We start from the raw sequence: 109,639 nt of genomic DNA on the forward strand, positions 1-109,639 counted from the left end.
CTTATTGAAGGAGTTGCCCTGGTCGATAAAAGTCGCGATCCGCCATTTTTCGGCGATCGAGTATTGATATTCGACGCTGCCGGCGACCATGTAGCGCCCACCGATGCGATCGCCCTTGGAATTCTTCGGCGACAGGCTCTGATAGTCGTAGCCACGCACGCTCTGGTCGCCACCGGCGAAGAAACGCAGGGACGGCGGCACCGATTTGTAGCCGTTGGTGGCGCTCCCGCCGAACTGCACCCGGCCCAGCAGGCGATGGTTGTCCCAGACCGTGGTCAGGCCCTTGAGCAACACCGTGCCGTACAACAGGTTGTTGTCCGAGCCCAGGCCTTCCTTGGCCACCTTGGTATCGAACTGGATGCGATAACCGTTGTGCGGATCGATACGGTTGTCACTGCGCAGATAGGAATACGTCAGGCCAGGCATCAGCAGGTTGCTCAGTCCCGAATCATCGCCGAGCCGATACTCTTCACGCTGGTACTTGAGCGAGACCACCCGCTGCCAGCCACTGGGCAGCTTGCTGTGCCACTCGGGCCCCAGGGTCAACAGCTTGCTCAGGGTATCGGTGCCGGAGATTTCTTCGTTCTGGTAGCCGCCGGCGAACCGCAGCTTGTCGGTCAGGGGCGGGTCCAGGGGAATGTCGTACCACAGCCCGACGTTCTGCCGTGGCGCCGAGACTTCAGCCTCCCAGCCATAGCTGTGGCCCTGGGGGTTGACCCAATGCCGGGTCCAGTTGGCCTTGACCCGTGGACCGACGTCGGTGGAGTAGCCCAGGCCCAGGCCCATGGTGCGGGGCTTGCGGGTGTCGAGCTGGACCGCCACCGGAATCACTTCATGCTCGGCAGCGGTAGGCGTGGCATCCACCCGCACGGATTCGAAATAGCCACTGGACTGCAGGGCCTGGTTGAGTTCGGCGATCAATTCGGAGTCGTAGGCGGTACCGGCCTTGAACGGCACCATGCGCCGCAGCAGGTCTTCATCGAACAGCGAGTCCCCGCTGAAGCTGACCTTGCCCAGGGCATAGCGCGGGCCGCTGTCGTAGACCAGCTCGATGTCCGCCACGCCGGCCAGCGGGTCCACCCGCAGTTGCTGCCGGGTAAAGCGCCCGCTGAAGAAGCCATAGCGCGAGGCCTGGTTCTGGATCAGGCGCTTGGCGTCTTCGTAACGCCCATGGTTGAGCACCGCGCCAGGCTTGAGCTGGTCGCTGTCAGGGGTACGAAAGGACTTGAGGGAGGCGGCCGGGCCTTCGACTCGGATGGTCACTTCGCGCAGGTGCACCGGCTCGCCGGGATCGATGCGCAACAGCAGGCGCGGCTTGTCGCCGCCCCGTACTTCGCTGGAGATCAATGGCTGGTAGTAGCCCAGGGCCTGGGCAGCTTTCTTGGCCTGCTCCTCGGCGCCCCTGCTGAACCTCAGCAGGGCTTCTTCATCTCGATCGCCAAGATCGCCGATATAACCTTCGATGTTGGCCTTCAACTCGTCGTTGGCAGGTTTGATCCTGACAGCCAATTCGCTTTGCGCCAGCGCCGCACAGCTGGTGAACAGCAGCAAGAAACCGCTGGTGAATCTTCCGGAAAACTTCATAGGCGCGGATGCTATCACGAGCTTGGGAGGGCGATAGAGCGCTCGAGGGCGGGGAAAGTTCGATTCAGCCTGTTGCGCTTTGTAAGCGCTGCGGATTGGGATGGAAGAACACATGCTCGCGGACCGGCCCTACCGCCACCTCACCGATCTCTGCATAACCCTGGCGCTGGTAGAACGCGAGATAACGCGGGTTGCCGGTATCGAGCACCACGCCCTGGGAGTTGGCGTCCACCGCGCACCAGTTGTGCACCGCCTCCAGCAACTGTTCGCCAAAATGCTGCCCCTGGAACTGCGGATGCACGCCCAGCAGTGGCAATACATGCAGCGCATCGTTGGGCAGGCAGGCTTGCACCGCGTCATGGTATTCCAGGTAGCGCCGGGTACAGCGAAAGCCCGTGCTCAACACCATGCGCAGCCGCCAGGCCCAACTCTCGGTGATACCCAGCCGGCGCCGGGGCGGTGCGATCAGGGCGATACCGATCAGCCGGTCATTGACCAGCAAGCCGATGGCTGGCAGTTCCTGCAAGAAGTGTTGCTTGACCAGCTCGCGCACCGTGGCGCGCACCCGTTGCTCGTAGCCGGGGCGCTCGGACTCGAAGATGAAACCGAAGGTCGGTTCGTGGCGATAGGCCTGGTACAACAGCGACCGCGCTTCGCGGGAATACCCGCTGTCGAGCATGTGGATATCGGCGATGGCATTGCTGGCCTCGGGCATGACGGTCACTCCTCCCTGGCGCGGCTCGAAAGGTCGCGCTCTTGTATTACGAGCCTTGCGCGCCGCTGAACGTTCCCGCGCCCAAGGACATTAGCAGCGCATCGGCGACGCCGCCACGCTGGTCGACCCGGGCGTTGTCAGCTAGCATCGCTGTTTTGCCAGGACCGCCGACCATGAAGATCGTCTCGTTCAACATCAACGGGCTGCGCGCCCGCCCCCATCAGCTGGCGGCGCTGATCGACAAGCACCAGCCGGACGTGATCGGCCTGCAGGAAACCAAGGTCGCCGACGAGCAGTTCCCCCTCGCCGAGGTCCAGGCCCTGGGGTATCACGTGCATTACCACGGCCAGAAGGGCCACTACGGCGTCGCCCTGCTCTCGCGCCAAGCGCCACTGGCTCTGCACAAGGGCTTCGACAACGATGACGAAGACGCCCAGCGCCGCTTCATCTGGGGCACTTTCGCCGACGCCAATGGCACGCCGGTGACCATCATGAACGGCTATTTCCCCCAGGGCGAAAGCCGCGACCACCCCACCAAGTTCCCGGCCAAGGAGCGCTTCTACAGCGACCTGCAACAGTTGCTGGAAAGCCGCTTCAGCAACGACCAGCCCCTGGTGGTCATGGGTGATGTGAACATTTCCCCGGAAGACTGCGACATCGGCATCGGCGCCGACAACGCCAAGCGCTGGCTCAAGACCGGCAAGTGCAGCTTCCTCCCGGAAGAGCGCGAGTGGATGGCACGCCTGAAGAACTGGGGCCTGGTGGACAGCTTCCGCCACCTCAACCCCGAGGTGAACGACCGCTTCAGCTGGTTCGACTACCGCAGCCGTGGCTTCGAAGACGAACCCAAGCGTGGCTTGCGCATCGACCTGATCCTGGCGTCCCGTGGCCTGCTGCCGCGGGTCAAGGCTGCCGGGGTCGACTATGAACTGCGGGGCATGGAGAAACCTTCGGACCATGCGCCGATCTGGCTCGAATTGAGCTGATCGCCAGGCACAAAAAAGCCCATCTGTTGATGGGCTTTTTTCTGCCGGTTAGAGCTGGACCCGCTGGACGCGGTCCGTGGTGCCGGCGCTGGCAATCTCGCCGATGGCTCTCTCCAGGGCCTCTTGCGAATCGTACAAGTGGCTGACGAGGATCACCTCATTGCCAGACTTGAGCTTGAAATAGGGCTTGCCACCCGACGAAATTTTCTTGACGTAGCGCTCGGGAGAGGCGCAGTGTGCGCGGAACAGGCCGAGGGCTGCCTCGGCACTGTCCCGGCAAGGGTAGCGGTCGCTTTGAAGCATGGTCTGCGCCTCCTCTGTCTTGAGCAAGAATCTGCACGCACCACTGCCATACTGCTTCAGTTCAAACCAGGCACTCATTTGCAACTCCTTTGAAAGTCACGAGAACTGGCAGCTCCACGCTGCCGGGGCATCTGCGGGGATGACGCGTTGGCAGTCGCCCCAATCCCCTACAGACAAAGTTGTCCACTCTACGTAGGCTCCAAAGGCTGGTCTTTAGGAAAAATCTCAAAAAATCTAGAGAAAACAGCTATTTATGGCGTAGGACTTTCGCCATTTATCGATGACACCCGTCCTTCGTCACATGTCTGTCACCTCCCTGACTTAATCTCGCCGGCACTTACCTATTCCTCTATATAGAAGGCCAGTGCCCCATGCCCCGCGTTTTCTCCGCCAGTGAACGAGACATCTGGTGCCGGACCATCAGCCTGTTCCTGATCGGTTTCATTTGTTATTCCCTGCCCTGGTCGGCATTCGCCGCCCTGCCCCTGGCGGCGGACGACACGGCGGAGCTGCGTATCCAGGGTTCCAACACCATCGGCGCCCGGTTGGGCCCGGCGCTGGTCAAGGGGCTCATGGAACAACAGGGCCTGCATGGCATCAGGATCGAGGCCAGCGGCAAGGACAACGAGCAACGGGTCGTCGGCCAGACCGCCCAGGGCGGCCAGGTCCGGGCGGAGGTGGCGGCCCATGGCTCGAGCACCGGCTTTGCCGCGCTGAACAGTGCCCGAGCCGACCTGGCCGCCGCCTCACGGCCGATCAAGGACGGTGAACTGGTGGAGCTGGAGAACCTCGGTGACCTGAAAAGCCCCGACGCCGAGCAAGTCATCGCCATCGACGGCCTGGCGATCATCCTCCATCCACGCAACCCGCTGACCCGCTTGAGCACCGAGCAACTGGCGCGACTGTTCAGCGGCGAGACCAAGACCTGGGAAGACCTGGGCGGGATCGGCGGCCCGGTGCACCTGTATGCCCGGGATGATCAGTCGGGTACCTACGACACCTTCAGAGAGTTGGTCCTTGGCCGGCGCGGCAAGGCCCTGAGCCCCGGCGCCAAGCGTTTCGAATCCAGCGAGCAGCTGTCCGACGCGGTCAGCCAGGATCCCCAGGGCATAGGCTTCATCGGCCTGCCCTATGTGCGCCAGGCCAAGGCGGTGGCCATCGTCGACGGCGATTCGCAACCGATGCTGCCACTCAACAGCCTGATCGCCACCGAGGACTATCCGCTGTCGCGCCGCCTGTACCTGTACCTGCCGCCCGACAGCCAGAACTCCTGGGCCAAGGCCTTGGTGAGCTTCGCCCAGAGCGCCAAAGGCCAGGCCATCGTCGCCGCCAACGGCTTCGTCGCCCAGACCGTGCAAGCCATGAGCGTGACGCCCAACCCGCAGATGCCCGAGGCCTACCAGGCCCTGGCCCGGGAAGCCCAGCGCCTGAGCGTGAACTTTCGCTTCGAGGAAGGCAGCGCCAACCTGGACAACAAGGCCCGCCAGGACCTGAGCCGGGTCCTGGACTACCTGCGCCAGCACGGCAAGATGACTCGCCAGGTAACCCTGGCCGGCTTCGGCGATGCCAAGAACGACCCTGGCCGCGCCGCCCTGCTGTCCAAACTGCGGGCCATGGCGGTACGTAGGGAACTGGTGAAGAGTGGCGTGGTGTTGCGCGAGATCCGCGGTTTCGGCGCGCAGTTGCCGGTGGCCACCAACGATCTCGACGAGGGCCGGATCAAGAACCGGCGCGTGGAGGTCTGGGTCTACTGAACCCATGCGCAGCCTGCCGATGCCACCACCGGCAGGCTCTGGGAGCAGTTATCAGTGCCCGCCGCTGCGCATCAGTTCCCGGGGCACGTACTTGCCGATCTCGTACTTGCCGATTGCCGCCCGGTGCACTTCATCCGGGCCGTCGGCCAGGCGCAGGGTGCGCTGCATCGCATACATGTAGGCCAGCGGGAAGTCATTGGAAACACCGGCCCCACCATGGATCTGGATCGCCCGGTCGATCACGCGCAAGGCGACATTCGGCGCCACCACCTTGATCTGGGCGATCTCGCTCTTGGCCACCTTGTTACCGGCGGTATCCATCATGTAGGCGGCCTTGAGGGTCAGCAGGCGCGCCATGTCGATCTCCATCCGCGAGTCGGCGATCTTGTCGATGTTGCCCCCCAGCCGCGCCAGTGGCTTGCCGAACGCGGTACGGTTCACCGAACGCTTGCACATCAATTCCAGGGCGCGCTCGGCCATGCCGATCGAGCGCATGCAGTGGTGGATGCGGCCCGGGCCCAGGCGCCCCTGGGCGATCTCGAAGCCCCGGCCCTCGCCCAGCAGCACGTTTTCATAGGGCACGCGGACGTTGTCGAACACCACCTCGGCGTGACCGTGGGGAGCGTCGTCGTAACCGAACACCGGCAGCGGGCGGATGATCTTCACCCCGGGGGTGTCCACCGGCACCAGGATCATCGAGTGCTGCTGGTGGCGCGGCGCATCCGGGTTGCTCAGGCCCATGAAGATCAGGATCTTGCAGCGCGGATCGCATGCGCCCGAGGTCCACCATTTCTTGCCGTTGATCACCCACTCGTCGCCATCGCGCACCGCCCGGGCCGCCATGTTGGTGGCGTCGGACGATGCCACGTCCGGCTCGGTCATGGCGAAGGCCGAACGGATCTCGCCACGCAACAACGGCTGCAACCAGCGCTGCTTCTGTTCCTGGTTGGCATACCGCACCAGCACTTCCATGTTGCCGGTGTCGGGGGCCGAGCAGTTGAACGGTTCCGGACCGAGCATCGAGCGCCCCATGATTTCCGCCAGTGGCGCGTATTCCAGGTTGGTCAGCCCGGCCCCCAGCTCGGACTCGGGCAGGAACAGGTTCCATAACCCTTCGGCCTGGGCCTTGAGCTTGAGCTCTTCCATGATGGCGGTCGGCTGCCAGCGGTCGCCTTCGGCAACCTGGCGCTCGAAGACCGCTTCAGCCGGATAAACATAGGCATCCATGAACGCGGTGACGCGCTCACGCAGTTCCTGGACCTTGGGGGAATAGGCGAATTCCATGGGCAGCTCTACCTCTATGAAAAAGGGTGTGGAGGGACTGAAATCGATGCTAGTTCAGCTACGAAAATTTACCTAGCCTATTCTCGGCGTGTATTAACATTCATCACCGATATATGATCGGCTGATTCTGCAGGCTCCCAAGCCGCCCCCTCACGTGCCCCAACGGCCCCTCGCCGAGGCCAACAATAAGAGTGCAGCGCCATGAATCTGAACAAGGTCGACCTCAACCTCTTCATCGTTTTCGACGCGATCTACACCGAAGCCAATCTGACCCGCGCCGGCCAGATCGTCGGCATCACCCAGCCGGCGGTGTCCAACGCCCTGGCCCGCCTGCGCGAAACCTTCAATGACCCGCTGTTCGTCCGGACCGCCCAGGGCATGGTGCCGACCCCCATGGCGCAGAACATCATCGGGCCGGTGCGCAACGCCCTGTCGCTGCTGCGGGTCTCGGTCCAGGAGAGCCGGATCTTCAACCCCCTGCAGGCGGTTAAGACCTACCGCATCAGCATGACCGACCTGACCGAGGCGGTGATCCTGCCGCCGCTGTTCCAGCGCTTGCGGCGCCTGGCACCGACCGTGGCGATCGAGAGCTTCCTCTCCAAGCGCCGGGAAACCACCAAGGAACTGGCGGCCGGACGCCTGGATTTCGCCGTGGATGCGCCGCTCAACACCGACCCCCAGGTGCGTCACGTCAAGCTCATGGAAGACCGTTATGTCTGCGCCATGCGCAAGGGCCATCCGCTGGCGGGCAAGGAAAAGTTCACCCTGGACGACTACCTGTCCCTGACCCATATCCATATTTCCAGCCGTCGCAGCGGCCTCGGCCATGTGGACCTGGCCCTGGGCAAGATGGGCATCCAGCGCAAGATCGCCCTGCGCTCCCAGCATTACTTGATGGCCTCCCTGGTCTTGCAGCAGACCGACATGGTCATGACCGTGCCGGCGCGTTTTGCAAGACGCCACGACTTGCAGGCCTTCAACCTGCCGGTCAACGACGTGCCGCCAGTGGAAACCCATCTCTATTGGCACGAAAGCACCGACCAGGACCCGGCCAACCGCTGGATGCGCGAGCAGATGATCGAGTTGTGCCAGCAGGTCGCCGCCCACGAGAAAAAGCTCGACCAGCAGGCAGTCTGAACGCGAACCGCCGGCGGATCCGCTTCCGGGCCGGGCCGCCAGGAGCGGACCGGCGATGCAAGGGCACTGCTTGACGTATACGTCAACCTGCCTTTAGCTTAGCGCCAAGTCCTACCTTGAGCGCCTCCATGAGCAGCCAGACCTACAGCATCTCCGACCTCGCCCGCGAGCTCGACATCACCACCCGGGCCATTCGCTTCTATGAGGAGCAAGGCCTGCTGGCCCCCGAGCGCCGGGGCCAGGAGCGCATCTATTCGCCACGGGACAAGGTCAGCCTGAAACTGATCCTGCGGGGCAAGCGCATCGGTTTCTCCCTGGCCGAATGCCGCGAGCTGATCGAGCTCTACGACCCTTCCAGCGGCAACCTAAAGCAACTGCACAGCATGCTGGCCAAGATCGCCGAGCGCCGCGAACAGCTCGAACAGCAACTGCTGGACATCGAACAGATGAAACTGGAACTGGATACCGCCGAGGAGCGCTGCACCCAGGCGCTGCAACAGACCCTCCAGAGTCAGAACAACACCGCCCAATGACGCCAGCGACCACTCGGTGCGCAGCGCTCCCCGTCATCACTTGAGAGAAGGTGAACCCCATGTCCCTCCCCAGCCACGTACGCCTGGTCGAAGTCGGCCCCCGCGACGGCCTGCAGAACGAAGCCCAGCCCATCAGCGTCGACGACAAGGTGCGCCTGGTGGACGCCCTGACCGAGGCCGGCCTGGGCTATATAGAAGTCGGCAGTTTCGTCTCGCCCAAGTGGGTACCGCAGATGGCCGGCTCGGCCGAAGTGTTCGCCCGCATCCAGCGCAAGCCGGGGGTGGTCTACGGCGCCCTGGCACCGAACCTGCGGGGTTTCGAGGATGCCCTGGCGGCCGGGGTCAAGGAAGTCGCGGTATTCGCCGCCGCCTCGGAAGCCTTCTCCCAGCGCAACATCAATTGCTCCATCAGCGAGAGCCTGGAACGCTTCGCGCCGATCATGGAGGCCGCCCGGCAGCAGGGCATCAGCGTGCGCGGCTATGTGTCCTGCGTGCTGGGCTGTCCGTATGAAGGATCGATCGCCCCCGAACAAGTGGCCCTGGTGGCTCGCGAGCTGTACGCCATGGGCTGCTACGAAGTGTCCCTGGGCGACACCATAGGTACAGGAACCGCCGGCGCTACCCGGCGGATGTTCGAGGCAGTGGCCGCGAATGTCCCACGGGACAAGCTGGCCGGGCACTTCCACGACACCTATGGCCAGGCCCTGGCCAATATCTACGCCAGCCTGCAAGAAGGCATCGCGGTGTTCGACAGCTCCGTGGCCGGGCTGGGCGGCTGTCCCTATGCCAAGGGCGCCAGCGGTAACGTCGCCACCGAGGACGTGCTGTACCTGCTCGACGGCCTGGGGATCCACACCGGTATCGACATGGACCGCCTGATCGCCGCCGGTAACCGCATCAGCGAAGTGCTCGGCCGGGCCACCGGCTCGCGGGTGGCCAAGGCGCGCAGTGCCAGCTGAACAGAGTGTGCGGCCGGTGTGTTACCGGCCGCTCTGGAATGGGGCGGGAACGAGTAACACGGAAACAGTTTGTTGATTTTTTTGCGGAACAGATTGTCCTACAAAATTATCAAGCCATTGATTTTAAATAGATTTAAAAAGTTGGCACGGCTTCTGCTATCTCTATGGCATAACAAGAATAAAAAGCTGCAAACCTAATAAAAATAAGACGAAACGACTCTGACATAACAAAAACAACACGGCAGAGACGCAGCTAACAGATTTTTTTGGAGAAGGTGCACTGTGCGGGACGGCTTGCAAAAGCCATTCGCAATCGGTCAGAGAACAATAAAACTACCCTCAAGGTAGCTCCCGAACCGGTTGGATCGCCTTGGCGACACATTGGATCAGCGCTCAAAAAAATACGTTTGCTCTTGATCCCGGATGGGGATCGCCCAAAACAGCGGTAAAGGGCCACGGTCGACAAAAACAACAACAGGCCGCCCCTCAATAATAAAAAAGAGCACGCAACGACAAATTAAAGGGGAGCCTCGGCTCCCCTTTGTGCTTCCTGCCTTTCGTGTTTTGCACCCTGCCCGCTCCAGCTGCGTGCACCGGGACCGATGCACGCACCCAAGACGATCAGCCCCTGCCCAGATGCTCGCGCAGTTCCTCGGCGCTGATTTCCCGCATGCGGAACTTCTGGATCTTGCCGGTGACGGTCATCGGGAACTCCTCGACGAACTTGAAGTAACGCGGCGTCTTGAAGTGCGCGATGCGCTCCTTGCACCAGGCCTGCAACTCCAGTTCGTTGGCCGCGCGTCCGGGATGGAACTTGATCCAGGCCACGATCTCCTCGCCGTAACGGGCGCATGGCACCCCCACAACCTGTACATCGGCCACCGCCGGATGGGTGAAGAAGAACTCCTCCAGCTCCCGCGGATAGATGTTCTCGCCACCGCGGATGATCATGTCCTTGTTACGCCCGGCAATGCACACGTAACCCTGCGGGTTCATGGTGGCCAGGTCGCCGGTGTGCATCCAGCCGGCCGGGTCGATGGACTCCCGGGTACCTTCGGGATTGTTCCAGTAGCCGAGCATCACGCTGTAGCCCCGGGTACAGAGCTCGCCGATGGTGCCCCGCGGCACCACGTTGCCGGCCTCGTCGATGATCTTGCTTTCCAGGTGCGGCTGGGTCCGGCCCACGGTGGTCACCCGCAGTTCCAGCTCGTCGGCAGGTCCGGTCTGCAGCGACACCGGGCTGGTCTCGGTCATGCCGTAGGCGATCTGCACCTGGCTCATGTGCATCTCGCTGATCACCCGGCGCATCACTTCGATCGGACAGGTGGCGCCAGCCATGATCCCGGTGCGCAGGCTCGCCAGATCGAACTCGTGGCGCCGGGGCTGGTCGAGCATGGCGATGAACATGGTAGGCACGCCATACAGCGCGGTGGCCCGCTCCTCGGCCACGGCCCCCAGGGTCAGCAGCGGGTCGAAGGCATCGTTGGGATAGATCATGGTGCTGCCATGGGTGATGCAACCCAGGTTGCCCATGACCATGCCGAAGCAGTGATACAACGGCACCGGGATCACCAGCCGATCGGCGGCGGTGAGGCCCAGGCTCTCACCGACCATGTAGCCGTTGTTGAGGATGTTGTAGTGGCTCAGGGTCGCGCCCTTGGGGAAGCCGGTGGTGCCGGAGGTGTACTGGATATTCACTGGCTGGTCGAAATCCAGGCTGTCCTGGCGGGCCTGCAACTGCTCGGCGCTGGCGCCGGCGGCCAGGTCGCTGAGCTGCGACCACGACAGGAAGCCCGACGGTGGCCGGGCGTCCAGGCTGATCACCCCGCGCAACTCTGGCAGCAGCTGGCTGTGCAACTGGCCAATGGACTGTTCGGCCAGTTCCGGCAGCAACCCCTGGAGCATGCCGTGGTAATCGGAAGTCTTGAAGGCCCCGGCGCAGATCAGCCATTGGCAGCCGGACTGCTTGAGCACGTACTCCAGTTCGGCGGCGCGATAGGCCGGGTTGATGTTCACCAGGATGACACCGATCTTGGCGCTGGCGAACTGGGCAATGCACCACTGGGCACAATTGGGGGCCCAGATCCCCAAGCGATCGCCGGTCTTGAGCCCCAGGGCCAGCATGGCCCGGGCATGCAGGTCGACCGTCTCGCGCAGTTGCTGCCAGGTGTAGCGCAACTGCTGGTGGCGGACCACCAGCGCCTCGCCCTGGGGATGGGCGGCAACGGTGTTGTCGAAGGCCTGGCCAATGGTCTGCGCCAGCAAGGCGCGGTCTTGCGTACCACGGGTATAGCTGCGATCCGGCTGGGAACCCGAGTGTTCCATGACGCCCCCTATTGTCTTTATTAGTGGGTGTTCAGGAGCCAGGCCGATGGCGCGAACAAGCCGGGCTCCAAGCGAAAGCCCGGTTACTCTGGCGCAAGTTGACGTTTACGTAAAGGGTGATTGACAGCCATCCGAGGCAGGTTTACGTTAACGTAAAGGTGAGAGCCTGGCAGCGCTGCTCTCCGCGTCTCGTTCCCTCGACAAAAACAAATTTTGAAGGTGCCCCGCCATGAGTTACCCGACCCTGAACTTCGCCCTCGGTGAAACCATCGACATGCTGCGTCAACAAGTCCAGGCCTTCGTCAAGGCGGAACTGGCGCCCCGGGCGGCACAGATCGACGCCGACAACCTGTTCCCCGCCGACATGTGGCGCAAGTTCGGCGACATGGGCCTGCTGGGCATCACCGTGCCGGAAGAATACGGCGGTGCCGGCCTGGGTTACCTGGCCCATGTGGTGGCCATGGAGGAAATCAGCCGCGGCTCGGCCTCGGTGGCCCTGTCCTACGGCGCCCACTCCAACCTGTGCGTCAACCAGATCAACCGCAACGGCAACCACGAGCAAAAGAGCAAGTACCTGCCCAAGCTGATCAGCGGCGAGCACATCGGCGCCCTGGCCATGAGCGAACCCAACGCCGGCTCCGACGTGGTGTCGATGAAGCTGCGCGCTGACAAGCGCGGCGACCGCTTCGTACTCAACGGCAGCAAGACCTGGATCACCAACGGCCCCGACGCCAACACCTATGTGATCTACGCCAAGACCGACCTGGAAAAGGGTCCCCACGGCATCACCGCGTTCATCGTCGAGCGTGACTGGAAAGGCTTCAGCCGCAGCAACAAGTTCGACAAGCTGGGCATGCGCGGTTCCAACACCTGCGAGCTGTTCTTCGATGACGTCGAAGTGCCGGAAGAGAACGTGCTGGGCGCAGTCAACGGCGGCGTGCGGGTCCTGATGAGCGGCCTGGACTACGAGCGCGTGGTGCTCTCCGGCGGCCCGACCGGGATCATGCAGGCCTGCATGGACCTGGTGGTGCCCTACATCCACGACCGCAAGCAATTCGGCCAGAGCATCGGCGAGTTCCAGCTGATCCAGGGCAAGATCGCCGACATGTACACCCAGCTCAACGCCAGCCGCGCCTACCTGTACGCCGTGGCCCAGGCTTGCGAGCGTGGCGAGACCACCCGCAAGGATGCCGCCGGGGTGATCCTCTACTCCGCCGAACGTGCGACCCAGATGGCCCTGGATGCGATCCAGATCCTGGGTGGCAACGGCTACATCAACGAATTCCCGGCCGGCCGCCTGCTGCGCGACGCCAAGCTCTACGAGATCGGTGCCGGCACCAGCGAAATCCGCCGCATGCTGATCGGCCGCGAACTGTTCAACGAAACCCGCTGAAGCAGCTTCAAGCAGAAAGCTACAAGCAGCAAGACAAACAGCGATGCGCGCTTGCAGCCACAACACTGAACATTCTTGCAGCTTGAAGCTTGAGGCTTGATTCTGCGTGAGGAGTCATGATGATCCTGAAGTCACAGTTGAACACTAAATCACCAGAGTTCGCGCAGAACTGGAGCGCCATGGCGGCCCAGGTCGACGCCCTGCATACCCTGCTGGCCCAGGTCCAGCAAGGCGGTGGCGCCAAGGCCCAGGAACGCCATACCTCACGCGGCAAGCTGCTGCCCCGCGAGCGAATCAACCGCCTGCTCGACCCCGGTTCGCCGTTCCTGGAGGTCAGCCCGCTGGCGGCCTACGAGGTCTACGGCGAGGATGTGCCCGCTGCCGGGGTGATCGCCGGCATCGGCCGGGTAGAAGGCGTGGAATGCATGATCGTGGCCAACGATGCCACGGTCAAAGGCGGCTCCTACTACCCGCTGACCGTGAAAAAACACCTGCGCGCGCAGACCATCGCCCTGCAGAACCGCCTGCCATGCATCTACCTGGTGGACTCCGGCGGCGCCAACCTGCCCCGCCAGGACGAAGTGTTCCCGGATCGCGAGCACTTCGGGCGGATCTTCTTCAACCAGGCCAACATGAGCGCCCAGGGCATCCCGCAGATCGCCGTAGTCATGGGCTCCTGCACCGCCGGCGGCGCCTACGTACCGGCCATGGCCGACGAAGCGATCATGGTCCGCGAGCAAGCCACTATCTTCCTCGCCGGCCCGCCGCTGGTGAAGGCCGCCACCGGCGAGGTGGTGAGCGCCGAAGACCTGGGCGGTGCCGACGTGCACTGCAAGGTTTCCGGCGTGGCCGACCACTATGCCGAGAGCGATGAGCACGCCCTGGCCCTGGCGCGCCGTAGCGTGGCCAACCTCAACTGGCACAAGCAGGGCCAGTTGCAGCAACGCACGCCGATCGCCCCGCTGTATGCCCGGGATGAGCTGTATGGCGTGGTGCCGGCCGATCCCAAGCAGCCGTTCGACGTGCGCGAAGTCATCGCGCGCCTGGTGGACGGTTCGTTGTTCGATGAATTCAAGGCGCTGTTCGGCACTACCCTGGTGTGCGGCTTCGCCCACCTGCACGGCTACCCGGTGGCGATCCTGGCCAACAACGGCATCCTGTTCGCCGAGGCCGCGCAAAAAGGCGCGCACTTCATCGAACTGGCGTGCCAGCGCGGCATCCCGCTGTTGTTCCTGCAGAACATCACCGGCTTCATGGTGGGGCAGAAATACGAGGCCGGCGGCATCGCCAAGCATGGCGCCAAGCTGGTGACGGCGGTGGCCTGCGCCCAGGTGCCGAAATTTACCGTGATCATCGGTGGCAGCTTCGGTGCCGGTAACTACGGCATGTGCGGCCGCGCCTACGATCCACGCTTCTTGTGGATGTGGCCCAACGCGCGGATCGGCGTGATGGGTGCCGAGCAGGCCGCCGGCGTGCTGGTACAGGTCAAGCGCGAGCAGGCGGAACGTAGCGGACAGGGGTTCGACGCGACCCAGGAAGCCCAGATCAAGCAACCGATCCTCGACCAGTACGAGCACCAGGGGCACCCCTACTACTCCAGCGCCCGGCTGTGGGACGACGGCGTCATCGACCCGGCGCAGACCCGCGAGGTGCTGGCCCTGGCGTTGTCCGCGTCCCTCAACGCCCCTATCGAACAGAGCCGTTTCGGCGTGTTCCGCATGTAATCCTGCGCGAGAAGATCATGAGCGATTTCAATACCCTGGAACTGCTGCGCGACCCTCGTGGCTTCGCCACCTTGTGGCTCAGCCGTGAAGAAAAGAACAACGCCTTCAACGCCGAGATGATCCGCGAGCTGATCCTGGCCCTGGACCAGGTGCAAGGCGATCCCAACCTGCGCTTCCTGCTGCTGCGCGGCCGCGGCCGGCATTTCAGCGCCGGCGCCGACCTGGCCTGGATGCAGCAGTCGGCCGAGCTGGACTACAACACCAACCTCGACGACGCCCGGGAACTGGCGGAGTTGATGTACAACCTGGCCAAGCTGAAGATCCCGACCCTGGCCGTGGTGCAAGGTGCGGCCTTCGGCGGCGCCCTGGGCCTGATCAGCTGCTGCGACATGGCCATCGCCAGCGACGACGCACAATTCTGTTTGTCGGAAGTACGCATCGGCCTGGCCCCGGCGGTGATCAGCCCGTTCGTGGTCCAGGCCATCGGCGAACGCGCTGCCCGGCGCTATGCCTTGACCGCCGAGCGCTTCGACGGCCCGCGTGCGCGGGACATCGGCCTGCTGGCCGAGAGCTACCCGGCGGCAGATCTGGAACAGCACGTCACCCGCTGGATCGACAACCTGCTGCTCAACAGCCCCCAGGCCATGCGTGCCAGCAAGGACCTGTTGCGCGAAGTGGGCAACGGCGCCCTGACCACCGCTCTGCGACGCTATTGCGAGAACGCCATCGCGCGGATCCGCGTCAGCCCCGAAGGACAGGAAGGCCTGCGGGCGTTCCTGGAGAAACGCCCGCCCAGCTGGCAGACCGAGACCACGACCAAGGAGTCCCGCTGATGAGCGCGCCGATCCTAGATACCCTGCTGGTGGCCAACCGCGGCGAGATCGCCTGCCGCGTGATGCGCACCGCCAAGGCCCTGGGCCTGACCACCGTGGCCGTGCACAGCGCCACCGACCGCGATGCCCGGCACAGCCGTGAAGCGGATATCCGCGTGGACCTGGGCGGCAGCAAGGCCAGCGAAAGCTACCTGCAGATCGACAAGCTGATCGCCGCCGCCAAGGCCAGCGGCGCCCAGGCCATCCACCCCGGTTATGGCTTTCTTTCCGAGAATGCCGGTTTCGCCCGGGCCATCGAGGCCGCCGGACTGATCTTCCTCGGCCCACCGGCATCGGCCATCGACGCCATGGGTAGCAAGTCGGCAGCCAAGGCCCTGATGGAAACCGCCGGTGTGCCGCTAGTGCCGGGCTACCACGGCGAGGCCCAGGACCTGGAAACCTTCCGCAGCGCCGCCGAGCGCATCGGCTATCCGGTGCTGCTCAAGGCCACCGCCGGTGGCGGCGGCAAGGGCATGAAGGTGGTGGAAGACGTCAGCCAGCTGGCCGAAGCCCTGGCCTCGGCCCAGCGTGAAGCACAGTCGTCGTTCGGCGACTCGCGGATGCTGGTGGAAAAATACCTGCTCAAGCCCCGGCACGTGGAGATCCAGGTCTTTGCCGACCAACACGGCAACTGCCTGTACCTCAACGAGCGCGACTGCTCGATCCAGCGTCGCCACCAGAAAGTGGTGGAAGAAGCCCCGGCCCCCGGCTTGAGCGCCGAGCTGCGCAAGGCCATGGGCGAGGCTGCGGTACGGGCGGCCCAGGCTATCGGCTACGTCGGCGCCGGCACCGTGGAATTCCTGCTCGACGCCCGCGGCGAATTCTTCTTCATGGAGATGAACACCCGCCTGCAGGTGGAACACCCGGTCACCGAAGCCATCACCGGCCTGGACCTGGTGGCCTGGCAGATCCGCGTGGCCCGTGGCGAAACCCTGCCCATGACCCAGGACCAGGTACCACTGCTGGGCCATGCCATCGAAGTGCGCCTGTACGCCGAGGACCCGGGTAACGACTTCCTGCCGGCCACCGGCCGCCTGGAGCTGTATCGTGAATCCGCCAATGGCCCTGGCCGGCGCGTGGACAGCGGCGTCGAGGAAGGCGACAGCGTATCGCCGTTCTACGACCCGATGCTGGGCAAGCTGATCGCCTGGGGCGAGGACCGCGAACAGGCTCGCCTGCGCCTGCTGAGCATGCTCGACGAGTTCGCCATCGGCGGCCTGAAGACCAACCTGGCGTTCCTGCGCCGGATCATCGCCCACCCGGCCTTCGCCGAGGCCCAACTGGATACCGGCTTCATTCCGCGTTACCAGGAGCAACTGCTGCCGGCGGCCCGCGAGCTGGGCGAGGACTTCTGGCAGGCTGCGGCCCAGGCCTACAGCCAGAGCCTGGCGCGGCGCGAGCGCCAGGACGATCCACATTCGCCCTGGGCGGCGGTCGATGGCTGGCGCAGCGGCTTGCCGGCGCAGGTCGCCCTGCACCTGAGCGCCGACGGCCAGGACCGGGCCATCAACCTGCAGACCCTTGGCGCCGACTACCGCCTGCAGGGTGAACGCTTGCTGGTGGAGCACCAAGGCGTGCGCCGCGAACACCGGGCCATCCGTCGCGGCGACACCCTCTACCTGCACTGGCAGGGCGAGATGCGCAGCATCACGACCTACGACCCGATCGCCGCGGCCGACGCCAGCCACAGCCAGCACGGCGGCCTCACCGCCCCCATGAACGGCAGCATTGTCCGGGTCCTGGTGCAAGCCGGGCAAAGCGTCGAAGCCGGCGCGCAACTGGTGGTGCTCGAGGCCATGAAGATGGAACACAGCATCCGCGCGCCCCACGCCGGTATCGTCAAGGCGCTGTATTGCCAGGAAGGCGAGATGGTCAGCGAAGGCAGTGCGCTGGTGGAGCTGGAACAGCCAGCCTGATGGGCAAGGCCCGCCGCCAGGCGGTCTGCGTGAACGCTGCGGCCCACACCGCAGCCATGGACTAGCCCCGAATGCAAAAAGCCCCTTCCTGAAACCAGGAAGGGGCTTTTTCGACTGAGGGCGCCTGCGTCTTCAGAACTTCGCGGTCGCTTGCACCACCACGCCGATGATCCGGCACTCATCGCTGTAGAGCATCTTCGGGTACGTCGGGTTGAGCGGCGCCAGGTACCGCTGGCCGCCCTCCTGCACCAACTTGCGAAAGAGCGCCTCGGCGCTGCCGGGACACTGCACGACCACCAGCTTGCCAGGCTCGGCCGCGATGGCCGGGTCCACCAAGATCAGCATGCCCTGGCTGATGCTCATGCCGCTGGGAGCAATCATCGCGTCCCCCACCACCATCAGCCAGAACGCCGCGCCCTGGGCCTGGTAGTCGGACAATTCGTAGCGCTCCGGCACATAGCTCGGCTGGCCATCCTCACGGACTTCGCCGGCGCTGCGCCAATCACTGACCGGATAACGGAAGTACGGGTTGTACCTATCCACCAGCGAAGGTTCCTGCTCCAGGGGCTCGCCATCGTCATTGACCAAGGGTTTTTCGCGGACCACCAGCACCACTTCGAGAAAGCCCATGCCGATCTCTTCCAGCACCCGGTTCATGTCTTCGATCTTGGGCTGGCGCCGCTTGCTCAACCAATGGCCAATGCCGCCCTGGGACATGCCCAGGCGCTCGGCGAGCTTCTCCTGCGTGACCTTGCGGCCTTTCATGTTGGCCTTGACCAACTCGATCCATTTATCCATGGGCGGAACAATACGTTGTGTATTTTCCGCCTCAACACACAAGTTGTAGTATTTGAAATGGCGTCACAATTACAATAAGTATTAATCTGTGCCTGCCCCCTCTTTTCATTTTCTCAAGACAAGGCAGAACCCATGAACACAAGCAGCAAGGACGTGCCGGAACTCGATACAGAGGCCACATTCAGCTCACTTGCGGGCAAGCATGCAATGCGACGAGCAATGGACCACCCTATGGAGCCGCCCCACGGCAGCATCAACAAGGAGGAGAAATTCTTCGAGATAAGAAGCAGCCTCAGCAGCGAGGAAGCCATGATCCATGCATCCGACCTGCTGCGCTGCGCGGCCGCCACCGCCTACGACGCGGCCGACAACCTGCATGGGCCCAATCGGGACCTGGCGTTCTCGGTGGTGCATATGATCGATCTGGCCAAGGCCCTGGTGGACAAGTCCCTGGAAGGCCAACGGCATGAAATCGCTTGAAATGCAGACACCCCACCAGCCCGAAACGGGTGCAGGGCAATCCAGGATGAAAAAAAATTCGAGCAGGCAGGGAAAAACGTTTGACTTGCAAATGATAATGATTATTATTGCAAGCAACTGATCGCGAGATCGGTCGATGATCCAAAGGACCTTAGGTCGGACCTCTGGATTATCTCCTCATCAGGCTAATCACGGTTTTTGACCCGGCTTTTTCGCCGGGTCTTTTTTTTGCCAGTCATGCTGGCTTGGCTTCAGGCTAATGAAGACGTGGGTGACGCAAAAATAATGGCGGCGATCATAGCAAAAGAATGTCCTTTTGCAAGCAAAGGGCCGTGCTGGAAGCCGCACAATTCCTAAAGTAGCGCTTGAGAATCAATCGCATACACACTAAGCTTCATCGGCGTCAAGGACGACGCCCCCTTCTTTTACCCCCCCCGATGTGTAGAGTAGCGGTCACAACAATCCTGTTCAGGAACCGACCATGACCGTGGGCAATCACTCTTCTTTTCACATCAGCGCCGACTTCGACAGCGGCAACATCAACGTGCTGGACACCAGCAACCCGCTCCAGGTAGAGCTGGCCATTCGCCCTGATACCCAGAGCCCGCACTTCCAGTGGTTTCACTTCAAGGTCAGCGGCCTGCATGTCGGCCAGGAACACTGGTTCCGCCTGACCAATGCCAGCCAGTCTTCCTACAACAAGGCCTGGACCGGCTACCACGCCGTGGCCTCCTACGACCACGTGAACTGGTTTCGCGTCCCGACGATCTTCGAAGGCGACGCCCTGCGCTTCAATCTCGAAGCCACCCAGACCCACGCCTGGTTCGCCTACTTCGAACCCTACAGCCGTGGCCGTCACGACTGGCTGATCGACCAGGCCCTGACCAAGGCCGGCACCGAGTTGCTGGCCGTGGGCAAGAGCGTCGAAGGCCGTGACATCCAGTTGCTACGCAAGGGCAGCGGCGCCCCCGGCCAGCGCAAGCTGTGGATCATCGCCCAGCAGCACCCCGGCGAGCACATGGCCGAGTGGTTCATGGAGGGTGTGATCGAACGCTTGCAACGCCACGACGATGCCGAGCTCAACGCCTTGCTGGCCAAGGCCGACCTGTACCTGGTACCGAACATGAACCCGGACGGCGCCTTCCACGGCCACTTGCGCACCAACGCCAAGGGCCAGGACCTGAACCGCGCCTGGCAGAACGCCAGCCAGGAGCTCAGCCCGGAAGTGCTGTTCGTCCAGCAGCAGATGGAACAGTACGGGGTCGACCTGTTCCTCGACGTCCATGGCGACGAGGAAATTCCCCATGTATTCACCGCCGGCTGTGAAGGCAACCCGGGCTACACACCGCGCCTGGCCAAGCTCGAAGAACATTTTCGCAGCCACCTGAAGCACAAGACCCGGGACTTCCAGACCACTCACGGCTATACCCGCGACAATCCCGGCCAGGCCAACATGACCCTGGCCTGCAATGCCGTCGGGGAAAAATACGATTGCCTGGCGCTGACCCTGGAAATGCCGTTCAAGGACCACAACGATGCGCCCAACCCGCTCACCGGCTGGTCCGGCAAGCGCTCCATGCAGCTGGGCAAGGATGTGCTGAGCACCCTGGCCGACCTGGTGGACAGCCTGCGCTGAGCGCAACCCACGGACTGCGCGAGCCACTCGCGCAGTCGTCGCGGTCTCAAGCCACCGGTATCCGCAGGCAGTCCTCCGGCCCCAGCAGCCGACCGTCGGCAGAACGCAGTTCCAGCGCCCGCAGCGGTTGCCGGGTCTGGCGGTCCACCAGTTGCGAATGCGCCTCCCCTTCCTCGTAGAAAAACGCCTCGCCCCATTGGCGCAAGCCGATGATCAGCGGAAACAGGCCCTTGCCCTTATCCGTCAGCACGTACTCCTGGTAGGCGCTGCCGTCGGAAGCCGGCACTACATCCAGCACCCCGTGCTCCACCAAGGTCCGCAGGCGCGCGGCGAGGATGTTCTTGGCCATGCCGAGGTTGCGCTGGAACTCGCCGAAACGGCGGATACCGTCGAAGGCATCGCGCACGATCAGCAATGACCACCAATCGCCGATGGCGTCGAGTGAGCGCGCCACCGGGCATTCAGCGTCTTGCAGGCGGGTGCGTTTGACCATGGTTGGGAAACTCCGATAAGCCCGGGAAACTGGTTGCAATATAAAACCAAGATTATTACCGTACAACTGGTTTCATAAAGCAACCAAAAACGGAGCCTGCCATGCCTGCCGATTCACCCACCATCGCCGCCTCGACGCTCTCATCCAAAGTGGTGCTGCTATTCGCCACCGCCTGCGGCCTGGCGGTCGGTAACGTCTACTACGCCCAGCCGCTACTGGACGCCATGGCCCAAAGCTTCGGCCTGGCCCCGGCCACCGTGGGCATCGTCATCACGCTGACCCAGGTGGGCTACGGCCTGGGCCTGCTGTTGCTGGTCCCCCTGGGCGACCTGCTCGACCGCCGCCGGCTCATCGTCACCCAGACCCTGCTCTCGGTGCTGGCGCTGCTGGTCGTGGCCCTGGCGCCGAACGGTACCTGGCTGCTGCTGGGCATGGCGGGCGTCGGCTTGCTGGCGGTGGTGACCCAGGTCCTGGTGGCCTACGCCGCCAACCTGGCGCAACCGGAACAACGCGGGCGGGTAGTCGGCGTGGTCACCAGTGGCGTGGTACTGGGCATCCTGCTGGCCCGTACCGTGGCTGGGGGCATGGCCGACCTGGCGGGCTGGCGTTCGGTGTACCTGCTGTCCGCCGGACTGACCCTGATGGTGGCCCTGGCCCTGTGGCGGGTCTTGCCGGCCGTGCAACGACCACCGGCAGCCCAGGGCTACCTGCAACTGCTGGGTTCGCTGCTGTGCTTGTTCAGGGAGGAGAAGATCCTGCGTGACCGGGCCGTGCTGGCCATGCTGATCTTCGCCGCGGCCACCACCCTATGGACGCCGCTGGTTCTACCCCTGAGCGCCCCGCCGCTGTCGCTCAGCCACACCCAGATCGGCCTGTTCGGCCTGGCCGGGGCCGCCGGCGCCCTGGGTGCGGCGCGGGCCGGACAGCTGGCCGACCGGGGCCTGGCGCAATGGACCAGCGGCCTGGCCCTGGGCATGATGCTGCTCTGCTGGATCCCCATCGGCCTGACCCAATGGTCGCTGTGGGCCCTGCTGGTTGGGGTAATCGGCCTCGATCTGGGCCTGCAGGCCGTGCATGTCACCAGCCAGAGCCTGATCTACAGTGTGCGTCCCGAGGCCCAGAGCCGCCTGGCGGCCGGCTACATGCTGTTCTACTCCATCGGCAGCGCCGCAGGCTCCATCGCCGCCACCAGTACCTACGCCTGGGCCGGCTGGACCGGCGTCTGCCTGCTGGGCGCGGGTATCAACGCGATAGCGCTGGGCTACTGGCTGTGGAGCCTGGCCCCGCAGCGCCCGCGCGCCAGCCAGCCCTGCCCGCTGGAAAGCGCCTGACACTCAGAAGCCCACGTCCAGCACCACGTTATCCAGGTAGGTACCGGCCGGCGGCGTGCTCTGGTCGGTATAGATCCTGGCGTTGTAGTTGAACACCTGGCTGCCGGTGCCCAGGCCGTTGCCGGGGTTGACCTCGGCATCGGTACTGGAACGCCGGGCGCTGCCGACGCTGCCCCAGCGGGTGGTCCCGGCGCTCTTGAAGATGTCGTAGGCCAGGAAGTTGCCGCCGGAGACCATGCGCCGCCGACCGCCAACGCTGATCGGGTTCTGGCCGTCGCTCAAGCCCACGGTGTAGGCACTGCCCTTGGTACAGGCCAGGTTGATGGTCTGACCGCTGACCGTGGCAAAGGCGCTGATCACCGGTGCGCTGCCGAAGCTGATGTTGGGTGCGGTGATCACGCAGTCGTTGGACACCGTCATGTTCACCGTGAGGCTCTGGGTGCCGCTGCCCACATCCCGCCCCAGACAAACACCCAGCAAGCCTATCCCCGAGCAATAGTTCCAGCTCCAGAAGATGCTCAGGTTCTCGGTATAGACCCCCGCCGCGACATTGCTGCCGGTGACGGTACCCAGGTAGATCGGCACCGTCTTGGCCACCGTGGGGCTGCCCAGCAGGCCCAGCAGGTCGATGATCGAATTGCGCGCGAAGTCGAAGGCCACGCCCCGGGTGATGGGATAGCTGGTGCTGTTGTTGGCATACAGGGTGTAGTTGATGACATCGCCGGTGGGTCCGACCATGCCACTGGTACTGGAGGTGATGGTGGCGTAGAAGTGGTCGGTGGTGACCAGCAGCGACAACAGCGAGCCGGTGCACCGCAGCCCGGCATTGGTGGTGGAGGCCGGTTGCGAGGTGGTGCGCACCAGGATCGAGCTGACGGTGCCGAACGCCGCCGGGGTGGTGCTGACCGTGGAACAGAGCGCCAGGGCCGGCAGGGCCAGCAGCCAGGCCAGCAAGCCCAGGCCCCATCGTCCCCATGCCCGGCCCCGGGCGGCCTTGAATCCATTCATCTGTCGTCCTCCTGTGGTGGCTACGCGGCTACTGGCAAGCCAGTGGGCCGATCAGCGGGATCTGCTGTTGCTCCAGGTCGATGTCGAACTGCGCCTGGCAATGGCTGCCATCGGCCAGGCCGACCTCCAGGGTGTTATGCGCCGAGAGGTTCTCCAGATACACCAGGCCATCCCAGCCGACCACCGCCCGCGCTCCGCTCTGCTGGTGGATGACGCTACTGCCCAGGGGCAGTTCCTGCTGGCGAGCGTCCACCAGGACGATGCTCGCGGCGATCACCCGGGTCAGCGGGAACTCCAGCAGGTAGCCGCTGCCACGGCGCACCGCGACCCTTTGCTCGACGTTCGGGCTCTGCACGTTGGCCGGCAGGTTCAATGGATCGATCTCGTACTTGCCCCGGTAGTAGGCGCTGCTCCAGGGCACCAGCAGGTGGCCATTCTTGTCGGTCTGGCCCACCAGCTGGTTCTCGTAGCGCACCGGGATGTCCTTGTAGCCACCGGTGCTGACCACCACGAAGGCATCGTCGATACGGTTGGCGGCGAACACCTCGCGGTCCATCCAGACCAGCGAACCGCTGGCATCGGCCCAGCGCGTCTCGGCCTCACGAGTGCCGTAGACCCCGGCTTGCAGGCGCACCGACTGCAAGCGCCAGGTCAGGTCGGCCTGGCGGTAGTCCGGGCCATCGCCGGTGGCGTAGCCAAGGTTGTAGCCCAGCCCGCCCTCCAGCGGCACCGAGCGGCTGAAGTTGACCCGCTGGCGGTTTTCCCCGGCCTTGCTGCGCTCGTTGCTCAAGCTCAGGCTGCCATACATGTCGAAGGGCACCACCAACTGGGCCTGCATCGCCCACTGGCGTTCGCCGATCTCGCGGTTGGCCGACAGGTAGAAACTGCTGTTGCGCCACAGCGGTTTGCTCCAGGTCAGGTTCAGCAGCCGGGTGCGGGTCGAATCGGCGGCGCGCACGTCGAAGTAACCGGCGCCGAGGCTGCCAAAACGCTCCAGGTTCAGGCTCAGGGTCAATTGCTCGCTGCGCTGGCTGAGGCTGGTATAGGGACTATCCACCACCGTCAGGTCGGCGTACCGGTCGCGGCGCTGCACGCGCTGGTACGACAGGCTGTAGCGCTGGCTGCTGTACTGGTAACCGAAGCTCAGTTGCTGGCCGCCATTGCCGTCGAAGCGACTCTGGCTGAAGGCGGTGTTGAGGATCCCGAACTGGCCCAGCCGCAGGTTGCCGCCGAGCCCGCCCAGGGCCAGGGACTGCGAGGCCTCGGCATGGCTTTCCAGGGTCAGGCTGTCGCTCAGGCCGTGGCGCAAGCTGGCGGAGGTCACGCCGGGGCCGTAGCCGAAGTCCCGCAGGGTGTAGTCGCGACGCAAGGTACCGGCGGCCACCGAGAAGTCCGTCAGGCCCTTCTGCAACAGGTTGCTGGTGACATAGAACGGCACGGTGGTGGACACCTGACGTCCCAGGGCATCGGTGGTGACCACCACCGCCTCACCCGCGCCGTTGATGAAGGGAATGTTGGTCAGGGTGTAGGGCCCAGGTTGCAGTTCGGCGCTGCTGGCCTTGTAGCCATTGATGAACAGGTCCACCGAGCTGGGCACTGCCGCTTCCCCGGCGAACTGCGGCAAGGGATAGGTCACCAGGTCCGGGCGCACGGCGAAGTCCCTGGACAACTGGACCCCGCCCAGGCGCACCGAGCTGCTCCAGGGCAAGGCGCCGCTGACCAGGTCGCCGGCCTCGTAGGTCAGCATGCGTTCGTCATCGGAGAAGCGCCAAGTGGTGTCGTAGCGCCGATAGCCGTTGTTCAGCGAAGCGCTGCGGGCCCCGGACAGGGTCCGCCGGTATTGCCCGCTGTTGGAGAGGGTGCCCCAGCTATCGAACAGCCGCAGCTCGTTCCCCGCCGCCAGGTAGCTGCCGCCGTCGTCGGTATCGTTGAAGTACAGGTCATAGTTGAGCAACGCGCCGAAGCTGCTCAGGGCCGGAGTCCGCGGATAGGCCTGGCGGCTGCCGATCAACTGCTCCGGCAACCAGTCCGGCGGTACGTTCAGCAACAGGCGCTGGCCCTGGCTGTCGTAATCGCTGTGCAGCCCCGGCAAGGCTTCGAGATCGACTTCGCTCTCCAGTTGCTGCGCCAGCTTGATGCCCGTCTCGCGCAAGGCGCTGGCCGATATGAACAGCCGACCTGCACGTTGCTCCACCGCCACCACCTTGCCCGTATCCATCTGGTTGATCACCAACTCCAGGAACAGCTGCGCATCGGCTATCGACTCCAGGCTGCTGGGCGGTGGAGGCAGCTCGCCAGCCTGGATCGGGGCCGCCAGCAGCAAGCCCCACAAGCCAGCCAGCAGCCTTTTCCAGTACCAAGAGCGACGAGCCGGATCCTGGCTCATGAGCGGTTCAAGTCCATCTATGGACCTCTCCATCCCTGGGCGCATGGGCTAACGCCCGCGCATCCGTCCTTGCCTCCTCCTTGCCGCCGACATCCGGGCGGCGATCTTCGCGCCGTTCAGCGTGAAGGTGGCAGGTCCTGGACCTGCGGCGCGCCATTGACCCGCAGTTGCAGGTTCGAATCGCCGGCCAGGGTTTCCGAGAGCGGCCAGCGCATCACCGCTCCAGGCAACACATAGCCCAACAGGCCCGGCGCCAAGGGGCGGTTCTGCCCGCCCTGCTTGAAGGCGACATCCGTCAGGCGGGCATGCACTGCGCCCTGATTGCGCATTTCGAGGAAGGTCTTGCCATCGGCGTTCACCTTGCGCCAGCTGAGGTTGGGCACGCCGATGCTCTTGGGGTCCCTGGCCCGGGTGGTGTCTTCCTTGCTCCACAAGCCCGCGCCATAGGCGAACAGCGGCACGGAATAACGCATCTGGAAGCGAATCGCGGCCACACTCTTGGCATCGCTCTGGGGGCCTGGAGGGGTAGCGGAAGGGATTTCATCGATGATGATCCGATAGGCCAGCTCCTGGCCCGGCGGGATGTCCCGGGTACGGGTCAGGCGCACCAGCTGCTTTTGCCCGGGCTCGATCTTCGCCACCGGTGGGCTGCCGATCACATCCCGCTGGTTCTGGTACTGGTCGGCAAAATCGCTCTGGCTCCAGGCGAAGACCCGGATCTGCAGGTTGGCGGTCTCGCTGCCGCGGTTCTCCAGCCACAACGCGCTGGCCTGCTGGTCGGCCTCCAGCACCGGGTCGATGGGCCAGATCAACACCGAACTGGCGGCCCAGGCTCCCGGAGCGCTGGACAACAGCCCGGCCAGTACCAGGTAACCGCAGGCCCGCAGGCCCCGTACAGATAAACGCATACTGCTACTCCTTGTCCGCCTGCCGGCTGGTCCTTGAATCGCCCCATCACCACGACAGCTGCACCTGCAGCACATCGCTGTATGTCCCCCCAGGCTGATTGCCCGGCAATTGCACCTGTCCATAGATCGGCAGGCTGATGTTATTGGCATCGCTGTAGGCCACCGCCACGCTCTGGCCGATCCCCAGGCTCTGGCTGTAGGCCGCATCCCGGAACAACTTGTAGGCCACCCGGGCGGTACCACTGGCAACCTGCATGTTCCGCCCGCCGTTGTTGTATTGGCCGCCGTCCACCGTCATGTTCAAGGTCACCCCCGGGGTGCACTGCAACTGCACGCCACCGGTCAGGGCCACGTTCACCGTGGCGGTGGACAACGCCGACTGCGTACCGAACGCCAGGCTGCCGTAGTTGCTCGCGCCCCCCACTACCAGGCATCCGGCAACGACGGTGGCACTGACCTGGAAACTCTGGCTGGTGGCCGCGGCGATCCAACCGGGCCAGACAGCGGCACAGATCAGCGCCAGCAGCGCATGACCATGGCGAGCCATGGCATCAGAAGGTCAATTGCACGGACACCGTGTCGGTATAGGTGCCCGCCGGCAGCCCGGCCTTGCCCACTGCCTGGCCATAGATGTTGACCGTCTGGGCCACGCCGGTGCTCGGCGCCAGGGCGATCACCCCGTTGATCGCCAGGATCTGCGAATGCCCGGCATCGGTATACAGGTCATAGGGCACGTAGTTGCCCACCCCGTCGTACAAGGCCCGGGTGCCGCCGGTGGACTTGCCGTCGTTGCTGCCGCCCTGCACGGTGATGCTCGGCGTGGTGCCGGCCGAGCAGAGGATCGACAAGGCACCGCCACCGCCACCCAGCACCTGGCCGCTGGCGGTGGTGAACAGGCTGTTGCTGGTGCCGAAGTTCAGGGCCCCGAAGTTCAAGCCGGTGGTGCCGCCCACCCCATTGACCTGGCAACTGCTGGTGAGGATCAGGGTCGAGGTGATCTGGCCGGTGACCGTGGTCGCCCCATGGGCCGTGGAGGCCATGAGCAGGCCCAGCAATGGCCAGCCGATTCGGGATACAAGCGCGTGCATGATGTACGTCCTCTCGTGGTTTACCAATCCAGCGTGATGGTCAGGGTGTCGGTGTAGACCCCTGCCGGAACCGCGCGGGTATTCGCGACCACCGAGCCGAACACCGGAATGGGGATCCGGTTGCCGCCGCTCACTGCGAAATTGCGCTGCTGGCCGATGCTGTAGCTATCGCTACCCGAGGCATCGACGAACAATCGATAAGGGATGGTCTGGCGGCCGTTGCTCAGGCGCCGGGTCGTGCCGTCGCCGTTGAGGCCGCCGTTGATGCTCACCGTGAAACCGGTGACCGAGGGATTGCAAGCCACCTGCAACTGGCCGTCGGCATCGTTGGTGAGGCTGGCCTTGATGGGGTTGACCCAGGTCGGCCCTTGCTGGCCGAAGTCGAGCATGCCCGGATCCGTGACGGGGTGAGTGACGGAACCACCGCTGCTGACCTGGCAACTGGCGGTGATCACCAGGCGCGCCTGGATCTGCCCGCTGATGGCCGCTTGCGCATCCTCGACCACCAGGCACAACGACCCCAGGGCGATGATCGTCCAGGTCTTGCCTTTCATTGCACCCATCCCGGTTCCATCAGGACTCCCACTTGAGCCGTGCACTTGCAGCGGCTGTTCCTGTTCTGCGCGAGATCCCCCGCGACAGCGTCGATGCCCCTGGCTACCAGGTCAGGGTCACCTTCAACACATCGGAATAACCCCCGGCCCGCGGAATCTCGGCCAGGGGCTCGATACGCCCGTACAAGGGCAGGTCCACCGTGCCGGAATCCGGCACCCGGCCACTGACCGGGACATTGACCGGCAACGGGATACGCCGCGCCGGGTCCTGGTAGAGGCGGTAAGGGATCGGCTTGCCGGCAGAATCAGCGCCAACCAGGTAGCGCACTTCGCCGACGCCGCCGTGCAAGCCGCCATCGATGCGCATCTGGTAGGGGGTATCGGGATTGCACTCCAGGCGTGGCTGGCGGCTGCCACCCAGCGCCGCACCCAATGGGCCGCGGGCGTCATCCAGGCGCGCGGTGGTGCCGAAGTCCAGGGTGCCGAGCTGGGTCACCCCCGCCTCGCGCTGCTGCCCTACCAACTGGCAACCACGCGCCACATCGACCCGGACCTGCACCTGCAAGTCAGCGGCTCCTGCCGTTACGCCGAGCAATGCGCTCATGACTGCCAAACCCTTACATCCATTCAAGGCCTCGATTCCCTGATGAGAAGCATTAGCTGCCATGAGGTTAGCAACCCGGGCCAAAACCGCCAGTTTGCGTATTAATTTGCCCCAGGGCCCGCCCCAGGCACTTGCGCAACCACAGCCATGCCTTTTCGAGATCACTGGCCACCGGGTTTTCTATTGGTCAAACGACCATGGCGCTTTTAAGGTGGGCGCCGGGCAAACATCCGGGATAACCACCATTGGCCGCTTCATCGCCACCACCTGCATCGACCCCATCGTTCTGGCGCCGCTGGTTGGCCAGGGCGCGCCGGCAACCTGGCACGGACGGATCGATCCACGGCTACTTTCAGCACAAGGCGCAGGAACTGGGCTACACCCTGAGCCCGGGCCAGTTGCAGGTGATCGACAGCATGGCCCGCCAGGCCCAGGCCCTGCAGCACGCCCCGCACCAAGCCCGCAGCCTGTACCTGCATGGCGCCGTTGGCCGGGGCAAGAGCTGGCTGCTGGACGGTTTTTTCCGTGCCCTGCCCATCGCCGAAAAGCGCCGCCTGCACTTCCACGATTTCTTCAACCAACTGCACCAGGGCATGTTCCGCCACCAACAGCGCGACGACGCCCTGCAAACCACCCTGGATGAATTGCTGCAGCAGTGCCGGGTGCTGTGCTTCGATGAGTTCCACGTGCACGACATCGGTGATGCCATGCTCATCACCCGGCTGTTCAAGGCCCTGTTCCAGCGCGGCATCCTGCTGTTGGTGACTTCCAACTACGCCCCCGAGGGCCTGCTGCCCAACCCGCTGTATCACGCGCGCTTCAAGCCGGTGATCGACTTGATCAACGCACGCATGCAAGTCCTGGAAGTCGGGGGCGACCAGGATTATCGAACCCAGGCCCGCGGCCACGACCAGCAGGCGTTCACCCGGGGCCAGTATGTGTGGCCCGGCAGCCCGGCCCAGCGCCAGGCACTGCAACTGCCCGAACGCCATGCCCCGGCCACGCGACTGGCGGTGGGCTACCGTCACCTGGAGGTGCGCCAGGTGGGCCAGCGCAGTATCCGCTTCGAGTTCAACGACCTGTGCGAACGACCCACGGCGGTGATGGACTACCTGGAACTGAGCCGGCGCTTCGATACCTGGATCATCGACGAGCTGCCGGCGCTGGACAGTTGCTCGGTGGCCGCCCAGCAGCGCTTCATCAACCTGATCGACGTACTCTACGACCAGGACAAGCAGCTGCTGCTGATCGGCCAACTCCCCTTGGCACAAGGCCTGGATGGCCAGGTCGCCGACCTGGCGCGGACCCGCAGCCGCCTCGGACAATTGCGCCAGTTCGGCCCCGACAGCGCACTTGCCTGAGCAAGTCCACGCGCCAATGGCTATCATGGGCGCCCTTTCCCGGGGCTCTGTCCCTCCCCATTCGAGTGTTGACGCTGTTCATGGATACCCTTGCCCAACTGCGGGCCGGCCAGCTGGCCGGCATCAAGCGCCTGGACCTGTCCTGTGGCCTGACTGAATTCCCCCGGGAGATCTTCGATCTCGCCGACTCCCTGGAGATCCTCAACCTCAGCGGCAACGCCCTGCACAGCCTGCCCGAGGACCTGCACCGCCTCAGCCACCTGCGCATCCTGTTCTGCTCGGACAACCTGTTCAGCGAACTGCCGGAATGCCTGGGCCGTTGTGCACACCTGAGCATGATCGGCTTCAAGGCCAACCGCATCGAGCGGGTACCGGCCGCCGCCCTGCCGCCCCAGTTGCGCTGGCTGATCCTCACCGACAACCGCATCGAGGAACTGCCGGACGAACTGGGCCGGCGCCCGCTGCTGCAAAAACTCATGCTGTCCGGCAATCGCCTGACCGCGCTGCCGCAAAGCCTGGAGCAGTGCCAGCGCCTGGAACTGCTGCGGATCGCCGCCAACCACCTGACCGAACTGCCGCCGTTCCTGCTGGCCTTGCCGAGCCTGACCTGGCTGGCCTATGCCGGCAACCCGCTGGAATCCCAGGTCGATGCCGCTGCCCTGGCATCCACGCCCAGTATTCCATGGGAGCAACTGGTGCTGGCACAGCGCCTGGGTGAAGGCGCCTCCGGGGTGATCCACCAAGCACAGTGGCAGGCTCCCGGGCAGCCAGCGCGGGCTGTGGCGGTCAAGCTGTACAAGGGCCAGATGACCAGCGACGGCTCACCGCTACATGAAATGCACGCCTGCATCAGCGCCGGCCTGCACCCCAACCTGATCCGGGTCGAGGGCCGCATCGTCGACCATCCCCAGGGCCAGGACGGCCTGGTGATGCAGTTGATCGACCCCAGCTATGCCAACCTCGCCGCGCTGCCGAGCCTGGACTCCTGCTCCCGGGACGTCTATCCGGAGGACGCGAGATTCAGCGCCGCGGTCATCCTGCGCATGGCCCGGGGCATCGCCTCGGTGGCCGGCCACCTGCACGCCCAGGGCATCACCCACGGCGACCTGTATGGCCACAACACCTTGTTCGATGCCCAGGGCGATTGCCTGTTGGGGGACTTCGGCGCAGCGTCGTTCCACGCCCAGGACGACACACCTCAGAGCCAGGCCCTGCAACGCCTGGAAGTACGGGCCTTCGGCATCTTGCTGGAGGAACTGCTCGATCGCCAGGATGGCTCGCTGGCCCCAGCGCAGCACCAGGGCCTGCGGGACCTGGTGCAACGTTGCCAGCAACCGCACGTCCTGGCGCGCCCGGCTTTCGAACAAGTGATCCACGAGTTGGACAGCCTCTAGAAACGACTTCGCCGGCCAGCAGGCCCCCTTGCAGGAGCCCACTGGCCGGCGAACGGATCGCGCGACGCGGCTTAGCCGGCCAGACCGACGAACATGTCCTGGACGTCGTCGTGGTTATCCAGGCCTTCGAGGAACGCCTCGACTTCGGCCATCTGCTCATCGCTCAGGCCACTGACCGGGTTCTTCGGCTGGTAGCCCAGCTTGGCCGACAGCACGGTGAAGCCTTGTTCCGGCAGGGCCTTCTGTACGGCGTCCAGGTCCACAGGCTCGGTCAGGAACAGGGTGGCGCCCTCTTCGCCCGGCTCGAAATCCTGGGCCCCGGCCTCGATGGCCGCCAGTTCCGGATCGGCGTCCGGAGTGTCCGGCGAGGCCTCGATCATGCCCACGTGGTTGAAGTCCCAGGACACCGAACCCGAGGCGCCCAGCTGGCCCTTGCGGAAGGCCACGCGGATTTCCGCCACGGTACGGTTGATATTGTCGGTTACGCACTCGACGATCAGCGGCACCTGGTGCGGGGCAAAACCTTCGTAGGTCACGCGGTGGTACTGCACGGTCTCGCCCAGCTGGCCCGAGCCCTTCTTGATCGCGCGCTCCAGGGTTTCGCGAGGCATCGAGGCCTTTTTCGCCTGCTCGACCACCAGCCGCAGGTGGGCGTTGGTGGCAACATCAGCGCCGTTGCGTGCAGCGATGGTGATTTCCTTCACCAGCTTGCCGAAGATCTTGCCCTTGGCATTGGCTGCTGCTTCTTTGTGTTTAACCTTCCACTGTGCGCCCATTACTCACTCTCTTTGATCTATGGCGTCGAGTTGGAATTGGCCGACGCGAGGCGCAAGTTTATACGTCCTCTGGGCCCTGATCGACCAAAAAGTCAGTGGCCGGCCGAGCTCCGGCCCTTGTCGGACTTGCCGGGAGCGCAGCAGCGGCTCCCGGCGCGAGGACCTCAGGAGCGCACCGGCCTGGCCAGCAGGGGTTCGTTGGAGGCCTGCGCAGGCACCGGCTCGACCCCTCTGGGCCGGCTGTTCCAGAACGGCACCAGCAACAATGCCGCCACCAGGGCGCAGCCGGCGAACAGCAGGAACACCGTCACCGTATCGAAGTAACCCGGCAACAGGCCGCCGAGGATCGCCCCCACCGAACCGCAACCATTGACGAACCCGGCCGCCGTGGCCCCGGCTCCGGCCGCGCCGAAATCGATGGCCGCCGCGCCGCTGATCATCGAGTCCGGTCCGTACAGGGTCAGGCCCATGACGAACAGCAGCGCGACCACCAGCGCTACGCTGCCGCTATGCAGCGCGCCCATGAACAGTCCGAGGCTCAGAGTCAGGGCCAGCAAACTGAGGACGCAGGCCGGCATGCGCCGGGCGCCGAACAGCTTGTCCGAGGCCAGCCCGATCATGATCGGCCCCAGCAACCCGGCCAGCTCGAAGGCCGTGGGCACGATCGCCGCGCCGACCTTGCCCACCGAGGGCATCTGCTCGTAGACGATCACCGGCCCCCACAACAGGATCGCGTAGCGCGCCGGCTTGAGCAGGAAGTACGCCAGCCCCAGCACCAGCACCGTGCGATTACGCAGGATCGCCCGCAGTGGCGCCCAGACCCCAAGGCGACAACCCTGGGCAGGCTCCTGGGCCGTCGTCACCTCCTCCACCGCCGGCAGGCCCACGTCCTGCGGGGTATTGCGCTGGAAGATGAAGAACAACAACGCGGTCAGGCCCACCACCACTGCACTGGAGATGAACGCTGCATGCCAGGTTCCCACCATGGTGTAGGCCCACCAGCCGGCGAAGGGCGAGGCCACCAGGCCGCCAAAGGCGTAGCACGAACTCCACAGGCCCAGGACCCGCCCCCGTTGCTCGGCGGGAAAGAAACTCCCGATGTTCTTGCACAGCCCCGACCAGCCGGTGGATTGCGCCAGCCCCTGGACCAGCATGCAGGTGGCGAATATCGGCAAGGTGGCGAAGCTGCCCATCACCAGCGCCGCGGCAGCGGAAATCAACAGGCCGCCCAGCACCACCACCCGCGGGCCGAAGCGGTCGGCGAACATGCCCCAGGTGAACTGCCCCACGGCGTAGGCCGCCAGGTAGATGGCATCGAGGTTGGCCATGGCCATCTTGTCGAGGGTGAAGTCGGAATCGTCGGCGATCCCCAGCTTGGCGACGGAAAAGGCCTTGCGAGTGAAGTAGAAGGCCGCGTAGGCGATCCAGGTGATGGCGAAAATCTGCACGCGCCAACGTTTGATGGTGCCGATCTGCTTGTTCATCGTGATTCTGACCTCAGGGTGAGTGTGCCGGCTGGATGCGAAGCAAACGCCTGTGTTTTTTGTTGTTGAGCACGGCGGCAGGGCCCTTGTGGCGGGCGCTGCCGGTCAGACGGGGCCTGTTGCGCTCCCGGGCGGGAGGCTGCGATCGCACGCACAGGTCCCAGGACCCGGTGACGATCGACCGACCGGTCACCGGGCCTTGAAAGATGGAAGCAATTAGCAATTAATAAATGAAATCGATTTATCGTATTTCAAATATAAGTCCAGCTTGTAAGAGGTCGTCGTCATGTCGGTTTCCCATGCGCAGTTGAAAGCCTTCCATGCCGTGGCCGTGCACGGCAGCTTCACCCGGGCCGCCGAGCGCCTGTACCTGACCCAACCGGCCGTCTCGGACCAGGTGCGCAAGCTGGAGGAGCGTTTTGGCGTCCTGCTGTTCCATCGCAACAAGCGCTCGGTGCAGCTCACCGACCTGGGGCAGCGGTTACTGGCCATCACCCAGCGCCTGTTCGTCGCCGAAGCGGAAGCCAAGGAACTGTTGCAGGACTCCCAGGCCCTGCAGACCGGCAGCCTGGTGCTGGCGGTGGATGCACCAGTGCACGTGCTGGCGCAGGTCGCCCGCTTCTGCCAGTTGTATCCGGGGATCAACGTACGCATCGAGACCGGCAATACCGACGAATCCCTGCTGCGCCTGTTCAGCTACCAGGCCGACCTGGCCCTGCTGGGACGCGAGGTGGACGACGAGCGCCTGTGGTCGCTGACCCTGTGCAATGACCCGATGGTGGCGTTCGTCTCGCGCAATCATCCCTGGGCCGAGCGCCAGTCCATCTGCCTGGCCGATCTCGACGATACGCCCATGGTGCTGCGGGAAACCGGCTCGGTGACGCGCCAGATCGTGGAGGAGGAAATGCACCGTGCCGGGCTGCGGATCCGCCCGGCGATCCAGGTCGAAGGCCGGGAAGCGGCGCGTGAGGCGGTGGTGGCGGGTATCGGCGTGGGCGTGGTGTCGGCGGCGGAATTCGGTGCCGACTCGCGGATCTGCGCCCTGCCTATCGTCGACTGCCAGCAGCGCATGACCGAAACCCTGGTATGCCTGCGCGAACAGCGCTCGCGGCGGATCGTCGCCACCTTCCTCGATCTGGTGCTCGACAACCAACCGCCCCACTTGTAGCCGCTGTCGAGCCACGGCGAGGCTGCGCGAAGGTCCGCAGGACCTTACCCTGGAACCCTCCAACGCCGCGTCTGCTACGCAGCCGTACACAGCCTGCGCCTGCGCCAGCGGCTACCGGGCTTTCGGGGCCAGACCGATGAAGGCCTGGATCAGCCGCAGCTCCCGGCGCCGCTCCAGGCAGCCGATCATGTGCTGGTTGACCAGGCCCGCGCCACGAATCGGTACCACCCGCACCCGTGGGTCGTGGCCCACTTCCAGCGAACTGACGATCCCGACCCCCAGGTGCGCGGCCACCGCCTCGGTCACCGCCTCACGACTGTCCAGCTCCAGCAGCACCCGCGGCTGCACCTTGGCCAGGGTGCACGCCTCGTCGAAGGTGCGGCGGGTGATGGAGCTGGGCTCGCGCAGCACCATGATCACCTGGTCCAGTTGCTCGATGGCGATGCCTTCGGCCAGCTCCAGCCATTCATGGCCCTGGGGCACCAGGGCGCACATCCGCGACTGCCCGAGGCTCTGCAGGTGCAGGCCCTTGCGCTCCTCGACCTCGGTCAGCACCGCCACGTCGGCATGCTCCGAGAGCAGCGCTGCCAGGGTCTCCTGGGCGTTGCCCAGGCGCAGGTTGACGGTCACCCCCGGATAACGCTCGCGCAGGCTGGCCAGCATCGGCATGACCAGGTGCGGACCGTCCGCCGCCACTTCCAGGCGCCCGGTCAAGAGCTGGCGGTTGGCCTCGAGCATGGCCTGGGCTTCTTCGGCGAGGCCGAACATGGCGCGGGTGATGGCCGCCAGCTTGGTGCCCTCCTCGGTCAGCTCCACCCGTCGGGCAGTACGCCGCAGCAGGGTGATCTGGTAGTGCTCCTCCAGGGCCTTGATGTGCCCGGTGACCGCCGGTTGGCTGATGAACAGGCGTCCGGCAGCCCGAGTGAAGCTGCCTTCACGGGCCACGGCATCGAACGCACGCAGTTGGAACAAATTCATATCTATCGGCCTCACTTATGGTAGGCATAACAACAAACAATTTGATTGATGATAAGGCAAGTTGCAATTTAGTCGCCGTAGCTAGGGTCTGTTGCCATTTGACGCGGCAACGCGGTTTGCGCCGAAACGGCAACAGACCCTAACTCCCATCATCTTCGAGGACACAGCATGAGCATCGCCGAGCCAATCCTGCTTACCCCCGGCCCCCTGACCACTTCCGCCCGTACTCGTCGGGCGATGCTGGTGGACTGGGGCTCCTGGGATGAACGGTTCAACCAGCTGACCGCCAGCCTGTGCACGCAATTGCTGGCCATCGTCAACGGCGCCGACAGCCATCATTGCGTACCCCTGCAGGGCAGCGGCACCTTCGCCGTGGAAGCCGCCATCGGCACCCTGGTGCCGCGGGACGGCAAGGTCCTGGTGCTGATCAATGGCGCCTACGGCAAGCGCCTGGCGAAGATCTGCGAAGTGCTCGGCCGTGACTTCAGTACCTTCGAAACCGCCGAGGACGAGCCCACTACCGCCGCCGACGTCGAGCGCCTGCTGCTGGCCGACCCGTCCATCAGCCACGTGGCGCTGATTCACTGCGAGACCAGCACCGGCATCCTCAATCCGCTGCCGGAGATCGCCCAGGTGGTCGCCCGCCACGGCAAGCGCCTGATCATCGACGCCATGAGTTCCTTCGGCGCCTTGCCCATCGATGCCCGCGAGATCGCCTTCGATGCGCTGATCGCCGCGTCCGGCAAGTGCCTGGAAGGCGTGCCCGGCATGGGCTTCGTCTTCGCTCGCAAGGAGTCCCTGGCCCAGGCGGCGGGCAACGCCCATTCCCTGGCCATGGACCTGCACGACCAGCACGCCTACATGGCCAAGACCGGCCAGTGGCGTTTCACCCCGCCGACCCACGTGGTGGCTGCGCTGCACGAAGCCTTGCTGCAATACAACGAGGAAGGCGGCCTGCCGGCACGCCTGGCACGCTACAGCGACAACTGCCAGACCCTGTTGCAAGGCATGGGCGAGTTGGGCCTGCGCAGCTTCCTGCCAGCGGCGATCCAGGCGCCGATCATCGTTACCTTCCACGCCCCACAAGACCCGCGCTACCAGTTCAAGGACTTCTACGAACGGGTCAAGGCCAAGGGTTTCATCCTCTACCCGGGCAAGCTGACCCAGGTCGAGACCTTCCGCGTCGGCTGCATCGGCCACGTCGACCGCGCCGGCATGCAGGCCGCGGTCGCTGCCGTGGCCCAGGTGCTGCGGGAAATGGAAGTACTGGATATCTGATCGCCCCATCACCGTGCCCGCCGGGCACGGCCGTCCTCGCCTCTTGTACAGGTCCTTGAACGATGAACTACACCAACCCCAACCAGCTGCAAGCCGCGATCCTCGACTGGGCCGGCACCGTGGTCGATTTCGGCTCCTTCGCCCCGACCCAGATCTTCGTCGAGGCCTTCGCCGAGTTCGATGTCCAGGTCTCCATCGAAGAAGCCCGCGGCCCGATGGGCATGGGCAAGTGGGACCACATCCGCACCCTGTGCGACCTGCCGCAAGTGGCCGAGCGCTACCGCAAGGCTTTCGGCCGCACCCCGACCGATGCCGACGTCACCGCCATCTACGAGCGCTTCATGCCGTTGCAGATCGAGAAGATCGCCGAGCACTCGGCCCTGATCCCCGGGGCTTTGGAGGTCATTGCCAAGCTGCGAGAGCAAGGCATCAAGATCGGTTCCTGCTCCGGTTATCCAAAGCTGGTGATGGACCGGGTGGTGGCCCTGGCCGCGACCAACGGCTATGTCGCCGACCACGTGGTGGCCACCGACGAAGTGCCCAACGGCCGCCCCTGGCCCGCCCAGGCCCTGGCCAACGTGATCGCCCTGGGCATCGACGATGTCGCCGCCTGCGTGAAGATCGACGACACCGTGCCGGGGATTCTCGAAGGCCGCCGCGCCGGGATGTGGACCGTGGCCCTGACCTGCTCGGGCAACGCCCTGGGCCTGAGCTACGAGGGCTACCGCGCCTTGGCCAGCGATACCCTGGCCAGCGAGCGCCAGCGTATCCACAAACTGTTCGAGCCGTCGCGCCCGCACTACATGATCGACACTATCGCCGATCTGCCCCAGGTGATCGCCGATATCAACCAGCGCCTGGCCCGGGGAGAAATGCCCCAGGGACAATAAGCCCATCGATCAAGAACGACAGAACGGCGACTTTCACCAGTCGCCGTTTTTTTCATCGACGTGAGACCAGCCCCCCCAAGCGACGAAAGCCCCCGGTGCGCCAGGCAAACCTAAAAAAAGCGGCTTACAGTTAAAGCACTCCGTCGCTCAAGAACGGAGGCTTCAGACCTGATGACCGAGGAAGCCCCCATGCCGTGGAAAAACACCGAGGCGCGCTATAGCACCATGACGATCGCCCTGCACTGGCTGATGTTGGTGCTGCTGGCCATGGTCTACGCCTGTATAGAATTTCGTGGCATCTTCCCCAAGGGCAGCGGTGGCCGCACCCTGATCACCGAAGCCCACTTCATGCTCGGCCTGACGGTGTTCGTACTGGTCTGGCTGCGGTTGTTCGCCCGGGCCCAGGGCGTGGCGCCACGGATCGAGCCCACGCCGCCGTCATGGCAGAGGCTGCTGGCAACGCTGATGCACTGGGCGCTGTACCTGTTCATGATCGCCATGCCGCTGCTGGGCTGGCTGACCACCAGCGCCAAGGGGCACCAGGTGATGTTCTACGGCCTGGACCTGCCGTTGCTGCTGCATGAAGACAAAGCCATGGCCAAACAGCTCCAGGGCTGGCACGAGTTGCTGGGCACCCTGGGCTACTGGCTGATCGGCCTGCATGCCCTGGCCGGGCTCTATCACCACTATGTGATGCGCGACAACACCCTGCAGCGGATGTGGCGCCAGCGCGATCAGGCCTGACCGGCGAAGCCGCGGCGTCCTTGCAGGCCGCCGCTGTGGACGAAGATCAACCGACAACCCGGGGCGAAGCGCCCGGTCCGGACCTGCTCGTGCAGGGCCAGCAGGGCCTTGCCGGTGTACAGCGGCTCCAGCGGCAGGCCGCTGGCCTTTTCGGTCTGCTCGATGAACGCCTCCAGCACCCGGTCCACCTTGGCGAAGCCGCCACGGCTGGCGTCCAGCAAGGCATAACCTTCGAGCGCCCTGCCGGCTTCCTCCAGGATACCGGCAACTTGCTGCGGCACTCCGTGGTCCATCGGCACCGCCAGGGCGCCATGCACCGGGTGCGTCCCGGCCTCGGCCAGCACCAGCCCAGCCAGCGTGGTACCCGTACCGGCGGCCAGCCACCAGCCGTGATAATCGCTCCAGCCCAGGGCCGGCAGTTGCGAGCGCACCTGCTCCAGCAGCGGCATGCAGCCCAATGCACCGGCCAGGCCGCCACCGCCCTCGGGTACCGGGTACAGGTCGGGGTACTGGGCCTGCCAGGGTGTCCAGAAGCCCGGTTGGTGGCGCGCCCGGTAGCCGCCGTAGCCAAGCCAGTGCAGTTGCATGCCGAAGCGCTCCAGGTCGAGCACGGTGGGTGTGTCCTGGCGTTGCCCGCGCAACAACCCGACCGTGGCGAAGGCGAAACGCTGGCCGGCAGCGGCCAGGGCATGCAGGTGATTGGAATGGGCGCCGCCGAGGCTGATGATGCCCCGCGCGCCCTGGCGGCTCGCTGCCTGCAGGTGATGGTTGAGCTTGAACCACTTGTTGCCGCTGATCAGCGGGTCGATCAGGTCCAGGCGCAGTACCGCCACCTCGACCCCGGCCTGGTGCAGCCAATCCAGCTCCAGCCGCTGTAGCGGCGCCTGGGGCAAATGAGCGAAGGACTCGGCAAGGGACATCGCTGGCAACTCGGCAGACAGGGGGCGCGCATTCTAGCAACCCTGGACAAGATCGCCGTGCCCCAGCGACACAAGCTTTGTGTAGCCGCTGCCGAAGGCTGCGCAAAGGACTGCAGGGCCTTCAGGGGCGAGGGGCAGATGTAAGGACCGAGGATCGCCGAGCCCCTACGGGGCGGGTTAGGAATCGCAGTACCTTCAGAGGCCAACGGGAAGGTGCTGGGATGGAAGATCGTCGTGCTTCTGCGGGGCAGGCGCAGCCTTCGGCAGCGGCTACAGGGCCGCTGCCGAGGCCGGAGGGATCAGAGTTCCGCAGCCAGGCGCGAACCCTGGTTGATGGCGCGCTTGGCATCCAGCTCGGCCGCCACGTCGGCACCACCGATCAGGTGCACGTTCTGCCCAGCGGCCACCAGGCCATCGTGCAATTCGCGCAGCGGGTCCTGGCCGGCGCAGATCACCACGTTGTCCACCGGCAGCACCTGGGGCTCGCCCGCTTCGCCGATGCGGATATGCAGGCCGGCGTCGTCGATCTTCAGGTACTCGACGCTGTTGAGCATCTGCACCTGCTTGTTCTTCAAGCCAGTGCGATGGATCCAGCCCGTGGTCTTGCCCAGGCCATCACCGACCTTGCTCTTCTTGCGCTGCAGCAGGAACACCTGGCGCGCCGGAGCATGGGGTTCGGCCTTGATCCCGGCGATGCCGCCACGAGCCTGCAAGCGGGTATCGATGCCCCACTCCTTCCAGAACGCCTCGCGATCCTGGCTGGTAGCCACGCCCTGGTGCACGAGGAACTCGGAGACGTCGAAGCCGATGCCGCCAGCACCGATCACTGCCACCTTCTGCCCCACCGGCTTGCGCTCGAGCAGCACGTCCAGGTAGCTCAGGACCTTGGCGTGTTCCACCCCGGGAATCGCCGGCACCCGTGGCGCGATACCGGTGGCGAGGATGATTTCATCGAACCCGCCGGCGACCAGTTGCTCGACATCCACCCTTGTATCCAGGCACAGCTCGACGTGGCTGGTCTGCAGCTTGCGCTTGAAGTAGCGCAGGGTCTCGTAGAACTCCTCCTTGCCCGGCACGCGCTTGGCGATATTGAACTGACCACCGATCTCGCTGGCCGAATCGAACAGGGTCACCTGGTGCCCACGCTCGGCGGCCACGGTGGCGGCGGACAGACCGGCCGGGCCGGCACCGACCACGGCGATCTTCTTGATCTGCTGGACCGGCAGGTAGTTCAGCTCGGTTTCGTGGCAAGCACGGGGGTTGACCAGGCAGCTGGTCAGCTTGCCGCCGAAGGTGTGGTCCAGGCACGCCTGGTTGCAGCCAATGCAGGTATTGATCTCGTCGGCACGGCCGGCGGCGGCCTTGTTGACGAAGTCCGGATCGGCCAGGAACGGCCGGGCCATGGACACCATGTCGGCATCGCCCTCGGCCAGGATCTGCTCGGCCACTTCCGGGGTATTGATGCGGTTGGTGGTGATCAGCGGGATGCCCACCGAACCTCGCAGCTTGGCCGTGACCTTGCTGAACGCGGCGCGCGGCACCTTGGTGGCGATGGTCGGGATGCGCGCCTCGTGCCAGCCGATGCCGGTGTTGATGATGGTGGCGCCGGCCTTTTCGATGGCCTGGGCCAGCTGCACGATCTCTTCCCAGGTGCTGCCGCCTTCCACCAGGTCGAGCATCGACAGGCGGAAGATGATGATGAAGTTCGGGCCTACCGCTTCACGCACCCGACGCACGATCTCCAGCGGCAGGCGCATGCGGTTCTCGTAGCTGCCGCCCCAGCGGTCGGTACGGTGGTTGGTATGGGCGGCGAGGAACTGGTTGATGAAGTAACCCTCGGACCCCATGATCTCGACGCCGTCGTATTCGGCCTTCTGGGCCAGGGTCGAGCAGGTGACGAAGTCGCGGATCTGCTTCTCGATGCCCTCCTCATCCAGCTCCTTGGGCTTGAACGGGTTGATTGGCGCCTGGATGGCACTCGGCGCGACCTGCTTGGGGCTGTAGGCGTAACGCCCGGCGTGCAGGATCTGCATGCAGATCTTGCCACCGGCCTCGTGCACCGCGCGGGTGACGATCAGGTGCTTCTGCGCCTCTTCTTCGGTAGTCAGCTTGGCCGCTCCGGAATACACCCCACCTTCATCGTTGGGGCCGATGCCGCCGGTGACCATCAGGCCCACGCCGCCACGGGCGCGCTCGGCAAAATACGCCGCCATGCGCTCGAAGCCGCCAGGTTTTTCTTCCAGGCCGGTGTGCATGGAGCCCATCAGGGTCCGGTTGCGCAGGGTGGTGAACCCCAGGTCGAGGGGGGCCAGCAAATGCGGGTACGGGGCAGCAGCCATGGCGTCACTCCAGATCGGGCTATCACGGTAGGTGCGGAAGCTCTGCGGCTTCCGTCGGTAGTGCGGCACAGACTAAAAGCACACCCGCTGTAGGCTCAATGACCGTAACTGACAAGTTATTGATCCAAACGTACAGCGGCCCTTGGCAAGCGCCGGTTGCCGCCCTACCCTAGGCGACGAATCCTGCACACGGTTGTCGACTGTTTTCCCATGCGCAAACTTCTGTACATCATCCTCGCCCTGGCCCTGGTCGCCGCCATCAGCAGCTATGGAGCCTGGACCCGCGACCGCCCGGGGGCGCACTACCTGTCGGACCTGCGCATCACGCTGGCGGTGGACCATGGCGTGCCCGCCGACCACGGCAACCTGCTGGCGATCCAGCCGGAGCTGTTTCCCACTGACTACCAGAGCAGCGCACGCCTGCACCGTAAGCTCGCGGCTTACCTGCAGCAGGCTCGTGAGCGCGGCCTGGTGAATGCCAAGACCATCGTCGTGCTGCCGGAACATATCGGTACCTGGCTGATGGTCAGTGGCGAGAAGAACGAGCTGTACCAGGCCACCACGTTGAAGGAGGCCATGAACTGGCTGGCGGTGAGCAACCCGCTGCTGTTCGTCAAGGCCCTGGCTGCCGCCAAGGGCACCAACCGGCTGGACGACGCCCACCTGCGGATGAAAGCCCAGCAGATGGCCAGGGATTACCAGGAGCTGTTCGGCGGCCTGGCCCGGGAATTCCAGGTGACCCTGGTGGCCGGCTCCATCGTGCTCCCCGACCCCAGCGTCAACCAGGGCAGCCTGCAGGTGGGTACTGGCGCCCTGTACAACAGCGCCCTGGTGTTCGGCAGCGATGGCCAGCCCATTGGCCAGCCGCAGCGCCAGATCTATCCCAGCCTCTCCGAGAGCGGTTATATCCAGGGCGATGCCGAGGCAGCGCCGCAGGTCTTCGAAACCCCGGCCGGACGTCTCGGGGTACTGATCGGCAGCGATAGCTGGTATCCGCAGAACTACCGCAAGCTCGACGCACAGCAGGCACAGTTGGTGGCTGTACCGGCCTTCATCATGGGCAAGGGCCACTGGGAGCAGCCTTGGCGCGGCGACCACAGCGCAGCCCTCGAAGCCCTCGCGCCGAATACCAGCGAGGGTACTGCCTGGCAGCACCTGACCCTCACCAGCCGTACCTCCCGGAGCCTGGCCAGCGGCGGTGCCAGCGTCTTCCTGCGTGGCCAGTTCTGGGACCTGGGCACCAGCGGCCAGAGCTTCCTGAGCAGCGCTGGCCAGACCTTCGCCGACGATGGCAGCCGTGGTGCCCGTCTGCTGAATCTCTGGCTGTAGATCCTTGAGAAGCGCACCGATGCGCCTGGGCGACCTGTCGGTGGGTTTCGTCCATAGCCTGGCGGATGCGGTCCGCAGCCATGGCCAGGACCCTGTTCCCCTGCTGGAGCAGTACGGATTGGATAGCGCGCGCCTGGCCGAAGCCGGAGCGCGCCTGTCGATCCCGCGCTACATGCGCCTGGGCCACGGGGCGATCCAGCTCACCGGCGATCCGGCCCTGGGGCTGCGCATGGGCCGCCTCAGCCGCCTGAGCCAGGCGGGCCTGGCCGGTGTCACCGCCGCCCAGGCGCCCACCGTGCGTGAAGCGGCACGCTGCCTGACGCGCTTCGAAGCCCTGTACGGCTCCAACTATCGCGGTCAATCGAGCTTCTGCGAGGATGCCGACGGTGCCTGGCTGCGCTTCTACTCCATCAGCCCATACAACGCCTACAACCGTTTCGTGGTGGACTCGATCATCTCCGGCTGGTTGCAGCAACTGTCCAACCTGGCCGGGCAAGCGCTACATGCGCAACGGATCGACATCGAGTTCCAACAGCCCGACTACCACGAAGCCTATGCCCTGCTCGGCCCTGCTACGGTGCACTTCGGCGCCGAGCGCAATCAACTGCGCCTGGACCAGGCCAGCCTGGCCCTGCGCAACCCCGAGCACTGCCCGAGTACCTGGCGCCACCTGCTGCTGTTGTGCGAAAGGGAGCTGGAGCAACTGACCCGCACCCGCAGCCTGCGCGAACGCATCATTCAGTTGCTCGGACCTTTGCTCAACGGTGGCCGGGAGCCGGACCTGGAGGAAGTGGCGGCGCGCCTGAAGCTGCCGACCTGGACCTTGCGCCGCAAGCTGGCCGAGGAAGGTACGCAGTTCCGGGCGATTCTCAACGACACCCGGCGCGACCTGGCCATGACTTACATCCGCGACACCGAACTGGCGTTCGGCGAGATTGCCTATCTGTTGGGGTTCGCCTCAGCCGAGGCATTTCAGCGGGCCTTCAAGCGCTGGAACGGCCAGACTCCGGGGGAGTTTCGTCGCAGCCACCGCCAGTTCGGCTAAAAAAAAGCCACCGGCTTTACAGCTCGGTGGCATCGTCTGCTGGCTCTAGAGGGTCCAGCTCAAAAGCCTGGTACTCCAGCAGTTCCTCTTGATACTCGTCCATGCGGACTCCTTTGCACGTGGGTTGAATGCCCTGGATCACCGTCGGGACCAGCATAAGTTGCCGGTATGACAGAAAAAATACTACCCCCTCGGTCAACTTTTCTGCCATTGAAACGTAACGGCAGGTAAGAAATTTACCGAAAATCCGTACAAGGGTTTCAGGACGAGTGACGGCGTACGCAGTAGCGCGCGACAAGACAGGGAAGCAATAACTCGGAAGGAGTCGCCCAGGTGCGGCCCAGACGACGCCGGGCAACACCTTTGCACTATGGCCTCAGCGGCCGCTGCCAGGCAGGGCCTGGATCGGCTCGCTCGGTGGCGGCAGGGTACTGGCTGGTGGCGGGGTGATGGTTTCACCCGCCGGAGCTGGCTCACTGACGGGCGCCGGTACTATGGGCGCCGCCTCCACCGGTGGCGCCAGCGGCTGGGAAGCCGCCGGCTCGACAGCCGGAGCTGCCGGTGGTGCCGGTGCCGCCACGGCAGGCTGCGGAGCGGTTTCCGGCTTGGGTTCTGGCTTGGAATCGGCTGGGTTGTCCGGCTTGCTCTCCGGAACCCCCAGGTCGGCCTTGGGTTTTTCCTCGATGTGCGCTGCGGTCTTGGCCTCCTGGGGCAGGAACAGCTCCAGCAAGGCGAAGTAGCGCTCATAGAACTTGGCGGACGACACGGTCTCGCTGGCCACCTTGACCATCGAGTCGTCAGTGGAGCCGATGGGCATCGACACCGAGCCCAGCACCCCTACCCCGAGGCTCGCCGAGTTGTTCAGCTTCTTCAGGGCGTAGCGGTCCTGCAGAGCATTGGCGAATACCGTCGAGCGATGCCCAGCGGTACCGTCCTTGGCGCAAACCACGTTGAAGCTGATTTCCAGATGGGTCTCGCCGGTCTGCTGGAAACTCTTGTGGCCACTGACCAGCTTCGGATCGTTGCTGGTGATGATGTAGCCCTGGCTGAGCAACGCACGCCGCGCGGCTTCGCAGGAGGCGGCATCGCTGACGGGGTAATTACGCGAGAAGGTGCTGGAATCGTCGAAGCTTTCATGCTCGTAGATGGCGGTCTTGTTCGATGAACAACCGGCGACTGCGGACAACAGCAACACTCCGGCTGCAACGCGCAGGTGAAATGATCTAAACATCGAAAATCCTGAGGAAAACGCTCCGGGACGTATTGTGCAACAGATCAACGTCCTACAGCGCGGCTAATTGATGTCTTAACTGTCATGCAAGGCTAATGACCGCTGTTTGCCGATAAAAGTCGTACCCCCCGCATTCCGTCGGTCTGCGGGGCATGACTATCGTGGCGCTGCCAGGGACGTGACAGAGACAATCACGGCCCAAGCCCATGTGTCGCATCCACCCGGGCTTCGATGGTCCTGCTGCTTCGCCCGGTCGCCAACGACATGGGTTCTGCCAGGCGAAAAAAAGCCCCGGTCTTGCGACCGGGGCTTGTTCAACACTGCGAGTCGAACATCAGTAGCGCTTGATGTCCGCCTGGCTTTCCAGTTGCTTGCGGTAGGCCGCGAAGTCTTGCTGCCCTTGGCGCGAAGCCAGGAAGCGGCGGTACTGGGCCTTCTCTTCCTCGGTCGGCGCCGCGGCTTCGTTGACCGCGTTGAGCTGCAGCACCAGCAGGTTACCGTTAGGCAGGGTCACGCTGGTGAAGCTCGGCTTGTCCTTGGACTCAGGCTTGCTCATGCGGAACAGTGCCTGCAGCACGGTCGGATCGATACCTTCCTGGCCACGGGTAACGGCTTTCGCCACTTTCCAGTCCTGGCCGTCCACCGGCTTGCTCAGCGCAACCTTGCCATCACGCAGGCTGGCGATCAGTTCTTCAGCCTTGGTCTTGGCCGCAGCACTGGCGTGCTCCTTGGCCAATTGCGTGCGAATGGAACTGGCTACGCTGTCCAGGGGCAGTTGCTCGGGCTTGCGGTGCTCCTTGGCACGCAGTACCACGACGGTTTCCGGATCCAATTCGATGGCGCCGCTGTTGGCACCCTCGTCGAGGACTTCGGTACTGAAAGCCGCCTGGATCACCGCGCGGTTGGCCGCGATACCATCACCACCCTCACGACCGAACGGCGCGGAGGTATGCACGGTGAGCTTCAAGTCCTGGGCCGGCTGGGCCAGGTCGGAGGCTTCGAACGACGAGTCTTCCAGCTGCTTGGTGGCATCCACGAAACGCTGTTCGACCTGTTGCGCCTTCAGCTCGCGGGTCAACTTGTCCTTGAGGCTGGCGAAACTTGGCACTTCAGGTGCTTCGACACCGAGCAGCTTGATCAGGTGGAAACCGAAGTCACTGCGTACCGGGGCGGAGACCTGGTCCTTGTTCAGCGCGTACAGCGCTTTCTCGAAGGCTGGATCGTAGACACCGGGGCCTGCGTAACCCAGGTCACCGCCGTTGTTGGCCGAACCAGGATCCTGGGAGAACTCCTTGGCCAGCGCCTCGAACTTCTCACCCTTGGCCAGGCGAGCCTGGATGTCTTCGATCTTGGCCTTGGCCTGGGCTTCATCGACCTTGTCGTTGACTTCGATCAGGATGTGCGCGGCACGGCGCTGCTCGGCCAGGTTACCGATCTCTTTCTGATAGAGCGCCTGCAGGTCTTCGTCCTTGACGCTGACCTGGTCGAAGAACGCGGCTTTCTTCAGCTCGATGTAGTCGATCACCACTTGGTCAGGAGTCATGAACTCCTTGGCGTGCTGGTCGTAATAGGCCTTGACCTCGTCATCGGTCAGCTTGATGGCTGCCGGATCGGCCTTGACGGTCAGGGAAGCGAAGTCACGGGTCTGCTTCTCCAGACGGGCGAAAGCCAGCACCTGGGCGTCGGTGACGAAACCGCTGCCAGCCAGGCCGGCGCGGATCTGGCCAATGAGCATTTCCTGGCTGAGCATCTGCCGGAACTGCATGCGGCTGTAGCCCAACTGGCGAATGACCTGGTCGAAACGCTCGGGGCTGAACTTGCCTTCAACCTGGAATTCCGGCGTTTGCAGGATCACCTGGTCCAGGGCACCTTCGGAGAAGGCGAACTTGGAGTCCTGGGCACCTTGCAGCAGCAACTTGCGGTCGATCAACCCTTTCAGGGCCGCTTCACGCAGCATCTTCTCGTCGAGCAGGGAGGCATCGAAGTCCTTGCCCAATTGCTGCATCAGCTGGCGGCGTTGCATGTCGACGGCCTGGCTCAACTCGTTCTGAGTGATCTCCTCGCCGTTGACCTTGGCCGCATCCTGTTTATGGCTAGTCGCGTTGAAAATGGCATCGAAACCGGTCAACGCCATCAACGCGACGATGACCCCGATGATGGTTTTGGCAATCCAGCCTTGTGAATTGTCCCTGATATTCTGCAGCATGCGTCCCCCAGAAACGGCTGTACTTCTGTTCAAGCAACCGTGGAGCGTGGGTAGAGTCCGGATAGAAGAAAGGCGCATCCGAGGATGCGCCTTCTCGTAACTGGCGGAGCGGACAAGAGCTGAACCTGCGACTCTCGACGTGAACCGGTAGCACCGGTCGACTGGCGCCCCGCTGCCAGATCAGGCATGACCCCGACCCGGATGGGCAAAGGCCCTGAAGAAACTTAGTTGACCGCTTCTTTCAGAGCTTTACCGGCTTTGAAACCTGGCTTTTTAGCAGCAGCGATTTCCAGAGTCTTGCCGGTCTGTGGGTTACGACCAACACGAGCTGGACGATCAGTTACCGAGAAAGTACCGAAACCAACCAGCACAACAGAGTCACCGGCCTTCAGAGCGCCAGTAACGGATTCGATCACTGCATCCAGCGCACGGCCAGCAGCAGCTTTCGGGAGATCAGCAGATGCAGCGATAGCATCAATCAGTTCCGACTTGTTCACTCTAAGTCCCCTTATATATCTATGAGTATGATTCTAAGTTTTTTGGTGAAAGCAAAAACGAGTGCTGAATGGCCTACAGGCATTTAAGAGCCGCTTTATAACAAGGGCTCTAAAAAGCTGTCAAGGAAGCCCCCCAGGCTAATGCGTACTAATGCGTGCTAATTCTTTCCTTAGAGTCAGACTCGCGTTTTTCGTCCTTTGCAACTATCTCGGGAGCCACATCCGGCAAGGGCTCCGGCGCGTATTGCAGCGCAATTTGCAGGACTTCGTCAATCCATTTAACTGGTTTGATCTGCAGATCCTGCTTGATATTGTCAGGAATTTCTTTCAAATCGCGAACGTTCTCTTCAGGAATGATCACGGTCTTGATTCCGCCCCGATGAGCCGCCAGTAGTTTCTCTTTCAAACCACCGATAGCCAATACCTGACCACGCAGAGTGATCTCGCCAGTCATCGCTACATCGGCTCGCACCGGAATGCCGGTCAGGGCCGAAACCAGTGCCGTGCACATGCCGATGCCCGCGCTTGGACCGTCTTTCGGGGTTGCGCCTTCGGGCATGTGGATATGGGTGTCACGCTTCTCGTGGAAATCCAGCGGAATGCCCAGGCTCTTGGCGCGGCTGCGCACTACGGTCTGCGCTGCAGTGATCGATTCGACCATGACATCGCCCAGGGAACCGGTCTTGATCAGTTGCCCCTTGCCTGGCACCACGGCCGCCTCGATGGTCAATAGCTCACCACCCACCTGGGTCCATGCCAGGCCGGTCACTTGGCCTATCTGGTCCTGCTGTTCGGCCAGGCCGTAGCGGAATTTGCGCACGCCGAGGAAATGCTCCAGCAGGTCGGAAGTGACCTTCACCGAGAAGCGTTTTTCCATCGCATGTTCCTTCACCGCCTTGCGGCAGACCTTGGCGATCTGGCGCTCCAGGCCGCGCACACCGGCTTCGCGGGTGTAGTAGCGGATGATGTCGCGGATCGCCGCCGGATCGAATTCCAGCTCGCCCTTCTTCAGGCCGTTGGCCTGGATCTGCTTGGGCGCAAGGTACTTGACCGCGATGTTGATCTTCTCGTCCTCGGTGTAGCCGGGCAGGCGAATCACTTCCATCCGATCCAGCAGGGCCGGAGGAATGTTCATCGAGTTGGAGGTGCAGAGGAACATCACATCGGATAGGTCGTAGTCGACCTCCAGGTAATGATCGTTGAAATTGTGGTTCTGTTCGGGGTCCAGTACCTCGAGCAGTGCCGACGCAGGATCGCCGCGCATGTCGCTACCCATCTTGTCGATTTCATCGAGCAGGAACAATGGGTTGCGCACGCCAACCTTAGTCATCTTTTGAATCAATCTTCCCGGCATCGAACCGATGTAGGTCCGACGGTGCCCACGAATTTCCGCTTCGTCACGCACACCACCCAGGGCCATGCGCACGAACTTGCGGTTGGTGGCGTTGGCGATCGATTCCGCCAGGGAGGTCTTGCCGACCCCAGGCGGGCCCACCAGACACAGTACCGGGCCACGAATCTTCTTCACGCGCTTCTGCACGGCGAGGTATTCGAGGATCCGTTCCTTGACCTCTTCCAGGCCATAGTGGTCGGCATCGAGGATATCCTCGGCACGCGCCAGGTCCAGGCGCACCTTGCTCTGGGCCTTCCACGGCACCTGCACCAGCCAGTCGATGTAGGAGCGAACCACGGTGGCCTCGGCGGACATCGGCGACATCTGCTTGAGCTTGTTCAGCTCGGCCTGGGCCTTGGCCATGGCATCCTTCGGCAGCCCGGCGGCATCGATGCGCTTTTTCAGCTCTTCGATTTCGTTGTGGCCTTCGTCACCGTCGCCCAGCTCTTTCTGAATGGCCTTCATCTGCTCATTCAGGTAGTACTCGCGCTGGCTGCGCTCCATCTGCTTCTTGACGCGGCCACGGATGCGCTTTTCCACTTGCAGCAGATCGATCTCGGCATCCAGCAGGGCCAGGACATGCTCGACCCGTGCGGACAGGTCGATGATCTCGAGGATCTCCTGCTTCTGCTCGATCTTCAGCGCCATGTGTGCCGCCATGGTATCCACCAGGCGGCTGGGCTCATCGATACTGTTGAGGGAAGAAAGAACCTCGGCAGGTACCTTCTTGCCCAGCTGTACATATTGCTCGAACTGGGACAGCAAGCTGCGGACGAAAACTTCCGACTCGCGGTCGGGGGCTTCGACTTCATCAATCAGGGCGACTTCGGCACGGCAGTGGCCGTCCACTTCGCTGAAGCGCTCGACAGCGCCGCGCTGCTCACCCTCGACCAACACCTTGACGGTGCCATCGGGCAATTTGAGCAACTGCAGCACAGTCGCAATGGTACCTACGCGATAGAGCGCATCCTCACCGGGATCGTCATCAGCAGGGTTTCTCTGTGCCAGCAGCAAAATCTGCTTGTCGCCCGTCATCGCTGCCTCGAGGGCTTCGATCGACTTCTCGCGCCCCACGAACAGCGGGATAACCATGTGCGGATAAACCACGACATCACGCAATGGCAGGAGAGGCAATTCGATGGTTGTCTTCATGATTTCGCCTCTACGGCGGCCATACGGCCGTAAACAGGTGGAAGTAAGCGTGAAACCAAGATGGGGGCTGCCTGAAAAAAAAACAAGCTCAAAGACAGCGTTTCAAAGACGCTAAAAACAAAGGGGCCCGAAGGCCCCTTCTTTCACTCAAACAGCCCAAAGCTTACGCGTCGGGAGCTGCCTTGGCAGTCGGCTCACTGTTTTCATAGATGAACAGTGGCTGGGACTTGCCTTCAATAACGCTTTCGTCGATCACTACTTTACTCACCTCGGACTGCGAGGGGATCTCGTACATAGTGTCGAGCAGTACGCCTTCGAGAATCGAGCGCAGACCACGGGCGCCAGTCTTGCGCTCCAGAGCCCGCTTGGCCACGGCCTTCAGTGCGTCGGCACGAAACTCCAGGTCGACACCTTCCATCTCGAACAGCTTGCCGTATTGCTTGGTCAAGGCGTTCTTCGGTTCGGTGAGGATCTGGATCAACGCAGCTTCATCCAGCTCGTCCAGGGTTGCCAGGACCGGCAAACGGCCCACGAACTCTGGAATCAGGCCGAACTTGACCAGATCATCAGGCTCGACTTCACGCAGGGACTCGCCAACCTTCTTGCCCTCTTCCTTGCTGCGAACTTCGGCGTTGAAGCCGATGCCGCCGCGAGTGGAGCGGTTCTGGATGACCTTCTCCAAGCCGGAGAACGCACCACCACAGATGAACAGGATGTTGCGGGTGTCGACCTGCAGGAACTCCTGCTGGGGATGCTTGCGGCCACCTTGAGGCGGAACCGAGGCAACCGTGCCTTCGATCAGCTTCAACAATGCCTGCTGCACACCTTCGCCGGAAACATCCCGAGTAATCGAAGGGTTGTCGGACTTGCGGGAAATCTTGTCGATTTCGTCGATGTAGACAATGCCCATCTGGGCTTTTTCCACATCGTAGTCGCACTTCTGCAGCAGCTTCTGAATGATGTTCTCGACGTCCTCACCCACATAGCCGGCTTCGGTCAGGGTGGTAGCGTCGGCAATGGTGAAAGGCACATTCAACAGGCGCGCCAGGGTTTCGGCCAACAGTGTTTTACCCGAACCTGTAGGGCCGATCAGCAAGATGTTGCTCTTGCCGAGCTCGACATCGTCACTTTTCTTGTCACGCTGGTTAAGACGCTTGTAGTGGTTGTACACCGCTACCGCCAGAACCTTCTTCGCACGCTCCTGACCAATCACATACTGATCAAGGATGCCGCTGATTTCTTTAGGCGAAGGCAATTTATGCGCGCTGCTCTCGGCCTGTGCCTCCTGCACCTCCTCACGGATGATGTCATTGCACAGGTCGACGCACTCGTCGCAGATAAAGACCGAGGGGCCGGCAATCAATTTGCGTACTTCATGCTGGCTTTTGCCACAGAAGGAGCAATAAAGCAGTTTGCCGTTGTCCTCGCCGTTGCGGGTGTCAGTCATTCGATCGATCCAAATCCGATAGGCTTGCAACACAAGATGAAGGCAATTGCGGGCTTTTTCAAGTCCGCAGGCGGCCGGTCAAACCAGCCACCTACATTCAAGTTGCTTAGGCGGGCATTTGACGCTTGTTGATCACGGAGTCGATCAGGCCGTACTCCGCCGCGCGCTCGGCGCTCATGAAGTTGTCGCGCTCGGTGTCACGCTCAATGGTTTCCAGGCTCTGGCCGGTGTGGTGGGCCAGCAGCGAGTTCAGGCGCGAACGGATGTGCAGGATTTCCTTGGCATGGATGTCGATATCCGACGCCTGGCCTTGGAAACCGCCGAGCGGTTGGTGGATCATCATGCGCGAGTTCGGCAGGCAGTGACGCTTGCCAGCCGCTCCACCTGCAAGCAGGAATGCGCCCATGCTGCATGCCTGGCCGATGCAAATGGTGGAAACATCAGGCTTGATGAACTGCATGGTGTCGTAGATCGACATGCCAGCGGTCACCGAACCACCTGGCGAGTTGATGTACAGATGGATGTCCTTGTCCGGGTTTTCGGCTTCAAGGAAAAGCAGCTGTGCCGCAACCAGGTTGGCCATGTAGTCCTCTACCGGGCCAATCAGGAAGATCACTCGCTCCTTGAGGAGGCGCGAGTAGATGTCGTAGGCACGCTCGCCACGGGCGGACTGCTCGATAACCATCGGGACCAGACCACCTGCGGCCTGAATGTCAGAGCTCTGCTGATAATAAGAATTGCGGGACATGTCCTGCAGTCACTCCCAAATAGTCATGTCTTGAATACGCATAAGCCAGCACGAAGGCTGGCTTATGGTGTGTGCTTCGAACGAAAAAAGGATCAGTCGGCTTGAGGTGCTTCTACCGGCTTGACCGCTTCTTCGTAAGAGACCGATTTGTCGGTCACGCTAGCTTTCTGCAGAACAGTATCCACAACTTGTTCTTCCAGCACAACCGAACGCACTTCGTTCAGTTGCTGCTCGTTCTTGTAGTACCAGGACACGACTTGTTCTGGCTCCTGGTAGGCCGAAGCCATTTCCTGGATCAGTTCACGAACGCGTGCTTCGTCAGGCTTGAGGTCGAATTGCTTGACCACTTCAGCAACGATCAGGCCCAGCACTACGCGGCGCTTGGCTTGTTCTTCGAACAGCTCGGCTGGCAGTTGGTCAGGCTTGATGTTGCCACCGAATTGCTGAACAGCCTGAACGCGCAGACGGTTGACTTCGTTATCCAGCAGCGCCTTCGGCACTTCGATCGGATTGGCGGCCAGCAGACCGTCCATGACCTGGTTCTTCACCTTCGACTTGATGGCCTGACGCAGTTCACGCTCCATGTTCTTGCGAACTTCGGCACGGAAACCATCCAGGCCAGCTTCCTTGATACCGAATTGAGCGAAGAACTCTTCGGTCAGTTCAGGCAGCTTGGGCTCGGAAACGCTGTTGACGGTAACGGTGAACTCGGCAGCCTTGTTGGCCAGGTCCAGGTTCTGGTAGTTCTCGGGGAAGGTCAGGTTCAGAACGCGTTCTTCACCAGCCTTGGCGCCAACCAGACCATCTTCGAAGCCCGGGATCATGCGGCCGGAGCCCAGGACCAGTTGGGTACCCTTGGCCGAACCGCCAGCGAAGGCTTCGCCGTCAATCTTGCCAACGAAATCAATGTTCAGCTGGTCATCGTTCTGGGCAGCGCGGTCGGCCACTTCGAAACGAACGTTCTGCTTGCGCAGGATTTCCAGCATGTTGTCCAGATCGGCATCAGCCACTTCGGCGCTCAGGCGCTCGACAGCGATACCTTCGAAACCGGCAACGGTGAACTCCGGGAACACTTCGAAAGTAGCAACGTATTCCAGGTCCTTGCCTTTCTCCAGCACCTTGGGCTCGACCGAAGGAGCTCCAGCCGGGTTCAGCTTCTGCTCGACAACAGCTTCGTAGAAGGAAGCCTGGATCACATCACCTACTGCTTCTTGACGTGCATCAGCCTCATAACGCTGACGAATCACGCTCATTGGAACCTTGCCAGGACGGAAGCCTGGGATTTTGGCCTTTTGGGCAGTCTGCTGCAGACGCTTGTTGACCTGGCTCTCGATGCGCTCAGCCGGCACGGTGATGCTCATGCGGCGCTCAAGAGCAGAAGTATTTTCAACAGAAACTTGCATGGATATTCCTCGTTGCACAGACGATTAGCCGGCCGTTTTCCGACCCCAGAATCAAGGGCATGCATTCTAGTGGGTCGAACTCAAGAAGTCACCCTACTGAAAACGGGTAAAAAGCGGCCAGCAATGTGAAGACGGGGACAAAGGTTCCAGCCCCGCCGTGAGAGCAAATACTACGAACCGAACCAGGGCCTCTGCATCAGCCCTTCTATATATAGAAGGAACCTGAGCGAGCCCCTCGAACGCACCAGCGAACAGCAGCCATCGCCGGGAAAGCTGGCGAATACCGCACGAGCATTCACCACCTGGCGCGCCGCGCGCACGGGGCGCCACCAAGACCGGAAACGAAAACGGCGCAGACCTTTTCAGGTACTGCGCCGTCATCTGCTATTAACTAGCTACTTTATTGGTGCGGACGAAGAGACTCGAACTCTTACACCTTGCGGCGCTGGAACCTAAATCCAGTGTGTCTACCAATTCCACCACGTCCGCGTAACAAGCTTTTAAAGCAAAGGCGCCAGATTGTTAATCTGGCGCCTTTTCGAATATGGGGTGGACGATGGGGATCGAACCCACGACAACAGGAGTCACAATCCTGTGCTCTACCAACTGAGCTACGCCCACCATATTGCGTTACTTGTGCCAAAGCTGCCTAATGGCGCACCCGGCAGGACTCGAACCTGCGACCATCCGCTTAGAAGGCGGATGCTCTATCCAGCTGAGCTACGGGCGCCTTATTAATCTGTATTCTTAGATGACTACAAACTAATTGCTTCAGTCGTTACGAGTTAAACATCAACTCTGCCCGACCTTCTTAACCAGTGCTAGGCTGTGCCCGACAAGTGCGACGAATGTTATAGACGAGCCGTTAGGTCGTCAACTCTTTTTTAAAAAAAATTCATTTAATTAAAGGAGTTAGGGCAATTCACGGACCAAGCGCCTTTGCCCTCTCGTCCCGACATGCGAGAATGCGTTCTCATTTTCTCTCCCTCTCGATGGTTAATCACGCGTCATGACTGCACAACTAATCGACGGCAAAGCGATCGCCGCTAGCCTGCGCCAGCAGATCGCCAAGCGTGTCGCCGAGCGTCGCCAGCAAGGCCTGCGTACTCCTGGTCTTGCGGTGATTCTGGTCGGCAGCGACCCGGCCTCCCAGGTTTATGTCTCGCACAAGCGTAAAGACTGCGAAGAGGTAGGCTTCCTTTCCCAAGCCTACGATCTACCGGCCGATACCACCCAAGAAGCCCTGGCCGGCCTGATCGACCGCCTCAACGATGACCCGAATATCGATGGCGTCCTGCTGCAACTGCCTCTGCCGGAGCACCTGGACTCTTCTCTATTGCTGGAGCGCATCCGCCCGGACAAGGACGTGGATGGCTTCCATCCTTATAACGTCGGGCGCCTGGCCCAGCGCATCCCGCTGCTGCGCCCCTGCACCCCCAAGGGCATCATGACCCTACTGGAGAGCACCGGTGCCGACCTGTACGGCATGGATGCGGTAGTCGTAGGCGCATCCAACATCGTCGGCCGCCCCATGGCCATGGAGTTGTTGCTGGCAGGCTGCACCGTGACCGTGACCCATCGCTTCACCAAGGACCTGGCCGGCCATGTCGGCCGTGCCGACCTGGTGGTCGTGGCCGCCGGTAAGCCGGGCCTGGTCAAGGGCGAATGGATCAAGGAAGGCGCGATCGTCATCGACGTCGGCATCAACCGCCAGGAAGACGGCAAGCTGGTAGGCGACGTGGTGTATGACACCGCCCTGCCCCGCGCTGGCTGGATTACGCCGGTGCCAGGTGGCGTAGGCCCCATGACTCGCGCCTGCCTGCTGGAAAACACCCTGTACGCCGCCGAAACGCTGCACAGCTGAGTTTCCGGTTCTTGAAAAAGCCCGCCATTGGCGGGCTTTTTTCATTCCGTAAATGCACTATTCTCGACGCTCTCATCGCCAGCGGCTCTCAAGGCTCCCTTCCCTGGCGCCAGGGACCGGCCAGACACTACCGTTCAGCAAAAACTTGGGTTTTTTCTTGGTTTTTAAGGGCTTTCGCCTGACTGCTGAAGAGCAATCGACAGTTCTTCAGCCATACTCATAAGATGTTTTCTGTGGTTTCCAGCGGGCCGCAGCGGGATAAACCCCAGCGCTTTCTGGGGTTCTACCCACCACGACTACGCACCAAGCACACACGACCCGCCCTCATTGGTACAAAAATTGGTACGTCCAGTTTTCCCGCCTCCGGCGTCCTGCCGACCGAACACCAGCCCCCTTCCCCATACACCTCGTCGCCTCAAATCGCAGACATGCCAACCCTCGATTACTGTATGCAAATACAGTATCAGTTAAAGCAGTCTGATCCGATGAAGAATCACCCCCTACCCCCACCAGGCGCGAAAGCCGAGCGGATGGCGCAATGGCGCCGCTATCTCGACGACCACGAACAACGTTTCAACCACCCTGAGACGTACCGCAGCATGTGCCGACTCCTCTCGCAAGACATGCTCAACGACCAGTTCATCAGCGCCGCCGAGAAATTCGAACTCGACGAAGTGGCCGATGCCGCGTACTGGCACGCCGTCGAGACGCTGATCGACTGTGCGCCCGATTTCATGCCATCGGCGTTCTATGATCTCGTTGCCAGGGATGGCGGGCCGAGCATCGGTCAGCTTAACGGCCGGATCTACTACCCAGCCGACAGTAAGGACTATGCCGCGCAAATCGTAGGGGAAAGGGGAGATCGGCGCCTGGTGTTCCGCATGACCGGCGCCGTTTGGAATATGGAAGGCATGACGATCACGACCCCAGACGGCCGGATGCATGACCTGGTGATAACGGGTCAACGAATCAACGGCATCGAGTACACGAACATAGATGATCCGGACGCCTATCGAGCGCTTGCGGAGTGCGCTCAGGTGGCCCTGGAAGCTCACGACTTCGGAACGTACCAGCGCGCCCGGCCGCTACTTCTGGCTGCAGCGTTCAAGAAGTGCCCTGTATGCCTAGACCGGTTCGCCACTCGCGAGGAGTGCCAGGCCTGCGCTGGCCATGGGTTCGTTGCCAGAGGGTGCGTTTCGTCAAACCGATAGACGGTCACCGCCCCCATTGATAGCGCGATTCGCGCTATGTATAGTCTAGTCATCAGCACGGCAATCAAGCTAGCGCTGTACCTCCAACGGAGACGATCATGACTACCACCATTTATTCCTACGACTCACGCAAAGCGGATGCCGGCGAGGTCTGGGGAGTCATTCAAGAAACTACCAGCGGGAAGCTGCATGTTGTCACTAAACCCGGTAGCTGTGAGGAAGGGGCCAAGCTGGTCGACTTTAAGAGCATCGACAACCCGGGACGGGGAAAGCGTCCTGAACAATGGGTCAAAGTCGATACCGGTTATGTTGTGACCGGCTTCGGCAAAGAGTACGAAATCAACAAGAAGACCCGCGTAAATGCCTACATCGCGGAGGCCAAATAATCATGGCCTCGGCGTTCCAGTACGGCCCGTTTACCCTGGTTCCCCTCAGAAAATTGAAGGTGGCAGGCGTCGATAGCACCTCATGGGAGCTTAAGTACGATCACACCTATCTGGCTGACCGAGTGGCGCCCTCCTCGGCGACCCAGGCCCAGGTGCGGGAACTATTTGAAAGCGATGTAGGCCGGTTCATCAGTGAAATGTCAGCCCAACACGCCCCCGAAACTGTGCACCTGGTCAACGCCGATACAGACGAAACCGTCGCAACCGTTGCGGTTGTTGGCGACCTCGGCCTAACCCCTGGCCTGATCGATGATCGCTCGACATTCTGGCTACGCAGCTCAAACCACAAGCGCTCCAAGGACATTTACCTGGCGGACTTTCCAAGCTGGGTTGCAAAACATAAGGCCCCAGCCCGGGCATGGATCTGCGGCTTGCTCCCAGAGGAAGTTGTGACCGATAACCCCGCCGAATGGCGAGCCCCCACCAGTTGGGAGATCCGACACATTGTCGGAGAAGGAAGCCTCACAGGGGTTCCTGGCTCTACCGCTGCAGGCATGGTAGGTGTCACCCCACAAAATTTCAGGAAGTACACTGCCGCCGACGGAGCCTCAACGAAGCAGAACATGAGCTTTGCAATGTGGCACCTGCTGATGCACAAGCTAGAGGTTAAGTCGCTGCGCATTGACAGAGGCCCCAAGGGCGGCTAAAAAAAGGAGCTGCTACAGCCCACTGCCGAATAGGCAGCTTAGAAAGTACCTGTGTCACTCTAGAGTCAACTGCCGAATAGGCAGAAAAAAGCCCCGGTCTGACCGGGGCTTTTTATTTTCAGAACAACCCACCTAGTGCTGCAGGCTCCCAATTCATGATCACCAGTTCGCCAGTCACCTCGGCCTGGCCGTGCCGCTGGTTCGCTGTGGTGTACCTGATGTCCAGGCGTTCGAAGTGAAACCCATCGAACGCCCGCTGGATATCCGGGTGATCGTTGATGCTAACCATCACACGCCCCTTGCAGCGCCGCATGAAGTTGGCCATCCGCTCGTACTCCTCGAACGGGAAGTCGACACCGTAGCCCGCTGTCCGCCAGTAAGGTGGGTCCATATAGAAGAACGTGTGCGCTCGATCGTAGCGCTCAACGCAGTCAAGCCAGGTAAGGTTCTCGACGTATGTGCCAGCCAAGCGCTGCCAGGCGGCTGACAGGTTCTCCTCGATTCGCAGCAGGTTGATCGACGGGCCGGTAGTGGCGGTACCGAATGTCTGGCCGGTGACCTTGCCACCGAAGGCATGCTGCTGCAGGTAGAAAAAGCGGGCGGCGCGCTGGATGTCGGTTAGCGTCTCAGGCCTGGTCATCTTCTGCCACTCGAAGATCTGCCGCGAGCTGAGCGCCCATTTGAACTGCCGCACGAACTCCTCCAGGTGGTTCTGTACCACGCGGTAGAGGTTGACCAGGTCGCCGTTGAGATCGTTCAGCACCTCCACCTGCGCAGGCTGAGGTCGCATGAAATAGAGTGCCGCGCCGCCGGCGAACACCTCGACGTAGCACTCATGTGGTGGAAAAAGCGGGATTAAGCGGTCGGCCAGGCGGCGCTTGCCGCCCATCCATGGAATTATTGGACTTGTCACTTCGGCTCTCTTTCTACAGGGGCCGGGCCTGTTGGCTCTCGAGGTGCTCGAAGGTGGGCCGTTGAATTGTGCGCTGGGGGTTGTCCGCCAGCGCTGTTGGGGTGTTGCTACGCTACATGCACGCCGATACCGCGGCCTCCAGCAGCCGCTCGTATCCGATCCGCTGTCGGCGCTCTGCAAGCAGAGCTCGCACCTTCACCTCCAGGCTGTCGGTCTTGCGCAGGCCAGCAGCGGCCCAAGGCGGCACAGCAACGGCCGGCACACGGCACGGCACCTGCACTGGGACTTCGACACGCACGGTGCGCACCTCGGGCTCCCGATGGCCTGCGCAGGCGGTCAAGAGTAGGCATGCCAGCAGCACCTGCACTTTCCAGCTACTCCTGCACATTTTCGCTACTCCTGCAGGCCCTCCCTGGTGGCCAGGTGGGCCCACCCTACAACTGGTCATAGCCCAAGCTCCTGATCGATGATTGATGCCGAGGCAGTGCACTGATCGCCGCCGGTGCGTTCTTGCTGCAGCCGGTTGGCCGCTGCGTAGTCAGCCTGGGCGCCGGCCTTCGCCTGCTCCACCGCCTGCTCCACCCTGGCCTGGCGAGCATTCGCGGCCAGGGTCAGCTCACCCAGAGCCCTGCCCTGCTCCTGCGCCAGATCGGCCAGGTTTTCACGGGCCGCCTTGCAGCTGGCTACCTGGCCCTGCTCGGCGTCCAGCAGCGGCCGGAAATGAGCGGTGGTCGCCCAGCTGCCGACGGCCATGCCGAGCAGGATCAGCAGGCCGGCGCCGAGCAGGCGTAGCGCCCAGCCGCTCACTTCAAGGCCCTGCGCAGGCCTTCCTCGAACACCGCATCCGGGTACGGGTTGCCGCCGTTTTCGTGCACGATGATCCCGAGCATCACGGCACGCAGAGTCGCCGGGTTCTTGATGTCGATCGCGTCGTTTACCTTCACACCCAGGCGCTTAGCGATTGCAACGATGTATGCCTCGGTGTCGTTCTCGTTCCCGGGCGCCCAGCGGGTGATGAACTCGCGGGGTGTATCGATGCCGGGCCCGCCGACGCCGGGCATGCCGTCCTTTCCGCGGTAGTTGAGTAGCAGCCTGCCCAGGGCGCGGATGCCGTTCTCAGCAGTGTCGAAGATTGCGAAGCGGCCATTTGGCTCCTTGCCGAGCTGTCCCTCCCATTGGTTGCGAGGATTGAAATCGATGTTTCCAGGGTTGCGATTGCGCACACCGCGGGGAATGGATTGGGTCATGGGTTTTCTCCAGGCAAAAAAATACCCGCTCGTTGGCGGGTGTGGTCGGGTGTTGTTTCGTTAGATCAAGCCGCGCTTGCAGCTATTGCTTATCGGGGAGGATCAAAAGGATATTGATATTCAGAAATATCAATATAAGGACATTGAGGAATACGATCAGTAGCAGTCCCCCAAGTACCCTGCGGAGTGCCTGGATAACCATTGATTTTTCCATAGGTTGACTCTGGGGAAGTCCACATATTGTGCACGACCATGCCTTCTAGACCGTAGCAACCTTCGTGCAGGCCGCCACGCATGATGTCCTGCCCTACAGGTAACTGGTTCTGGAAAAAACATCCCCTGCTCCACGGGATGTATGCCGCGTACGTCTTACTTGGGTTTAGCTGGTATATGAACCCGTACTCAGGGTAACCACCAAGATAACTACCACCAACATTGTATTGAGGAACAACTACTCTGTAGTAGCCTGCACGACCAAATGGCGTGCCCCACTGGTCCTCAGCTTGTGGGGGTGGTGGCGCCGTAGAGGTACCAATAATATTTAGAGGCTGCTGTAGACTGTTGAACGTGAAAGATCCATCTTTAGCCCTTGTTTTAAGTGCCGGCCCTGTAAAAATTGGCGCCATTAAGTCAAAACAATAAACCTTAATATCGGCTACTTGCCCAGCAAAATAGAAAACCGTGCTATCTCCCTCTTTTGAGACAATGGGTTGATTGCACGCACCAGTTACAAAAACAATAGGACTTATCGCATTCCTGACCACGAATTTATAGATATTATCGTAGTAGATATGAGGGCCTCCGGTTGGCTGGGTGCGCCTCCAAGTCTCAGCAAACTCCACTGGACCGCTCTTGATCAAGCCATAAATAGACTTTGACGTATCGTACAGGATGCTACCATCAGGATTCCTGGCGATTAATGCTGCTGTAGCCATTAAAAGTATCCGTAATAGATTCTACAATTGATCGGAAAACCGCTAGGCAAACGATACTGCCAAGTTATCAGGTTATTTGTGAGCGTCACTCCAGGCGGCTTACCAGCCGAACGCACGCTAGGTTCAAGCGGGGCAATGGTATAGAAATAGCTCTTGCCTGCTGGCATGGTTATAGATGCAGACCCATTCTCTTTGTTTGTAGTAACAAAGCCAACAGACTGACTAAGGTACTTAGTCATGTCTGCCGTAATACTACCGGACTGATCTCTTGTAACAAGTCCTGCGCTCATGATGCGTCAACGCTCAAGTCGATAGCTTTAACGCCGTTCGGGTAGTAGATATAAATCCCGCTATTATTAATCACCAATTTATTTCCTCCTCCAACTTGCCCCATCATCTGGAAAGTCCCGTCTGGCAAAAATGCCCAACCCGAAACATCTTTCTCGTAGTTGTTTGAAGTCAGGTTACTGCCGATCTTTAACATGTTGATCGACCCGTTCTCGATGAATGCAGACTGGATGTATGCGGAGTTGCCTTGAACAACAAACGGATAGAACGTGTTCGCTGTGTTCGGATCGACAATCGCAAACCGACTTGCGGCGATCAGCACCTGGCTGGTGATGATGCCTTCGTTGTTTTCCACCCCAACGCCGATACCCGCCAGGTAGGGCTTCCCGTCCACCGTAAGCTGCGTCTTGATCGAGTACATCGCAGCGAGCTCTGTCTTGATCTGCTCGACCTCAACCGACGCACCGCCGCCGGAGTCGATCTTCTCGAGCAGGTGCTGGCTCAACTGCGTCTCGGTGATCTGGTTGTTCAGGTACTCGAGGATCGGGCCGGCGTCGGAGGACGACTGCCCAGTGACCGGTCCGCGAAATGCCCCTACGTTGCCGATGCGGTCCACCAGCCGGGCCCAGAAGTAGAACCGTACGCCGGCGGCCAGGCCCATGATGGTCAGGTCGGTCTGCGGATAGGCGTAGTCGCCAAACTTGATGGACGTCGCTACGTCGCTTGTCTGGCTGTACCAAATCTCGGTCCGTTGCACGTCCGCGGTGTTGAGCCCTGCCGGAATGCCCCAGGCCAGCTTGATGCCGAACACGATCGAGGCCGCGGTAAATGACGATGGAACCGGTGGCGGCGTGGTCTTGCCATTGAGTACGGTCTCGACCGAGGTGGCGAACACCGAACCGATATCCAGGGAGTTGATCGCTCGGACCTTGGCCACGTAACGCCCCGCATAGATTCCGCTCACATCGACAGATGTGCTGCCAGTGCGGCCGGCGAAGATCCAGTCGCCATCGTTCTTGCGCCAGTACACCTCGAACGCAATGGCAGAATCCGGGCGCTCCCACTCGATAGTCATCACGCTGACCGCGCTGCCCTGGTCGACGAAGTGGCCGTTGCTCACGGTGACGTTCGTCGGTGGCCTCTGCACGCTCGGCGGGATCACAGTTACAGGCGGGCGCTCGATGCGCGTGCCGTTGTCGATCGCACCGAATTTGCTGGCATTGTGGCGCACGGCGCTGATGCTGTACTTGATCTCCGAGCCCGAGAAATCTTCAGCCACGGACATCACGCGGAACAGTTGCGTGGCCAGTGTCGGTGAGTCGATGGCCCACATTGAGTGCTGAGGTGGCAGCTCCTCAAGATCCTCAGACAGCACGACTTGCTGAACCTCGGCCGGAAAGCCAGTCGTATCCATGGTCATTCTGCCGCTGGACCACTTGATGCCACGGGTCGACCACTTTACTGGGTAACCCACGGACTTGATCACCCGCGACACTGCCTTGCCGGTGGGCATGATCACTGTGATGGTGTCGCCGGGATAGGCTTTCACATCGGCATCAAGCACCAGGCTGTCGAGCGTAGATGAGCGCAGGCGCCCGCCGATCCTCCGGCCGGCCCGGTCGTTGTCCGCGATGCGGATGATCTGTCCAGGGCGAGCCAGGGAGCCGTCCAGGCCCACGGAAAACCCCACACTTTCGGTTTCCAGGCGGTTGGTCAGCAGCGCCCATTTACCGATGCGCTGGGCCTGACCCTGGGAGGTGCAGCCGGTGGCGGTAATCTCTGTCTGCTGGATGCCGTAGCGAGTGATGCCGGCCTGGTCGTCAACATACTCCACCTTCTGCCGGTAGAAGTCTGTCGGGTCGTTCCAGCTCACCAGAGCCACGGTGTAGCGGGTTTTCTTTGCGGATCCTGAGTAGCCGAACTTGCCGTCGATCACGTTGGCGTTGGCGTAGGTGTAGACCGGATCTTCTGGAATGTCGGCCACAGCCATTACCGAGCCAGCGGCCCAGTAGGCCATGCCGCGGAAGGTGGTAGCCAGGTCTTGCAGGACGTCGAGCGCGTTGGAGCGCGTTTGAAGGAACAGGTTGCAAGTAAAGCGCGGCTCGGTCCCGCCCTTGCCATCGGGCACCGGCTGATCGCAATACTGGCCGATGCGGTACAGCTCCCAGCGGTCGACCTGAGCGGCGTTGAGCAGGTGCCCGAGGCCGTACCGGTAGTGCAGCAGCAGGTCGTAGAAGATCCAGGCCGGGTTGTCGGTCCAGGCCGTCTTGAACGAGCCATCCCAAACGCCGCTATAGGTCCGGGTGGCCGGGTCGTAGTTGCTGGGCACTCGAATAATGCGACCGCGCAGGTCGAATGACCTGGTCGGAATTGACTGAAACTGCGAGGCATCGAACTGCAGGCCGACAATGGCCGAACCCGGGTAGCGCAGCTTGGCGTCGATCACTTCGGTGATTGCATCGATGCTCGTTTTATCTGCAATCGCGCCGGATGTGCTGTTCGGCGTCAGGCGCGTAACCCGGATCTGCCAGCCAGTGGTTGCTGGAGGCAGGTCGACCCGATGGGAGCGCTCGTACTTAGTGGAGGTCTTGCCGCTGAACGCAGACGCCAAGACCTGGACCCAGGCGCCACCATTGGTCGACAGCTCGATCTTGTACTGCACGGTGTAGCCGTTGGTATCGCCATTGCTGGTGTTCGTCTGCGATAGGCGAGGAACGGACAAGCGCACGCGCACCGCCGACAGCTGCAGATTGGTGATAGCTCGAGTCCAGGGCTGGTCGCTTTTCAGTTCGACACCGATAGCGATTTCGCTCTCCACCGCCGGAAAGCCCGGGATGTAGGTCTGGTCCTGGCTGCCGGTTCGAACATCGAGCGAAACGCCGCTGAAGTTGCGGGAGCCGTCGGCATTTGCGAGTGGAGTTTCGTCGAGGTAGACGGAGCGCTCGCCCGCCACCAGGCCATGGATCTCCCCTTCGCTGACAAGATCCAGCATCCGAGCATAGGCCGTACTCTGCAGGCTGTCCGGGGCTTCCACCGCTGGCCGCGGCTTCGACTCGCCGCCCTTGTATCCGATAATTTCCTGGCTCATGACTTTCCTTCGGGCAAAAAAATACCCGCACTCGGCGGGCCTGGTGGCAGGTTCTGGTTTACATCTGGTCTTCGGAGTAGATCCCTGCGCTGATCACTGCGCTACCGACGATCATGCGGCCGTAAAGTAGCGGAACCGGGTTGCCCTGGACGCTGGTATTCACGGCGCCGTTGAAGCTGTAGCTGGGGCGGTTGTTGGGGGCGTCCTGGGTTCCAAGCCCCTTGGCCTGAGGGCTGAGCATCTGGATCACACCGCCAGCTGTCATGCCAACGCCAGCACCAAGAAATGCAGCCTGAGCACCTGGAGCAACAAAAAAAGAAGCAACGATTAGAGCCGCTCCAACAATGGTCTGCAGGAGGCCTGCGCGCTTAGATCCCGTAATAACTGGAACAATTCGGATCACGTCTCGCCCGGTTGGCTTTCCTAGGTCGTCCTCTGTAAGGTTTTCTTTTCCATTGAAAACCGCATAACGCAACCCTTTGCTTGTGCTGTCCATCATATGCTGCTCGAAACCAGCAAACTGCTTGAAGTATCCGCGAATATCGCTGAATCCAGCACCAGTGACGATGCGGTGGCGGCGCCCAAATTTTTTGGCCAAAGACCCCGACAGCAGAACTGTTTGCATTTTTTCATCAGGCATACTTCCTCCAAGCAACAAAAAGCCGCCCTAAGGCGGCTGCTTAACCAAGTGGTCAATACGCAACGTATGGACCTATGTACATTCCAGACATATCGGAGCTGACTCGAAAAACACTTTCTTGCCCCAATTTTGCTTCGACCCCGATAGTTCGGATGGCCTGCCCCATGCAAAGACCCGTGCCAGCTAATCCCACCCCAAGGTTCATAGCCCCAGGCTTTACATAGAAAGTGACTTTCTGGCCGGTCCCAAGCTTGGCCGCCTTTTCTCCGTCGACATAAATCAAAAAATCACAGGCAGAGGCATTGATTCCGCTGTCTCTTAGGACTGTTACAGCCCCATGAGCCCCCTGAGGCACGGCTTGAAATGCATACACCTTGTCTTTTGGTGCCCGCTCAGCTTGCTGCAGAGTGATTGGATTTGAGGAGCATCCTGCTAGCAACGCTAGAGCCGCTCCAGCAACCAGTATTCGCATAAATTCCGCTCCCTGTTAGACCCGCAGAAGATACCACTGATCAGGAAATCATGGACCGGTGGCGCCAGATGCTGACCGTGACCTCGCCCCAGTAGCCGCCATAGGTGTCGCGCTTGCTGTCGCGGCCATAGAGGTGGTGCAGGATGGAGCCCGGCGCCGGGTAGTGCGCCGGCTCGCTCTTGAGCACGCCATCGGCCAGGTAGATGGCCGCGTGGTTGGGCACCGGCGAGCGGATCTGCATCAACACCACGTCGCCCTGGCGCAGGTCCCCTACCCGCTCGAAACCGGCCTCGGGCAAGTGCTCCAGGTAGAGGTTGCCGCCCTTGTCCCACCAGCCGTCCTCGCGCTGGTAGTCGCCCAGTTCTATACCCAGCTCGCGCCGGTAGTAGTCGAGGATGATGCTCAGGCAGTCGTGCACGCCATGGGCGAAGGCCCGGCCAACCAAGGGTGCCTGGTAGCCGTTGGGCGCCAGCTGGGCCCACTGGCCAATACGCGGTTGGCCGGCATCGTCCGCCAGTACCTGGACAATGTGCCAGGGCAGCCCGGAGGCCTCGCAGGCCACCCGGTCCGCCTCGCTGGGCGTGGCCGGGTAATCCGGGTGGCTGTGGATCACCGCCAGCACCTCGCCGCGCTCCTCGGCTGCCGCGTAGTCCGCGGGAGCCAGGCGAAAGTGCTCGCTGGGGGTGGCGGCGGTATTGCGACACGGCACATAGACCCGCCGCCGGCCCTCGCGAATCAGCAACCCGCAGCACTCGCGGGGGTATTCGGCCAGAGCGTGGCGCTCGATGGCCGCAAGGTTCGCCTTGTTCATGTTCAACTCCGTAGCAGGCCCGCCGCAGGAAACGAACCGTAGGGCAGCGGGTTGTTCCCGCCGAAACGCAGCTTGCAGCTGCTCAGGCGCCCGCCGCATTTATCCTTGGCGGCATCGGTGACGATCACGTCGTTGACGTCCGCCACCGGGCCGCCGTTGTAGCCGCAGTAAGGGCCGCGATACCCACCGCAGCTGAGCCACCAGCAGACGTTGGCGACGATCTGCCGCCGTGGCAGCTGCACGCCGTTGAAGTCCAGGGCGCTGGACAGCTCGAACTGCACTGTTTCGTTGTCCTCCGCGGCCTTGCGCTCGACGTACCAGATATCCGGCGGCAGCTCCTCCTCGGGGTCGGCTTCGGGCTGGCCATCCAGGTACTTGCCCAGCGTCCGGTGCCGGGTCAGCTTCGCGCCGACCAGGTCCTCGAAATACAGCACCAGAGCAGTGATGAAGCCGCCAACGTTGCCCACTGACAGCTTCGGGGTAGGCTGCGCGCCCTGGCCCGTCATCTCGAAACCCTCGGCCTGGATCGGCCAGGGGGAATACTCGAGCCCCTGCCAGAAGATCGACGACTGCTGGGGGTAGCCGTGAAAGCGGTAGAGTTCGGCGCCGAGGCTGGTGGCGTCGAGCTCGAAAAGCTCCACCCACGCGCCAGGCTCCAGGGTCTGGATATCGGCCGTGATCGGCATGGTGTTTCCTCAAGGCAAAAAGAAACCCGCACGCTGGCGGGTGGGGTGGGTGCTGGCGGCGCCTAGATCAGACTGCGCGCCTCGGCACGCTTCTCTGCGATATCGGCTGGGACGTCCTTGCCGGTTTCCAGCTTGCGTACCACCAGCCAGTCGGTCTGGCGCAGGTATTCCCGGGCCTCGTTGGCTTTCTGGTCCTGCTCAGTGAAGGTTTTCTTGCTCTGCGAGAAGTCCATGGTCGTCCTCGATGGTAGGGATCTCAGGAGGTGGCGCCGGGTGATCGGTGGGAATGTCCACCGGGCCGGCGGCACTCACGGTCACAGGATCAGGGAAGCGGATGGCGTCGGTGGCCGTGGCTTCGTCGTAGGGCATGAGCAGGGTGATCGACAGGACGCCGTCGGTGGACATAACTGCTTTGTCGGCGAACAGAGGCGAGTCGATGGCCTCGAGCTCCAGCTCATAACCTGGCTCAAGCGGAGAAAAGTCGAACGCCTCGCCGTTGATGGTGATGGCATAGCCCTCGATGAAAACTGATTCGAGGCGCGGGAACCTGTCCGTACACACGGGAGAAAACTTGATAATGACCATTTATCGCCACCTCCCGACAGCAAGATATCTTGCTTGATACTGAGCGTTAGCCGCATGGCTGAAACCAACTATTCGGCACTGATTCGGGTTGTTTCCTTCCCCTACCGACCCCCAGCAATAGGCATTTGCCGAGTACGAAACGGAGGCAATGACAACCCCAATCGTCACGAACGGAACCGGAAAGGTAAATATTTCGGCGGTGCCGAGAAAGACACCCGTTGAAACTTGATTTGATGTTGTCTGGATGGTCGAGCTCTCTTTCCAGCAAATCATGGTCCCATCCGAGAACTTGACTGCGGTCCCGTTGCTGTTCGTTATTGATTCTTCGTTAACCTGCATCCACGGCTGTATTCCACCGTTGATACAGCCCCTGTAAAACATCTTGTTTCCAGTCGTGGAAAGAATAAGTTGCGTCCAGTTGCTCGAAGACTTCTCGTAGAACGTTGTCCTTATTGTCCCGTATACGCCTGGGTTAGGGCCGTTTAGGGTTCCGGGATACACCAGCAAATCACCGCTAGCCGCAACGTTATTTGCGTCGTTGCATGCCTGTAGGGATGTTGCCCCCACCCCGTATTCACCCTGCATTACGAGTTTTTTCCACGGCTGCCAACCGTTAGTGTCCCGACGAAACCACAACTCGTCACTATCATGAGATAGCGCCAATTGCGTGGCCCGTTGGGATACTGGCGCACCTTGCAACATTATGTATTCACCGCCAACCGTACTATTTGGTGATCCAGTATAGTTAGCGGCAAAACCGTAAATTCCTGTTTCATTTCGGACGTTCATCGATGTTCCACCGGGAGCAGGGGCGTTACCTCCGATCCCGAATTCTCCCCCGCTGACTACCGAACGCCAAGCTTGCCAAGTGCCGTTGGACTTGACGCGGGAATACTGTTTGCCTGTTACGAAATTCAATGCAATTTGCGTTGCGTATCCCGCATCATTTAGTTGTAGATGGATAACGTAGTGATTATCTTGTGACGGCAAAACTCCAGAACCAGCAGGACGACAAAACGCAAAACTGTTAACAGAAAGTGTGTTTAATTGCCCTTCTGGGATATCCAAGATTTTTTCAGCAAGTCCGTATGTCTGCAAAATAGCTTTCGACGCTGTAGCGAAATCGCTAATGGTTGCAGCCAACTGCGTTCCGGTGTGGTTCGCTCTCGCCAGCAGCTCGGCATCCGGCCGATTCTTGGTGGCTCCCGCCTGGACCGTTGCGAGCTTGTTCGCCGCATCACTGGTCCGACTATCCAGCTCAGCGAAGTTCTCGTTGATAATGATCCCGCCGTCTCGCAGCGTGTCGCCGGTTTCATCGTTCGGTTCTTGTCCAACGTCGATTGGTCTGATGGTCATGGATGGAATGCCTGTTCGAAGGTGGCAGTGAGGATGTAAGCATCACCCCCCATGGCCTTGGGTTGATACTGGGAACACCGATAGAGCATTGGTCCACCCAGCGGGCCAGTCCAATAGAACGGCGTCGCGCCGGCCTGTCGATCGAGGAACGCCATGATCTCTTTAATGCGCGCCTTGCGGCCCGTAAACGTCAGCGACCAAGACTGCGAGCGGTTATTGATTCCGTCCTGAGCCCGCTGCTCGTATCCGTCGCCAAACTTGGCCGACTTTGTACGAAACTCAATGGTGGCCGCCGGATCGTTGTTCGGCTTCCAGGTGAAGGTTTCGGTAGCCATGAGTACTCCAGGCATGAAAAACCCGCCGAAGCGGGTATGGTTTCTGTGCAATATTCACCCGCGTCCGCGGGCTTTCATGTAACTGGTTCCACCAGGGCGCCAGGAGTCATCGACGGCCTTCTGCGCAGCTGCAAGCATCTGCTTCTGCATGTTCTGCTGCAGCGCCTGCTGATCCAGTTGCATACCATCTGAGCCCCTGTCTTGCACCGTAAGGCTGACCGGTGCGTTCACCTGGATCATTGACCCGCTCCCGCCGCCCTGGACACCTGCTGCGCCGGCAAGCGCCCCAGAAGTCAGAGGCGTGACGCTCCCACCGCTTGCGCCAGTCATGAGGAACGACCGGCCACCTTGGTTGTAAAGCTCTGGGCCGCGCTCGTTCACCTCATACAGGGAGTTAGGCGCCACTGGGCCACCAGAAGCTCTCTGGCCAGCAACCCAGTTCGAGAAACCGGACCCGGTGTACCCAGCCTGGGTAGCTCCGGTAGCACCGCCGCCGAACCAAGAGGACGCCGCAGATGCCGCCATGCCGAACAACGAGCTCAATGCTGAGGAGGCCGCCTGCCGTGCTGCAATCCGAGCCATATCGGCCAGGACCGACTTCGTGAAGTCAGCGAACGAGAACTTCCCTGTCATCGCGAACTGCACAATCGCGTCTTCCATGGAACCTAAGGCGTTGGTGAACAGCACCCGGGTTTGACCAGCGACGTCCCGGGCCTGTTCAAGGTAGGAAGCGAATGCCGACCGCGCGCCCAGCGACCAATCCTGCTGTTGTTGATCCACGTCCTGGTAGTACTTTTCCTGCATCTCCAGGCGCTTGTCCAAGGCCTGCTGTAGAGCGTCGGTTTCTTTTTCGTACAGGGACTGGCTGATCCTCCCCTCGTTGTGCTGCTGCTCGAGGTTATCCATCTGCTGCTGATACTGCTGTTCGATGCTCAGCCGTTCCTGCATGCGCTGACGTTCAACGTCGCCCATCCCCGCGCCAGCCAGGTTACTGCTCAGTCCGACCGAGGCCCGCTGCAACTGGCTATTCACGTTTGCCTGGAAGGCCGCCAACTTCTGTGCCTCATCGGTCGCCAGCTTGCGCAGTTCCATTTCCCGCTCGAGCGCCGCATTTTTCTTCAGCTGGGTAGTGATTTGCTCCTGATTCGCCAGCAGAGATTTCTGGTCGGCGGTGAGCGTCTTCTTACCCTTAATCTCTGATAGTTGCTGCTCCCAGCGAACAAGGGCCTGGCCAGCCTCTCCCAGCTTCTGCATTTCGCCCCGCTGGGCCCCAATGAGGGTGTTTTGCTGCTGCAGCACCGCGTATCGCTGGCGCGCCTGGTCCAGAGTCTTGGTGCCGGCATCTTCTGCATATTGCTTGGGCTTTTTCGGATCAGCCTCTTTGTAGATAGAGTTTTCCCGGATGGACTTGAGTGCCGCAGCCTCCTGCTCGGCTGTAATCGCGTACCCGGCTTTCCTCGCGGCGGCGATCCGCTTTTCCTCATCCGCCAGCGCCTTGTTCATTTTCTGGCGCTTGGTGAAGTTCGCCTCCAGGGACTTCTGGAACCCCTCATATGCCACAACACCTTCGCGCTGAATTCTGGCGTTGTCTCCCTCGGCCTTGGCTTGAGCCGCCAGCGCATCGCGAGTTTTAACCAGAAGGTTCAACCGCTCACGGAGAAAGCTTGTAGATTGGCTGTTCTCGCCGAGATCATCAGGGAAAATCTTCGCGAGAAACCCAGTCTTCCGGTCCTCGATCATCTTCTGGGTGTGGCTGATCTGTTCATCGAGCGATTGCTCTCGACCAACACTGAGCATCGCATCCCAGCCCTTCTTGGCCGCACCCGCCAAAAGGTTCCAGGCGGTTTCAATAGAGCCCAGATTCTGCTGGATCTTCTGGGACCGTTCTGCCAAGGCACTGGCATAGGCCTCTTCAGCAACCGTAGCGGCCCCCTGTTTATCGCCACTTTCCTGCAGGGCACGCACCTGCTCGTAAACCGAAGCCGTCAGAAAGTTGTACTTTTCATTCAGCGTGGCCAGCGTCTTGACGGGATCGTCGGCAATCTTCGCGAATTCGGCGATTGTTGTCTCCGTCGCGTTGCCCGTGGCTTTTTCCCATTCAATCGCAGAGGTAGCAATCTGCTGAAAGCTGGTACTGGCAATCTTTCCGCTCGACGCGAGTTGGGCGAGAACCTCTGCTGCTTTACCAGTGGTTCCAACCGTGGAGCCAATTCGCTCGGCCATCGCAGCTAACTGCGTTGAACTGGTGCCGGCGGCGTTACCCGTGCTGATCAAGGCCTGCCGAAAAGCGTCGGACTCTTTAGACCCTTGGTAGTAGGCCACTCCAAGAGTCGCAACTGCTGCAGCTGCCAAGCTAAGCGGATTGATCAAACCAACCACGTAGCCGCCGAGCGCTTTCGCTGCCGGCCCAATACCACCGAACATATCCTTGAGCTGCCCGCCCTGCTGCAGGAGTACAGTCAGCGGGTTCTGGCCGCCTTGGAGAGACACGACAATATCGGTGAACTGCGCTGGCACGCCCCGCAGCGCAGCAGCTGTCTGCTTGGCAGTGTTCCCGGTTCGAGTCAGCGAGTCATCGAGCCGTGTTACTGCCTCCCTGGCCTGCTGAATCTTGGCCTGGTAGGTGGTAAAGACCTCCTGGTCCAGACCGAGTTTTTTATGCTGGGCGAGCCTCCGCTCTTGCTCGTCCAGGCGATTCAGCGCCCGGGTGGCCGGGTCGATTTGCTCGAGAAGTGACCGCAGTTCCGCCTGTTGGGCATTTACAGCAGCTCCTGCCCGAGCACTGGACGTTGCCAGGCTATCCGTTGATACAACTGTTGCGCGCTGAGCTGCGGCGACCTGGGCCTGGGCCTGGGCGGCAGCGGCGGTCGAGCTGATCAGCCCCTGCTGAGCCTCAGACAGCCCCGTTGCGACGTTGGCAAGGCCCACCTGTGCCTCTTTTGCAGCAACGGCTTCCTTGCCGAGTTGCAGAAGCCTGGCCTTTGCCTGATCAAACGTCTCTCCGAGCGCCTCTGTGGCTTTCTCTACCCGGGCACCGGCAGCGGCCATCTGGTCGAGGTCGGAGCTCGCCTGTACCGCATCATCCGAGTCAACCTTGATACCAAGTTCTGCAATGGTGGTCATACGCTACTCCATCGACTCAGCCGCAGCGGCCAGCGCCTCTGCCTCCATGACACGGAGATCCGGGAAGATTTTTTTAAGATCACGGCGCTTGATGCCGAGCATAAGAGCCGTTGGTGGGATCGCGGCGTAGTCCAGCCCGGAAGCTCCGCCAGGCCCAACGCGCCACTGAGTGTTCATCGCCTCGAACAGGAGAAAGGCCGGCCACAGGTCGGGCCAGATCTCTACCTCTTCTTCTGGAATATCAGCGAGGGTCAATCCCACCGCTGCAAGTTCCGCGGCAGACGGGCCTCGGTGGTGGCAGGCCCGGGCCGCGGCCCTCAGTTTCCCAGGCGGGCTTGTGCGTACGCTTCCCGGTACGCACTGAGCACAGCCAGGGGAGACCCCAGGCAAGTGCTCACCAGTTCAAGAACGGCCTCGTCGGTGAACTTGTCGTCGAACCCCCAGCCCACTACAACCGCCTTGATTTGCTCAACCTGCAGCTGGATTTCGGCAGCGGTGAACTGTTCCAGCGTCGCGCCGTCTGCCTTGGCCTTTTCGGCTTGCTCTTCGGCAGTCTTGTTCCAGCCGTCGTAGAGCTTGGCCAGAGCGATGCGATCGAGGTAGCGAAAGGTGAAGCTAACCGGTTGCGTCCCCCCGCCAACGCGGGGAATTTGAACCTCGGCGCTGAACGTAGGGTTCTGCGCAATCTTGATTTTTGGCATGGGAGATCCTTAGGCAGCGTTGTAGCGAGTTGGGCGGCCGGACAGCGCGACGCTGATGGTCCTGGTCATGAGCTGGTTACGCTCCATGGTCGGCGTGCTGGTGATGCTCACGAAGCCCGGGTAGATGATCTGGTCGCCGTTGGGCAGTTTCAGGCGAAGCACAGTCAGCGCCTTGGTATCGCCATACTCCTCCACCAGGGCCACGTATGGCGCACCGGGTTGATCCTCGACGGTAATAGTCAGGGTGATCGGGTTCCGGTTGGTGGGGAACTGGCGATCATCGTCGTCCTCCAGGTAACCCACGGTCAGGTATTGCTGCTCGCCGCCGGCGGAGGTGAATGCCGTCACCTTAGAGATCTGAGCCCAGGTCTCGACGGGCAACACCGACCCCAAGCCAGCTCCCGGCGTGTATTTCTCGGTATTGGTGGTATTCAGGCCGCCCAGGGCAAAGGTGTCGGCCGCGACACTCGCAGCGCGGACAGCTCGATCGTTGATCAGCGCCCAGCCGGAGGTGACCAGCAGAACATCGCCATTTTCAATGGTGTGACCCGCAGCAGTGGCCACCGGAGGGGCGGCATTGGTCAGAGCTGTGAAGGCGACGGCAGCTGCCATCACGCTGGCGATCTCCAGCACGGAGCCGTTTGGCAGCGGAAATTTTGCGGCCATTGGTGTGTTCCTCTTGAAAGCCCGCCAGGTGGCGGTGGTTATGCCCCAGCGGGCGGTTGGTCCGCGATGCCGCGGTAGGTGAAGCTGGCAGGAACCGTGTAAGTCGCAGGCTCCGTGATGGTTGGCCCTTGCTGTACCGGCTCGGTAACCAGGCCGGCAAAGCCGTTGATGCTGATGGTTGAGTCCACGCGGAAGAGACTGGTCAGGTCATCAATAAGGGCTTCAGCGGTGCTCATTACCTGGCCCGCCGGGCAAACGATGCTGACCTGGTAGACCCCGGAGTACTCGTAGGCCTCCCCGGCCAGATAGCGACAGTTGGTCATGCCGGGCAGGAGAAAGGCACGCAGATAGGTTTCGTCAGGGCCGGGCTCAAACCCTTGCTCGAAGTTCGCCACGCGAATTGGCCGGTCCAAGGCCCAGGCCGCCAGCTTGATCTCGATCGCCTGGCGGGCGCGTGCGTGGCTCATGCGGAGACCTCCCGGACGGCCTGCTCAACCATCTGCTGGAACCCGTTGATGGTGATTCGAAGCATGCCCGTGGGGGCCTGGGAGCTATGTCCATATTCCAGGGGGATCGAATAGACCAGGTTGTTGACCAGGTATGCCGTCTGCCCGAAGGTCAGGTGCTGAACGTCCGCAACCAGGCGGGCGACCGTGTCATGCCCCTCCTTGTCGTAGTTGTCCAGGCTGGCGGTTGCAGGCGCATCCACTGTGAACTGCCAGTTGCCCTTGAACCGGCCGGTATCCACGGGGGACAGGCGAATCACCGTCGAGCCAATCTCGATCATCACCCGGCGAAATACTTCATTCATGTCTTCCAGGGCCTGGTCCCGAAACTGCTCGAGGGTCCTGGAGAACGACCCGGACAGGCCGCCATAGCGGGTTCTCATGTGATTGGCCATGCTATGCCCTCGCCTGCACTTCGAAGCCAACCGACAGGCCGGCGTAGTTCCAGGGCATAACGGCTATCAGGATGTAAGTCTTCCCGTCGAAGACGATTCGATCCTGAGTAGTTGGCATCGGGAGTTCGCTACCGTCGAGCTTCTCCGGCGACACCAGCAACTTCACGTCGCCCTGGTGTATGCGAGTGCCATCGATGTCCCTTTGCGCATAGGAATCGCGGAAAGCCGATCCATGGTGAGCAACCGTGATAACCGGCGCCCCGCCTGCCATAGGGTCATAGACCCCTTGTTGTTTGCGTTGCAGGGTCATTTCAGCACCCTTTCCACCCCTTACCCGGGGCGCAAGCATTCGCACCGCCAGCTTCCGGCTGCGGTCGTAGATATCTGCCATGGTCACTTCCTCAGGCTATAGATGATGAAACAGCGACAGTTGGCGATCTCGTCGTAGCCGGCGCCCAGGGAGGAGTCGCCCGGGTATCGCAATAGAGCACCGCTGCCAGTGCGGAACGCCTGCCCGAGAATCACCGTCTGGCCTCGCATGTGCCGGTGGCTGTTCCTGACCTTTTCGTCGGCCCTGTCGCGCCATTCCTTCGTGACCTTGTTGCGGTCAATGCCCTGGGCTACCAGTTGCTCCCAGGCCTGGTCACGTCCAGCGTTGAAGGATTCAGCCGCCGCGGTCTTGGCCAGCATGTCGACGTGGGTTTTCAGCAGCCGCTCGGAATATCGGCCCGCGATCTTCTCGACATCCGCAGCGGATACAGGCTGCCCGGACTCAATTGCCCGGCGGACGATGCCGTCGAATCTCCGGTCGCGTCGGGTCCTGGCGAAGTACTTGCGCATTTCGGAGGGATCGCCGCTCAGCAACTGCTGGCGGGTGTTGACGACATACTGGGCCATGTTTCCAGGCAGCCCCAACACTCCGCCCGTTCGCTGCCCTGTCTGCGGGCTCACTCTACCGACCAGGTCCAGGGCCGCTTGCCGGGCGCCTCTTGCTGGCTGTGGAGGTGAGACAGTCCCGGCCTGCCCCAGCCCACCGCCTGGGCTCGGTGCCCATGGCCCACCAACTACTCGCCGGCTGCCCATCACCGCCCGCACAGCATCCCGAACCCCGTCGACAGAGATCTGGCGAATCTGCTGGGCCTGCTCAGCAACGCGGGCCTGAGCATGATCAGTGGACGGGTCGAACTCCTTACGACCAGTCTCGCGGCGCAACGGCGCCGGCAGGATGATGGCGGTCATCTCGAAACGGCCGCCGGCCAGGAAGGCGCCGCGCATTGCCTCTGCGAAGACTGCCAACGCGCCCAGGCTCAGCAGCGCCACCAGGCCCTGCTCATCTTCCTCGGCGATGAGCCGCTCAACCTCCGCGATCACCGCGGCATCTACCGCGGCGCGGATCGAGTCGAGGTAGGCTCGCTGCATACCCGGCTCCAGCGCCTCGATGGCCCGCAGTATCTCGGCGGCGTTCATACGACGTACACCGCCGGCGCCGGGCAGCGCACAATCAGCAGCGGATACAGCAGCGAGTCGATAACGCCGATCACCGGTCGGATACTGGGGTTGCCGTTCTTGGCCACCGCAAACTCCTGCTCCAATGGCCCGACCTTCTCGCGCTGCACGACCTGCGACGGGACGAAGTCAGGATTTAGGCTGCCAGGCGCGGCCTGCTCGCGGGCGGCGGCCTCATAGGTGGCTTTCTCGATGGCAGGCGGCACCAGGTCACCCGGTACCTGCTCCCCCATGCGGTCTACAGCGCCGATTCGTGGCCATTGCAGTTCCTGGCCATATCCTCCGGCCTTCTTGCCGGGGAAATTGAACGTACAGCCCGTGGTGTTTGGCACCGGCTGGCCGACCATACCGTCCACATACCCCGATGCCCGCACCAAGGCGGCCAACTTGTCCGCTTCAGCGGCGGATGCCCAGGCAGCGTTTCCACGGGCAGCCAGGTACGCATCGGCCCCGGCCAAGGTTCCATAGAATTCAGACATCGGAGTTACTCGAATAGATGGGCGGCGAACCGCCCGGGGGATCACTGCTGCTTGGCCAGTTCGGCCTGCAGCTCTTCCAGAGTGACGTCTTCGCCGACTTCGATGCCCTTTTCCTTGAGCTTGGCGATGGCTTCAGCCTTGGCGTCCGCCTGGGCCTCGGCCAACTTACTCTGCAAGGTTTCCAGCTTGCTGTTAGCACCTGCGGTGACACCGAGCGTCTTCAACTGGGCCAGCAGAGCTTGGCGCTCCTCGGCTGCGTCGCCTGCATCAGCCTCCGGCTCACCCTCCGCTGATAAAACGCCCTCCTTGAGGTAGTGGGCGACGATTGGATGCTCCTTGATCTTGCCCCAGCCCCGCACCTCGACGGTTTGCTGAGGCGGTACCAGAACACCATTGGGCAGGCCTATTGGGGTGACGTTGCCGTTGTTGGTTACCTGTGCCATGTCTCGCCCTCCTTACAGGCCATCGACGTACAGCATTTCTTTCGGACGGCGCACATCGACGCCACCCAGACGGAAGATGCCGGGCACCTCGGTGCGCAGCGGCCCCGCGATGTACGCCGCCAGGAAGCGGTGCGGCATCGGGATGTGGAGTTTGACCACTCGCGGATCGCGACGGTACGCAACCATACGCGCGGTACCGCCAGCGCCAGCTTTATCCAAGCGCCGCATAGCGCGGATAGTCAGCGGGCGACCGGTCTGGGCGGTGTAGACGTTCTTGGTCAGCAGCCACGAAAGGATGGTGTCAGTGCCGTTGTCATTCAGCGGTGTAGTGCTGATGTGGAGGAAAGCGCTGTACGGCAGCAGGAGAGTGTCGGCAAGACCGGTGTACAAGGTGCCGGAATACTGACCCGCCAGCGCCTTATTCACATCGCCCAGAATCTGGCCAGGAGTGGCGGTATCCCAGTCGCCAGTAGTGGCTGCGCCGGCGGTGACCGTAGGGGCATTGGTCAGACCCACGAAGCCCTTGCGCGCATCCCCGTAGAGGGCGACCTCGTCGACCATCTCCTCGTAGGCGCGGCGGGCTGCATCTGCGTCGTCCGCCTGGAGGTTCAAACCGAGCATCTGCGCCTGACTGACCTCCTCCAAGCCAAAGCCGTAGCCGATACCCGCCATGTGGATGGCGGTCTCATGTTTGGCCCTGTCGGTTCCGGCCATCGGAATATCATCGGCGTTGCCGTTGATCCAGTCGGCCTTACCGTACTTGTCCGAGGAATAGTAGGTGACGGTCTTGGCCCAGGGGTGGGCGCTGGTGTCGACTGGAACCAGGCTTGGGTACTGGATATCTGGGTAAACAGTCTCGTTGACCTGACGCTCGATGTACGAGGTCTGGGAAATCACGAAGCCCAGGGCGGCCTGGGCATCGAGCAGTTTGTAAGTCATGGTTGGCTCCTATGCCATAGGCCGATTAAGGGGTAGGTGCAGACACGACGCCAAGGCGAACCTGGGCGAGCTGGCCGGCGGCGGAAGTGCTGGTGTCATAGCGCGCACCTGGAATGATCACGCCACCCAGGGTCACGGCTGAGCCTGCAGTTACAGCGCCAGGCGCTGCCACCCAGACGGGGCCTTCAGTGATCAAGCGCGCAGAGTCGTACTGCTTGAAGCCATTGGCTTCGGCCTGCAGCGAACGCTCCAGTACGGTGATGCCCACGAACTGGGCCGCAGTGCCTGCGTTCTTGATGCCCTTGTCCCGGGCCCCCTGGAAGGCCGGCAGGCCAAAGCCGATGCCGTTGGCATCCTCGACGGTTCGGGATATCAATGTTTTCGGCGACATGTCGACCAGTTGGCCAGGGACCGCCGGGCGAAGGTTTTCCGAGTAGGTATCTTGGACGGCCATTACTTGGCACCTCCTTTCCAGGCGTCTTGCAGACGCTGCTCATAGGCCAACTGGCCGTTGTCATTAGGGTTCTGCGGCTTGCCGTCCTGAGCCCGGAAATGGCTGCGCACAGGATCCTTGGCCGCGTCCTCGACCAGCAGATCGAAACGGACATCGATATAGGCGTCCGACTTTCCGGCGATCGCGGCGTCGCCCAGCTTGGCGGTTACCACCGCTTTGCGGATCTCGGCATCGCTTTTACCGGAGTAGTCGGCATCCTGGATGGACTTGGCCTTAGCGATCAGATCGCCGCGGGCTTGGACGCGCTTGTCGATGTCCGCATCGCTCAACTGCTTAGCTTTCAGGCCGTCGAGCTCTGCGTCCTTCTTGGCCAGATCGGCATCCTTGTTTGCCAACGCAGCGGCATGGGCATCCTTGAGCTGCTGAATGGTGGTCGCCGAGTCGCCCAGCTGCTTGGTCAGCTTGTCGATCGCCTGGGCGCCCTGGTCGGTGGTTTGAACGGACAGGCCATCAACAATGACCGTGCGCAGGGAATCAGCCATGGAATGGCCTCCTTTGGTGGTTGGTTGGTTGTCTCCGATGCGGAGGTGTTCGCCGCCCCTGGCCTTGTCGACCAGGGCCAGATGGTTCATGCGCATGGATTCGATACGGGCGTCGTACTTCTCGCCGCCTGGGGTAATGCCGTCCTCGAACACCAAGGAGGCTTCCAGGCCCATCGAAAGCTCGCGCTTACCAGCTTCGTAGTCGCGGATGGTTTCAGCATCCATGAGCACCAGAGGCACCCTGACGAACTCTCCGTCGCGCAGGATCTCGGAGCCGGTCTGACCCACAGCAAGGTGGCGCCAGTTGTCGGCGTTAACATCCCCGTGGTGGTCGTTGGTCATTGGCCGATAGGCATAGGAGCGCATTGCATCCTCGGCGAACACTGCCTCCGGCGGCCGGTAAACACGGACAATCGGAACGTGAGGTTTGCCCACTTCAGAGCCCAGGTATTCCTGAATGCCGGTGCGCGCTACCCGGGCGTCGGCCACAAGGTAGCCGTCAGCTGTCCGGCGAACGCCAGACACCGACACGGCGTCATGTAAGAGCATGTTGGTACCTCGGGCTATCAGCCCATGGAGTCGGAGGGTGGAGGTGGCGTATCGTCCAGGTCATCCTGGGGCAGCGCGCTGCCGTACTCGACCAGCGCAGCCTCAAGTCCAGGCAGGACGCTTTGCTCGACAAGCATGGTGGTCGCGGCCTTGCTCAAAGCATCCTCGGGCCACAGCTTGGTGTTCGCCAATATCTGGACCGTCTCGGCGGTACGCTTGTTGATCTCCGACTGCTCAGTCGCCGTAGGCTGCCAGAGCGGGTTCCAGATGTAGTGGATCTCGGCAGGCCGGCTGCCCAAGGCAGATCGGAGCAGGCATTCGTCAAGTAAGGCCATGGCCGGTGTGGCCTCGAGCTCCTGGATGGCCTGGATGCGGTCGTAGTAGTTGCGCAGGTCGGAGTCTCCCGTGGCATTCAAACCAGATGGGGCCTGACCGAGCAGTCTGGTGGCCGGAATATCCGCCGCGCCAGAGACCGCCTGCAGAAAGCGATCGATGATGTCCGGGAGCCCGCCAAAGCTGGCCGTCTTGGTCTCGTACTCCTCCGCCGCGTCCAGGAGCAGTGCACCATTGATGCCCTTGGCCATGGCAGCGAGGCGGATCCGCTCGAGAATCTGTTTCTCGAATGCGGGGTCCTGCAGCTGCTGCATGAACTCAGGGATCTTGATGACATCGACCTTGGCCTCGAAGACCAGGCTGGCAGTGTTGGCCATCGTCCCGTCGGACTGTTTGATCGCATCGAACACGGCCTGCAGGACCGAATCGCCCCAACCGAACTCGTTGCCCATCGCAAGCTCAGGGTCTGGATGCTCGGCGCCGATGAAGATCACCAGGCGCGACGGGTGAATCTCTATCCCGCTGCCGGCCAGCCGGTAGGCCTTGGGCCTGCCGAACAGTGGAGACTGTGGGTCCTGCTCCAGCTCGGTCGGGGATAGCTGCCGACGGTTCATCACCGTGAGGTATTTGATGCCCCCGGCCTTGATGCCCTCGGCGCTCAACGGAAGCGCAGTGTTTCGTTCACCGGTACCGATGAAGATGGCGGCACCGCCGAAGAGCCGGGCCCGCGTCATGGCCTGCTTCACCTTGCGGCGCAGGTCCAAGCGCTTCTCCTCGGCCTCAATCTTTCCGATCTGCTCCTTGGTGGCCTGCCACCCACGCCAGCGCCGGGTGGCATCCAGCGGCGGGATATCGACGATCTTTCGCGGTAACCAGGCTCCGCGGTAGGCGCTGCTCAGCTCGAGGTCAGACATCACCACCGGCGCATACACGGACCCCGATGCCTTGTCGCGCTCGGTGCCCAGGTTTGCCACCAGGTTCACCAGCTTGTCGCTGAGGTATCGGACTACGCCCATTAGGAAACACCTGCGAGGGAGTACTTGTTGATTGGGTACTCTTTGTGGATGAAGTAGCCGCCAGCGTCTGGCCGGTGGTCGTTGCCCTGCTTCTTGTCCGGCTCGCCGTTGTCGCCCCAAATCTGCTGCTCGAGGTCATCGGCGTAGGTCGGACACTTGTCGGCGTTGATGCGGTAGCGGCGCTGCCCTGCGGCGTTGCAGAACATGGCGTTCATGGAGTTAATGCGGTCCTTGACCGGAGGGTTTGCGCCTGGGGCAGAGACCATGAAGCCGGCCTGCTTGAGCAGGGAGATGTCGGTCTCGCTGGCCCTGACGGACTTGCGAGAGTCGCCAGAGGCGTCGGGGTAGATCCGGATCTGACGCGTGCTGCGGTAGCTCGCACCGTCGTAGAGCCAGTAGCGCTCCTTGATCTGCCTGATCATGTCCGGCGTGTCGTAGCCGTTGATGATCTCGTCCACCGCGTGCGGTAGGCCCAGGCGTTTGACGTGGACGATTGCCGACATCTTGCCGACGTTGAAGTCCATGCCGATAAACAGGGCCTCACCGGGCTGAATGGTCTCCTGGCTGCCGTTGAGCTTTCTGTCGTAGGCGGTGTAGATCGTACCGGACGTCAGGTTGACGAACTGGCCGTTCAGGTAGGCCAGGATCAGTTGTTCGGGGTACGACTCCATCAGCGAGGAGATGTAGTCGCCGGGCAAGTTCAGCTCGTTGTCGAAGGTGCTGGCCTGTATGAGGCCATACATCTCCCGCAATGCCGGCTTTTCGCGAAGCTGCTTCACGAACTGCTGATAGACGAACTTGAACCCCTCCGGGGTGGTGGTTACATCAACGCCGTTCTTCAACCCGGGAACGTTGTAGCGCATCCGGGCAATGATCTTGCGCCAGGCCTGCTCCGCCTTCACCTTCGGTAGAACATCGAGTTCGTCAACCAGCGCATGACCGATCTTGAAGCCGATGATCGTCTGCGGCTTCTCCATCGAGCGGCAAATTGTCGTACTGCGGTACTGGGCACCGCTGTAGAACTCGACCTCCTTGTCGCTCTCCTTGGTCTTGACCTTCAGCCCCCAGTCGAAGGCGACTTCCTCAATGGTCGGATAGAAGATGTCCCGGATCTGCGGGTACGTCGGAGCGAAATAGCCGGAGTTGATTCGCGGCCATTCCCAGACGTGCTTGCAGATTCCTGCGCAGCCTACCCAGGTCTTCCCGCTGCCAAACCCAGCAATAAACCCACGGAACTTGTGCTCCATCTGGAGGAACCGCGCTTGGGGCACATTAAGCGTCGGCATCTGGCTTCCTCGCGTCCCGCACAACAACCTCGACACGCTGAGGCGGGGTACCGTCGTCTGCGTCGTCCTTCAATCGCCTGATCTCGGCTTTTCGCTTCTCGATGTCCAAGAGCTTGAGCTCCTCATCCAGCCCAGAGACATCCTTGTCCACCAGCATGCCGAGGTGGCGAGCAACCATGCCCAGGGCGGCCAACTGGTCATGGGTCACGATCTCGAACCCGTTTCTGGTCTGCTTGACCCTGGAAAACAGCGCTTTGGCGGCCGGGCTCGCATCCCGTGTGTCCCCCCACAGCACGTCGCCATGGCCCTCCCCTTTGCACTTGGGGCACTTCGGGTGGGGTCGCAACGTGCGGTCGAATCCATACCCTCCAGGGTCCGCTGGAAGGATCGCGTCCTTGCTTTTCAGAGCCCTGGCCGTGGCCTGCTCGAACTCCTCCTCATCCTCCCACTGGTACGCATGGCCCTTTCCGAAGCAGTACCTGCAGCACACTCGCCTGTGCAGCGAGAGTTCGTTGGGATCCGCGGTAGCGATCATCCAATAGCGCGCCAGAACCATGTCCTTGGTGATCTCGGTCCGCTTCGATCGCTCCGCCATCGCGTCTTGGATGGCCTGGGCGATCTCTGGGCGCTGCATGAGCTGGTAGGCGTACTCCCGGGCGCGCCTCGGGCTGAACCCGGCCCGAATAGCTGCCTGGGTCTGGTTGAGGTCGTCCAGGTACTCGAGGACAAAACGCTGCTGTTTCGCTGTCAGCGCCATAGAAAATCCTTGAGACCGTGTTGCCTCGCTCGGGCAGTTGATGGAAGGGTGAAGATGGACCGCTAGTCCATTCGGAGAATGCGCGCTACGTTCCCCTGTGCGCGGTAGACCAGCACCACCAGCACCACCAGGACCATCAGCAGGAAAGGTGACACCGCCGGCGCCGGCCGTGCCATAAGGGCAGACAGGGTGATCTGCAACGACTCACATCCGGTGCCGACAGCCAGCAGATACGCCAACCAGGAAACACCGGCGCGGTACCGGGCCCCATCGCGCCGATACGCGGCAATGCGAAGGCAGATCGCGCCACAAAGCGCACCGGCAATCAAAGTCCATGGATCAACCATTGGGGCGACCTCCGAAGCGGTCAGCGATAAAGCGCAGCCAACCAGGCGTTTTCCCACCCTGCACCCACTCCAGCAGGCTGATGCAGATGGCAACGCAGAACAACGCGCCGAAGAACGCGACCAGGCCCGAAGTTGCAGCCAGGTTGCGCCCCACCACCTCGCTGGCCACGTAGTACCCGGCAACCCAAGAGGCTATGAAGTAACCCAGCCTCGATAACGCCGAAAGATCCTTTGCGAAAACCACGAAGAACATAGCGCCGGCAAATGCGCCGACCACTGCATTCACATCTACACCCGGGATCAGGCTCGCGGTGGTCATACCCACAACGGCCGTGCCCGCCATCACCCCGGCGCTTGGTTCGGCCATTGGTCTTGCTCCATTTTCAGCGGTTGCGGGTGGCGATATGCAGCATTCCGCCAGGCTTGAGCTCTGCCCGAAGCACATCGCGAATCTGCTCGACGCCCGAGGTAGCCGATTCCGTAATGCGAATATTGGTAACCAGGGAGTGATCGATGGCGGCACGATTGATATACATCTTGCCGTCCACAACGACGAACACCTCATCTGCTTCGGCTTGCGGCTTCTGACAGTAGGTAGCTCTTGGGTCGAAACCTGAGACGGTCAATTGATTCGAGCAGAGCTCGAAGGCGCCGGTCGTTGGGTCGATCTTCCAGCCGGAGACGCCCGGCACATAATCATGGCTCTGCATTTCTGTGCTCCAGAAACGAAAAAGCCCCAGCAGGTGCTGAGGCCATGGATAGGTTCGCGGTCTTTCCCGCCGTCCGCCTAAGTCCACCACCACGCCGGCACCCAACTGCACCGGTCTCATGGTTGTGTCTCGCGCCACCCAGAAAGCTGTGAGGTCACAGGTGCGCGGGCTGCCGGTGTTGTTCCGTACGTCGCACTATCCGGCTATCGACGTCCAGGCCTTCCCGAAGGCTGTCCTGGCTACAGGCAAATTTCAGGCACAAAAAAACCCGCACTTGGCGGGTTTCTGGGAGACGGGCGTAACTTTGCAACTTGGTGAAAAGTTACCAAAACACTCGCCAAACGGTCAAGGGGCTGGTTTTACTGTGAATTTCGCCGAGTCGTTCTTGCCACCAAGGACAACACGCACTCCGAACAGCTTCATGCCGCCGACAACGCTCTCCAGCTGTGGCCCAGCCAGCCCTGGAAGCCTTGTCCAAAGGCCTGCGTCATGGATAACAACCTCGCTCACTTGGGTGCCGGCATCGGTGATGCGCTGCATTTCGTCCAGGATATCCCCGATCACATCGTTCTGGTCACTCACTGTGCACCTCCTGTTCCAGTTCTGGGATCTTACGCCACCCGCTTGACCACGTCACCGACCCGCTGTCGCTGGTTCCAGTACTCTGTGACGCGGTCCTGGTAGCGCTGGTGCCTACCTGGGTTTTCGAGAACATCCGTGCCCCACTCCTCGCGGTAGGCCGCAGCATACGCCTGCATGCGGAAGAACCATTGCCGTAGCGCCGCCTCCTCCAGACCGCTCAGGCGGGCCTGCAGCGCCGTGACCAGACCGGGCCGACGTCGATCGTAGGCGGCTGCGCGGGCATCGGCGACAGCCTCGCGGTCGAAGTCTTCCCACCGGCACCAGCCCGGCCGATGGCGTCCATTCATGCGGGCCACAACAGCTGCCACGGGCTTGAGCGCCTTCTTGTCGAGATTGTCTACGGCCTTGCAGATCGCTTCCCAGATCGCCGCCCAATCCCGGGCCCAGTGGCTAGGGCTCATTCTCGCACCGTACCAGTCCTGGACGAACTCGCAGACCCGTGCCGGACCCCAGCCGTCCCGCCCATACACCACCCCTTGGTGGCTCTTCACCGCGGCCAAGGCCATCCAGTAGGCCAGTTCTCGGCGCCGGGCGTTACACTCGGGCAACACGGTGGTGAACCAGACCAGACCATGAGCAATGTTCAGGTCCTGGCCTGTCGAAACAGGGGAGTACAGAGCGTGCCCCAGGTGCTGTAGCGGCTTGGGCAGCGAGTCGATTGCAGCCTGGACCAGGCCTGCGGCCAGGATGTGCGCACACCGCCCGTTGCTGTCGAGCATCGATTCCATGGTCTCTCCGACCACTCGCCCCCGCTTGCCGAGCGCTGCCCGGTCTGCCGCTACGCCGAGAACGGAGTCGCGCCCCTCATGCAGCGCCTCCCGCCAGGCTTGTCGCGCGCCAATCAATCTCATAAATCCCCCTTACTGCGTAGTTTTGCGTATTTCACGACGGCAGGCCCTCAAGCGGCACGACACGGACCAGGACGCATGGAACATCGGCGAAGCGCTTGCTCATCGACACGTTGACCACCTGGACGTCATCGCGGAAGACGATGCCGTTGATGCCGTCGCAGATGGCCTTGAGCACGTTGTCGGCGTCCGGCTTCTTGGTTGGCATGACCTGGCCGGCGAGTGCTGCAGCGGTTTTCTTCTTCGACCAGGACTGAGCGATGCCCACGGCGATTTTCAGCTCCACCAGCACGGGGCCGGTGATCAGCTCCCGATCTTGCATGGCCTGCTGGGCTGCCATGGAGATCAGGGTTTCGTAGTTCGCGGTCTTCTTCGGCGTGAACATGCGGGCATGACCGTTGATGGTGGTGACCCTGGGCCTACCCTTCCCCACCGCTTCCCCGGGCACGACGAACGAGACTGGCTTGTGATCAGGCATGGTCGTTTCTCCGAATGCCGAGCTTGGCCAGCAGCATGGCGCGGCAGGCCTTGGGGTCCTTTGGGATTTCCAGGGTGTCGACGATTCGAGCCGCCTCTTGGTGTGAGTGCTCGAGTTGGATCTGCTGGCGCGGGCGCATGCTGTCGTGGCTGATACCCTGGGCGATCTTTCCGTCGAGTTGCTGCCCAAGCTGGGCCCGGCGCATGACGATGGCGTAGTTGCGCTCGAAGCGTTGGCGAAGGCCCTTGTCCCCCACCTCCCCTGTCGCGAGGTCAAACGTGCTGGTGGCTTCAGCTGCCACGCGCACAGCTTCGTGGCTGTAGGTACCCTGCAATGCCTCGACCCAAGCGTCTGCAAAACCGGGCATACCCTTGACCGCCAGGCACAGTTCACGGAAGACGTTCGCAGGCGGTGGCCAGTCGAACTCCGCCCCTTTCTCCGCGAGGGTGTTCAAGCCGTTGGCGAGCTGCGCGCCGGTGATACCCCGCAGGACCTTGGACCAGGTGTGTTCCGGATCTGCGATCACGCCGAAGCTTGACGTCCACCGGTGCCCGTAGAACTCAGCCATCTTGATCCAGAGCTTGTCCATCAGCGCCTGCGGCATTCTCTCGGTCTGCGATTGCGGCGCGGACACGGTCTGGAGCAGAGAGGGAGCCCGTTCGAGCAGGCTCTCGGTTGCGACCTTGGGCACCACCGCCTTGATGGTCTTGGGCATTTCGCGATGGGGGTTGCTGGGTAGCATTTCCGTTTCTCCCGCTTGCCTGGTCGCTGCGCATACCGCGCTTCAGGTGCTGGGCGAGCGCGTGCTCCCACTTGGCCTGTGTGCGGTGATCGTCTGGGGAAGCGATCCAGAAGGATTTGAATTCGAGGAATTGGTCTTGATCGAAGATCTGGCCCGACAGGCCGTTGAAGGTCAGCACCGCGGCGAATGACTTCCCGTCGGGCTCCCAGTGTTCGTGCATGGCGAACTTGCAACGCGAATCCGGAAAGTCCTCGCGCGGTGGTGGTGGTGTTTCTTTATCTGTATCTGTATCTGTATCTTTATTCGTTGAGTTCTCGTTCAACGGTTTTTCAACGGGCGTTGAACGGTCGTTACTTTTCCGTTGCTGTTTCGCTGCGTTTTTGTTCTTTCTGGCCTCTGCCGAGGCCTTTCCGGCAGCACTGCGCTGGTTCTGGGTAGCGTGGACAGCCTCAAGGTCACGCTCAATGCGCTCATGCACCCACGCTTCCCCGTTGTCGTTGAAAAACTCGTTCAACGACTGTTCAACGTCCGTCCAACGCTCGTTGGAAAGCCGCGCAATACGGGCCAGGCGGGCTTTCGGGATCGGTCGTCCCGTCTGCCAGTAGTTGAAGATCAGCAGCAAGTAAGCCCCGTGCTCCTCGGTTGTGAGGTGCATGGTGTCTGCCAGGTAGTCGGCCACGTAGAGCTGCATGTACGGCAAGGCGGCCATGATCAGTCCCACTCCAGTTGGTGCACGCCTTCGATCTGCTCCATGTGCAGCTTGGCCATGTGCAGGTAGGCCGCTATATCGCGCTCCCGGAAGCAACGGGCATCGGTGGGCACGACCTTGAGGTCGAGAACGGCCAGGATCTGGGTAAATTGCTCGAACTTCTCGGGCTTCATCCGGCTGATAGTCGCCTCATCGCAACCGACCGCATGTGCCACAGGGGCATTTCCAACGGATGCAAGCCGCTGCATCAGAACGGAGTAGTTCTTGCGTGCCCTTGCATCCTGCTCGGGGCTTAATTTGTCCGTGCTCATGTCAGGCCACCGAGAGCTCTGGCCAGATCCTGGACCAGTCATCTGGCCTCAGGTCCTGGCGAGTAACGGCGCCGCCAGTGGCGAATTCGATAGATGTGGCGATCTCTGCCGACGAAACCTTATTGCCGTAGGCAATCTGGCGTAGGTAGCCGCGCGTGGTGCCTGTGGCGGCCACAGCCTCATCCGAGGCGGCTTTAAGCCACTCCAATAGCCTGGTGTGTTTGGTGCGCATCGCAGTCCTCCTTCTTGATGCGCCAATTATTACCGTTCGGTAATTGATTTATCAATACCGGATGGTCATTTACCAAAAAGTAATGGATGTAGAGAATCGACGCATGGAACTACGTCTGGTGCGCAGGCTGAACCTGCAGAAATTAATGGATGACGAGTACGGCGTTGGAGCCCGAGGCGCACAGTCTCGTCTCGCCGAAAAACTCGGAAAACCGCAGAACTTCGTGTCTCGCTGCTTGGCTGATCCAGCCAAAGCCAGCTCAAAGTCAATCGGGGAGGACTTCGCGCGGGAGATCGAATCGATTTTTGGGCTTAGCCGTTATGCCCTTGATGTCCCAGGCATGGGCAAAAGTGAGACCATCGACGTGGAGGGCTTGCCAGAACCGCTGGCAAAAAAGATCACCAGTTATCGGAACATTGTGCAGGTCGAACGATTCGACATTGCAGGATCAATGGGGCCAGGGATGGAGGTCCCCGAAGTCAGCATGGTGGTTGAGCACATGGGCCTGGATGCCAATTGGGTGAGACAAAACCTCGTCTACTCCGCGACTTCCAATCTGAAACTTATCAGTGGTCGTGGCGACAGCATGGCGCCGACAATCCGAAACGGAGATGCCCTGCTGGTTGATGTTGGCGTGAAAACCGTCGAGTCGGATGCCATTTACTACTTCGAAATGGGCGGAAGACTTCACGTCAAGCGCATACAACGCAATCTAGATGGGCTCACGATCATTTCCGACAATACCCAGTACCGGGAAATTATTGTCCCCGCCGAGCGAGAGGACGATCTGCAAATCCTGGCACAGATCATCTATTGGTGGACTGGGCGTAGCTTCTAACCACATACCGGCACCGCGATGAACCTTCCGGGTGAAAAAATGATACGGAGATCGAACTTTGGCCGCCTCAGTTAGAAATTGCCCCTTTTGTGCCGAGACCATCAAGGCCGAAGCAATACGCTGCAAGCATTGCAACGTCAGCCTGTTGACCGGTACCCAAGACGGGGCCGTGCCAACCAAGCCCCGAAAATCGCTATTGCCCTGGATACTTCTGGTACCGCTTCTCGTGGTGGGCGGCATGTTGGTTATTGGAGCTATGTCGGCCCCTCCTAATGCAGAATCCCAAGCCCGCGCCGCTATCGATCTTTGCTGGAAGGAGGTAGAAGATCAGCTCCAGAGCCTGGAGTCTCGCAGATTTATCCGGGGCACCTGTAAAATGATGGTGCAAAAATTCGAGACCGAGTTTGGATCATCTCCAACGCTGCGGCGGAACTAGCCCAGCCCCCTCTACCAAGCAAGACTGAACCCACCTAAGAGCCCGCCCGTGCGGGCTTTCTTGTGCTCGCCCAAATTTATTACCAAACGGTATTGACTTGAATTATTACCGTACGGTAATTTTATCTCACCTGATCGACGCACCAAACGTCACCCAGGAGGCGAAAGCCACCGCTCTTTACACAACCAGCGCAACACACCACCAGGTGGGAAAGGTCGTTAGCACGCTCATAGGCAGGAGCCTCCCTAAGCGCAGCCGTATCGTCCTCGGATCCTGGTGGGACCGCGATCAGCGAGCTGCACCGTCCGGCTACCGGCGGCGCGGTGTGCTGATTGTCACGAAGTAGGCCGGCGAGAACGTAGCCAGTAGCTGATCACCGGCCAGCAAGGAGTTTTCACTGATGCACCTGGGCGACCGGGTGCATTGGGAAAACAACCGGAGCAAGAAGATGCCAAGCACCTACAAACGCGGAAGCCAGATCAACGTCGGCGACATGATCTATGTGGGCATGTCAGGTCGAGTGGCCGCAGTTCGGGAGTTCAAACCACACCCGGGCTGGCCAAGCCTGCCCAACCTCTCCGGTCGGGTAGCGATCACTCAAAGCGGCTCAATCACGATCGTTGACCAAGACCCTATCCGAGTTCCTACCTAACCAATCGAGCCCGCTTCGGCGGGCACCTCCGCCCTTTCCGAATCCATCCGAATGCACTCACCCCCGCGCCCACCGGCATAAAGCGGGAGGCCTGAGTGCATCCGGCTGCACTTGGAAAACGTCACCCGAGGACATCGACATGCAAACAGCAATGCAGATCTGCCAGGAGCGGCACGACCACCGGCTGCCACCAGAGGATTACACCGATGAACTGGTGGACGCCGAGGTTGCCCGGGTGATGGTGCTGGAATCGACGGTTGTGCCCTTTTTCGATCAGCGAGTAGGCGCCGGCCGCGGCCACGTCCCAGGCTTCGCGCTGAATGCGAGCGAGACGATCGCCCGGGCCTGCGACCACGAATGCATGGACGTCCAGCTGGTGCTGGCGGTTCTGGCCGGGGAGTTCGACCGGGCCCAGAGGATCGCCGAGAAGGCGTTCCGGCAACCTCTTGAGTCGGAAGCCCGCGCCATGGTGATGAAGTCCATGGGGCTACTGGCGAGGGTCTGCCAATGATCGCCCACCACGATATCGCCCAGGGCATGCTCGAAGGCTACCTGGAGCGGATGCAGGACCCGCAATGCTCCGATATTGCGGTTAATGCCTCGGCCACAACGGCCGTCCTGATCTTCCGCGCGCTGGGGGTTATCAGCGCTGAGGAAGACGCCGATTTCACCGAACAAATGCGCCGCCTGCACGTGCGGCGCCGAGCTGGCGAGTTTGGAGGCCCAATCGATGAATGGTAACTGCGTGGCGATCATCGCCGCCAATCGCAAAGCGATTATCCGGGCCCTGCAGTCGCAGGGCTTTTCTTTGGTCGCCGATCTGCCGGTGCGAATCCGGCTCGACCCCACGGCACGCGGCATGATTCGAGCGAGGGCGGTGCAATGATCGCTGAAACCACCGCAGCGCCCTTTGTTGCGTATCGCCTAACTCCTTCCCGCAAGGTGGTGGCGGTAAAAATCGTGATGGCCGAGCGTTCACACGGCTGGACCTGGTTCATCACCAGCCGGCGCGGGATGTACCGCGCAATCGAGCTTTGGGCCACCGAGGCGGACGCAATTGCCGACCTGCTGGCCTGGGCAGCCGCACGCGAACTCAAGCTGAAAAGCGAGCTGGCGAATCTTGAACGGGTTGTGGCCAGAGCCAGAGCCCAGCTATCGGGGGCCGCGTCATGACCCGCCGCCAGGCCATCCGCTGGGCTTCGGCCATTACCGGCCTGCTTTTCATAGCCATCACCCTGCTGGCCCCGGCAATCGGCGGCCTGATCACGCAATAGGACCTTCCCCATGAACATCGATCTTCGGGCCAGCAGCCCCGGGCGCCTTGTTGCGCCTGCCCCGCTGCCGCATATCAGCCGGCGCGCCCTGAAGCGCGTCAAGAACCCGCTTCCGGTACCCACCAGCTGCCGCTACTGCGCCGGCCACGTCGAGCTGATCAACAACAGCAGGATCTACGGCAGGGAATTCGGCGAGTGGCCGTATGCCTACCGCTGCGAAGACTGCGGCGCCTACGTGGGCCTGCACCCCTCTACCGATATCCCCTTGGGCACCCTGGCCACCGCGCAGCTGCGCAAGGACCGGAACCTGAGCAAAGACATGTTCCACAAGGTCAAGGAGCGGCGCGGGTTCACTCGGTCGCTCGCCTATGAGTGGCTGGCCGGGAAAATGGGCATTCCTGTCGGCCAATGCCATTTCGGGTGGTTCGACCAAGACGAATGCGCGCTGGCCATGAGGCACTGCGTCGAGGACCTGACGGCCAGCACCAGCATGGGCAAGGCCTTTTCCAAGGCGAGGGCGAAAGCATGAACAAGCACACCCCGGGGCCATGGTCGTCCAGCGAGCCCTATCAGGCAGAATCTGGCGCCGTCGTCGTGTCGATCGATGCCCCAACCCATGGCGCGCTGGCGGAAGTGATCTGGCAAATGGAGGATGACCACGACGAGAGTCGACCATCCCCAGAATGCCAAGCAAACGCCCATCTACTCACCGCAGCTCCCGAATTGCGTAGAGCCCTTGAGGATTGCGTGAGGGTCATGGAACTAGACCTGGCCGGCTTGCGCGTTATCCAGCCAGAGCTGAACCAGGCCCGGGCCGCCCTCGCCGCGGCAAGGGGTGACCTGTGAACAGCCCTATCAAAGTCCGCGCATCATCCTGGGGCTCGCTGTTCAACTGCGGCTATGCCTGGGAGTACACGCATATCCTCGGGCACCGGTCCCCCAGCAGCCCCCGTGCCCAGCTGGGTACCGCCATTCACGCCAGCACCGCCGCATTCGACGCGGCGCGGATCAACGGCAGCGACCTGTCGGCCTTCGATACCGCGGAACTGCTGCTGTACACCCTGCGCAATCCTGACCACGACGTCGACTGGCGCGGCTCCGATATCACCCTGGCACAGGCCGAAGCCACGGGCCTGCAGCTGCACACGCGCTATTGCAACGAGATCAGCCCCCGCTATGAATTCCAGGCCGTGGAGCTGACCACCAAGCCGCTTGAGATCGACTGCGGCGGTGGCGTGATCATCCAGCTCACGGGCCAGCTCGACCGGGCGCGGATCTGCAAGACGGGTGACGGTGTGGGCATCGCCGACGTGAAGACCGGCGGCGCCGCAGTGAGCCAGGGAGTAGCGAAGACCAAGGGCCATGCCCCGCAGATCGGCACCTACGAAATTCTCTACGAGCACACCACTGGCGAGCCCATCACCGCCCCGGCCCACATCATCGGGCTCAAGACGAAGGGCAAGCCGGAAACCGGTATCGGCGAGATCGTAGGCGCAAAGCAAATGATGGTCGGCACCGAGGAGTTCCCCGGGCTGATCCAGATCGGCGCCGAGATGCTCCGCACCGGCCTTTTCCCCCCAAACCCCCAGAGCTTCACCTGCTCGGCGCGGTACTGCCCGCGCTGGTCCACCTGCCCATACCACGAGTAACCGTCCATGAAAGCCCAAGACTTCTATGTCCGCCTCATTGATCCGACCGGAAAACACCGCACGGTCATCAACCACCACCGTGTGTGGGACCGCGAGCTGTTCTACCAGTCCCAGGTCAAGCTGCACGAAGACCCGAAAAAGAAGATTGAAGACCGCCGCCTGGTCCAGGTGGCAACTGAAGCCGACTACAACGAAGCACGGAAGGTAAAGCCATGACTCAGCCCACCACCCTGGCGCAGATGCAGACCAGCGCTGTAGCCGCTCCGAAACCTGAAACTCCCATGTCGCTGTTGACCGGCTCGGGCTTCGACCAGCTCCAGCGTGTTGCCAAGGCGCTTTGTGCCTCCACGTTGGTGCCTGCGCAGTACCGCGCATTCACTGAAGTGAAATCCTACGGCAAGGTGACCGGACACAACCCCAACCCTGCTGGCCTGCCAAACTGCGTTGTGGCGCTGAACATGGCCATGCGTATGGGGGCCGACCCGCTGATGGTCATGCAAAACCTGTACGTGATCGAAGGCCGGCCGAGCTGGTCCAGCCAATTCATCATCGCTGCGATCAATAGTTGCGGCCGATTCAGCCCGCTGCGCTTCGAACTGAGCGAGCCGGGAAAAGATGAGGTCGTGAAGTACAAGGCCGTGGTCTGGAAGAACGACAAAAAGACCGAAGAGCCCCGCGAGGTCACCATCCAGCACCGCACCTGCCGTGCCTGGGTGATCGAGAAAGAAACCGGCGACCGCCTGGACGGGCCCACCGTATCCATGCAGATGGCCATCGACGAAGGCTGGCTCACCAAGAACGGCAGCAAGTGGCAGACGATGCCAGAAATCATGCTTCGTTACCGGGCGGCGAGCCTGTTCGGCCGATTGTACGCGCCTGAGCTGCTGATGGGCCTGCAAACCCAGGAAGAGGTCCACGACTTCATCGACGCCACTCCGGATGGAGCTGGTAATTATGCGGTTGACCTCAACGACCTACGCAACAAGGAGCCTGAGCCGCCGGCGATCCTCGACCAAGACGAAGCCCTGGGCGACGAACCCGAGACAGCCCCCCTTGAAGCCGATACGAAACCAGCCGAAACCGCAACGGACCAGGCTGAACCCGCAACAGCTGACGCAGATCTGCCCGACGATCTGGCATTCGAGTAATTCGCCATGACCGCTCAATCCGTCGTCGAGATCTACGACCGCATTGAGGAATTCACAACCCTGCTTGCCGCCGCTGAGCTCCACGCCAGCGGCGCGTGGGAATTGGAATTCACCCAAGACATGCGGGCCAACTTCGCGCGCTACGGCGCCCACACACACCTAAGCCCGGCGCAACAGTCCACGCTCGAGCGCATCGCTAAATCCTGAGGAATCCCACGATGAACATGGAACACAAGGCAATCATTGATCGCGCCAAGTTGCACGACATGCCGCCATCGGCAATCGCACACGAACTGCTGGTGCATGACCTTGTAAATGCCGGCCTGTTTGAGCTGAAGAACCTGCACTCGCCATACGGCAAGTTGAACGAAGGCCAGCAGCAGGAAGTCATCGACCGCATGACCGAAGCGGCGGAGAAGGCAGCGCATAACGCGATCTCCATCATCAGCTCGCGCAACGTCTCGACCATTGAAGTCACCATGAAAGAGGTCAAGTTCAACTCCAAACAGCTGACGCTCACATCGATTGTCGATGCCAAGGACCCGAATCGGCACGACCTGATCGACAGCGCAGGCCGCTTATGCCTGCTGGTGATGGCGCCCGACGATTACGCTGACGGGCTGGACTTCATCCAGCCCGACCGGGACCAGGCCGATCTGCCGCTGCACACCAGCGAGTTGACCCGGGGCCTGTTCGACGCAGGTCACAGCGAACCTGAATTCGTCGGCGACCAGGATCCGCTGTACAGCGAGGCCGTGGCGTTCGTGCTGGATAGCCGGCGCCCGAGCATTTCGGCCGTCCAGCGCCACCTGAAAGTCGGCTACAACCGCGCTGCCCGCATGCTCGACTGGATGGAGAACCAGGGCATCGTCTCGGCGGTGAACAGCAATGGCAACCGCGAGGTGTTGTTGCAGAACCCTCCGGCACCTGCAGGTACCACGGACCTTGAACAGGTTGACCTGGAGCATGACCCAGAGCAGCACCGCGAAGCCATGGCCGAGCATGAGCAGCAGTTCGGCAAGGAGTTCGGCGAATTCACATACGAGGACGCCGCGCAACTGGTGGTCCTGCATGCAACAACGGTCGACGTCGCCTGGCTGCAGCGCCGGCTCGCAATAGACAGCGACCAGGCCACCACACTGCTCCTGCGCCTGGTCGACAACGAAGTGATCGCCCTGGAATCCGAGGGCGACGTATCGATCGACAACACCTACAAGGTCCTCGCCAAGCTCGAAGACCTCACCCTGGAGTAACCGCCATGCGCCTGAACCACCTTTTCGTCGAGAACTTCCAGGGCCTGCGTCTCGCTAACCTGGAACTGCAAGCCCCCATCACCCTGGTGGCCGGCCCGAACGGCGCCGGCAAGTCCAGCTTGCAGGAAGCGATCAACCTTGCGCTGGGTGGCCAGGCGCGGGTAGCGCTGAAGAAGGACTACAAGCAGTTGATCACCGACGGCCAAGCCAAGGCCCAGATCATTGTCAGCCACGACGACGTGGCCAGCAGCTACACCCTGCCGGCCGGCAAGGGCGACCACACCACAGCCACAGGCGACGAGTACCTGCCATATGTGCTGCGCCCTGCCACCTTCGCCGCCCTGGACGACAAGGGTCGCCGGAAAATGCTGTTCGCGCTGACGAAGTCGAGCAGCAAGCCCCAGGCCGTGGTCGAAAAGCTGCTGGCCAAGGGTACCGATGCAACCAAAGTTGAGCTGATCAAGCCGCTGCTGTTGAGCGGCTTCTCGCCCGCCCAGGACCAGGCCAAGGCCTACGCGAGTGAAAGCCGCGGGGCCTGGAAAGCGACCACCGGCGAAAACTACGGCAGCGAGAAGGCCGAGGGCTGGCTTGTGACGATCGACCCGATGCCTGATGGAGTGCCGGAAGTCACGCGGGACGACCTCGCCCAGGCCGAGGCCGAACACGCCAAGGCATTGGCGGAGATTGGCAAAGGTGATCAGCACCTGGGCGGCCTGTACGAAAAACGCGATGCCGCTTCGTCACACGACACCCGGAAGGCACAGCTGCAGGAAGTCTTCGGTCAGCTGGATCGCCGGAGGGCCAAGCTGGAGGCTACCAACAAGGACCTGGAAGGCTGGAAAGCAAAGGTCAGCGAAGCCGAGGTGCAGGTCCAGGCCTACAACGGCGAAAGCCCCTGCGAATGCCCAAGCTGCCACGTCAAGCTGAAGGTTGTCGGACGCCTTGTTGAGATATTCAAAGGCAAGACCGCCGATGCAGCAAAGCTGGCCACCGCCCAGGCCGACCTCAAGAAAGCGAACGAGGCTTATAGCCTGCTGGCCCGCACCCAGGTCAACGACCAGAAGGCCGTCACGGAGGCCGAACAGGCCGGGCGCGACCTGGCAGCCCTGGAGAAATCCGCCGGCGAACCGGTGACAGAGGCAATGATCAAGCGCGTAGAGGACGCGATCCAGGTGCAGCACCGCTTTCGTGATACCGCCAAGGCCAAGGCCGAGGCGATGCGCGAACGCCTGGACCTGGTCGCCAACGCCGAACAGCGGGCAGCAGATGCCGCGGGCCATCATGCAGACGTGAAGGCTTGGACGCTTATTGCCGACCTGCTGGCCCCTGATGGCATTCCCAGCGAGATCCTTGCCGGAGCCCTGCAGCCTTTCAATAGCAGCTTGGCCGCCGGGTCAAACATCGCTGGCTGGGCCCAGGTAAAGATCACCGCCGACATGACCATCACCGCCGGCGGCCGCTCCTACGCACTGCTGTCGGAGTCGGAACGCTGGCGCGTCGATACCCTGCTGGCCCTGGCCATCGCAGAGCATTCAGGCCTGCGGTTCCTGGTCCTCGATCGCTTCGACGTGCTGGACCCGCCACCCCTGCCGGCTCGCGGCCAGCTGTTCCGCCTGCTGATGGCGGCCAACAAGGCCGGAACCCTGGACAGCGCCATTGTCTGCGGCACCTTGAAAGAGAAGCCCGCCAAGCTGCCGCCAGAAATCAATGCAGTCTGGATCGAGAACGGCATCGCCGGCGGTAACCAGCAATTGCAGCAAGCCAGCTGACTACCTCACACGCACACCATACGGCGCCTACGGGCGCCTTCTTTTCGCCTGGAGAAACCTATGTCCGACCTGATCTGCGTCTTCGACACCGAAACCACCGGCCTCCCCAAGTTCAAGGAGCCCAGCGAACACCCCGATCAACCCCACATCGTGGATATTTGCGCCCTGCTCTACACGCCCGGCGGCGTGCTGGTGGACTCGTTCGAAGCGATGGTGCGGCCAGACGGCTGGACAATCCCAAACGACGTATCGGTTATCCACGGCATCGACGATGCCATGGCCCTGGAACACGGCATCGACGAAGGCCTGGCCCTGGAAGGGTTCATGGATATCTGGCGGCGGGCTGGTCTCCGGGTAGCACACAACGTCTCGTTCGACGATCGAATTCTGCGTATTGGTCTGAAACGCTACTTCGGCGATGCGGCGGCCGACGAGTTCAAGACTGGGCCGAAGTACTGCACCTGCCAGAACAGCACCGCCCTGGTGAAGTGCCCGCCCACTGAAAAAATGATCGCCGCCGGCCGGGGCGGTCAGTTCAAACAGCCAACGGTAGCTGAGGCCTTGGTGCACTTCACCGGTGAGGAACTGGTCGGTGGTCACCGCGCCCGCGCGGATGCTGAAGCCTGCGCCCGCGTCTACTTCGTGTTGAACCCGCCCGCGCAAGTCGCCTGACCCTGCCCTATTCTGCGCCGGAACTCGCCGGCGCAACTGCACATCAAGGAACCGCCGCATGATGCTCAAGCGAGTTTTTAAACACTTCCACTTCTGCTGCGGCCTCGGCGGCGGCGCCAAGGGTTTCAACCGGGCCAGGTCCGTAGTCGGCAACATGCTGGGCACCTGGCAGTGCATCGGGGGCGTCGACGTTGACCCTGTGGGCCTACGCGACTTCGAACGCCTCGCTGGCGTCCCGGGCACCCAGCTGGATCTGTTCACCCGTGATCAATACGTTCGCTTCCACGGGAAAGAGCCACCACCAGGGTGGCGCGAGGCCACGGCCGAGGACATTCGGCGCGCCGCTGGCAACCAGCGCCCCGACGCGATCTTCATTTCCAGCCCATGCAAAGGCGCCTCGGGCCTGCTGTCCGAGAAAATGAGCCTCACCCCGAAATACCAGGCCCTGAACGAGCTGACACTGCGCTGCATCTGGCTCATGGGCGAGGCCTGGCCAGATGATCCGGTGCCGCTGATCGTCTTCGAAAACGTGCCTCGGCTCGCTACCCGCGGCCGTCACCTGCTGGACCAGATCAACAAGCTGCTGAGCCACTACGGCTACGCATCCGCTGAAACCACGCACGACTGCGGAGTCATTGGCGGCCTGGCCCAGAGCCGGAAGCGCTTCCTCTTAGTTGCCCGCCATGCCGAAAAGGTACCGCCCTTCCTGTACGAGCCGGAGAAGAAGACGCTCAAGTCGGTGGGGTCGATTCTCGGCCGCATGCCGATGGCCGGAGATATCGAGGCCGCGGGCCCTATGCACCGCGTGCCGTCACTGCACTGGAAAACCTGGGTGCGACTGGCACTGGTCCAGGCCGGCAAGGACTGGCGCAGCCTGAATGACCTGGCCATCGAGGACGGGTATCTGCGCGATTTCGTGATTGTGCCCGAGGCTTACGGCGGCTATCTCGGCGTGAACAAGTGGGACGACTCAATGGGTGTTGTCGCCGGCCGGAGCAGTCCGACCAATGGCGCATTCTCCATAGCAGATCCACGGGCCAGGGACGGCGCCCTGCAATACCAGCAGTACGGAGTGCGGCGCTGGGATGAAACCAGCGGCGCGGTGATCGGCGTCAAGTCGCCCGGGCAAGGGACGTTCAGCGTTGCCGACCCAAGACCTGCAGGTGTTCGACACAACAACGTGTACCGCGTCTGCAAGATGGATGGTCCCGCCGGCACAGTCACTGGCGGCCAGTCACCCAGTGCAGGCGGTCAATGCATCGCAGATCCTCGGCGCCCGGGTGAGGGCTTCGGCAAGTACCTGGTGACGCCATGGGACCAAGCTGCCGGCACTGTGATTGCCGGAAGCACCACCGGCCAGGGGGCATTTGCTGTTCAAGACCCAACGCCAGGCATGAAGCGCGAGAAGGGAGACGCCTACCTCACCGGTGGCCATTACGGGGTTGTCGACTGGAACGGTCAGGCCGGAGCTGTTTCGGCCAGTGCCCGCCAGGACAATGGCCGCTGGTCCGTCGCGGATCCACGCATGCCAGAGCCCAGCGAAAAGCTCACCTGCGTGATCGAGAGCATCGACGGAACCTGGCACCGCCCCTTCACCACCCTGGAGCTGGCCGCCTTGCAGAGCCTGGTCGAGCCGGAGGAATGGCTTGAGCTGGACGGTCTGAGCGACCAAGCCTGGCGGGAACGGATCGGCAACGCTGTCCCCCCGGCCGCGGCCGAGGCAATCGCCCAAGTCATGGGCACCACCCTACTCCTGGCCGAGGCCGGAGAGACGTTCATGCTCAGCAACATGCCCGTTTGGGTGCAGCCCGTGGCGGTGGCGCTGAGCGTTGCCCAGCAAGAAAACCAATAGCCTCCCGAGGTACACCATGAATCCAACAGCACAGCGGGCGCTTGAAATTCGCGTCATCACCGCCCTGGCCAACCATGAACGCCTGCTGCAACAGGTTGGCCAAATGAAAAAGCAGATCGGCGCCCACCTGGCAGAGTGTCCGGTGATGAAGAAAGCCAGCGACTGGAGCATCAGCGCGCAAGAGGCCAAAGAGGTCTACGACGAAAAGACGGGCAGAGTGAAAACGCACCTGTGGGGAGCCTTCAACGAACTGATAGAGGGTAGCCACGGCATGGTGCGCATGAATCTGGACGACCAGGAAAATTACCTTACAGATCCTTGGTGCGACGAGACCCGCTGCGACCACTGTTATGCGGCCTGGCGGGTTATCCAGGACCGTCGCGAAGTGCGTCAGGAATTGGGCCAGGCGCGCCGGGCGCTTCGTATGCTGGGTAAATCGGCACTGAAGGTGGTGTCGTGACCGCCCTACGCCGCAAGACCAGGATCCGCGGGGCCCCGATGAAAGCGCTGGACCTGGTCACGATCTGCGACCAGTGCAACAAGTCACGGGCCCACGGCAACCACGATAAATGCAGCAGAGCGCGACAGGTCGCCATGGCCGAGTTGCGCGCACGGGAGGAACACCATGCCTAACAACGAACGCCTGGTAGCCCAGCTCCAGGAAGACCTGAACACCCGGGACCAGGCCCTGGACGACGCGGCAACAGAGAACGACGAGCGCGAGCTTTCTCGTAGGGATTGGTTCGACGAGGCGCAGAGGCTGCAAGCCAAGCTGGCCGAGCGGGATGCGCTGCTGCGTGATGCGCACGAAGAATTGGTAAGCCGTGACAGCCCGGTTGGCAGGCGTATAACAGCAGCCCTATCCGCAAGCGCAGAGCCAAAGTCTTGCGGCGCGTGTGCCGGCTGCGAGGATGGTTGCCGTGTTGATCGCGAGTCACCACCACCACCACTTGAGCGCGACGAGCGGGCGGAGTTCGAGACTTGGGCTGGTGACGTTGTTCCAGGCCTCTGGCCTTTCGATAAGTACAACAGCGGTGACTTCCGAAACGAAAACTTGCAGCGTTACTGGATGGGCTGGCAAGCCCGCGCCGCCCTGGACTGCCCAGACTGTGGCGATACCGGCGTAGAGCCATGCAGCAAGCACGGGTGGAAGCCATGAGCAATGATTTCAAGCGTGAAGACCGCTACTTCGTGATCAAGCGAAGCGACCTCGACAAGCTGTCGCCGCTTGACCGGGATGTCGTCAAGTCCAACCTGGAACACATCGCCGCCATCCTTTTCGGCTGGAACGTTCCTGATCGCGAATACCTGGTAATCGAAAGCGACTGGCCGGAGTACGAGCCGGCCTGGGCAGCAATCAAGGCTCGGGTTACCGGCGAGTCAATTGCGACCCCTAAACCCGCTGGGTACATAAGCGACATCGGCCTCGCAAGGTTAAGAGCAGGTCGACATGCATCGATCACCAGGGCAAGGACCAACAGAATGACAAATGCTCTCTATCTGGACCCTGAGCTTGCGATCCCAAAATGCCCCAACTGCGACGGCGGAACGCTTCAGGCCGAGGTCTATCGCTACAAGTGCACCCAGTGCGAGTTTGAATGTGGAGAAGCCGAAGATGAGTAACGAAACGATCAGCGTGCCGCGTGAGCTTTTGCAAACCATAGTTTCCGTTCATCCAAGTGACAGGGATTATCGGATTGCTAAAGAAGAGCTGCGCGCCCTTCTCGCCCAGCCTGCCGAGCAGCACCAGAGCGAGCCGGTGGCCAATCCAGAACTGCAGTTCGACGACCAAGAGCGCCAAAAACTGATCGCCTGGGGGCGCAACTGCGGGCTTGAGGAGGCATCGAGAGTCTGCCAGCGCATGGCACATGAGGCGTACTACCCGCCCGGGACCAGGTTCAAGCACTTCACGCCAAAAGCGCAGATGCGCCTGGGCGACATTCTGATCAAAGCGGCGAATGCAATCGGTGGCCTACCTGACGGCCCCTACGAACGCTTTCACGCGAGCAAGAGCAAGAAATCCCGATAAGAGTACATTTGTACTCCTCCCGCAAAAGCATCACCCCTTCCCCTCTTTCAAGCCAGCCGCAGCAGCGGAATGGCGGAGCTATGCCATGAATATCGACAAAGAACGCCTCAAGGCCCTTGCCGAGGCTGCACAGGCCTGGTCTGGAGAAATCGGCGAACAGCGCTGGTACGAAGCCGATTGTTTCAAGCAGCCATACTTCAGCCTACCCGACGCTGAGTTTCTTGGATCCGTCAGTCCAGCTGCGGTTCTGGCCCTGCTCGCCGAGATCGAGGCACTACATGAAAGCGCGAACTTCCGGGCGGTGCAGAGCCTGCGCTCTGACTGCGAGGCGCTGCGCAAGGACGCCGAGCGCAGCAGGCGCATGCTATTGGATGCCTGCGTCTCCATCGGCAGCATTGGCGAAGCCCTCGGCCTTGATATGGACGCCGATGCCGACATGATGATCGGCACAGCTCGCGATCTGATCGACGGCCTGAACCGGATCATCAAGGAATGCCCGCTGGGAAGCCCAGGATTTGCCATTGCCACCGAGGTACTTGGAGAGCTTGGCGTGCAGCAGGAGGTGCAGCCATGAACAGAGCTAGCCCCGTCCAGTTGCGCAAAGCCATGGAAATGGCCAGCGCCCTCAAAAATGCAGGAATTCTGTTCGTCTGCATGCCGGTTACTGATGAGAACGAGCACTACGCCTTAGTCAAACAAGCAGAATTCCGGCTTGAAAAGATGGCTCAAGAACTGGAAGCGCTGGAGGTGCAGCCATGCGCCTAAAGAAATCCGAGCGCGAGCAAGTGCGCCTGAAGTATGGCGGACACTGCGCCTACTGCGGGGTGCTACTGGGTGACCGGTGGCACGCCGATCATCTCGAGCCGGTGGTTCGTGAGCTTCTGTCCAAGAGGACCGCCGCTGGTACCTGGAAGCTTGTGTCGGGCAAGCCTCGAAACTGGCGCACCGGTAGTTTTCCACTTCGAAAAGGAGGTACAGCCATGATCCTCCCCGCCCTGCTCTACCTCGCATGGAACATCTACACGGGGCCAAGGCCATGACGCAAATGATCGAAGTGAAGGCCGCCGAACTGGTCGGGCCAGCGCTGGACTGGGCCGTGGCAACCGCAGAAGGAATGAACCCGTCGACGTACTTCTACAGGCACGAGGGATATTGGGTAGTTCCCATTGCGAGAGGTGGATACAACCCGGGAGGCAAGTCCGTTTACTGGTTCTCGCCATCGACGAACTGGAGCCAGGGCGGCCCGCTGATCGCCACGCATCGTGTAAGCGTCATCTATTCGGATGAAACCTGCGACCCGTGCGCATGGACCGATAGGACTGCCCCATGGCATGGCAGTACTCCGCTGATCGCCGCCTGTCGCGCCATCGTAGCCGCCAAGCTGGGCGACGTGGTCAGCGTGCCATCCGAACTGGCCTGAAGAGTCCGCCCGGCCCGGATAAGTCGGTCGCTAGCACCAGGACAGCGAACCAGGCGGACCACGCAACAGTGCCCCGGCGCAACGCCGGAGGCAATCAGACACACCTCAAACCAATCAGACAGCCTGCAGCAGCGGGCGGGATATGCACATGTCCGAAATAGACGAACTACCCGAAACGTACCCCTTCGACAAAGTGCCCGAGAAGCGCATGGCGCAGCTCATCGGCACCACTCAGCGCGCCCTGGAAAGCAAGCGAGCCCGTGGGGGAATCCCCGAAGGCGTCTGGAACAAGATCGACAACCGCATTTTTTACAGCATCAGGAGATACGAGGCATGGCAAGAAAGCCAATGGGACTGCCCACAGGAGTTGAATTTGCTGGTGATTCAATCCGAATCCGATTCACCTGGAAATATCGCCGGTGCGAAACCCTCGCCTTCCCACAAACGGCAAAGGGGATCAAAGCGGCCGCGGATCTCCGTGCTCACGTAATCAGCCTGGCAAAACACGGGGCGTTGACGGACGAGAAATACGCAGAGCTTTTTCCTAACTCCAGCTATGTGGCGACGACTGAGTCAGCCGTCGTTACGTTCGGGGAATATGCACAGACCTGGCTCGACAGTCGCGAGGTCGTAGAGGGCACCAGGAGCAACTACAAAGGCAGCCTCAACCTGTACTGGATGCCTGCGCTTGCCGGCATCCCCATGAACGACATAACCCCCATGGTGCTGCGCAAGATCATTGCTGCAACCGAGTGGCCCAGTCCAGGAGTTAAGCGTGCGGCGATATCACGGGTGAATGCCTTGTTCAATACGGCCGTGCAGGATGAGGTCGTTCCACGCAACCCCGCAACATCGATTCAACTGCCGGCGAGAAATAAAAAGGTCGTCGATCCTTTCACCGCGGAAGAAGCCGACGCGCTCATTGCGTGGCTGTATGCGAACTTTACCCGACCGGTGGTCAGGATCTACGCCGCCTACTTTGAGTTTGCTTTCTACACAGGGATGAGGACCGGTGAGCTGCTGGCGCTGCGCTGGGATGAGATCGACCTGGAGGCAAGGACCGCACATATCTGTCGGATCGTTGTGAAAGGCAAGGTGCAGGAGCGCACGAAAACCAAGTACGCAAGGACGGTAATGCTGAACTCCCGCGCCATGAACGCCCTGGCCAAGGCCAAGGAAATTGCCCAATGCCGCGATAGTGACCGGCGCCGGGTGTCCAAATCGTCGCCCTACGTGTTCCAGCCGTCCGGCAGCTCGCCGTTTATCAAGGGCCCCACCACCCCCGCCGGGCACTTCGCCACAGCCCTGCAGGCCCTGGAGATCAGGCCCCGCAACCAATACAACTGCCGCCACACCTACGCTACGATGTGCCTTATGTCAGGCATGAACCCGGCGTTCATCGCTGGCCAGCTCGGGCACAGCGTGCAAGTGCTGCTCTCGACTTACGCGCGCTGGCTGAGTTCCACAACGGACTGGACTGAACTAGGGAAGCTGGAAAGCAAAATTGGTACAAAATTGGTACAGGATGAAAAATAGTTTAAGTAAGAGCCCGTAGTTAAAGGCGAATGGCAAGTTTCTAGCACATACTCATAAAATGTAACGTTTTTCCAAGAAAGCCCGTTGCAAGACGGCATATCCATCCTATCGAGTCCACCAGCGTGAAAATTCGTCTCTCCATCCTCAGCTTGTTGTTTGCTGTGTCCGGTACCCTGGTCGCGCAGAGCGTCGACGCCGCCGAAACCACCGCGGCGCCAAGAGACACTTCACAATTGCACATCGCCTCCGGCAGCGCCCTGCTGCTGGACCTGCAGACCAACAAAGTCATCTATTCAAGCAACCCGGACGTCGTGGTGCCCATCGCCTCGGTCACCAAGCTCATGACCGCCATGGTCGTGCTGGACGCCAAGCAGCCCATGAACGAATACATTTCCGTCAATATCAGCGACACCCCGGAAATGAAAGGCGTGTTCTCCCGAGTCAAGCTCAATAGCGAACTCAGCCGCCATGAAATGCTCCTGATCACCCTGATGTCCTCGGAAAACCGCGCCGCCGCCAGCCTGGCCCACCATTACCCGGGTGGTTACGCCGCCTTCATCGCCGCGATGAATGCCAAGGCCAAGTCCCTGGGCATGACCCACACCCGCTACGTGGAGCCCACCGGCCTGTCGATCCATAACGTGTCCACCGCCCGCGACCTGAGCAAGCTGCTGCTGGCCGCACGCAAATATCCGCTGCTCAGCGAACTGAGCACCACCAAGGAAAAGACCGTGGCATTCCGCAAGCCCAACTACACCCTGGGCTTTCGCAATACCGACCATCTGGTGAACAAGGAAAAATGGGACATCAAGATCACCAAGACCGGCTTCACCAACCAGGCCGGTCATTGCCTGGTGCTGGTGACCAGCATGGGCAATCGTCCGGTGGCCCTGGTGATTCTCGATGCCTTCGGCAAGTACACCCACTTCGCCGATGCCAGCCGGATCCGCAACTGGGTAGAAACCGGCAAGAGTGGCTCGGTGCCGGATGTGGCCCTGCGCTACAAGGCCGAGAAGAATCTCAAGAGCCGGCAGGTGGGAGCCACCCAGGCCTCCCACTGATCCGCAGCTCTCTCCTGCAACAACGGCGCCCTCGGGCGCCGTTGTCGTTATTGAAGACTCAACGTTTATCGAGGGCCTTGCCGGCCCTGGCGGCTGCCTGCTCCTGGCCGGCCTGGGCCAGTTCATTGACCGCCTTCAGCCAACGCTGACGATCGACCCCCGCCGGCAGTTGCTCGGGAGCCTGGATCAGCACCGCGAAGCTACCGGCATCCTTCCAGGCTGACTCGAACTCGCCGAATTCCATCAACTGCCGACGCAACTTGGCACCGCGCAACAGCACCGTCTGCTTGTCCCGGTTGTAACCCGCCAGTACCGCATAACGCGGCTCAGTCCAGAACTTGCCTTCGGTAAAACGCACCAGCACTGGATAACCCGCAGCCACCTGGGTCAGCAGGGCCGCCAGGTTATCGTCCAGGGGGTAGACCACCATGCCGTATTCCCGAGCCAGCTTCTGCATATTCTGCTGCAACTGGGCCTCGGCTCCCGGCAAATGCAGGGGCTTGTCCAGCAACCCCGGGGTGATCACGATGCCCTGCTGCGACAGCATGCTGGCCAAGGCCCCCGGCCCGCTCTGGTACATCTCGCCACGGAAGAACGGCACGCTGCTCAGTTCCACCCGCTCAGGCAGGCGCTTGAACTGCGGCTGCACGCTGCCGGCACAACCGACCAGGCCCAGGACACAGGCGCCGGCCAGCAGCGCCACTCGAAATCGAGGAAATACCCGCACCATCATCGCTCTCTATATCTGCTGCCGGGCGACCCGCTCCCGGCTGGGGCCCTGATCATAGGGCTCTCGCGAGCGGGGGTATAGCGCCGGGGGGCAGTTAATTTAAAACCATAGAGCGAAGTGTTCGAAGACTCTCGACTATTGGTCAATAGCTTGAAACACAGAGGCTACTAGACTGTCGATTAGTAAGAGTGTGTGCCCCACAAGGGCACGAAAGGAGGCACTTATGAGCCTGACGACAACGATCCTGATGCTGGTCCTGGGCTGGCTGGCCGTAGCCGGCGCCATGCTCTGGGGCGTGTTGCGCATCACCCGGCGCCATCACCATCCACGGCAACCCGCCGCCCCCGTGCAAAAGGCCGATCGCCGCCCCGCCACCGTCCATTGACTGACCACAAGCCCAGAAACCAAGCGGCCGCCCGACTCCAGGGAGTCAAGGCGGCTGCGGGGCATGCTTGCCGTTCAGTTCAGGCCTGGGCCTGGCTCTCCTGGCGCTTCTGCCGGGCCCGGCGGGCCAGCATGTTCAGGCACTCGATGGCAGCCGAAAACGCCATCGCCGCATAGACATAGCCCTTGGGCACGTGGGCACCGAAACCTTCGGCGATCAGGGTCATGCCGATCATGATCAAGAAGCCCAGAGCCAGCATCACCACGGTCGGGTTGTCATTGATGAACTTGGCCAGCGGCTCGGCGGCCAGCAGCATCACCAATACCGAGACCACTACGGCGATGATCATGATCGGCAGGTGCTCGGTCATGCCCACGGCGGTAATGATGCTGTCGATGGAGAACACCATGTCCAGCAGCAGGATCTGGCCGATCGCCGCGGCGAAACCGATGGCCACGCTGGGCGTCTCGGGCTTGGCCTCTTCAGGCTTGGAATCCATGCTGTGATGGATTTCCGTCGTGGCTTTCCATACCAGGAACAGGCCGCCGGCGATCAGGATCATGTCCTTCCAGGAGAAGCTCTGCCCCATCACCTCGATCACAGGCTCGGTGAGCTGGACGATGAACGCCACCGTGCTGAGCAAGGCCAGGCGCATGAACAGGGCCATGCCGATACCCAGCCGCCGCGCCTTGGCCCGGTGCTGTTCCGGCAACTTGTTGGTGAGGATGGAAATGAAGATCAGGTTATCGATGCCAAGCACGATCTCCATCACCACCAGGGTAGCCAGGGCGACCCAGGCGGTGGGGCTGGCGGCAAGTTGTAAAAGGTAATCCATGGGTCAATCCTGACTCGGTTGAATGAAAGATCAGATTTCCTGGGACGATTCGGCCTGCTTGGCGTCCTTATCCTGGTCTTTTTCCTTGCCGACGACACCGCGGGTGGCATCGCTCAGGGCCTGCTCTGCCGCCTTGTGAGTGTCGTCGATGGCTTGCTTGGCCGCTTGCGCCGTTTTGTCCAGCACTTGCTGGGCACTCTTCTCCGCCTGATCACAGCCCGCCAGGGTCAGCATAGACAGGGCCAGCACCGTGACCGCGCCCAGGTTCTTCAATGACATGCTCTTTCCTCGATAGAACGGACAGGACCAAGGGGTGGCCCGTCGATGGCGTGGCATTCTAAGGAGCGCAATACTTCAGTAAAATTCGTATTTTCAGCAGTTATACTTCGGTTTTTACGAATATAGACCAGCCATGCTCAACTACCGCCAATTGCACTACTTCTGGGTCGTGGCCAAGACCGGCAGCATCGTCCGCGCCTGCGAGCAACTGAACCTGACGCCCCAGACCATCAGCGGGCAGATCACCTTGCTGGAGCAGACCTATGGCGTGGAGCTGTTTCGCCGGGTCGGGCGCCAGCTGGAACTGACCGAGGCCGGACGCCAGACGCTGCCCTACGCCGAGCAGATGTTCCAGCTCGGCGGCGAACTGGAGGCCATGCTCCGGGCCCGCCCCGATGAACAGCAGATCCAGTTCCGCGTGGGAGTGGCGGATGTGGTGCCCAAGTCCATCGTCTACCGGCTGATCGCCCCGACCATGGAGCTGAGTGAGCCGATCCGCCTCACCTGCCGCGAAGACAAACTGGAACGCCTGCTCGCCGACCTGGCCATCCAGCGCCTGGACCTGGTGATTTCCGATAGCCCCATGCCAAGCCACCTGGATATCAAGGGCTACAGCCAGAAGCTGGGGGAATGCGGGATCAGTTTCTTCGCGACTGAGCAGTTGGCGCGCCTGCATGCCGCCGACTTTCCCCGCGGCCTGCACGGGGCACCACTGCTGATTCCCGGACAGGAAACCGTGGTCCGCAGCCGCTTGCTACGCTGGTTCGCCGAGCAGCAATTGCAGCCGCGGATCATCGGGGAGTTCGACGACAGCGCCCTGATGCAGGCCTTCGGCCAGTCCGGGAGCGGTATTTTCATCGCCCCCAGCGTGATCGCCGATGAGGTGCGCCAGCAATATGGAGTGCAGCTGATTGGCCAGACCGACGCCGTGGCCGAGTCGTTCTATGCCATTTCCGTGGAGCGCAAGGTCAAGCACCCCGGCATCGTGGCCATCACCGAAGGGGCGCGACGCGAATTGTTCACGCCCCT

Annotated in this window: 120 protein-coding genes and 3 tRNA genes (2 of these 123 only partly in view); 52 read left to right on the forward strand and 71 right to left on the reverse strand. The window is 61.9% G+C overall.

The genetic code is table 11. The features are described 5' to 3' along the window. Positions 1-1,584: the 5' portion of an autotransporter assembly complex family protein gene (locus tag C4K40_RS20150; RefSeq protein WP_053136657.1), read on the reverse strand. The gene continues 144 nt to the left of window position 1, outside the view; only the first 1,584 of its 1,728 coding nucleotides appear in the window; it begins with the start codon at positions 1,582-1,584; its stop codon lies off the left edge, out of view. Positions 1,585-1,648: 64 nt separating this feature from the next. Beyond that, the gene (locus C4K40_RS20155) at positions 1,649-2,299 is read right to left on the reverse strand and encodes an N-acetyltransferase (protein ID WP_022639670.1); all 651 of its coding nucleotides are present in this window, start codon (positions 2,297-2,299) and stop codon (positions 1,649-1,651) included. A 173-nt stretch (positions 2,300-2,472) separates the two neighbouring features. On the opposite strand from C4K40_RS20155, the gene xthA reads away from it, so the two are divergent. Next, positions 2,473-3,285, forward strand: coding sequence for an exodeoxyribonuclease III (gene xthA, locus C4K40_RS20160; protein WP_053136660.1), 813 nt, complete (start codon positions 2,473-2,475; stop codon positions 3,283-3,285). A gap of 48 nt (positions 3,286-3,333) precedes the next feature. On the opposite strand, the gene C4K40_RS20165 is transcribed toward xthA, so the two are convergent. Further along, complete coding sequence (locus tag C4K40_RS20165) at positions 3,334-3,666, reverse strand: YegP family protein (RefSeq protein WP_022639673.1); 333 nt, start codon at positions 3,664-3,666, stop codon at positions 3,334-3,336. Between the two features lie 293 nt (positions 3,667-3,959). Between C4K40_RS20165 and C4K40_RS20170 the strand changes: the two genes are divergently transcribed. After that, on the forward strand, positions 3,960-5,342 hold the full coding sequence (locus tag C4K40_RS20170) for a substrate-binding domain-containing protein (RefSeq protein WP_053136662.1): 1,383 nt from the start codon (positions 3,960-3,962) through the stop codon (positions 5,340-5,342). A gap of 51 nt (positions 5,343-5,393) precedes the next feature. Here the strand turns inward: C4K40_RS20170 and C4K40_RS20175 are convergent, their stop codons facing one another. Beyond that, positions 5,394-6,626, reverse strand: coding sequence for an acyl-CoA dehydrogenase (locus C4K40_RS20175; RefSeq protein WP_053136665.1), 1,233 nt, complete (start codon positions 6,624-6,626; stop codon positions 5,394-5,396). Between the two features lie 201 nt (positions 6,627-6,827). Here C4K40_RS20175 and C4K40_RS20180 point away from each other — a divergent pair, with 201 nt between their 5' ends. The 3 genes from C4K40_RS20180 (at position 6,828) to C4K40_RS20190 (ending at position 9,255) form a co-directional block, all read left to right on the forward strand. Continuing rightward, positions 6,828-7,763 (forward strand): LysR family transcriptional regulator, encoded by a 936-nt coding sequence (locus C4K40_RS20180; protein ID WP_022639676.1) that lies wholly within the window; start codon positions 6,828-6,830, stop codon positions 7,761-7,763. Between the two features lie 128 nt (positions 7,764-7,891). Then, entirely contained in the window at positions 7,892-8,296 is a 405-nt protein-coding gene (locus tag C4K40_RS20185; RefSeq protein WP_022639677.1) for a MerR family DNA-binding transcriptional regulator, read from the forward strand. A 59-nt stretch (positions 8,297-8,355) separates the two neighbouring features. Continuing rightward, positions 8,356-9,255: a hydroxymethylglutaryl-CoA lyase gene (locus C4K40_RS20190; RefSeq protein WP_053136668.1), complete on the forward strand. Its 900-nt coding sequence runs from the start codon at positions 8,356-8,358 to the stop codon at positions 9,253-9,255. A 621-nt stretch (positions 9,256-9,876) separates the two neighbouring features. Here the strand turns inward: C4K40_RS20190 and C4K40_RS20195 are convergent. Beyond that, positions 9,877-11,580, reverse strand: coding sequence for an AMP-binding protein (locus C4K40_RS20195; protein WP_053136671.1), 1,704 nt, complete (start codon positions 11,578-11,580; stop codon positions 9,877-9,879). Between the two features lie 229 nt (positions 11,581-11,809). Here C4K40_RS20195 and C4K40_RS20200 point away from each other — a divergent pair, with 229 nt between their 5' ends. The 4 genes from C4K40_RS20200 to C4K40_RS20215 all read left to right on the forward strand — a co-directional run bounded on the left by C4K40_RS20200 (position 11,810) and on the right by C4K40_RS20215 (position 17,485). Beyond that, positions 11,810-12,973 carry an isovaleryl-CoA dehydrogenase gene (locus C4K40_RS20200; protein WP_022639680.1) on the forward strand — a complete coding sequence of 388 codons (1,164 nt, stop codon included), beginning with the start codon at positions 11,810-11,812 and terminating at the stop codon, positions 12,971-12,973. A 116-nt stretch (positions 12,974-13,089) separates the two neighbouring features. Then, positions 13,090-14,697, forward strand: a complete 1,608-nt coding sequence (locus C4K40_RS20205) for a carboxyl transferase domain-containing protein (protein WP_053136674.1) — start codon at positions 13,090-13,092, stop codon at positions 14,695-14,697. A 17-nt stretch (positions 14,698-14,714) separates the two neighbouring features. Next, the gene (locus C4K40_RS20210; protein WP_022639682.1) at positions 14,715-15,530 is read left to right on the forward strand and encodes a gamma-carboxygeranoyl-CoA hydratase; all 816 of its coding nucleotides are present in this window, start codon (positions 14,715-14,717) and stop codon (positions 15,528-15,530) included. Beyond that, entirely contained in the window at positions 15,530-17,485 is a 1,956-nt protein-coding gene (locus C4K40_RS20215; RefSeq protein WP_053136677.1) for an acetyl/propionyl/methylcrotonyl-CoA carboxylase subunit alpha, read from the forward strand. Before C4K40_RS20210 ends, C4K40_RS20215 begins: the two co-directional genes overlap by 1 nt. Positions 17,486-17,617: 132 nt before the next feature. Here C4K40_RS20215 and C4K40_RS20220 read toward each other — a convergent pair whose 3' ends face one another. After that, positions 17,618-18,283 (reverse strand): LexA family transcriptional regulator, encoded by a 666-nt coding sequence (locus C4K40_RS20220; RefSeq protein WP_022639684.1) that lies wholly within the window; start codon positions 18,281-18,283, stop codon positions 17,618-17,620. A gap of 132 nt (positions 18,284-18,415) precedes the next feature. Here C4K40_RS20220 and C4K40_RS20225 point away from each other — a divergent pair, with 132 nt between their 5' ends. Together C4K40_RS20225 and C4K40_RS20230 are read left to right on the forward strand one after the other, a co-directional pair. After that, entirely contained in the window at positions 18,416-18,763 is a 348-nt protein-coding gene (locus C4K40_RS20225) for a DUF6124 family protein (protein WP_031320150.1), read from the forward strand. A gap of 481 nt (positions 18,764-19,244) precedes the next feature. After that, complete coding sequence (locus C4K40_RS20230; protein WP_053136680.1) at positions 19,245-20,399, forward strand: M14-type cytosolic carboxypeptidase; 1,155 nt, start codon at positions 19,245-19,247, stop codon at positions 20,397-20,399. Positions 20,400-20,445: 46 nt separating this feature from the next. On the opposite strand, the gene C4K40_RS20235 is transcribed toward C4K40_RS20230, so the two are convergent. After that, a complete protein-coding gene (locus C4K40_RS20235) occupies positions 20,446-20,892 on the reverse strand; it encodes a helix-turn-helix domain-containing protein (RefSeq protein ID WP_053136683.1) in 447 nt (148 codons plus the stop codon). A 101-nt stretch (positions 20,893-20,993) separates the two neighbouring features. On the opposite strand from C4K40_RS20235, the gene C4K40_RS20240 reads away from it, so the two are divergent. Then, a complete protein-coding gene (locus C4K40_RS20240) occupies positions 20,994-22,223 on the forward strand; it encodes an MFS transporter (protein WP_053136687.1) in 1,230 nt (409 codons plus the stop codon). A gap of 3 nt (positions 22,224-22,226) precedes the next feature. Here C4K40_RS20240 and C4K40_RS20245 read toward each other — a convergent pair whose 3' ends face one another. The 7 genes from C4K40_RS20245 to C4K40_RS20275 form a co-directional block, all read right to left on the reverse strand. After that, on the reverse strand, positions 22,227-23,231 hold the full coding sequence (locus tag C4K40_RS20245; RefSeq protein ID WP_053136690.1) for a spore coat U domain-containing protein: 1,005 nt from the start codon (positions 23,229-23,231) through the stop codon (positions 22,227-22,229). Between the two features lie 28 nt (positions 23,232-23,259). After that, positions 23,260-25,617 carry a fimbria/pilus outer membrane usher protein gene (locus C4K40_RS20250; protein ID WP_053136693.1) on the reverse strand — a complete coding sequence of 786 codons (2,358 nt, stop codon included), beginning with the start codon at positions 25,615-25,617 and terminating at the stop codon, positions 23,260-23,262. 116 nt (positions 25,618-25,733) lie between these two features. Then, positions 25,734-26,525, reverse strand: coding sequence for a molecular chaperone (locus tag C4K40_RS20255; RefSeq protein ID WP_053136696.1), 792 nt, complete (start codon positions 26,523-26,525; stop codon positions 25,734-25,736). Positions 26,526-26,571: 46 nt separating this feature from the next. Beyond that, positions 26,572-27,072 (reverse strand): spore coat U domain-containing protein, encoded by a 501-nt coding sequence (locus C4K40_RS20260; protein WP_053136699.1) that lies wholly within the window; start codon positions 27,070-27,072, stop codon positions 26,572-26,574. Between the two features lie 4 nt (positions 27,073-27,076). After that, entirely contained in the window at positions 27,077-27,613 is a 537-nt protein-coding gene (locus C4K40_RS20265; RefSeq protein WP_022639691.1) for a spore coat U domain-containing protein, read from the reverse strand. A 20-nt stretch (positions 27,614-27,633) separates the two neighbouring features. Continuing rightward, on the reverse strand, positions 27,634-28,167 hold the full coding sequence (locus C4K40_RS20270) for a spore coat U domain-containing protein (RefSeq protein ID WP_022639692.1): 534 nt from the start codon (positions 28,165-28,167) through the stop codon (positions 27,634-27,636). Positions 28,168-28,270: 103 nt separating this feature from the next. Next, positions 28,271-28,771 carry a spore coat U domain-containing protein gene (locus C4K40_RS20275; RefSeq protein ID WP_172681681.1) on the reverse strand — a complete coding sequence of 167 codons (501 nt, stop codon included), beginning with the start codon at positions 28,769-28,771 and terminating at the stop codon, positions 28,271-28,273. Between the two features lie 245 nt (positions 28,772-29,016). Between C4K40_RS20275 and zapE the strand changes: the two genes are divergently transcribed. Next, positions 29,017-30,132, forward strand: coding sequence for a cell division protein ZapE (gene zapE, locus C4K40_RS20280; protein ID WP_053136705.1), 1,116 nt, complete (start codon positions 29,017-29,019; stop codon positions 30,130-30,132). 80 nt (positions 30,133-30,212) lie between these two features. After that, complete coding sequence (locus C4K40_RS20285; RefSeq protein ID WP_053136708.1) at positions 30,213-31,526, forward strand: leucine-rich repeat-containing protein kinase family protein; 1,314 nt, start codon at positions 30,213-30,215, stop codon at positions 31,524-31,526. A 71-nt stretch (positions 31,527-31,597) separates the two neighbouring features. Here C4K40_RS20285 and C4K40_RS20290 read toward each other — a convergent pair whose 3' ends face one another. Together C4K40_RS20290 and C4K40_RS20295 are read right to left on the reverse strand one after the other, a co-directional pair. Beyond that, positions 31,598-32,302 (reverse strand): YebC/PmpR family DNA-binding transcriptional regulator, encoded by a 705-nt coding sequence (locus tag C4K40_RS20290; protein ID WP_053136712.1) that lies wholly within the window; start codon positions 32,300-32,302, stop codon positions 31,598-31,600. Positions 32,303-32,466: 164 nt separating this feature from the next. Beyond that, complete coding sequence (locus tag C4K40_RS20295) at positions 32,467-33,786, reverse strand: MFS transporter (protein WP_053136715.1); 1,320 nt, start codon at positions 33,784-33,786, stop codon at positions 32,467-32,469. Positions 33,787-34,072: 286 nt separating this feature from the next. Here C4K40_RS20295 and C4K40_RS20300 point away from each other — a divergent pair, with 286 nt between their 5' ends. After that, entirely contained in the window at positions 34,073-34,954 is an 882-nt protein-coding gene (locus C4K40_RS20300; protein ID WP_022639698.1) for a LysR substrate-binding domain-containing protein, read from the forward strand. A gap of 111 nt (positions 34,955-35,065) precedes the next feature. Here the strand turns inward: C4K40_RS20300 and C4K40_RS20305 are convergent, their stop codons facing one another. Next, complete coding sequence (locus tag C4K40_RS20305; RefSeq protein WP_053136718.1) at positions 35,066-35,932, reverse strand: LysR substrate-binding domain-containing protein; 867 nt, start codon at positions 35,930-35,932, stop codon at positions 35,066-35,068. A 168-nt stretch (positions 35,933-36,100) separates the two neighbouring features. On the opposite strand from C4K40_RS20305, the gene C4K40_RS20310 reads away from it, so the two are divergent. From C4K40_RS20310 to C4K40_RS20320, 3 genes are all read left to right on the forward strand, one after another. After that, positions 36,101-37,210, forward strand: a complete 1,110-nt coding sequence (locus C4K40_RS20310) for a 2-aminoethylphosphonate--pyruvate transaminase (protein ID WP_022639700.1) — start codon at positions 36,101-36,103, stop codon at positions 37,208-37,210. Between the two features lie 62 nt (positions 37,211-37,272). Continuing rightward, positions 37,273-38,100, forward strand: coding sequence for a phosphonoacetaldehyde hydrolase (gene phnX, locus C4K40_RS20315; RefSeq protein ID WP_053136721.1), 828 nt, complete (start codon positions 37,273-37,275; stop codon positions 38,098-38,100). 189 nt (positions 38,101-38,289) lie between these two features. Next, positions 38,290-38,844: a cytochrome b gene (locus C4K40_RS20320; RefSeq protein ID WP_053136763.1), complete on the forward strand. Its 555-nt coding sequence runs from the start codon at positions 38,290-38,292 to the stop codon at positions 38,842-38,844. Here C4K40_RS20320 and C4K40_RS20325 read toward each other — a convergent pair. Both C4K40_RS20325 and C4K40_RS20330 read right to left on the reverse strand, forming a co-directional pair. Continuing rightward, on the reverse strand, positions 38,835-39,764 hold the full coding sequence (locus C4K40_RS20325) for a 1-aminocyclopropane-1-carboxylate deaminase/D-cysteine desulfhydrase (RefSeq protein ID WP_053136724.1): 930 nt from the start codon (positions 39,762-39,764) through the stop codon (positions 38,835-38,837). The genes C4K40_RS20320 and C4K40_RS20325 overlap by 10 nt on opposite strands. Before the next feature lie 299 nt (positions 39,765-40,063). Then, entirely contained in the window at positions 40,064-42,103 is a 2,040-nt protein-coding gene (locus tag C4K40_RS20330) for an FAD-dependent oxidoreductase (protein ID WP_022639704.1), read from the reverse strand. 210 nt (positions 42,104-42,313) lie between these two features. Between C4K40_RS20330 and C4K40_RS20335 the strand changes: the two genes are divergently transcribed. After that, entirely contained in the window at positions 42,314-43,432 is a 1,119-nt protein-coding gene (locus C4K40_RS20335; protein ID WP_022639705.1) for a carbon-nitrogen hydrolase family protein, read from the forward strand. Positions 43,433-43,436: 4 nt separating this feature from the next. Beyond that, entirely contained in the window at positions 43,437-44,477 is a 1,041-nt protein-coding gene (locus C4K40_RS20340; protein ID WP_053136729.1) for an AraC family transcriptional regulator, read from the forward strand. A 376-nt stretch (positions 44,478-44,853) separates the two neighbouring features. Here the strand turns inward: C4K40_RS20340 and C4K40_RS20350 are convergent, their stop codons facing one another. The 10 genes from C4K40_RS20350 to C4K40_RS20395 all read right to left on the reverse strand — a co-directional run bounded on the left by C4K40_RS20350 (position 44,854) and on the right by C4K40_RS20395 (position 55,284). Continuing rightward, the gene (locus C4K40_RS20350; RefSeq protein WP_053136732.1) at positions 44,854-45,708 is read right to left on the reverse strand and encodes a DUF2242 domain-containing protein; all 855 of its coding nucleotides are present in this window, start codon (positions 45,706-45,708) and stop codon (positions 44,854-44,856) included. Between the two features lie 334 nt (positions 45,709-46,042). Next, the gene (locus tag C4K40_RS20355) at positions 46,043-47,914 is read right to left on the reverse strand and encodes a SurA N-terminal domain-containing protein (RefSeq protein ID WP_053136736.1); all 1,872 of its coding nucleotides are present in this window, start codon (positions 47,912-47,914) and stop codon (positions 46,043-46,045) included. Between the two features lie 224 nt (positions 47,915-48,138). Then, positions 48,139-48,411 (reverse strand): HU family DNA-binding protein, encoded by a 273-nt coding sequence (locus C4K40_RS20360; protein ID WP_022639715.1) that lies wholly within the window; start codon positions 48,409-48,411, stop codon positions 48,139-48,141. A gap of 148 nt (positions 48,412-48,559) precedes the next feature. Next, a complete protein-coding gene (lon, locus tag C4K40_RS20365) occupies positions 48,560-50,956 on the reverse strand; it encodes an endopeptidase La (protein ID WP_053136738.1) in 2,397 nt (798 codons plus the stop codon). Positions 50,957-51,119: 163 nt separating this feature from the next. Then, a complete protein-coding gene (gene clpX / locus C4K40_RS20370; RefSeq protein ID WP_022639717.1) occupies positions 51,120-52,403 on the reverse strand; it encodes an ATP-dependent Clp protease ATP-binding subunit ClpX in 1,284 nt (427 codons plus the stop codon). A 106-nt stretch (positions 52,404-52,509) separates the two neighbouring features. Next, positions 52,510-53,151 (reverse strand): ATP-dependent Clp endopeptidase proteolytic subunit ClpP, encoded by a 642-nt coding sequence (gene clpP, locus C4K40_RS20375; protein ID WP_016965272.1) that lies wholly within the window; start codon positions 53,149-53,151, stop codon positions 52,510-52,512. 92 nt (positions 53,152-53,243) lie between these two features. After that, positions 53,244-54,554 (reverse strand): trigger factor, encoded by a 1,311-nt coding sequence (tig, locus tag C4K40_RS20380; protein WP_031320173.1) that lies wholly within the window; start codon positions 54,552-54,554, stop codon positions 53,244-53,246. A gap of 404 nt (positions 54,555-54,958) precedes the next feature. Beyond that, a tRNA-Leu gene (locus tag C4K40_RS20385) sits at positions 54,959-55,043 on the reverse strand. Between the two features lie 56 nt (positions 55,044-55,099). Continuing rightward, a tRNA-His gene (locus C4K40_RS20390) sits at positions 55,100-55,175 on the reverse strand. Positions 55,176-55,207: 32 nt separating this feature from the next. Then, positions 55,208-55,284, reverse strand: a tRNA-Arg gene (locus C4K40_RS20395). A 279-nt stretch (positions 55,285-55,563) separates the two neighbouring features. On the opposite strand from C4K40_RS20395, the gene folD reads away from it, so the two are divergent. The 4 genes from folD to C4K40_RS20415 all read left to right on the forward strand — a co-directional run bounded on the left by folD (position 55,564) and on the right by C4K40_RS20415 (position 58,722). After that, positions 55,564-56,418, forward strand: a complete 855-nt coding sequence (folD, locus tag C4K40_RS20400; protein ID WP_022639734.1) for a bifunctional methylenetetrahydrofolate dehydrogenase/methenyltetrahydrofolate cyclohydrolase FolD — start codon at positions 55,564-55,566, stop codon at positions 56,416-56,418. 485 nt (positions 56,419-56,903) lie between these two features. Next, complete coding sequence (locus tag C4K40_RS20405) at positions 56,904-57,629, forward strand: hypothetical protein (RefSeq protein WP_083456984.1); 726 nt, start codon at positions 56,904-56,906, stop codon at positions 57,627-57,629. A 98-nt stretch (positions 57,630-57,727) separates the two neighbouring features. After that, positions 57,728-58,015, forward strand: a complete 288-nt coding sequence (locus tag C4K40_RS20410; protein ID WP_053136741.1) for a hypothetical protein — start codon at positions 57,728-57,730, stop codon at positions 58,013-58,015. Positions 58,016-58,017: 2 nt separating this feature from the next. After that, positions 58,018-58,722 carry a hypothetical protein gene (locus C4K40_RS20415; protein WP_053136743.1) on the forward strand — a complete coding sequence of 235 codons (705 nt, stop codon included), beginning with the start codon at positions 58,018-58,020 and terminating at the stop codon, positions 58,720-58,722. 118 nt (positions 58,723-58,840) lie between these two features. On the opposite strand, the gene C4K40_RS20420 is transcribed toward C4K40_RS20415, so the two are convergent. The 39 genes from C4K40_RS20420 to C4K40_RS20610 form a co-directional block, all read right to left on the reverse strand. Beyond that, positions 58,841-59,635 (reverse strand): DNA adenine methylase, encoded by a 795-nt coding sequence (locus tag C4K40_RS20420; protein ID WP_053136746.1) that lies wholly within the window; start codon positions 59,633-59,635, stop codon positions 58,841-58,843. A gap of 112 nt (positions 59,636-59,747) precedes the next feature. Then, positions 59,748-60,023: a hypothetical protein gene (locus tag C4K40_RS31975; protein ID WP_053136749.1), complete on the reverse strand. Its 276-nt coding sequence runs from the start codon at positions 60,021-60,023 to the stop codon at positions 59,748-59,750. A 56-nt stretch (positions 60,024-60,079) separates the two neighbouring features. Beyond that, positions 60,080-60,442 (reverse strand): hypothetical protein, encoded by a 363-nt coding sequence (locus C4K40_RS20430; protein WP_053136752.1) that lies wholly within the window; start codon positions 60,440-60,442, stop codon positions 60,080-60,082. Then, entirely contained in the window at positions 60,439-60,882 is a 444-nt protein-coding gene (locus C4K40_RS20435) for a structural protein P5 (protein ID WP_053136755.1), read from the reverse strand. Before C4K40_RS20435 ends, C4K40_RS20430 begins: the two co-directional genes overlap by 4 nt. Before the next feature lie 89 nt (positions 60,883-60,971). Then, positions 60,972-61,817, reverse strand: a complete 846-nt coding sequence (locus tag C4K40_RS20440) for a hypothetical protein (RefSeq protein WP_124421346.1) — start codon at positions 61,815-61,817, stop codon at positions 60,972-60,974. Positions 61,818-62,103: 286 nt separating this feature from the next. Beyond that, complete coding sequence (locus C4K40_RS20445) at positions 62,104-65,193, reverse strand: host specificity protein J (RefSeq protein ID WP_053138933.1); 3,090 nt, start codon at positions 65,191-65,193, stop codon at positions 62,104-62,106. 58 nt (positions 65,194-65,251) lie between these two features. Continuing rightward, positions 65,252-65,833 carry a tail assembly protein gene (locus C4K40_RS20450; protein ID WP_053138930.1) on the reverse strand — a complete coding sequence of 194 codons (582 nt, stop codon included), beginning with the start codon at positions 65,831-65,833 and terminating at the stop codon, positions 65,252-65,254. A gap of 512 nt (positions 65,834-66,345) precedes the next feature. Beyond that, a complete protein-coding gene (locus tag C4K40_RS20460; RefSeq protein ID WP_124421347.1) occupies positions 66,346-67,116 on the reverse strand; it encodes a C40 family peptidase in 771 nt (256 codons plus the stop codon). A gap of 2 nt (positions 67,117-67,118) precedes the next feature. After that, on the reverse strand, positions 67,119-67,802 hold the full coding sequence (locus C4K40_RS20465) for a phage minor tail protein L (RefSeq protein ID WP_053137525.1): 684 nt from the start codon (positions 67,800-67,802) through the stop codon (positions 67,119-67,121). Positions 67,803-67,864: 62 nt separating this feature from the next. After that, a complete protein-coding gene (locus C4K40_RS31615; protein WP_164485033.1) occupies positions 67,865-68,035 on the reverse strand; it encodes a hypothetical protein in 171 nt (56 codons plus the stop codon). After that, positions 68,001-68,387 carry a hypothetical protein gene (locus C4K40_RS20470; RefSeq protein WP_053137522.1) on the reverse strand — a complete coding sequence of 129 codons (387 nt, stop codon included), beginning with the start codon at positions 68,385-68,387 and terminating at the stop codon, positions 68,001-68,003. The genes C4K40_RS31615 and C4K40_RS20470 overlap by 35 nt, the downstream gene beginning before the upstream one ends. Further along, positions 68,388-69,743, reverse strand: a complete 1,356-nt coding sequence (locus tag C4K40_RS20475) for a pyocin knob domain-containing protein (protein ID WP_124421348.1) — start codon at positions 69,741-69,743, stop codon at positions 68,388-68,390. Continuing rightward, a complete protein-coding gene (locus C4K40_RS20480) occupies positions 69,740-70,078 on the reverse strand; it encodes a phage tail protein (protein WP_053137519.1) in 339 nt (112 codons plus the stop codon). Before C4K40_RS20480 ends, C4K40_RS20475 begins: the two co-directional genes overlap by 4 nt. A gap of 54 nt (positions 70,079-70,132) precedes the next feature. Then, positions 70,133-73,201, reverse strand: a complete 3,069-nt coding sequence (locus tag C4K40_RS20485; protein WP_053137516.1) for a phage tail tape measure protein — start codon at positions 73,199-73,201, stop codon at positions 70,133-70,135. Positions 73,202-73,204: 3 nt separating this feature from the next. Then, positions 73,205-73,456, reverse strand: coding sequence for a DUF1799 domain-containing protein (locus tag C4K40_RS20490; RefSeq protein WP_053137557.1), 252 nt, complete (start codon positions 73,454-73,456; stop codon positions 73,205-73,207). 62 nt (positions 73,457-73,518) lie between these two features. Continuing rightward, positions 73,519-73,902 carry a phage tail assembly chaperone gene (locus tag C4K40_RS20495; protein WP_053137514.1) on the reverse strand — a complete coding sequence of 128 codons (384 nt, stop codon included), beginning with the start codon at positions 73,900-73,902 and terminating at the stop codon, positions 73,519-73,521. A 9-nt stretch (positions 73,903-73,911) separates the two neighbouring features. Next, the gene (locus C4K40_RS20500; RefSeq protein WP_053137510.1) at positions 73,912-74,568 is read right to left on the reverse strand and encodes a phage tail protein; all 657 of its coding nucleotides are present in this window, start codon (positions 74,566-74,568) and stop codon (positions 73,912-73,914) included. 38 nt (positions 74,569-74,606) lie between these two features. Beyond that, a complete protein-coding gene (locus C4K40_RS20505) occupies positions 74,607-75,035 on the reverse strand; it encodes a phage tail terminator-like protein (protein ID WP_053137507.1) in 429 nt (142 codons plus the stop codon). Then, the gene (locus C4K40_RS20510; protein WP_053137554.1) at positions 75,032-75,457 is read right to left on the reverse strand and encodes a hypothetical protein; all 426 of its coding nucleotides are present in this window, start codon (positions 75,455-75,457) and stop codon (positions 75,032-75,034) included. The genes C4K40_RS20505 and C4K40_RS20510 overlap by 4 nt, the downstream gene beginning before the upstream one ends. A gap of 13 nt (positions 75,458-75,470) precedes the next feature. Next, positions 75,471-75,860 (reverse strand): hypothetical protein, encoded by a 390-nt coding sequence (locus tag C4K40_RS20515; RefSeq protein WP_053137504.1) that lies wholly within the window; start codon positions 75,858-75,860, stop codon positions 75,471-75,473. 2 nt (positions 75,861-75,862) lie between these two features. Continuing rightward, a complete protein-coding gene (locus tag C4K40_RS20520; RefSeq protein WP_053137501.1) occupies positions 75,863-76,936 on the reverse strand; it encodes a hypothetical protein in 1,074 nt (357 codons plus the stop codon). After that, the gene (locus C4K40_RS20525; RefSeq protein ID WP_053137500.1) at positions 76,933-77,454 is read right to left on the reverse strand and encodes a DnaT-like ssDNA-binding protein; all 522 of its coding nucleotides are present in this window, start codon (positions 77,452-77,454) and stop codon (positions 76,933-76,935) included. The genes C4K40_RS20520 and C4K40_RS20525 overlap by 4 nt, the downstream gene beginning before the upstream one ends. 41 nt (positions 77,455-77,495) lie before the next feature. Then, on the reverse strand, positions 77,496-77,897 hold the full coding sequence (locus C4K40_RS20530; protein WP_053137497.1) for a hypothetical protein: 402 nt from the start codon (positions 77,895-77,897) through the stop codon (positions 77,496-77,498). 12 nt (positions 77,898-77,909) lie between these two features. Further along, positions 77,910-78,836, reverse strand: coding sequence for a DUF2184 domain-containing protein (locus C4K40_RS20535; protein WP_053137494.1), 927 nt, complete (start codon positions 78,834-78,836; stop codon positions 77,910-77,912). Between the two features lie 25 nt (positions 78,837-78,861). Further along, positions 78,862-79,290 carry a hypothetical protein gene (locus tag C4K40_RS20540; RefSeq protein WP_053137491.1) on the reverse strand — a complete coding sequence of 143 codons (429 nt, stop codon included), beginning with the start codon at positions 79,288-79,290 and terminating at the stop codon, positions 78,862-78,864. Continuing rightward, positions 79,290-80,381, reverse strand: a complete 1,092-nt coding sequence (locus C4K40_RS20545; protein ID WP_053137488.1) for a DUF2213 domain-containing protein — start codon at positions 80,379-80,381, stop codon at positions 79,290-79,292. The genes C4K40_RS20540 and C4K40_RS20545 overlap by 1 nt, the downstream gene beginning before the upstream one ends. A 17-nt stretch (positions 80,382-80,398) precedes the next feature. Continuing rightward, positions 80,399-81,730, reverse strand: coding sequence for a DUF1073 domain-containing protein (locus C4K40_RS20550; protein ID WP_053137485.1), 1,332 nt, complete (start codon positions 81,728-81,730; stop codon positions 80,399-80,401). Then, positions 81,730-83,016: a terminase large subunit domain-containing protein gene (locus C4K40_RS20555; protein ID WP_053137482.1), complete on the reverse strand. Its 1,287-nt coding sequence runs from the start codon at positions 83,014-83,016 to the stop codon at positions 81,730-81,732. The genes C4K40_RS20550 and C4K40_RS20555 overlap by 1 nt, the downstream gene beginning before the upstream one ends. Next, positions 83,003-83,773, reverse strand: a complete 771-nt coding sequence (locus C4K40_RS20560) for a terminase small subunit (protein ID WP_053137479.1) — start codon at positions 83,771-83,773, stop codon at positions 83,003-83,005. Before C4K40_RS20560 ends, C4K40_RS20555 begins: the two co-directional genes overlap by 14 nt. A gap of 62 nt (positions 83,774-83,835) precedes the next feature. Next, a complete protein-coding gene (locus tag C4K40_RS20565) occupies positions 83,836-84,120 on the reverse strand; it encodes a phage holin family protein (protein WP_053137476.1) in 285 nt (94 codons plus the stop codon). Then, positions 84,113-84,487, reverse strand: a complete 375-nt coding sequence (locus C4K40_RS20570; protein ID WP_053137473.1) for a putative holin — start codon at positions 84,485-84,487, stop codon at positions 84,113-84,115. Before C4K40_RS20570 ends, C4K40_RS20565 begins: the two co-directional genes overlap by 8 nt. 16 nt (positions 84,488-84,503) lie before the next feature. Next, the gene (locus C4K40_RS20575) at positions 84,504-84,830 is read right to left on the reverse strand and encodes a hypothetical protein (protein ID WP_053137471.1); all 327 of its coding nucleotides are present in this window, start codon (positions 84,828-84,830) and stop codon (positions 84,504-84,506) included. Positions 84,831-85,175: 345 nt separating this feature from the next. Then, positions 85,176-85,412, reverse strand: a complete 237-nt coding sequence (locus tag C4K40_RS20580) for a hypothetical protein (RefSeq protein WP_053137468.1) — start codon at positions 85,410-85,412, stop codon at positions 85,176-85,178. 29 nt (positions 85,413-85,441) lie between these two features. Continuing rightward, on the reverse strand, positions 85,442-86,200 hold the full coding sequence (locus tag C4K40_RS20585; RefSeq protein WP_306108867.1) for a hypothetical protein: 759 nt from the start codon (positions 86,198-86,200) through the stop codon (positions 85,442-85,444). A 154-nt stretch (positions 86,201-86,354) separates the two neighbouring features. Further along, entirely contained in the window at positions 86,355-86,798 is a 444-nt protein-coding gene (locus tag C4K40_RS20590; RefSeq protein ID WP_053137463.1) for a RusA family crossover junction endodeoxyribonuclease, read from the reverse strand. Beyond that, on the reverse strand, positions 86,791-87,387 hold the full coding sequence (locus C4K40_RS20595; protein WP_218188696.1) for a hypothetical protein: 597 nt from the start codon (positions 87,385-87,387) through the stop codon (positions 86,791-86,793). Before C4K40_RS20595 ends, C4K40_RS20590 begins: the two co-directional genes overlap by 8 nt. Then, the gene (locus tag C4K40_RS31810; protein ID WP_164485035.1) at positions 87,359-88,249 is read right to left on the reverse strand and encodes a DUF1376 domain-containing protein; all 891 of its coding nucleotides are present in this window, start codon (positions 88,247-88,249) and stop codon (positions 87,359-87,361) included. The genes C4K40_RS20595 and C4K40_RS31810 overlap by 29 nt, the downstream gene beginning before the upstream one ends. A gap of 2 nt (positions 88,250-88,251) precedes the next feature. Next, the gene (locus tag C4K40_RS20605) at positions 88,252-88,602 is read right to left on the reverse strand and encodes a CII family transcriptional regulator (RefSeq protein WP_306108868.1); all 351 of its coding nucleotides are present in this window, start codon (positions 88,600-88,602) and stop codon (positions 88,252-88,254) included. Further along, entirely contained in the window at positions 88,562-88,792 is a 231-nt protein-coding gene (locus tag C4K40_RS20610) for a YdaS family helix-turn-helix protein (RefSeq protein ID WP_053137454.1), read from the reverse strand. The genes C4K40_RS20605 and C4K40_RS20610 overlap by 41 nt, the downstream gene beginning before the upstream one ends. A gap of 103 nt (positions 88,793-88,895) precedes the next feature. On the opposite strand from C4K40_RS20610, the gene C4K40_RS20615 reads away from it, so the two are divergent. The 26 genes from C4K40_RS20615 to pbpG all read left to right on the forward strand — a co-directional run bounded on the left by C4K40_RS20615 (position 88,896) and on the right by pbpG (position 106,381). Beyond that, complete coding sequence (locus C4K40_RS20615) at positions 88,896-89,630, forward strand: S24 family peptidase (RefSeq protein ID WP_172681686.1); 735 nt, start codon at positions 88,896-88,898, stop codon at positions 89,628-89,630. An 836-nt stretch (positions 89,631-90,466) separates the two neighbouring features. Continuing rightward, a complete protein-coding gene (locus C4K40_RS20625; protein WP_053137451.1) occupies positions 90,467-90,718 on the forward strand; it encodes a hypothetical protein in 252 nt (83 codons plus the stop codon). Between the two features lie 139 nt (positions 90,719-90,857). After that, positions 90,858-91,229 carry a hypothetical protein gene (locus C4K40_RS20630; protein ID WP_053137448.1) on the forward strand — a complete coding sequence of 124 codons (372 nt, stop codon included), beginning with the start codon at positions 90,858-90,860 and terminating at the stop codon, positions 91,227-91,229. Next, positions 91,226-91,459 (forward strand): hypothetical protein, encoded by a 234-nt coding sequence (locus C4K40_RS20635; RefSeq protein WP_053137445.1) that lies wholly within the window; start codon positions 91,226-91,228, stop codon positions 91,457-91,459. The genes C4K40_RS20630 and C4K40_RS20635 overlap by 4 nt, the downstream gene beginning before the upstream one ends. Continuing rightward, on the forward strand, positions 91,449-91,604 hold the full coding sequence (locus tag C4K40_RS31625) for a hypothetical protein (protein ID WP_157064375.1): 156 nt from the start codon (positions 91,449-91,451) through the stop codon (positions 91,602-91,604). Before C4K40_RS20635 ends, C4K40_RS31625 begins: the two co-directional genes overlap by 11 nt. Further along, positions 91,601-91,891 (forward strand): hypothetical protein, encoded by a 291-nt coding sequence (locus C4K40_RS20640; RefSeq protein WP_053137442.1) that lies wholly within the window; start codon positions 91,601-91,603, stop codon positions 91,889-91,891. The genes C4K40_RS31625 and C4K40_RS20640 overlap by 4 nt, the downstream gene beginning before the upstream one ends. Positions 91,892-92,002: 111 nt before the next feature. Next, positions 92,003-92,521 (forward strand): zinc-finger-containing protein, encoded by a 519-nt coding sequence (locus tag C4K40_RS20645; RefSeq protein ID WP_053137439.1) that lies wholly within the window; start codon positions 92,003-92,005, stop codon positions 92,519-92,521. Further along, positions 92,518-92,838, forward strand: coding sequence for a hypothetical protein (locus C4K40_RS20650; protein ID WP_053137436.1), 321 nt, complete (start codon positions 92,518-92,520; stop codon positions 92,836-92,838). Before C4K40_RS20645 ends, C4K40_RS20650 begins: the two co-directional genes overlap by 4 nt. Then, on the forward strand, positions 92,835-93,641 hold the full coding sequence (locus tag C4K40_RS20655; RefSeq protein ID WP_053137433.1) for a PD-(D/E)XK nuclease family protein: 807 nt from the start codon (positions 92,835-92,837) through the stop codon (positions 93,639-93,641). The genes C4K40_RS20650 and C4K40_RS20655 overlap by 4 nt, the downstream gene beginning before the upstream one ends. Before the next feature lie 6 nt (positions 93,642-93,647). Beyond that, positions 93,648-93,857, forward strand: a complete 210-nt coding sequence (locus C4K40_RS20660) for a hypothetical protein (RefSeq protein WP_053137431.1) — start codon at positions 93,648-93,650, stop codon at positions 93,855-93,857. Further along, positions 93,854-94,789 (forward strand): hypothetical protein, encoded by a 936-nt coding sequence (locus tag C4K40_RS20665; protein ID WP_053137428.1) that lies wholly within the window; start codon positions 93,854-93,856, stop codon positions 94,787-94,789. The genes C4K40_RS20660 and C4K40_RS20665 overlap by 4 nt, the downstream gene beginning before the upstream one ends. 6 nt (positions 94,790-94,795) lie before the next feature. Then, on the forward strand, positions 94,796-94,996 hold the full coding sequence (locus C4K40_RS20670; RefSeq protein ID WP_053137425.1) for a hypothetical protein: 201 nt from the start codon (positions 94,796-94,798) through the stop codon (positions 94,994-94,996). Positions 94,997-95,007: 11 nt separating this feature from the next. Next, a complete protein-coding gene (locus C4K40_RS32100) occupies positions 95,008-96,042 on the forward strand; it encodes a DNA translocase FtsK (protein WP_053137421.1) in 1,035 nt (344 codons plus the stop codon). 5 nt (positions 96,043-96,047) lie between these two features. Continuing rightward, entirely contained in the window at positions 96,048-97,811 is a 1,764-nt protein-coding gene (locus C4K40_RS20680) for an AAA family ATPase (RefSeq protein ID WP_053137417.1), read from the forward strand. 60 nt (positions 97,812-97,871) lie between these two features. Further along, the gene (locus C4K40_RS20685) at positions 97,872-98,483 is read left to right on the forward strand and encodes a 3'-5' exonuclease (RefSeq protein WP_053137414.1); all 612 of its coding nucleotides are present in this window, start codon (positions 97,872-97,874) and stop codon (positions 98,481-98,483) included. A 61-nt stretch (positions 98,484-98,544) separates the two neighbouring features. Further along, entirely contained in the window at positions 98,545-100,335 is a 1,791-nt protein-coding gene (locus tag C4K40_RS20690) for a DNA cytosine methyltransferase (RefSeq protein WP_053137546.1), read from the forward strand. 16 nt (positions 100,336-100,351) lie between these two features. Beyond that, positions 100,352-100,795 carry a hypothetical protein gene (locus C4K40_RS20695; protein WP_053137411.1) on the forward strand — a complete coding sequence of 148 codons (444 nt, stop codon included), beginning with the start codon at positions 100,352-100,354 and terminating at the stop codon, positions 100,793-100,795. A gap of 165 nt (positions 100,796-100,960) precedes the next feature. Then, positions 100,961-101,494 carry a hypothetical protein gene (locus tag C4K40_RS20700; RefSeq protein WP_053137408.1) on the forward strand — a complete coding sequence of 178 codons (534 nt, stop codon included), beginning with the start codon at positions 100,961-100,963 and terminating at the stop codon, positions 101,492-101,494. Further along, positions 101,491-101,958: a hypothetical protein gene (locus C4K40_RS20705; protein ID WP_053137404.1), complete on the forward strand. Its 468-nt coding sequence runs from the start codon at positions 101,491-101,493 to the stop codon at positions 101,956-101,958. Before C4K40_RS20700 ends, C4K40_RS20705 begins: the two co-directional genes overlap by 4 nt. Then, positions 101,951-102,364, forward strand: coding sequence for a hypothetical protein (locus C4K40_RS20710; RefSeq protein ID WP_053137402.1), 414 nt, complete (start codon positions 101,951-101,953; stop codon positions 102,362-102,364). Before C4K40_RS20705 ends, C4K40_RS20710 begins: the two co-directional genes overlap by 8 nt. 85 nt (positions 102,365-102,449) lie before the next feature. Beyond that, positions 102,450-102,938, forward strand: a complete 489-nt coding sequence (locus tag C4K40_RS31985; RefSeq protein ID WP_256224247.1) for an ead/Ea22-like family protein — start codon at positions 102,450-102,452, stop codon at positions 102,936-102,938. Continuing rightward, complete coding sequence (locus C4K40_RS20725) at positions 102,935-103,129, forward strand: DUF1382 family protein (RefSeq protein ID WP_053137400.1); 195 nt, start codon at positions 102,935-102,937, stop codon at positions 103,127-103,129. Before C4K40_RS31985 ends, C4K40_RS20725 begins: the two co-directional genes overlap by 4 nt. A gap of 271 nt (positions 103,130-103,400) precedes the next feature. Continuing rightward, on the forward strand, positions 103,401-103,784 hold the full coding sequence (locus C4K40_RS20735; protein ID WP_256224246.1) for a phage protein NinX family protein: 384 nt from the start codon (positions 103,401-103,403) through the stop codon (positions 103,782-103,784). Between the two features lie 148 nt (positions 103,785-103,932). Further along, positions 103,933-104,274 carry a hypothetical protein gene (locus C4K40_RS31990; RefSeq protein WP_256224245.1) on the forward strand — a complete coding sequence of 114 codons (342 nt, stop codon included), beginning with the start codon at positions 103,933-103,935 and terminating at the stop codon, positions 104,272-104,274. Further along, positions 104,178-105,320, forward strand: a complete 1,143-nt coding sequence (locus tag C4K40_RS20745; RefSeq protein ID WP_256660345.1) for a site-specific integrase — start codon at positions 104,178-104,180, stop codon at positions 105,318-105,320. The genes C4K40_RS31990 and C4K40_RS20745 overlap by 97 nt, the downstream gene beginning before the upstream one ends. A gap of 122 nt (positions 105,321-105,442) precedes the next feature. Further along, entirely contained in the window at positions 105,443-106,381 is a 939-nt protein-coding gene (pbpG, locus tag C4K40_RS20750; protein ID WP_031320183.1) for a D-alanyl-D-alanine endopeptidase, read from the forward strand. 58 nt (positions 106,382-106,439) lie between these two features. Here the strand turns inward: pbpG and C4K40_RS20755 are convergent, their stop codons facing one another. Beyond that, a complete protein-coding gene (locus C4K40_RS20755) occupies positions 106,440-107,111 on the reverse strand; it encodes a peptidase C39 family protein (protein ID WP_053137537.1) in 672 nt (223 codons plus the stop codon). 223 nt (positions 107,112-107,334) lie between these two features. On the opposite strand from C4K40_RS20755, the gene C4K40_RS31630 reads away from it, so the two are divergent. Further along, positions 107,335-107,496: a hypothetical protein gene (locus C4K40_RS31630; RefSeq protein WP_164485036.1), complete on the forward strand. Its 162-nt coding sequence runs from the start codon at positions 107,335-107,337 to the stop codon at positions 107,494-107,496. A 79-nt stretch (positions 107,497-107,575) separates the two neighbouring features. On the opposite strand, the gene C4K40_RS20760 is transcribed toward C4K40_RS31630, so the two are convergent. Beyond that, the gene (locus C4K40_RS20760) at positions 107,576-108,331 is read right to left on the reverse strand and encodes a TerC family protein (RefSeq protein WP_022639738.1); all 756 of its coding nucleotides are present in this window, start codon (positions 108,329-108,331) and stop codon (positions 107,576-107,578) included. A 30-nt stretch (positions 108,332-108,361) separates the two neighbouring features. Further along, positions 108,362-108,610, reverse strand: a complete 249-nt coding sequence (locus C4K40_RS20765) for a hypothetical protein (RefSeq protein WP_031320186.1) — start codon at positions 108,608-108,610, stop codon at positions 108,362-108,364. A gap of 133 nt (positions 108,611-108,743) precedes the next feature. Between C4K40_RS20765 and nhaR the strand changes: the two genes are divergently transcribed. After that, on the forward strand, positions 108,744-109,639 hold the 5' portion of the coding sequence (gene nhaR / locus C4K40_RS20770) for a transcriptional activator NhaR (RefSeq protein ID WP_053137391.1). It continues 10 nt past the right edge of the window; 896 of the gene's 906 nt are visible here — the first part of the coding sequence; its start codon is at positions 108,744-108,746; its stop codon lies beyond the right edge, outside the window.

Origin of the sequence: Pseudomonas sp. CMR5c, from assembly GCF_003850545.1 — a bacterium.
Lineage (GTDB): Bacteria > Pseudomonadota > Gammaproteobacteria > Pseudomonadales > Pseudomonadaceae > Aquipseudomonas > Aquipseudomonas piscis.

What these genes read in the sequence shown, in the direction of transcription:
- C4K40_RS20155 (WP_022639670.1), bottom strand. Translation starts at nt 2,299, where the DNA reads ATGCCCGAGGCCAGCAATGCCATCGCCGATATCCACATGCTCGACAGC.
- xthA (WP_053136660.1), top strand. Translation starts at nt 2,473, where the DNA reads ATGAAGATCGTCTCGTTCAACATCAACGGGCTGCGCGCCCGCCCCCAT.
- C4K40_RS20165 (WP_022639673.1), bottom strand. Translation starts at nt 3,666, where the DNA reads ATGAGTGCCTGGTTTGAACTGAAGCAGTATGGCAGTGGTGCGTGCAGA.
- C4K40_RS20170 (WP_053136662.1), top strand. Translation starts at nt 3,960, where the DNA reads ATGCCCCGCGTTTTCTCCGCCAGTGAACGAGACATCTGGTGCCGGACC.
- C4K40_RS20175 (WP_053136665.1), bottom strand. Translation starts at nt 6,626, where the DNA reads ATGGAATTCGCCTATTCCCCCAAGGTCCAGGAACTGCGTGAGCGCGTC.
- C4K40_RS20180 (WP_022639676.1), top strand. Translation starts at nt 6,828, where the DNA reads ATGAATCTGAACAAGGTCGACCTCAACCTCTTCATCGTTTTCGACGCG.
- C4K40_RS20185 (WP_022639677.1), top strand. Translation starts at nt 7,892, where the DNA reads ATGAGCAGCCAGACCTACAGCATCTCCGACCTCGCCCGCGAGCTCGAC.
- C4K40_RS20190 (WP_053136668.1), top strand. Translation starts at nt 8,356, where the DNA reads ATGTCCCTCCCCAGCCACGTACGCCTGGTCGAAGTCGGCCCCCGCGAC.
- C4K40_RS20195 (WP_053136671.1), bottom strand. Translation starts at nt 11,580, where the DNA reads ATGGAACACTCGGGTTCCCAGCCGGATCGCAGCTATACCCGTGGTACG.
- C4K40_RS20200 (WP_022639680.1), top strand. Translation starts at nt 11,810, where the DNA reads ATGAGTTACCCGACCCTGAACTTCGCCCTCGGTGAAACCATCGACATG.
- C4K40_RS20205 (WP_053136674.1), top strand. Translation starts at nt 13,090, where the DNA reads ATGATGATCCTGAAGTCACAGTTGAACACTAAATCACCAGAGTTCGCG.
- C4K40_RS20210 (WP_022639682.1), top strand. Translation starts at nt 14,715, where the DNA reads ATGAGCGATTTCAATACCCTGGAACTGCTGCGCGACCCTCGTGGCTTC.
- C4K40_RS20215 (WP_053136677.1), top strand. Translation starts at nt 15,530, where the DNA reads ATGAGCGCGCCGATCCTAGATACCCTGCTGGTGGCCAACCGCGGCGAG.
- C4K40_RS20220 (WP_022639684.1), bottom strand. Translation starts at nt 18,283, where the DNA reads ATGGATAAATGGATCGAGTTGGTCAAGGCCAACATGAAAGGCCGCAAG.
- C4K40_RS20225 (WP_031320150.1), top strand. Translation starts at nt 18,416, where the DNA reads ATGAACACAAGCAGCAAGGACGTGCCGGAACTCGATACAGAGGCCACA.
- C4K40_RS20230 (WP_053136680.1), top strand. Translation starts at nt 19,245, where the DNA reads ATGACCGTGGGCAATCACTCTTCTTTTCACATCAGCGCCGACTTCGAC.
- C4K40_RS20235 (WP_053136683.1), bottom strand. Translation starts at nt 20,892, where the DNA reads ATGGTCAAACGCACCCGCCTGCAAGACGCTGAATGCCCGGTGGCGCGC.
- C4K40_RS20240 (WP_053136687.1), top strand. Translation starts at nt 20,994, where the DNA reads ATGCCTGCCGATTCACCCACCATCGCCGCCTCGACGCTCTCATCCAAA.
- C4K40_RS20245 (WP_053136690.1), bottom strand. Translation starts at nt 23,231, where the DNA reads ATGAATGGATTCAAGGCCGCCCGGGGCCGGGCATGGGGACGATGGGGC.
- C4K40_RS20250 (WP_053136693.1), bottom strand. Translation starts at nt 25,617, where the DNA reads ATGAGCCAGGATCCGGCTCGTCGCTCTTGGTACTGGAAAAGGCTGCTG.
- C4K40_RS20255 (WP_053136696.1), bottom strand. Translation starts at nt 26,525, where the DNA reads ATGCGTTTATCTGTACGGGGCCTGCGGGCCTGCGGTTACCTGGTACTG.
- C4K40_RS20260 (WP_053136699.1), bottom strand. Translation starts at nt 27,072, where the DNA reads ATGGCTCGCCATGGTCATGCGCTGCTGGCGCTGATCTGTGCCGCTGTC.
- C4K40_RS20265 (WP_022639691.1), bottom strand. Translation starts at nt 27,613, where the DNA reads ATGCACGCGCTTGTATCCCGAATCGGCTGGCCATTGCTGGGCCTGCTC.
- C4K40_RS20270 (WP_022639692.1), bottom strand. Translation starts at nt 28,167, where the DNA reads ATGAAAGGCAAGACCTGGACGATCATCGCCCTGGGGTCGTTGTGCCTG.
- C4K40_RS20275 (WP_172681681.1), bottom strand. Translation starts at nt 28,771, where the DNA reads ATGAGCGCATTGCTCGGCGTAACGGCAGGAGCCGCTGACTTGCAGGTG.
- C4K40_RS20285 (WP_053136708.1), top strand. Translation starts at nt 30,213, where the DNA reads ATGGATACCCTTGCCCAACTGCGGGCCGGCCAGCTGGCCGGCATCAAG.
- C4K40_RS20290 (WP_053136712.1), bottom strand. Translation starts at nt 32,302, where the DNA reads ATGGGCGCACAGTGGAAGGTTAAACACAAAGAAGCAGCAGCCAATGCC.
- C4K40_RS20295 (WP_053136715.1), bottom strand. Translation starts at nt 33,786, where the DNA reads ATGAACAAGCAGATCGGCACCATCAAACGTTGGCGCGTGCAGATTTTC.
- C4K40_RS20300 (WP_022639698.1), top strand. Translation starts at nt 34,073, where the DNA reads ATGTCGGTTTCCCATGCGCAGTTGAAAGCCTTCCATGCCGTGGCCGTG.
- C4K40_RS20305 (WP_053136718.1), bottom strand. Translation starts at nt 35,932, where the DNA reads ATGAATTTGTTCCAACTGCGTGCGTTCGATGCCGTGGCCCGTGAAGGC.
- C4K40_RS20310 (WP_022639700.1), top strand. Translation starts at nt 36,101, where the DNA reads ATGAGCATCGCCGAGCCAATCCTGCTTACCCCCGGCCCCCTGACCACT.
- phnX (WP_053136721.1), top strand. Translation starts at nt 37,273, where the DNA reads ATGAACTACACCAACCCCAACCAGCTGCAAGCCGCGATCCTCGACTGG.
- C4K40_RS20320 (WP_053136763.1), top strand. Translation starts at nt 38,290, where the DNA reads ATGCCGTGGAAAAACACCGAGGCGCGCTATAGCACCATGACGATCGCC.
- C4K40_RS20325 (WP_053136724.1), bottom strand. Translation starts at nt 39,764, where the DNA reads ATGTCCCTTGCCGAGTCCTTCGCTCATTTGCCCCAGGCGCCGCTACAG.
- C4K40_RS20330 (WP_022639704.1), bottom strand. Translation starts at nt 42,103, where the DNA reads ATGGCTGCTGCCCCGTACCCGCATTTGCTGGCCCCCCTCGACCTGGGG.
- C4K40_RS20335 (WP_022639705.1), top strand. Translation starts at nt 42,314, where the DNA reads ATGCGCAAACTTCTGTACATCATCCTCGCCCTGGCCCTGGTCGCCGCC.
- C4K40_RS20350 (WP_053136732.1), bottom strand. Translation starts at nt 45,708, where the DNA reads ATGTTTAGATCATTTCACCTGCGCGTTGCAGCCGGAGTGTTGCTGTTG.
- C4K40_RS20355 (WP_053136736.1), bottom strand. Translation starts at nt 47,914, where the DNA reads ATGCTGCAGAATATCAGGGACAATTCACAAGGCTGGATTGCCAAAACC.
- lon (WP_053136738.1), bottom strand. Translation starts at nt 50,956, where the DNA reads ATGAAGACAACCATCGAATTGCCTCTCCTGCCATTGCGTGATGTCGTG.
- clpX (WP_022639717.1), bottom strand. Translation starts at nt 52,403, where the DNA reads ATGACTGACACCCGCAACGGCGAGGACAACGGCAAACTGCTTTATTGC.
- clpP (WP_016965272.1), bottom strand. Translation starts at nt 53,151, where the DNA reads ATGTCCCGCAATTCTTATTATCAGCAGAGCTCTGACATTCAGGCCGCA.
- tig (WP_031320173.1), bottom strand. Translation starts at nt 54,554, where the DNA reads ATGCAAGTTTCTGTTGAAAATACTTCTGCTCTTGAGCGCCGCATGAGC.
- folD (WP_022639734.1), top strand. Translation starts at nt 55,564, where the DNA reads ATGACTGCACAACTAATCGACGGCAAAGCGATCGCCGCTAGCCTGCGC.
- C4K40_RS20405 (WP_083456984.1), top strand. Translation starts at nt 56,904, where the DNA reads ATGAAGAATCACCCCCTACCCCCACCAGGCGCGAAAGCCGAGCGGATG.
- C4K40_RS20410 (WP_053136741.1), top strand. Translation starts at nt 57,728, where the DNA reads ATGACTACCACCATTTATTCCTACGACTCACGCAAAGCGGATGCCGGC.
- C4K40_RS20415 (WP_053136743.1), top strand. Translation starts at nt 58,018, where the DNA reads ATGGCCTCGGCGTTCCAGTACGGCCCGTTTACCCTGGTTCCCCTCAGA.
- C4K40_RS31975 (WP_053136749.1), bottom strand. Translation starts at nt 60,023, where the DNA reads ATGTGCAGGAGTAGCTGGAAAGTGCAGGTGCTGCTGGCATGCCTACTC.
- C4K40_RS20435 (WP_053136755.1), bottom strand. Translation starts at nt 60,882, where the DNA reads ATGACCCAATCCATTCCCCGCGGTGTGCGCAATCGCAACCCTGGAAAC.
- C4K40_RS20440 (WP_124421346.1), bottom strand. Translation starts at nt 61,817, where the DNA reads ATGGCTACAGCAGCATTAATCGCCAGGAATCCTGATGGTAGCATCCTG.
- C4K40_RS20445 (WP_053138933.1), bottom strand. Translation starts at nt 65,193, where the DNA reads ATGAGCCAGGAAATTATCGGATACAAGGGCGGCGAGTCGAAGCCGCGG.
- C4K40_RS20450 (WP_053138930.1), bottom strand. Translation starts at nt 65,833, where the DNA reads ATGCCTGATGAAAAAATGCAAACAGTTCTGCTGTCGGGGTCTTTGGCC.
- C4K40_RS20460 (WP_124421347.1), bottom strand. Translation starts at nt 67,116, where the DNA reads ATGAACAAGGCGAACCTTGCGGCCATCGAGCGCCACGCTCTGGCCGAA.
- C4K40_RS20465 (WP_053137525.1), bottom strand. Translation starts at nt 67,802, where the DNA reads ATGCCGATCACGGCCGATATCCAGACCCTGGAGCCTGGCGCGTGGGTG.
- C4K40_RS31615 (WP_164485033.1), bottom strand. Translation starts at nt 68,035, where the DNA reads ATGGACTTCTCGCAGAGCAAGAAAACCTTCACTGAGCAGGACCAGAAA.
- C4K40_RS20470 (WP_053137522.1), bottom strand. Translation starts at nt 68,387, where the DNA reads ATGGTCATTATCAAGTTTTCTCCCGTGTGTACGGACAGGTTCCCGCGC.
- C4K40_RS20475 (WP_124421348.1), bottom strand. Translation starts at nt 69,743, where the DNA reads ATGACCATCAGACCAATCGACGTTGGACAAGAACCGAACGATGAAACC.
- C4K40_RS20480 (WP_053137519.1), bottom strand. Translation starts at nt 70,078, where the DNA reads ATGGCTACCGAAACCTTCACCTGGAAGCCGAACAACGATCCGGCGGCC.
- C4K40_RS20485 (WP_053137516.1), bottom strand. Translation starts at nt 73,201, where the DNA reads ATGACCACCATTGCAGAACTTGGTATCAAGGTTGACTCGGATGATGCG.
- C4K40_RS20495 (WP_053137514.1), bottom strand. Translation starts at nt 73,902, where the DNA reads ATGCCAAAAATCAAGATTGCGCAGAACCCTACGTTCAGCGCCGAGGTT.
- C4K40_RS20500 (WP_053137510.1), bottom strand. Translation starts at nt 74,568, where the DNA reads ATGGCCGCAAAATTTCCGCTGCCAAACGGCTCCGTGCTGGAGATCGCC.
- C4K40_RS20505 (WP_053137507.1), bottom strand. Translation starts at nt 75,035, where the DNA reads ATGAGCCACGCACGCGCCCGCCAGGCGATCGAGATCAAGCTGGCGGCC.
- C4K40_RS20510 (WP_053137554.1), bottom strand. Translation starts at nt 75,457, where the DNA reads ATGAGAACCCGCTATGGCGGCCTGTCCGGGTCGTTCTCCAGGACCCTC.
- C4K40_RS20515 (WP_053137504.1), bottom strand. Translation starts at nt 75,860, where the DNA reads ATGGCAGATATCTACGACCGCAGCCGGAAGCTGGCGGTGCGAATGCTT.
- C4K40_RS20520 (WP_053137501.1), bottom strand. Translation starts at nt 76,936, where the DNA reads ATGAACGCCGCCGAGATACTGCGGGCCATCGAGGCGCTGGAGCCGGGT.
- C4K40_RS20525 (WP_053137500.1), bottom strand. Translation starts at nt 77,454, where the DNA reads ATGTCTGAATTCTATGGAACCTTGGCCGGGGCCGATGCGTACCTGGCT.
- C4K40_RS20530 (WP_053137497.1), bottom strand. Translation starts at nt 77,897, where the DNA reads ATGGCACAGGTAACCAACAACGGCAACGTCACCCCAATAGGCCTGCCC.
- C4K40_RS20535 (WP_053137494.1), bottom strand. Translation starts at nt 78,836, where the DNA reads ATGACTTACAAACTGCTCGATGCCCAGGCCGCCCTGGGCTTCGTGATT.
- C4K40_RS20540 (WP_053137491.1), bottom strand. Translation starts at nt 79,290, where the DNA reads ATGGCCGTCCAAGATACCTACTCGGAAAACCTTCGCCCGGCGGTCCCT.
- C4K40_RS20545 (WP_053137488.1), bottom strand. Translation starts at nt 80,381, where the DNA reads ATGCTCTTACATGACGCCGTGTCGGTGTCTGGCGTTCGCCGGACAGCT.
- C4K40_RS20550 (WP_053137485.1), bottom strand. Translation starts at nt 81,730, where the DNA reads ATGGGCGTAGTCCGATACCTCAGCGACAAGCTGGTGAACCTGGTGGCA.
- C4K40_RS20555 (WP_053137482.1), bottom strand. Translation starts at nt 83,016, where the DNA reads ATGCCGACGCTTAATGTGCCCCAAGCGCGGTTCCTCCAGATGGAGCAC.
- C4K40_RS20560 (WP_053137479.1), bottom strand. Translation starts at nt 83,773, where the DNA reads ATGGCGCTGACAGCGAAACAGCAGCGTTTTGTCCTCGAGTACCTGGAC.
- C4K40_RS20565 (WP_053137476.1), bottom strand. Translation starts at nt 84,120, where the DNA reads ATGGTTGATCCATGGACTTTGATTGCCGGTGCGCTTTGTGGCGCGATC.
- C4K40_RS20570 (WP_053137473.1), bottom strand. Translation starts at nt 84,487, where the DNA reads ATGGCCGAACCAAGCGCCGGGGTGATGGCGGGCACGGCCGTTGTGGGT.
- C4K40_RS20575 (WP_053137471.1), bottom strand. Translation starts at nt 84,830, where the DNA reads ATGCAGAGCCATGATTATGTGCCGGGCGTCTCCGGCTGGAAGATCGAC.
- C4K40_RS20585 (WP_306108867.1), bottom strand. Translation starts at nt 86,200, where the DNA reads ATGGAATCGATGCTCGACAGCAACGGGCGGTGTGCGCACATCCTGGCC.
- C4K40_RS20590 (WP_053137463.1), bottom strand. Translation starts at nt 86,798, where the DNA reads ATGCCTGATCACAAGCCAGTCTCGTTCGTCGTGCCCGGGGAAGCGGTG.
- C4K40_RS20595 (WP_218188696.1), bottom strand. Translation starts at nt 87,387, where the DNA reads ATGGACAAGCTCTGGATCAAGATGGCTGAGTTCTACGGGCACCGGTGG.
- C4K40_RS31810 (WP_164485035.1), bottom strand. Translation starts at nt 88,249, where the DNA reads ATGGCCGCCTTGCCGTACATGCAGCTCTACGTGGCCGACTACCTGGCA.
- C4K40_RS20605 (WP_306108868.1), bottom strand. Translation starts at nt 88,602, where the DNA reads ATGACTGGTCCAGGATCTGGCCAGAGCTCTCGGTGGCCTGACATGAGC.
- C4K40_RS20610 (WP_053137454.1), bottom strand. Translation starts at nt 88,792, where the DNA reads ATGCGCACCAAACACACCAGGCTATTGGAGTGGCTTAAAGCCGCCTCG.
- C4K40_RS20615 (WP_172681686.1), top strand. Translation starts at nt 88,896, where the DNA reads ATGGAACTACGTCTGGTGCGCAGGCTGAACCTGCAGAAATTAATGGAT.
- C4K40_RS20625 (WP_053137451.1), top strand. Translation starts at nt 90,467, where the DNA reads ATGCACCTGGGCGACCGGGTGCATTGGGAAAACAACCGGAGCAAGAAG.
- C4K40_RS20630 (WP_053137448.1), top strand. Translation starts at nt 90,858, where the DNA reads ATGCAAACAGCAATGCAGATCTGCCAGGAGCGGCACGACCACCGGCTG.
- C4K40_RS20635 (WP_053137445.1), top strand. Translation starts at nt 91,226, where the DNA reads ATGATCGCCCACCACGATATCGCCCAGGGCATGCTCGAAGGCTACCTG.
- C4K40_RS31625 (WP_157064375.1), top strand. Translation starts at nt 91,449, where the DNA reads ATGAATGGTAACTGCGTGGCGATCATCGCCGCCAATCGCAAAGCGATT.
- C4K40_RS20640 (WP_053137442.1), top strand. Translation starts at nt 91,601, where the DNA reads ATGATCGCTGAAACCACCGCAGCGCCCTTTGTTGCGTATCGCCTAACT.
- C4K40_RS20645 (WP_053137439.1), top strand. Translation starts at nt 92,003, where the DNA reads ATGAACATCGATCTTCGGGCCAGCAGCCCCGGGCGCCTTGTTGCGCCT.
- C4K40_RS20650 (WP_053137436.1), top strand. Translation starts at nt 92,518, where the DNA reads ATGAACAAGCACACCCCGGGGCCATGGTCGTCCAGCGAGCCCTATCAG.
- C4K40_RS20660 (WP_053137431.1), top strand. Translation starts at nt 93,648, where the DNA reads ATGAAAGCCCAAGACTTCTATGTCCGCCTCATTGATCCGACCGGAAAA.
- C4K40_RS20665 (WP_053137428.1), top strand. Translation starts at nt 93,854, where the DNA reads ATGACTCAGCCCACCACCCTGGCGCAGATGCAGACCAGCGCTGTAGCC.
- C4K40_RS20670 (WP_053137425.1), top strand. Translation starts at nt 94,796, where the DNA reads ATGACCGCTCAATCCGTCGTCGAGATCTACGACCGCATTGAGGAATTC.
- C4K40_RS32100 (WP_053137421.1), top strand. Translation starts at nt 95,008, where the DNA reads ATGAACATGGAACACAAGGCAATCATTGATCGCGCCAAGTTGCACGAC.
- C4K40_RS20680 (WP_053137417.1), top strand. Translation starts at nt 96,048, where the DNA reads ATGCGCCTGAACCACCTTTTCGTCGAGAACTTCCAGGGCCTGCGTCTC.
- C4K40_RS20685 (WP_053137414.1), top strand. Translation starts at nt 97,872, where the DNA reads ATGTCCGACCTGATCTGCGTCTTCGACACCGAAACCACCGGCCTCCCC.
- C4K40_RS20690 (WP_053137546.1), top strand. Translation starts at nt 98,545, where the DNA reads ATGCTCAAGCGAGTTTTTAAACACTTCCACTTCTGCTGCGGCCTCGGC.
- C4K40_RS20695 (WP_053137411.1), top strand. Translation starts at nt 100,352, where the DNA reads ATGAATCCAACAGCACAGCGGGCGCTTGAAATTCGCGTCATCACCGCC.
- C4K40_RS20700 (WP_053137408.1), top strand. Translation starts at nt 100,961, where the DNA reads ATGCCTAACAACGAACGCCTGGTAGCCCAGCTCCAGGAAGACCTGAAC.
- C4K40_RS20705 (WP_053137404.1), top strand. Translation starts at nt 101,491, where the DNA reads ATGAGCAATGATTTCAAGCGTGAAGACCGCTACTTCGTGATCAAGCGA.
- C4K40_RS20710 (WP_053137402.1), top strand. Translation starts at nt 101,951, where the DNA reads ATGAGTAACGAAACGATCAGCGTGCCGCGTGAGCTTTTGCAAACCATA.
- C4K40_RS31985 (WP_256224247.1), top strand. Translation starts at nt 102,450, where the DNA reads ATGAATATCGACAAAGAACGCCTCAAGGCCCTTGCCGAGGCTGCACAG.
- C4K40_RS20725 (WP_053137400.1), top strand. Translation starts at nt 102,935, where the DNA reads ATGAACAGAGCTAGCCCCGTCCAGTTGCGCAAAGCCATGGAAATGGCC.
- C4K40_RS20735 (WP_256224246.1), top strand. Translation starts at nt 103,401, where the DNA reads ATGACGCAAATGATCGAAGTGAAGGCCGCCGAACTGGTCGGGCCAGCG.
- C4K40_RS31990 (WP_256224245.1), top strand. Translation starts at nt 103,933, where the DNA reads ATGTCCGAAATAGACGAACTACCCGAAACGTACCCCTTCGACAAAGTG.
- C4K40_RS20755 (WP_053137537.1), bottom strand. Translation starts at nt 107,111, where the DNA reads ATGGTGCGGGTATTTCCTCGATTTCGAGTGGCGCTGCTGGCCGGCGCC.
- C4K40_RS31630 (WP_164485036.1), top strand. Translation starts at nt 107,335, where the DNA reads ATGAGCCTGACGACAACGATCCTGATGCTGGTCCTGGGCTGGCTGGCC.
- C4K40_RS20760 (WP_022639738.1), bottom strand. Translation starts at nt 108,331, where the DNA reads ATGGATTACCTTTTACAACTTGCCGCCAGCCCCACCGCCTGGGTCGCC.
- C4K40_RS20765 (WP_031320186.1), bottom strand. Translation starts at nt 108,610, where the DNA reads ATGTCATTGAAGAACCTGGGCGCGGTCACGGTGCTGGCCCTGTCTATG.